Origin of the sequence: Idiomarina sp. ST20R2A10 (assembly GCF_051842345.1) — a bacterium.
Classification (GTDB): Bacteria; Pseudomonadota; Gammaproteobacteria; order Enterobacterales; family Alteromonadaceae; genus Idiomarina; species Idiomarina loihiensis.
In genome coordinates this window covers 1-115,343 of record NZ_JBNIEY010000006.1, presented here as the reverse complement: position 1 = coordinate 115,343, position 115,343 = coordinate 1, and the positions used below count along the sequence as shown (strand labels likewise).

91 protein-coding genes (1 of these 91 running past the window's edge) are annotated in these 115,343 nt (G+C 47.4%); 34 read left to right on the top strand and 57 right to left on the bottom strand.

Annotation, left to right across the window (positions count from 1 at the left end):
* Positions 1-193, bottom strand: partial view of a hypothetical protein gene (locus ACP7H9_RS10285; RefSeq protein WP_439222724.1) — the 5' portion only. It extends 152 nt beyond the left edge of the window; the window shows 193 of its 345 coding nt (coding positions 1-193); its start codon is at positions 191-193; its stop codon lies off the left edge, out of view.
* A 75-nt stretch (positions 194-268) separates the two neighbouring features.
* Between ACP7H9_RS10285 and ACP7H9_RS10280 the strand changes: the two genes are divergently transcribed.
* Positions 269-469, top strand: coding sequence for a hypothetical protein (locus ACP7H9_RS10280; RefSeq protein WP_006956255.1), 201 nt, complete (start codon positions 269-271; stop codon positions 467-469).
* Between the two features lie 424 nt (positions 470-893).
* Here the strand turns inward: ACP7H9_RS10280 and ACP7H9_RS10275 are convergent, their stop codons facing one another.
* The 4 genes from ACP7H9_RS10275 to ACP7H9_RS10260 form a co-directional block, all read right to left on the bottom strand.
* Entirely contained in the window at positions 894-2,105 is a 1,212-nt protein-coding gene (locus ACP7H9_RS10275) for a M24 family metallopeptidase (protein ID WP_011233885.1), read from the bottom strand.
* Between the two features lie 115 nt (positions 2,106-2,220).
* The gene (locus ACP7H9_RS10270) at positions 2,221-2,598 is read right to left on the bottom strand and encodes a GreA/GreB family elongation factor (RefSeq protein ID WP_324186825.1); all 378 of its coding nucleotides are present in this window, start codon (positions 2,596-2,598) and stop codon (positions 2,221-2,223) included.
* Positions 2,599-2,817: 219 nt separating this feature from the next.
* Positions 2,818-3,222: a GreA/GreB family elongation factor gene (locus tag ACP7H9_RS10265; RefSeq protein ID WP_439222723.1), complete on the bottom strand. Its 405-nt coding sequence runs from the start codon at positions 3,220-3,222 to the stop codon at positions 2,818-2,820.
* Positions 3,223-3,443: 221 nt separating this feature from the next.
* The gene (locus ACP7H9_RS10260) at positions 3,444-4,316 is read right to left on the bottom strand and encodes a LysR family transcriptional regulator (protein WP_011233882.1); all 873 of its coding nucleotides are present in this window, start codon (positions 4,314-4,316) and stop codon (positions 3,444-3,446) included.
* Positions 4,317-4,413: 97 nt separating this feature from the next.
* Between ACP7H9_RS10260 and ACP7H9_RS10255 the strand changes: the two genes are divergently transcribed.
* A complete protein-coding gene (locus tag ACP7H9_RS10255) occupies positions 4,414-5,409 on the top strand; it encodes a YeiH family protein (RefSeq protein ID WP_011233881.1) in 996 nt (331 codons plus the stop codon).
* 68 nt (positions 5,410-5,477) lie between these two features.
* Here the strand turns inward: ACP7H9_RS10255 and ACP7H9_RS10250 are convergent, their stop codons facing one another.
* Positions 5,478-7,058, bottom strand: coding sequence for an amidohydrolase family protein (locus tag ACP7H9_RS10250; RefSeq protein ID WP_439222722.1), 1,581 nt, complete (start codon positions 7,056-7,058; stop codon positions 5,478-5,480).
* 230 nt (positions 7,059-7,288) lie between these two features.
* Between ACP7H9_RS10250 and ACP7H9_RS10245 the strand changes: the two genes are divergently transcribed.
* From ACP7H9_RS10245 to ACP7H9_RS10235, 3 genes are read left to right on the top strand one after another with little or no spacing between them, the layout of a single operon-like run.
* On the top strand, positions 7,289-7,939 hold the full coding sequence (locus tag ACP7H9_RS10245; RefSeq protein WP_417439272.1) for a DUF1707 SHOCT-like domain-containing protein: 651 nt from the start codon (positions 7,289-7,291) through the stop codon (positions 7,937-7,939).
* Positions 7,940-7,988: 49 nt separating this feature from the next.
* Positions 7,989-8,606 (top strand): glutathione S-transferase family protein, encoded by a 618-nt coding sequence (locus ACP7H9_RS10240; protein WP_439222721.1) that lies wholly within the window; start codon positions 7,989-7,991, stop codon positions 8,604-8,606.
* Between the two features lie 9 nt (positions 8,607-8,615).
* Positions 8,616-9,281 (top strand): glutathione S-transferase family protein, encoded by a 666-nt coding sequence (locus ACP7H9_RS10235; RefSeq protein ID WP_114981946.1) that lies wholly within the window; start codon positions 8,616-8,618, stop codon positions 9,279-9,281.
* Here ACP7H9_RS10235 and ACP7H9_RS10230 read toward each other — a convergent pair.
* Positions 9,278-10,870 (bottom strand): ABC-F family ATPase, encoded by a 1,593-nt coding sequence (locus ACP7H9_RS10230; protein ID WP_439222736.1) that lies wholly within the window; start codon positions 10,868-10,870, stop codon positions 9,278-9,280. The genes ACP7H9_RS10235 and ACP7H9_RS10230 overlap by 4 nt on opposite strands.
* Before the next feature lie 101 nt (positions 10,871-10,971).
* Between ACP7H9_RS10230 and ACP7H9_RS10225 the strand changes: the two genes are divergently transcribed.
* A complete protein-coding gene (locus ACP7H9_RS10225; RefSeq protein ID WP_034818312.1) occupies positions 10,972-11,859 on the top strand; it encodes a mechanosensitive ion channel family protein in 888 nt (295 codons plus the stop codon).
* A gap of 242 nt (positions 11,860-12,101) precedes the next feature.
* Here ACP7H9_RS10225 and ACP7H9_RS10220 read toward each other — a convergent pair whose 3' ends face one another.
* Both ACP7H9_RS10220 and ACP7H9_RS10215 read right to left on the bottom strand, forming a co-directional pair.
* Positions 12,102-14,807, bottom strand: a complete 2,706-nt coding sequence (locus ACP7H9_RS10220; RefSeq protein WP_439222720.1) for a TonB-dependent receptor domain-containing protein — start codon at positions 14,805-14,807, stop codon at positions 12,102-12,104.
* 73 nt (positions 14,808-14,880) lie between these two features.
* Entirely contained in the window at positions 14,881-16,452 is a 1,572-nt protein-coding gene (locus tag ACP7H9_RS10215) for a hypothetical protein (protein WP_439222719.1), read from the bottom strand.
* Positions 16,453-16,649: 197 nt separating this feature from the next.
* Here ACP7H9_RS10215 and ACP7H9_RS10210 point away from each other — a divergent pair, with 197 nt between their 5' ends.
* Positions 16,650-17,501, top strand: coding sequence for an MBL fold metallo-hydrolase (locus ACP7H9_RS10210; protein WP_439222718.1), 852 nt, complete (start codon positions 16,650-16,652; stop codon positions 17,499-17,501).
* Here the strand turns inward: ACP7H9_RS10210 and argH are convergent.
* The 5 genes from argH to argC are packed head-to-tail and all read right to left on the bottom strand — an operon-like array spanning position 17,485 to position 23,265.
* Positions 17,485-19,347, bottom strand: coding sequence for an argininosuccinate lyase (argH, locus tag ACP7H9_RS10205; protein WP_439222717.1), 1,863 nt, complete (start codon positions 19,345-19,347; stop codon positions 17,485-17,487). The two genes, ACP7H9_RS10210 and argH, sit on opposite strands and share 17 nt — an antisense overlap.
* Positions 19,348-19,350: 3 nt before the next feature.
* Positions 19,351-20,562, bottom strand: coding sequence for an argininosuccinate synthase (locus ACP7H9_RS10200; RefSeq protein WP_439222716.1), 1,212 nt, complete (start codon positions 20,560-20,562; stop codon positions 19,351-19,353).
* Positions 20,559-21,509: an ornithine carbamoyltransferase gene (locus ACP7H9_RS10195; RefSeq protein WP_439222715.1), complete on the bottom strand. Its 951-nt coding sequence runs from the start codon at positions 21,507-21,509 to the stop codon at positions 20,559-20,561. Before ACP7H9_RS10195 ends, ACP7H9_RS10200 begins: the two co-directional genes overlap by 4 nt.
* Before the next feature lie 2 nt (positions 21,510-21,511).
* Positions 21,512-22,243 carry an acetylglutamate kinase gene (argB, locus tag ACP7H9_RS10190; RefSeq protein WP_439222714.1) on the bottom strand — a complete coding sequence of 244 codons (732 nt, stop codon included), beginning with the start codon at positions 22,241-22,243 and terminating at the stop codon, positions 21,512-21,514.
* On the bottom strand, positions 22,240-23,265 hold the full coding sequence (gene argC / locus ACP7H9_RS10185; RefSeq protein WP_439222713.1) for an N-acetyl-gamma-glutamyl-phosphate reductase: 1,026 nt from the start codon (positions 23,263-23,265) through the stop codon (positions 22,240-22,242). The genes argB and argC overlap by 4 nt, the downstream gene beginning before the upstream one ends.
* 100 nt (positions 23,266-23,365) lie before the next feature.
* Here argC and argE point away from each other — a divergent pair, with 100 nt between their 5' ends.
* The 4 genes from argE to aceA all read left to right on the top strand — a co-directional run bounded on the left by argE (position 23,366) and on the right by aceA (position 29,432).
* Positions 23,366-24,526: an acetylornithine deacetylase gene (argE, locus tag ACP7H9_RS10180; protein ID WP_439222712.1), complete on the top strand. Its 1,161-nt coding sequence runs from the start codon at positions 23,366-23,368 to the stop codon at positions 24,524-24,526.
* A gap of 82 nt (positions 24,527-24,608) precedes the next feature.
* Complete coding sequence (locus ACP7H9_RS10175; protein WP_439222711.1) at positions 24,609-26,234, top strand: methyl-accepting chemotaxis protein; 1,626 nt, start codon at positions 24,609-24,611, stop codon at positions 26,232-26,234.
* Between the two features lie 245 nt (positions 26,235-26,479).
* On the top strand, positions 26,480-28,063 hold the full coding sequence (aceB, locus tag ACP7H9_RS10170) for a malate synthase A (RefSeq protein WP_439222710.1): 1,584 nt from the start codon (positions 26,480-26,482) through the stop codon (positions 28,061-28,063).
* A 31-nt stretch (positions 28,064-28,094) separates the two neighbouring features.
* A complete protein-coding gene (gene aceA, locus ACP7H9_RS10165) occupies positions 28,095-29,432 on the top strand; it encodes an isocitrate lyase (protein WP_011233864.1) in 1,338 nt (445 codons plus the stop codon).
* On the opposite strand, the gene aceK is transcribed toward aceA, so the two are convergent.
* Positions 29,416-31,110, bottom strand: coding sequence for a bifunctional isocitrate dehydrogenase kinase/phosphatase (aceK, locus tag ACP7H9_RS10160; RefSeq protein WP_439222709.1), 1,695 nt, complete (start codon positions 31,108-31,110; stop codon positions 29,416-29,418). The two genes, aceA and aceK, sit on opposite strands and share 17 nt — an antisense overlap.
* Positions 31,111-31,256: 146 nt before the next feature.
* Here aceK and ACP7H9_RS10155 point away from each other — a divergent pair, with 146 nt between their 5' ends.
* Positions 31,257-32,192, top strand: coding sequence for a LysR family transcriptional regulator (locus ACP7H9_RS10155; RefSeq protein WP_011233862.1), 936 nt, complete (start codon positions 31,257-31,259; stop codon positions 32,190-32,192).
* 16 nt (positions 32,193-32,208) lie between these two features.
* Here ACP7H9_RS10155 and ACP7H9_RS10150 read toward each other — a convergent pair whose 3' ends face one another.
* Complete coding sequence (locus ACP7H9_RS10150; RefSeq protein ID WP_439222708.1) at positions 32,209-35,385, bottom strand: amidohydrolase family protein; 3,177 nt, start codon at positions 35,383-35,385, stop codon at positions 32,209-32,211.
* A 150-nt stretch (positions 35,386-35,535) separates the two neighbouring features.
* Between ACP7H9_RS10150 and ACP7H9_RS10145 the strand changes: the two genes are divergently transcribed.
* Together ACP7H9_RS10145 and ACP7H9_RS10140 are read left to right on the top strand one after the other, a co-directional pair.
* A complete protein-coding gene (locus tag ACP7H9_RS10145; protein ID WP_114981935.1) occupies positions 35,536-36,903 on the top strand; it encodes a GAF domain-containing sensor histidine kinase in 1,368 nt (455 codons plus the stop codon).
* An 8-nt stretch (positions 36,904-36,911) separates the two neighbouring features.
* The gene (locus ACP7H9_RS10140; RefSeq protein ID WP_439222707.1) at positions 36,912-37,367 is read left to right on the top strand and encodes a TerB family tellurite resistance protein; all 456 of its coding nucleotides are present in this window, start codon (positions 36,912-36,914) and stop codon (positions 37,365-37,367) included.
* A 33-nt stretch (positions 37,368-37,400) separates the two neighbouring features.
* Here the strand turns inward: ACP7H9_RS10140 and ACP7H9_RS10135 are convergent, their stop codons facing one another.
* The 3 genes from ACP7H9_RS10135 to azu all read right to left on the bottom strand — a co-directional run bounded on the left by ACP7H9_RS10135 (position 37,401) and on the right by azu (position 42,089).
* Positions 37,401-40,508, bottom strand: coding sequence for an efflux RND transporter permease subunit (locus ACP7H9_RS10135; RefSeq protein ID WP_114981934.1), 3,108 nt, complete (start codon positions 40,506-40,508; stop codon positions 37,401-37,403).
* Entirely contained in the window at positions 40,508-41,551 is a 1,044-nt protein-coding gene (locus tag ACP7H9_RS10130; protein ID WP_114981933.1) for an efflux RND transporter periplasmic adaptor subunit, read from the bottom strand. The genes ACP7H9_RS10135 and ACP7H9_RS10130 overlap by 1 nt, the downstream gene beginning before the upstream one ends.
* Before the next feature lie 88 nt (positions 41,552-41,639).
* A complete protein-coding gene (gene azu / locus ACP7H9_RS10125) occupies positions 41,640-42,089 on the bottom strand; it encodes an azurin (RefSeq protein WP_114981932.1) in 450 nt (149 codons plus the stop codon).
* 85 nt (positions 42,090-42,174) lie between these two features.
* Here azu and ACP7H9_RS10120 point away from each other — a divergent pair, with 85 nt between their 5' ends.
* On the top strand, positions 42,175-43,326 hold the full coding sequence (locus tag ACP7H9_RS10120; RefSeq protein WP_011233855.1) for a trans-sulfuration enzyme family protein: 1,152 nt from the start codon (positions 42,175-42,177) through the stop codon (positions 43,324-43,326).
* On the opposite strand, the gene ACP7H9_RS10115 is transcribed toward ACP7H9_RS10120, so the two are convergent.
* The 6 genes from ACP7H9_RS10115 to ACP7H9_RS10090 all read right to left on the bottom strand — a co-directional run bounded on the left by ACP7H9_RS10115 (position 43,323) and on the right by ACP7H9_RS10090 (position 50,011).
* The gene (locus ACP7H9_RS10115; protein WP_114981930.1) at positions 43,323-45,011 is read right to left on the bottom strand and encodes an NAD-dependent malic enzyme; all 1,689 of its coding nucleotides are present in this window, start codon (positions 45,009-45,011) and stop codon (positions 43,323-43,325) included. The genes ACP7H9_RS10120 and ACP7H9_RS10115 overlap by 4 nt on opposite strands.
* A 252-nt stretch (positions 45,012-45,263) precedes the next feature.
* On the bottom strand, positions 45,264-45,641 hold the full coding sequence (locus tag ACP7H9_RS10110; protein ID WP_034818354.1) for a helix-turn-helix domain-containing protein: 378 nt from the start codon (positions 45,639-45,641) through the stop codon (positions 45,264-45,266).
* A 10-nt stretch (positions 45,642-45,651) separates the two neighbouring features.
* On the bottom strand, positions 45,652-45,951 hold the full coding sequence (locus ACP7H9_RS10105) for a type II toxin-antitoxin system HigB family toxin (RefSeq protein WP_114981929.1): 300 nt from the start codon (positions 45,949-45,951) through the stop codon (positions 45,652-45,654).
* 418 nt (positions 45,952-46,369) lie between these two features.
* Complete coding sequence (gene murI / locus ACP7H9_RS10100; protein WP_114981928.1) at positions 46,370-47,116, bottom strand: glutamate racemase; 747 nt, start codon at positions 47,114-47,116, stop codon at positions 46,370-46,372.
* A 20-nt stretch (positions 47,117-47,136) separates the two neighbouring features.
* Positions 47,137-49,386, bottom strand: coding sequence for a heavy metal translocating P-type ATPase (locus ACP7H9_RS10095; protein ID WP_439222706.1), 2,250 nt, complete (start codon positions 49,384-49,386; stop codon positions 47,137-47,139).
* Positions 49,379-50,011: a DUF998 domain-containing protein gene (locus ACP7H9_RS10090; protein ID WP_439222705.1), complete on the bottom strand. Its 633-nt coding sequence runs from the start codon at positions 50,009-50,011 to the stop codon at positions 49,379-49,381. Before ACP7H9_RS10090 ends, ACP7H9_RS10095 begins: the two co-directional genes overlap by 8 nt.
* A gap of 67 nt (positions 50,012-50,078) precedes the next feature.
* Between ACP7H9_RS10090 and ACP7H9_RS10085 the strand changes: the two genes are divergently transcribed.
* From ACP7H9_RS10085 to ACP7H9_RS10075, 3 genes are all read left to right on the top strand, one after another.
* Positions 50,079-50,828, top strand: coding sequence for a 3',5'-cyclic-nucleotide phosphodiesterase (locus ACP7H9_RS10085; protein WP_439222704.1), 750 nt, complete (start codon positions 50,079-50,081; stop codon positions 50,826-50,828).
* Positions 50,829-51,032: 204 nt separating this feature from the next.
* Entirely contained in the window at positions 51,033-51,359 is a 327-nt protein-coding gene (locus tag ACP7H9_RS10080; RefSeq protein ID WP_114981924.1) for a type II toxin-antitoxin system RelE/ParE family toxin, read from the top strand.
* The gene (locus tag ACP7H9_RS10075) at positions 51,334-51,615 is read left to right on the top strand and encodes an addiction module antidote protein (RefSeq protein ID WP_011233848.1); all 282 of its coding nucleotides are present in this window, start codon (positions 51,334-51,336) and stop codon (positions 51,613-51,615) included. The genes ACP7H9_RS10080 and ACP7H9_RS10075 overlap by 26 nt, the downstream gene beginning before the upstream one ends.
* A gap of 283 nt (positions 51,616-51,898) precedes the next feature.
* On the opposite strand, the gene purL is transcribed toward ACP7H9_RS10075, so the two are convergent.
* Together purL and ACP7H9_RS10065 are read right to left on the bottom strand one after the other, a co-directional pair.
* Positions 51,899-55,786, bottom strand: a complete 3,888-nt coding sequence (gene purL, locus ACP7H9_RS10070) for a phosphoribosylformylglycinamidine synthase (protein WP_439222703.1) — start codon at positions 55,784-55,786, stop codon at positions 51,899-51,901.
* 98 nt (positions 55,787-55,884) lie between these two features.
* Positions 55,885-56,022, bottom strand: a complete 138-nt coding sequence (locus tag ACP7H9_RS10065; protein ID WP_158511967.1) for a hypothetical protein — start codon at positions 56,020-56,022, stop codon at positions 55,885-55,887.
* A gap of 150 nt (positions 56,023-56,172) precedes the next feature.
* Between ACP7H9_RS10065 and ACP7H9_RS10060 the strand changes: the two genes are divergently transcribed.
* Positions 56,173-56,670, top strand: a complete 498-nt coding sequence (locus ACP7H9_RS10060; RefSeq protein ID WP_114981922.1) for a transcriptional activator RfaH — start codon at positions 56,173-56,175, stop codon at positions 56,668-56,670.
* A gap of 64 nt (positions 56,671-56,734) precedes the next feature.
* Here ACP7H9_RS10060 and mltF read toward each other — a convergent pair whose 3' ends face one another.
* Both mltF and ACP7H9_RS10050 read right to left on the bottom strand, forming a co-directional pair.
* On the bottom strand, positions 56,735-58,102 hold the full coding sequence (mltF, locus tag ACP7H9_RS10055; protein ID WP_439222702.1) for a membrane-bound lytic murein transglycosylase MltF: 1,368 nt from the start codon (positions 58,100-58,102) through the stop codon (positions 56,735-56,737).
* 1 nt (position 58,103) lies between these two features.
* Entirely contained in the window at positions 58,104-59,387 is a 1,284-nt protein-coding gene (locus ACP7H9_RS10050) for an amidohydrolase (protein ID WP_439222701.1), read from the bottom strand.
* 69 nt (positions 59,388-59,456) lie between these two features.
* On the opposite strand from ACP7H9_RS10050, the gene tadA reads away from it, so the two are divergent.
* Positions 59,457-59,924 carry a tRNA adenosine(34) deaminase TadA gene (tadA, locus tag ACP7H9_RS10045; protein WP_439222700.1) on the top strand — a complete coding sequence of 156 codons (468 nt, stop codon included), beginning with the start codon at positions 59,457-59,459 and terminating at the stop codon, positions 59,922-59,924.
* On the opposite strand, the gene ACP7H9_RS10040 is transcribed toward tadA, so the two are convergent.
* The 3 genes from ACP7H9_RS10040 to ACP7H9_RS10030 form a co-directional block, all read right to left on the bottom strand.
* Positions 59,917-61,386, bottom strand: a complete 1,470-nt coding sequence (locus ACP7H9_RS10040) for a Na+/H+ antiporter NhaC family protein (RefSeq protein ID WP_439222699.1) — start codon at positions 61,384-61,386, stop codon at positions 59,917-59,919. The two genes, tadA and ACP7H9_RS10040, sit on opposite strands and share 8 nt — an antisense overlap.
* 14 nt (positions 61,387-61,400) lie before the next feature.
* Positions 61,401-64,553, bottom strand: coding sequence for a TonB-dependent receptor (locus tag ACP7H9_RS10035; protein ID WP_439222698.1), 3,153 nt, complete (start codon positions 64,551-64,553; stop codon positions 61,401-61,403).
* A 151-nt stretch (positions 64,554-64,704) separates the two neighbouring features.
* Complete coding sequence (locus ACP7H9_RS10030; protein WP_273024543.1) at positions 64,705-67,836, bottom strand: TonB-dependent receptor; 3,132 nt, start codon at positions 67,834-67,836, stop codon at positions 64,705-64,707.
* A gap of 436 nt (positions 67,837-68,272) precedes the next feature.
* Between ACP7H9_RS10030 and ACP7H9_RS10025 the strand changes: the two genes are divergently transcribed.
* Entirely contained in the window at positions 68,273-69,436 is a 1,164-nt protein-coding gene (locus ACP7H9_RS10025) for an endonuclease/exonuclease/phosphatase family protein (protein WP_439222697.1), read from the top strand.
* A 108-nt stretch (positions 69,437-69,544) separates the two neighbouring features.
* Positions 69,545-70,069 (top strand): hypothetical protein, encoded by a 525-nt coding sequence (locus tag ACP7H9_RS10020; RefSeq protein ID WP_153849830.1) that lies wholly within the window; start codon positions 69,545-69,547, stop codon positions 70,067-70,069.
* Between the two features lie 162 nt (positions 70,070-70,231).
* Here the strand turns inward: ACP7H9_RS10020 and guaA are convergent, their stop codons facing one another.
* From guaA to ACP7H9_RS09985, 7 genes are all read right to left on the bottom strand, one after another.
* Entirely contained in the window at positions 70,232-71,809 is a 1,578-nt protein-coding gene (gene guaA, locus ACP7H9_RS10015; protein ID WP_253617672.1) for a glutamine-hydrolyzing GMP synthase, read from the bottom strand.
* An 80-nt stretch (positions 71,810-71,889) separates the two neighbouring features.
* Positions 71,890-73,359, bottom strand: coding sequence for an IMP dehydrogenase (gene guaB, locus ACP7H9_RS10010; RefSeq protein ID WP_034818368.1), 1,470 nt, complete (start codon positions 73,357-73,359; stop codon positions 71,890-71,892).
* Between the two features lie 140 nt (positions 73,360-73,499).
* Positions 73,500-74,207 carry a nucleotidyl transferase AbiEii/AbiGii toxin family protein gene (locus ACP7H9_RS10005; RefSeq protein WP_034818370.1) on the bottom strand — a complete coding sequence of 236 codons (708 nt, stop codon included), beginning with the start codon at positions 74,205-74,207 and terminating at the stop codon, positions 73,500-73,502.
* Positions 74,208-74,213: 6 nt separating this feature from the next.
* Positions 74,214-74,420, bottom strand: coding sequence for a hypothetical protein (locus tag ACP7H9_RS10000; protein ID WP_011233833.1), 207 nt, complete (start codon positions 74,418-74,420; stop codon positions 74,214-74,216).
* A gap of 65 nt (positions 74,421-74,485) precedes the next feature.
* Positions 74,486-74,839, bottom strand: coding sequence for a hypothetical protein (locus ACP7H9_RS09995; protein WP_034818510.1), 354 nt, complete (start codon positions 74,837-74,839; stop codon positions 74,486-74,488).
* Between the two features lie 9 nt (positions 74,840-74,848).
* Positions 74,849-75,082, bottom strand: a complete 234-nt coding sequence (gene brnA / locus ACP7H9_RS09990; protein ID WP_034818371.1) for a type II toxin-antitoxin system BrnA family antitoxin — start codon at positions 75,080-75,082, stop codon at positions 74,849-74,851.
* Complete coding sequence (locus ACP7H9_RS09985; protein WP_034818372.1) at positions 75,069-75,335, bottom strand: BrnT family toxin; 267 nt, start codon at positions 75,333-75,335, stop codon at positions 75,069-75,071. The genes brnA and ACP7H9_RS09985 overlap by 14 nt, the downstream gene beginning before the upstream one ends.
* A gap of 362 nt (positions 75,336-75,697) precedes the next feature.
* On the opposite strand from ACP7H9_RS09985, the gene ACP7H9_RS09980 reads away from it, so the two are divergent.
* From ACP7H9_RS09980 to ACP7H9_RS09970, 3 genes are all read left to right on the top strand, one after another.
* Entirely contained in the window at positions 75,698-77,446 is a 1,749-nt protein-coding gene (locus tag ACP7H9_RS09980; RefSeq protein WP_034818373.1) for a DUF5666 domain-containing protein, read from the top strand.
* A gap of 217 nt (positions 77,447-77,663) precedes the next feature.
* Positions 77,664-79,232: a sensor domain-containing diguanylate cyclase gene (locus ACP7H9_RS09975; protein WP_082815421.1), complete on the top strand. Its 1,569-nt coding sequence runs from the start codon at positions 77,664-77,666 to the stop codon at positions 79,230-79,232.
* A gap of 67 nt (positions 79,233-79,299) precedes the next feature.
* Positions 79,300-79,584 (top strand): hypothetical protein, encoded by a 285-nt coding sequence (locus ACP7H9_RS09970; RefSeq protein WP_145914798.1) that lies wholly within the window; start codon positions 79,300-79,302, stop codon positions 79,582-79,584.
* Between the two features lie 64 nt (positions 79,585-79,648).
* Here the strand turns inward: ACP7H9_RS09970 and cysQ are convergent, their stop codons facing one another.
* The 5 genes from cysQ to ACP7H9_RS09945 form a co-directional block, all read right to left on the bottom strand.
* Entirely contained in the window at positions 79,649-80,383 is a 735-nt protein-coding gene (gene cysQ, locus ACP7H9_RS09965) for a 3'(2'),5'-bisphosphate nucleotidase CysQ (RefSeq protein WP_439222696.1), read from the bottom strand.
* Between the two features lie 16 nt (positions 80,384-80,399).
* Complete coding sequence (locus ACP7H9_RS09960) at positions 80,400-81,665, bottom strand: type II toxin-antitoxin system HipA family toxin (protein ID WP_439222695.1); 1,266 nt, start codon at positions 81,663-81,665, stop codon at positions 80,400-80,402.
* Positions 81,652-81,996, bottom strand: a complete 345-nt coding sequence (locus ACP7H9_RS09955; RefSeq protein WP_034818377.1) for a helix-turn-helix transcriptional regulator — start codon at positions 81,994-81,996, stop codon at positions 81,652-81,654. The genes ACP7H9_RS09960 and ACP7H9_RS09955 overlap by 14 nt, the downstream gene beginning before the upstream one ends.
* Positions 81,997-82,173: 177 nt before the next feature.
* The gene (locus tag ACP7H9_RS09950; protein ID WP_439222694.1) at positions 82,174-83,295 is read right to left on the bottom strand and encodes a cytochrome-c peroxidase; all 1,122 of its coding nucleotides are present in this window, start codon (positions 83,293-83,295) and stop codon (positions 82,174-82,176) included.
* 5 nt (positions 83,296-83,300) lie between these two features.
* The gene (locus tag ACP7H9_RS09945) at positions 83,301-85,808 is read right to left on the bottom strand and encodes a TonB-dependent receptor plug domain-containing protein (protein WP_439222693.1); all 2,508 of its coding nucleotides are present in this window, start codon (positions 85,806-85,808) and stop codon (positions 83,301-83,303) included.
* Between the two features lie 115 nt (positions 85,809-85,923).
* Here ACP7H9_RS09945 and ACP7H9_RS09940 point away from each other — a divergent pair, with 115 nt between their 5' ends.
* Genes ACP7H9_RS09940 through ACP7H9_RS09915 form a run of 6 tightly spaced genes read left to right on the top strand, consistent with a single transcriptional unit; the run spans position 85,924 to position 90,780 of the window.
* Positions 85,924-86,688, top strand: coding sequence for a DUF3450 family protein (locus ACP7H9_RS09940; RefSeq protein ID WP_439222692.1), 765 nt, complete (start codon positions 85,924-85,926; stop codon positions 86,686-86,688).
* Positions 86,685-87,989, top strand: a complete 1,305-nt coding sequence (locus tag ACP7H9_RS09935) for a MotA/TolQ/ExbB proton channel family protein (RefSeq protein ID WP_439222691.1) — start codon at positions 86,685-86,687, stop codon at positions 87,987-87,989. The genes ACP7H9_RS09940 and ACP7H9_RS09935 overlap by 4 nt, the downstream gene beginning before the upstream one ends.
* Positions 87,990-87,993: 4 nt before the next feature.
* Positions 87,994-88,398 carry a MotA/TolQ/ExbB proton channel family protein gene (locus tag ACP7H9_RS09930; RefSeq protein ID WP_439222690.1) on the top strand — a complete coding sequence of 135 codons (405 nt, stop codon included), beginning with the start codon at positions 87,994-87,996 and terminating at the stop codon, positions 88,396-88,398.
* On the top strand, positions 88,382-88,786 hold the full coding sequence (locus ACP7H9_RS09925) for an ExbD/TolR family protein (protein ID WP_439222735.1): 405 nt from the start codon (positions 88,382-88,384) through the stop codon (positions 88,784-88,786). Before ACP7H9_RS09930 ends, ACP7H9_RS09925 begins: the two co-directional genes overlap by 17 nt.
* A gap of 1 nt (position 88,787) precedes the next feature.
* A complete protein-coding gene (locus ACP7H9_RS09920; protein ID WP_439222689.1) occupies positions 88,788-89,429 on the top strand; it encodes an energy transducer TonB in 642 nt (213 codons plus the stop codon).
* 1 nt (position 89,430) lies between these two features.
* Entirely contained in the window at positions 89,431-90,780 is a 1,350-nt protein-coding gene (locus ACP7H9_RS09915) for a tetratricopeptide repeat protein (RefSeq protein ID WP_439222688.1), read from the top strand.
* A 117-nt stretch (positions 90,781-90,897) separates the two neighbouring features.
* Here ACP7H9_RS09915 and ACP7H9_RS09910 read toward each other — a convergent pair whose 3' ends face one another.
* The 13 genes from ACP7H9_RS09910 to ACP7H9_RS09850 form a co-directional block, all read right to left on the bottom strand.
* Positions 90,898-91,392, bottom strand: a complete 495-nt coding sequence (locus ACP7H9_RS09910; protein WP_110013748.1) for a hypothetical protein — start codon at positions 91,390-91,392, stop codon at positions 90,898-90,900.
* 24 nt (positions 91,393-91,416) lie between these two features.
* Positions 91,417-93,690, bottom strand: a complete 2,274-nt coding sequence (locus ACP7H9_RS09905) for a S8 family serine peptidase (RefSeq protein WP_439222687.1) — start codon at positions 93,688-93,690, stop codon at positions 91,417-91,419.
* 125 nt (positions 93,691-93,815) lie between these two features.
* Complete coding sequence (pgi, locus tag ACP7H9_RS09900) at positions 93,816-95,285, bottom strand: glucose-6-phosphate isomerase (RefSeq protein WP_439222686.1); 1,470 nt, start codon at positions 95,283-95,285, stop codon at positions 93,816-93,818.
* Positions 95,286-95,304: 19 nt separating this feature from the next.
* Positions 95,305-97,209 carry a nucleoside-diphosphate sugar epimerase/dehydratase gene (locus ACP7H9_RS09895; protein ID WP_110013751.1) on the bottom strand — a complete coding sequence of 635 codons (1,905 nt, stop codon included), beginning with the start codon at positions 97,207-97,209 and terminating at the stop codon, positions 95,305-95,307.
* A 45-nt stretch (positions 97,210-97,254) separates the two neighbouring features.
* The gene (locus ACP7H9_RS09890; RefSeq protein WP_439222685.1) at positions 97,255-100,122 is read right to left on the bottom strand and encodes a YjbH domain-containing protein; all 2,868 of its coding nucleotides are present in this window, start codon (positions 100,120-100,122) and stop codon (positions 97,255-97,257) included.
* A gap of 8 nt (positions 100,123-100,130) precedes the next feature.
* Positions 100,131-100,814 (bottom strand): YjbF family lipoprotein, encoded by a 684-nt coding sequence (locus tag ACP7H9_RS09885; RefSeq protein ID WP_286823297.1) that lies wholly within the window; start codon positions 100,812-100,814, stop codon positions 100,131-100,133.
* 140 nt (positions 100,815-100,954) lie between these two features.
* Complete coding sequence (locus ACP7H9_RS09880) at positions 100,955-101,263, bottom strand: hypothetical protein (RefSeq protein WP_110013753.1); 309 nt, start codon at positions 101,261-101,263, stop codon at positions 100,955-100,957.
* A 127-nt stretch (positions 101,264-101,390) separates the two neighbouring features.
* A complete protein-coding gene (locus ACP7H9_RS09875; RefSeq protein ID WP_439222684.1) occupies positions 101,391-103,964 on the bottom strand; it encodes an SLBB domain-containing protein in 2,574 nt (857 codons plus the stop codon).
* Between the two features lie 283 nt (positions 103,965-104,247).
* Positions 104,248-105,399, bottom strand: a complete 1,152-nt coding sequence (locus ACP7H9_RS09870) for a tyrosine-type recombinase/integrase (protein ID WP_439222683.1) — start codon at positions 105,397-105,399, stop codon at positions 104,248-104,250.
* A gap of 124 nt (positions 105,400-105,523) precedes the next feature.
* Positions 105,524-106,756 carry a hypothetical protein gene (locus tag ACP7H9_RS09865; protein WP_439222682.1) on the bottom strand — a complete coding sequence of 411 codons (1,233 nt, stop codon included), beginning with the start codon at positions 106,754-106,756 and terminating at the stop codon, positions 105,524-105,526.
* Entirely contained in the window at positions 106,753-109,713 is a 2,961-nt protein-coding gene (locus ACP7H9_RS09860) for a tyrosine-type recombinase/integrase (protein ID WP_439222681.1), read from the bottom strand. The genes ACP7H9_RS09865 and ACP7H9_RS09860 overlap by 4 nt, the downstream gene beginning before the upstream one ends.
* Positions 109,710-112,052 (bottom strand): hypothetical protein, encoded by a 2,343-nt coding sequence (locus ACP7H9_RS09855; RefSeq protein ID WP_439222680.1) that lies wholly within the window; start codon positions 112,050-112,052, stop codon positions 109,710-109,712. Before ACP7H9_RS09855 ends, ACP7H9_RS09860 begins: the two co-directional genes overlap by 4 nt.
* Positions 112,042-112,599 carry a hypothetical protein gene (locus ACP7H9_RS09850; RefSeq protein WP_439222679.1) on the bottom strand — a complete coding sequence of 186 codons (558 nt, stop codon included), beginning with the start codon at positions 112,597-112,599 and terminating at the stop codon, positions 112,042-112,044. Before ACP7H9_RS09850 ends, ACP7H9_RS09855 begins: the two co-directional genes overlap by 11 nt.
* 994 nt (positions 112,600-113,593) lie before the next feature.
* Here ACP7H9_RS09850 and ACP7H9_RS09845 point away from each other — a divergent pair.
* From ACP7H9_RS09845 to ACP7H9_RS09835, 3 genes are all read left to right on the top strand, one after another.
* Positions 113,594-113,770, top strand: coding sequence for a hypothetical protein (locus ACP7H9_RS09845; RefSeq protein WP_439222678.1), 177 nt, complete (start codon positions 113,594-113,596; stop codon positions 113,768-113,770).
* Between the two features lie 489 nt (positions 113,771-114,259).
* A complete protein-coding gene (locus ACP7H9_RS09840; RefSeq protein WP_034818393.1) occupies positions 114,260-114,532 on the top strand; it encodes a CopG family ribbon-helix-helix protein in 273 nt (90 codons plus the stop codon).
* Positions 114,529-114,813: a type II toxin-antitoxin system RelE/ParE family toxin gene (locus ACP7H9_RS09835; RefSeq protein ID WP_235598890.1), complete on the top strand. Its 285-nt coding sequence runs from the start codon at positions 114,529-114,531 to the stop codon at positions 114,811-114,813. Before ACP7H9_RS09840 ends, ACP7H9_RS09835 begins: the two co-directional genes overlap by 4 nt.
* The last annotated feature ends 530 nt before the right edge of the window (positions 114,814-115,343 follow it).

Sequence of the window (115,343 nt, the reverse complement as noted above, 5' to 3'; positions counted from 1 at the left end):
AATGCCGAATTGTCATGTCAGCACAGCACGAGTTGTGCTTTTGCTTCTCATGTTCGCAGTCGCTTACGTCTGCTTTTTGCATCATGCTGTGCTGCATTTGTCCTTTACCATGACATGCGTGAGCCTCTGCCGTTTGCGAAAACGACATCGACACCAATAGCACTGTCATTAATAACAGAAATCGAATTAGCACGAGCACCCTGCTTTTTGCAATTTAATAAACTTCAGTCTAACGTCATTTTAACGCATGTCAAATAAGGAGCAGATAATGATGAATCACGAAATGTTCGCAGGTATGGGCTTTCTATGGATGCTGATTGTGGGAGCTATTTTTATTGTTCCCGCATGGCGTATCTGCCAACGAGTTGGCTACCCTGGTCCATTGGGTCTTCTGATTGTTATCCCTATCGCAAATATCATTCTTCTTTACTTTATAGCGTTCGGCCCATGGAAAAATGTTGATAAATAGCTAATTCACTTTAACCAAAGCAACAAGTATAGCTTTTCATCTCTGATCAGAAGCACGAATTTATTTGCCACTACACGTTCACAAGTTGCAGACCACTATAGCTATGTTCAACGTGTTAAGCGAGTATTGGGCATAGCCAAAAAGTTAAAAGATTCATTTGTGAAAAAGCTTTCAATCAAAAAACTAAAGCTGAAGTTTTAGTAACAAGGTAAGTAACACGCTTGAATCTTAATATTTTTTATCCACTATAAAACAATAAGTTATTAGATCTTATCGATTCCGCCTCCGCACCAAGCATTCTCAAGCCCTGCACGCAAGTGCGGGGCTTTTTGCATTTTAGCCATTGTGCCAGTTTTGTACCAGTAGCCTGATGTTCACATCAGGTGCGATATCTCACCTGACATAAATGTCAGGCTACATGCGCTCACAGAAGGTTAAACGGGTCATCCACAGAGCGGGATGGTTCGGTAAACCAAAAAGCCCCCTCTTCGCTCATATAAAAGTGGTCTTCCAGGCGCACGCCAAACTTTTCCGGGTTAATTACCATAGGTTCATTACTGAAGCACATTCCCGGTGCCAATTCGGTCTTGTCCCCACCGACTAAATACGGCCATTCATGCAAGTCCATACCGATACCATGGCCTGTTCTGTGCGGTACACCGGGTAATTGATAATCGGCTTTTAAACCCAGTTCGCTCAATTTAACCCGAACTGCGTCATCAACCGATTCGCAGGTTTTACCTATATGAGCCGCATCAAAAACAGCCTGCTGTAAGTCTCGTTCATACTGCCAGAACGTCTGTTGCTCTTCAGTCGCGTTGCCAAAGGGGTAAGTACGGGTGATATCAGAGTGATACCCGTGCAGCTTGCAACCGGTATCAATAAGCACCCAGTCGTTTTTCTCCAGCTTCTGCTCGTAATTAACACCGTGCGGGTAGCTGGTTCCTTTACCAAACAGCACAATACAGAAAAACGACCCAGACGCGCCCACCTTTCGGTGTGCTTCATTAATAAAACCTCTAACTTCAGAAGCGGTTACGCCCTCGTGCAGCATGGCACCGGTGGCTCTGTGCACGGCCATGGTCATATCCATAGCCGTCTGAATTAACGCCAGCTCTGCGGGCGACTTATGCATACGACAGGCAGCGGTAATGACTTTTGCGTCACACATTGTTTCAGCTGGCTTGCGCTCTTCCAGCTTCGCTACAACGCTGTATGGTGTGGACTCATCCAACGCCAATTTATAGCCATCAGAAAAATGCTCCGCTAAAAAGTTCAGCAACCGTTCATAAGGTGATTCATGTTCGTCCCACAAAACCGTATCCATGGGCAGTATCATAGCCTGGGTTAATGAACCGACTTCAAACGCGGGCGCTATTAAGGTGACATTTCCCTTAACCGGGATAACGGCGCCGACCAAACGTTCACTGGGGTACCACTTCAAGCCGGTAAAATATTCCAGGTTAGTACCTGCGTTTAAATACATAGCGCTGATGCCTTTTTCCTGCATCAATTGCTGTGCCTTAGCAACGCGCTGCTGGTACTCTTCCAGTGTAATAGGCTTAACACCTTCAGTCATATCTTCCAACGCCCCGAGCGCCTCGTCTAACTTCGCAATTCCTACGCCATGCGCCATAAAACTCTCCTTATTAAGTCTGCCAACAGACAATAGTGGATATCGAACGGTCAATTATGTTCAAACTCACTTGATTAAAGCCGCTAGGTCGAACATTACTCTATAAGCGAGTAATCTAACTCGCGACATGAACAATCTCAACTGACTGTAAACCACGATTTGTTTTCCATTGAATAGATTGCCCTACGGAAAGACCAATAAGCGCCGCCCCTAAAGGAGCAAAAACCGATAAGCTGTCATCATATTTATCTACCTGATCAGGTGCAGTCAGAGTTTTAGTAAACACTTTCCCTGTTTCTAAAACCTTAAAGGTCACCTGCCGATTCAGACAAGCAACATTGGCCGGCATAACATTCGGCTCAACAATTTTGGCGCGAGCCAGCTCAACTTCTAACTCATCCAAAAACTCCCGAGGCAAACGCGTCTCATCTAAATGATGCTCAATAACTGCCATATCGACACATGAAATAACGATGTTAGGTCTAGTATTCATATTCTCTCCCATAAAAAAGGGCTCCGGAGAGCCCTTTAAGTCTACTCATCAAGTTTCTTTTTCTTCTTTTCTTTTCGTTTTTCTTTCAATGTTAATTGTGGTTTTTTCTTTTGTTTTTCTTTACTCATTGGATTCACCTTATCTGTTCAAATGTTTAAATTAATCCGCACTTTGCACAACTAAGTTACTCCAAGGCACTACCCTCCGTTAAATTCATTTCTAAGCATTATCAGATGCGGGACGATTTTGATTTACCGTCAGGACTTCCCACTTTATTGATATATCTTTAACGATAACTGTTGCAATATCGCCTACGCGAAGCCCAAGCAACGTCGAGCCTAAGGGAGAAATAAAAGACACTAGATAGTTGTCGGTATCCGCCAGCTCTGGTGGAACCAACCTAACCTTTACCTGCTCCATTGTTTTCACATTACGCAGAACAACGGATGCTCCAACTCGAATTCGTTTTTCAATTAACGCTTCTTTTGACTCACTGAATTCAAGCCTATTCAGTAAAATACTAAGCTCCACGGGATCAATCAGCATTTGCTGCCCCGCTTCCTGAAAAATTGGGTTTGACGGACAAACCGAGGTTTTACAAAACCTGAATGCACGCTTAAGCACGGCTTTATCTCCAACCGAACTGAACATAAATTATTTAAAGGGAATAACAGACAGACTTGCCGGACGCTTAAGGCGCGTCCGGCTTAATTTGGAAAGGTGAGAGCGGTGCTCTGTATTGAATAGTTAGACTTAAACATGATGTCCTCTTAACAACTGAATCCATCATAGCCCGTTAAAAATTTAAAGCAAGCTCCCGGAATATTCGTCCAGGAATAAATGACTTATAAGGCTTTCTCAGCTATGACCCGCTCTATCCACGCCATTGAAAAGGACAAGTCTCGATGAGTCACATAATATAAGGTGCGATGATGCGTGCCTTCTGTCGGCAAAGCTCTAACTAACCCAGCTTCCAACATAAGTGGTGTTGTGATACTAGGAACGTAGGCAACTCCAATACCTGATGCCACCGAATGAATAATGCTTTCATTGGTATTCAATTCAATAACGTTCGCTGGCTTAATGCCAAGCTTAGCCCAAAGTTTTTCAGTAAGCCGGCGAGTGGCAGAGCCTTTTTCCCGAATAAGCCAAGGCTGTACTTCCAACGCTTTACCATTGTCATCGGGCGGCGCAACTAGCGTCATGCTGTCTTCCTTAAACGGCTTAGTGAGTAAGTCGTCGCGTGAACTTGGACCTTCAACCAGCCCTATCTCGTCCTGAAACGACTCAACTCGGCTGAGTATTTCATCGGTATTACCAATATAAACATTAATTTTGAGCTCGGAACGTTGTTGTTTTAGCACATTGATATAAGCCGGCAACCAATAATTACCGACAGTCTGACTGGCACCTATGTTTAACGTTTCCCGTCGATTACTGTGTAACTGTTCAAAGTATCGTTCGGTGCTGTCACTAAGCGATAGCATTTTTTGGGCTCGCTCGTACAGCCACATACCAGCAACAGTGAGTTCAACCTTGTGTGAACGATGCTTTCGTCCTCTTTCCCGCATCACCAACCGAGTGCCCAGCTGCTGTTCAATATCCTTTAGGTTAATAGATACCGCAGATGTGGTCATATTTAGCTGCACACTGGCCGCAGTGAAACCGCTGGTTTCCGCAATGGTTTTAAACACTTGAAGTTGGCGCAAATTAATCATAAATATATTTTAACTTTATAAAGTTTTATTAAATTTTAATTAATATTGATTGCACTATACTCCAGCCTAAATACAAGAATCAATACAAGGCATAACCATGAACCATCCTATCGTAGGGCTCATTGCAGCGGTTGTATTAGCAATAGGTGTTGTGGAGCTCCATCTATGGCTTCCAGCTATTCAGTCTGTTTCTCCGCTATTAATCAGCATTGGCGTTGGGATTCTGGTCAGCCATATATTACCGGCACGTTGCAAAGAACCGCTCGCTCCTGGATTAAATATCGCTAAAGGATCAATATTACGAGTTGCCATTGTCTTATACGGTTTCAATATTACTTTACAAGCCTTATCTCAGGTTGGTATTTACGGTCTATTCAGCGCGGTTACCATGGTATCAGTTATTCTGTTTGTCGGTATTTGGGCCGGAACCAAGCTGTTTAAGCTTGATAAAGAGCAAGCGATTTTAGTTGCCGTGGGCAGCGCTATTTGCGGTGCAGCAGCCGTTGCTGCGATGGAACCAATCATTAAAGCCAAACCTCACAAAGTAATAACCGCTATCAGCACCGTAGTTGTATTTGGCACGCTTTCTATGCTGCTTATGCCATTAGTGTTTCAATTTTTCGATATCAACGAGGCCCAGTATGGCTTATGGGTGGGCGTTTCCGTCCATGAAGTTGCACAAGTAGTTGTCGCCGGCGACTCAGTTAGCTCAAACGCGGCACACATGGCGGTATTGGAAAAAATGCTTAGAGTGGTTTTATTAGTACCTGTGTTATTAACATTTGCAGTATGGATGAGACAAAAGTCAAAAGGTTCAGACAAAGAAAGTGGTGATAATAAAGTCTCCGTTCCTTGGTTCGCTTTTCTATTCATTGGCGCTATTATCATCAACTCACTGAACTGGATACCGGACGACGTGACGACAGCATTCACAGCAGCTGCCACTTATTTACTGTGTATTGCAATGACCGCTTTAGGCATGCTCACACACATCAGCGTCATCAAACAAGGCGGCGCAAAAGCATTTGCACTCGCCGCCCTGCTTTTTGTGAGTCTGTTCATTACCGGTTACCTGTTAGCTCAGTTCGCCTAGTAATCACGTCTTTTCTCATAGACTTTCTATAGCTAATTAACTATCTCACCTGACGCATTAGCGTCAGGCTACATCAAGTGCGTTCTAATCTCTTTAAGCCGTGCAATGTAATCCTGACTAAAGACATTCTCCGCACGTGCAATGTAAGCCTCTAAATCAACGTACTTAAGCGCATTTTTGAAATAAAACCTATCGGCAAAAAGCTGCATTTTTTGCATTTCAAAAATCGCTTTTATCTGCCCGAAGTACCTTTCAATATCATTAACCATAGACACCATATGCCAGTCGCTACCGTACATCATTTTATCGGCCAGTTTAAAAGGTTTGTCGGTAGTCGGTTCACGCGTTAGCTCTATCTCAAGTCGTTTAGCCAGGCTTGCCTGCGCCTTTTCGCTACCGACAATTTCGTGCAAGTAGGACAAATCACAATAGACATGCTGGTAGCGCCGACACAGCTCAACAACTTTACGAGCGTAGTTATTCAGGTCATTCCATTCATCTTCCGTATCCGACAGCCACCCCTTAACCCAGCGACCGTTCATTTTCCGCTTTCCGCCACCGGCATGGCCAAAGCATAATCTCATGGTTTCTCTCTGCTTATTCTTTGTCAGCGCCTGTTCCCAATAATCCGGGTCTGAATTCAAGCCCGAGCCTTTATAGGCTTGAAAGCCTTCCGGAGTGCAGTGAGTGAAAACCGGAATGGAGTACTCCACACAAAAATCCAGAAAGTAATCGACAACTCGTTCTACGTTAGGTTCGTTGCCTGCAGGCTTGTAACCCATAGGAGGATAAAACTTGAACCCTGCCTTGCCATGTTCTAGTGATCTTTCTATAGCATCATGAAGCACGCGGTCAGAGGGAGATTGAGAGACAAAACGTAAGGGGTCAAAAGCGGAGAAGCCAAGGACTATTCCATCCGAAAAATTCTCTAACGCTGTCATGCGTTCTAACTGCTGATCATAAAAATCGTACTTGGGGTTATCGTCGAACGGATAAGCCATATCCATCATGTAATGAAAAAGCACATAACGTTCCGAGAAGTTGTCGTAATAGCCTTTTAACCGCTTAAGTATCCCGACTTCACTGCGAAGCATATTCAGGACAAAATCTATTTTGTCCGCAGCGTCTTCCAGAAACTCCAGTGACTTACGCAGCATTCGTTCAATCATTTTGTGAATGCCAGAGAACCAGCCCGATATTTTATCCTGAACCTGAGTCTCTGCTTTGAAAGTCCATTTCGTTTTTATGTAATCTAACTCAAGTTCCTGAGCTGATTCACTGTCACCGTAATACTGGTGTATTTCTTTCAGAACCGAGTACAGCTCGCTGTTAATGAATTGCTCCTGATAGGCTTCGGCTAACTCCGGGTCGCTATTGCCTTCTTCCAGTAAATAGTGCTCTATCTCAATACAAACCAGATGGGCAAACTCATTGCAGATTTTTTCAGTCGCGCCTTTCTTCGACGCCACTGAAAACGATTCCAGCCGCTCTTTTAGCGTGGAACTGGCGGTTAAGGAATAGGCCAGTTTGCTAATTAACTTTGCCGGTATTTTCCAAATTCCCCAACTTTCGAGAATCCCCTGCAAAGGCACATAACGAGCGTTAAAAAGGTGGGTATGGGCATCAACAACGAAAGGTAGTTTACTCATGGCCGTATCCGTTTGAAGTAACCTGATTATTCTGAAGTTTTAGTTAAGTTAATAACTCGCAGAAGATCAACTGATCTGGTATGAATTGGTCGTTTTTCCCAATATTTAGTTACAGGAACAAAAATAGATTTTACAGAAACTGTAAGGTATTGATTAATATATAAATTATTTCTGGCCTAAGAATTGCCTTGTTGTCCATAATAAGAAGATAAGAACAACAAGGAAACATCATGAGTGTAAAATTTGAAGACCGTCCAATGGAAAAAGTCCGCGAAGAGACGATTGACCAGTTGGTAATGAACTACGGCCACGGTGAATTATCTGAAGAAGCTTTTGAACGCCGGCTTGATCAAGCCATGGATGCAACTGAACATAGCCAGCTTTCCGATTTGGTAGAAGACCTGGAGCTGAAGCCCGACACCTCATACGACAGCATGAAAGAGCAGAAATTCTCACCACATTATGGCGAAGGACGCATTCAACCAACCGAAAAGGTGATATCCATACTGTCTTCTAATGAGCGCTGTGGCGTGTGGACAGTGCCGCGTGAAATCACCATCTACTCTCTGCTAGGCTCTGTAGAACTGGACTTTACCGATGCCGTTTTTCAACACCCGGACGTCACTATCAAAATTATTGGCGGGCTTTCAAGTCTTGAAGTTTTTGTCCCTGAAGAAATTACCATTAGCACCAACGTCTTTAGTGTTCTTGGCTCCACCGAAAATAAAGCGCCCTCAATGGGCAACCTGAAACAAGCTCCGCATATACGAATTGAAGGCTTCCAGTTGCTTGGCTCAGTTGAAGTGAAAGTCAAACGCACCATAAAAGAGAAGTTTGTAGCCTTTGCTAATAGCTTAAAGGGCACCTTTCAATCTCGGTGAAGTCAGAGTAAATTGAAGCTAACACTTAATGTAACAGGGAGTTAGCTCCATGAAACTCTATGAAATGGCAAAAGCACCCAACCCTCGGCGGGTGCGGATGTTCCTTGCGGAAAAAGGATTACTGAATAAGGTCGAATGCATTGAAATTGACCTGGCAAAAGGTGAAAACTTAACACCAGAATTTGAACGCAAAAACCCGATGAAGAAAGTGCCGGTGCTGGAACTGGATAACGGTACCTGTATTGGCGAAACCATGGCTATTTGTCGATACTTTGAAGCCGCCTACCCGAACTCTGAAGCCTTATTAGGCACTACCGCCGAAGAGCAAGCCATTGTCGAACAGTGGACGCGCTGGATAGACTTCTATTTATTTACTCCAATTGGTATGTGTTTTCAGCACACTACCGACTACTTCAAACACCGGATGACACCGATTAAAGAGTGGGGTGAGGCGAATCACGCAGCAACCCTGACCTTTTTCGACTTTCTGGAAAAACACTTAGCCGACCACCAGTTTGTTGCACTTGAACGTTTCACGGCCGCCGATATTAATGCTTTCTGTACGGTCGATTTTGCCAAGGTGATTCAGCTGCGTGTCGATGACCGCTGGCCTAATCTAAAAGCCTGGTACGAGCGTATGAAACAGCGCGACTCATCAGAGGTTTAAGGAATAAACATGATTGAACTCTACACCTCAGCAACCCCCAATGGTTATAAAGCCACGGTCACACTAGAAGAAATGGGGCTGGACTATAAACTGCACCATGTGCAGTTGCAGGAAAATGAGCAAAAACGCCCAGAGTTTCTGAAAATGAACCCTAACGGCCGTATTCCGGTGATTGTCGATAAAAATAACGATGATTTCGCGGTGTTTGAGTCCGGTGCCATTATGCTGTATCTGGCTGAAACCTACGACAAGCTTAATCCTAAAGACCCGAAAGAACGTTCACGTATGATCCAGTGGCTGATGTTTCAGATGGGTGGCATTGGTCCTATGATGGGACAAGCTAATGTCTTCTATCGGTATTTCCCGGAGAAGCTGCCCTCAGCCATTGAGCGCTATCAGAATGAAAGCCGTCGGCTGTTTGAAGTGCTGAACACACGGTTAGGCGAGTCTGAATACTTAGCGGGTGATAACTTCTCGTTAGCGGATATTGCCAACTGGTGTTGGGTGCGTACCCACGACTGGTCTGGTGTTAGCCTTGATGGCTTAGAAAACCTGAAGCGCTGGATGAACACCATCAGTGAGCGCCCAGCCTGCCAACGCGGCGTAACAAAGCCGGAGCGAATGGGCGATCCTGACGAACTGGTCAAGAGCGCCCAGAAAATGGTGCAGCGTTAAGCCGCAGCCAACTGCGCCAGATATTCATCGTAACTGCCGGCAAAGTCACGTAAGCCTTTGTCGGTAATTTCGATAATACGAGTAGCCAGAGTCGAGACGAACTCGCGGTCATGGCTGACAAACAACAAAGTGCCTTCAAACTGCTCCAGTGCCAGGTTCAGCGACTCTATTGACTCCATATCCAGGTGGTTAGTCGGTTCGTCCATCACCAGAATGTTCGGGCGCTGCAAAATCAGTTTACCGAAAATCATCCGGCCTTTTTCACCACCAGACAAAATCGATACCGGCTTTTGAATGTCATCAGAAGAGAACAGCATACGGCCCAACACACCCCGAATAGCCTGCTCGTCGTCACCCGGTTTTTTCCACTGATACATCCACTCGTAAACGGTCATATCCTGTTTAAACCAGTGGGCGTGATCCTGCGCGTAGTAACCTATCGCCGCATTTTCAGACCATTTGATGCTGCCTGAGTCCGGAGTGTACTCGCCCATCAAACATTTCAGCAAGGTCGTTTTACCAATACCGTTGGCACCAATAATAGCGACTTTTTCACCCACTTCTATCGAGGTACTCAGGCCTTTTAAGACCGCTTCGTCTTCGAAGCTCTTACGCACGTTCTCGGTTTCAAGCGCTAACCGGTAGAGTTTCTTTTCCTGGGTAAAACGAATGTACGGATTAACCCGACTGGACGCTTTAACCTCGTCCAGCTGAATCTTTTCCATTTGCTTTTGACGCGAAGTTGCCTGCTTGGCTTTGGACGCATTCGCCGAGAAACGGCTGACAAAGCTCTGCAGCTCGGCAATTTTCTCTTTTTTCTTGGCGTTATCGCTCATTAACTGTTCACGCGCCTGAGTGGCGGCAAACATGTATTCGTCGTAGTTGCCCGGATACACACGCAGCTCACCGTAGTCAATGTCTGCCATGTGCGTACAAACCGTGTTCAAAAAGTGACGGTCGTGCGAAATAATAATCATGGTGCTTTGCTTTTCGGCTAATACGCCTTCCAGCCAGCGAATGGTGTTAATGTCCAGGTTGTTGGTCGGTTCGTCCAGCAACATAATATCCGGCTCAGAAAACAGTACCTGCGCCAGTAACACCCGAATTTTTACACCCGGCGCCAGCGCAGACATTAAGCCAAAGTGTTGCTCTACTGGTATACCCAGACCCAACAGCAATTCACCGGCACGGGATTCAGCGGTATAACCGTCCATTTCAGCAAATTCGGTTTCCAGATCGGCCACGCGCATGCCGTCTTCTTCGCTCATTTCGCCACTGCTGTAAATGCGGTCCCGCTCTTCTTTTACCGCCCACAGCTCCTCGTGACCCATAATAACGGCATCAACGACACTGTAGTCTTCGTAAGCAAATTGATCCTGACGCAACTTACCGATGCGAATATTAGGTTCGAGCGACACATTGCCAGACGAAGGCTCCTGCTCACCACTTAATATACGCATAAAGGTCGACTTACCGCAGCCATTAGCGCCTATCAGGCCATAGCGGTTACCGTTGCCGAATTTAACAGAAATATTTTCAAAAAGAGGCTTTGCACCAAATTGCATGGTGATATTTGCAGCAGAAATCACGTAGTCAACATCCAGGATCATAGGGTAAAAATTGAGCGCGCAATGTACGTGTTTTTCGCGTAAATTACAAAGAAAGATTCATTATAATAGGTAAATAGATTATGCAAATGTCCTGGACAGACATCTCTTCAGGTTTAAATAGAATCTGGAATGTCGAGTTGTGGAAAACCGGAGATGCGCAGATATATCTCAGTCAGGTAATTATCGCTATTACGCTGATTATTGTCGGCGTCATTGTCATACGCTGGATAGGTTCCAGCCTGGTCAAACGCGCCTTAAAATCCGGCCATGCCTCTCAGAACACCATTTACGCCTTTCGTAAGCTATTCTCGTTTCTGGCCTATGTACTTATTGTGCTTATTGCCCTACCGGTCGCTGGCATCCCTATTACCATATTCGCGGTCCTGGGTGGTGCATTAGCTATTGGTGTCGGTTTTGGTGCCCAGAACCTGCTCAACAACCTAATTTCCGGCATGATATTAATTGCCGAACGCCCCATTCGCATCGGTGACATTGTAGAGCTGGAGAACGAACGCGGTCGTATTGAAGAAATTGGTAACCGCTGCGTTCGCATCAAACGTTTCGACGGTGTGCATGTGCTGGTACCAAACAGCTACTTTCTGGAACAGCGCGTAGTGAACTGGACGCTGATATCCACTGAAATACGCAGCACAGTCACCGTGGGCGTTGCTTATGGCTCGCCGATAGACAGAGTCCGCGAATTGATGATGGAAGCCGCCAGCCAACACGAGAAAATTGTTCAACGCTTACCTTTTGAGGTTTTCTTCGACGACTTTGGTGATAACAGTTTAACCTTCAACTTACTGTTCTGGACCGAGGTAGAAGCCCCTATGGATATTCGCCGGGTACAGTCTGATATTCGTTTTAAGCTGGATAAGCTTTTCGCCGAGAACGATATTGTTATCGCCTTCCCTCAACGCGACGTGCATTTAGATACGTTAAAGCCGCTAGAGATAAAGATGACGTAGCCTGAGGTTCACCTCAGGTGAGGTGAATGTAGCGGGCGCTGGGGCCGCAGGGACTATTGAGGAGGACGCCCGTAAATACATCCCTGTAGGGCTTGTGCAGCGCCATCCATGGCGCTGCACACCTCCTCAATAGTCCACTGCAACCGTCAGGCGCGCCCTCTACCACTATTCCTCTCCGTAGCCGAATGCTCAACATCAGATAATGACTTCAAGCATTTCACCTGATGTAAACATCGGACTACTTAGAACTCGTAGCTGTAACTCAAGCTAACGACGGTTCCAACTTCTTTACTACGAACCAGAATATCCGACTGAGTCACTTCCTGATCTTCGCCCAGCAGGTTCTTAACTTTTAAGCCGATTTTAGAATTAAAGCTCGGATAATAGTTATAAACCAAGTCCAGTGAATGGAAGGGTTGCTCATAAGCGTCCTCACGTCCACCAATACCAGCCGCTAAGATACGCTCACCAAATACGTTATAGACCAACGAAGTAGCATGTTCACCGTTAGCTGAGTCGTAGTTCAACTGGAAGTTGGCAACGTACTCAGAGTGTCCAGTCATACGCTTAGTCCGGTTGGTTAAGTTACCCGCTAATGCCGGATCAATCGAGGCTTCAGAGTCACTCCAGGTTAAGTTACCAGAGGTAAAGAAACCGTTCGCCAGATAACCTAAGTCGTGTAGCCATTCAAACTCAACACCATAGACTTCAGCTGACTCACCATTAACGTAACTTAAGGTGTAATCTTCATCGCCCACCTGAAGTACTGACTCAATGGGGTTTTCTATGTCCTTATAGAAAGCTGCAATAGTGTAGTTGTCACCGTTATCCGCATAATATTCAAAACGCGCATCGTAGTTACGCAAGTCGCTGCTTTCCAAGCCTGCCGTTCCGAAAGTACGAATATCAGTTACCGGATCGTAGTAAGCCACCGGCACAGTTTCACGCAAATCTGGACGAACAACAGTTTCGCCGTAACCAAAACGCAACTGATAATTGTCGCTGGCCATATAAGTCAACGATAAAGCTGTGTAAACGTCATCTTCAGAAATGGTACCTTCAAGCACCCGTTCAGGGTTAAAGTAGTTATTTAAATCCTTCTCACTAAAAATTAAGCTCGATGTTGCCAGAGAGACCTGTTTAAAGTCTTCATAACGAACACCACCGCTTACACGCCATGTGTTGTCAAATATCGCGTCGAACTCACCATAATATGCATCAATTTTCTGAGCGGCCAGATAGTCATCCGCATTTGGCGCACCGGGTTCACGGAAAGAAATACGGAAATCGTTGTCATCAATAACATCATCCGTCAAATAACCCGTGACACCTAACACGTCATCTAAGTCGTCCAGCACTGACAAACGCGAACCCGATGCATTGTCCAGACTAAAGCGACTGGTACTGTAATAACGCGCTTTATCAACAAAGTCATAGCCTGCTTTTAGCTCAAGCTCTATTCCAGAAAATGCAAGTGGTAATGACAGGTTACCGCCGTAAGACTTAACGTTATCTTCCATATCAACAAACTGGAAAATAGCACGGTTGTCATCGCCCGTTACGCGAGTTTCAGAGAAGTTACCCTCGGTGTCATAAATATCGTCAAAACGATACGAAACTTCGGTAGGGATATCCGTTTCCGCTTTTGATTCCGTATACTGCCAGTCGAAACCAATGCCCCAATAGTCCATAAGAGTATGTTGGCCGCGGAACTGATCAACGTTTAAGACACGCTCTTCGTATTTGAATTCGTGCTCGCGGTTAGCGATACCGGTTCCAACTATAGTTTTCAGGTTACTACCGTTCGGGCTTTGCTTGATACCAAACTCCGATTCATCTTCCGAGTCTTCAAGATAAATTTTGGTATAACTGACACTGTGTGTATCTAATTCATAACCCGCAGTGAAAAAGCCGTTCAGACGTTCCGTTTCTGTCGTTACTGTGGTTTCTTCAAAGGTGTTGTAACAAGACTTAGAGATGTCTTCGACCGTCGCCAGAGAAGTTGAGCAATCAGCTGTTGCGTTGTTACTGATAACCGCATTTTTGCGCTCAGAAACATCCCAGTCATTATCGTAGGAAGCCGCGGCTAACACGCCTATAGTTCCACCGAAAAATGACTCGTCAAAGCTATTACCTAAGGTGGCTTTAAAGTCCATGTTAGGGTCTAAAGATTCTTTCTTCAGCACCATGTCTCGTGGTAACTGTTTAGCCAGCGACGCATTTATTGCCCGAGCCTGATTACCCGCACTATTTCCAGAACCGGTCAGACCGTCGGTATTAACAATATTACGTAGACTAAAGTCACCCTGGTAGCGGCCAATTGCGTCTTTTATGCCTGCCGGAATACCGCTGTCGTCCCGGTTATAGGTATAACCTTCGTCTGCGTTGCTATTCATGCCAACACCCGCTTCAAGACTAAAAACAAAGTCGTCAGGCAAAGAACGCGTACGAATATCAATATTACCGCCACCAAAAGCCGCCGGCATTGAAGGTGAAAACACCTTTTGCACTGCCATGCTTTCAATAATAGTTGATGGGATAATATCCAAAGGAATGACGTTACGGGTTAAATCCGGGCTGGGAATGCTGGCACCATTAATACGGGCACTTGAATAACGCTCGCCTAAACCGCGCACATAAATAAATTTACCATCGACCAGGGTTAAACCGGTCACCCGGCGTAAAGCCGAGGCCGCGTCGCTGTCGCCAGAGCGGGACAACTGCTCGGCACCCAGAATATCAGCCACAAAAGCCTGATTTTTACGTTCCTGAACAACAGCCGCGGCACTACCCTGCAAACGACTGCCGGTGGTAACCACTTCTTCAATCGTCGATTCGCGTTCAACGTCTGCTTCATCGGCTTGCTGAGCCAAAGCTGCCGGCGCAGAGGCAAACAACCCCAGTCCAACCGCTAAAGCAACAGGTTTGAGTTTGTATTGATTTTTCATAACCAACTCCTGCAATAAAATCGGAAAATAGGCGCAACACCGTTGCGCCTATTCATTCGCATTCCAACTCAAATTAGTCCGTTTCAGCAGCAGCTACAGCAGTTTCAACCCACTGGTACCACTCAGAACTTGTATCGTCGTCAGACAGTGCGCCGATGAAGTCAACCGGAGTAAAGAAGTCATCGTTCAATGCTGTTAAGTCATTCGCCGCGATAGTGATAGAAGAAGTCATATCCGTAGAGATACCGTCATCATTCAGAACAGTAGCCGAACCATCAAGAATTTCGTTTACACCGCCGTTCGGGTACCAGGCTGAGTAGGTTTCACCATCGGCGAAAGTGTTATCACCGGTATTTACGAAGTTGTTAGTACAGGCTAAAACTGAGCTGTAGAAGTCCAGCTCGCCGTTATCTACGCCCGCTTCACCGTCTGAAGTAAAGAAGATACAACCGTCGTCAGCAGTACCATTCTCTTTAACTTTCAGGACGTTATACATTTGACCCTGGAAGTTATCATCAAACTTAGTGGCAATAGATGGATCGTTATCACGTACAGATTTACCATCAGTGGTGATAATAGTTACGTTAGCAATGGTCGGCGCTGATGTTGGTGCCTGGCTGTAGTCTGGACCGTTATTTTTCTCACCGTCGGCTTCAAATCCGCCGTTACCCATGTAGTTAGTATTGCCATCTACCGTCACTGTACCGTGTTTAATAAACAGGAACTGTGCACGGCCTTGCCAACCAGCATCGATGTCCATTGAGTCATCCTGAGTATCGGTGAAAACCACGTTTTTAACATCCGCTTTCCCTCCGAAGAACTCAATACCGTCATCGAAACCCTGATGAATGTGAATAAACTCATAAGATGAACCAGAACCGACAGCATTCAGAGTTAAAGAGTTTAAATCATCTCCGGGGCCACCATCACGAGGGCCTGAACCGGCGTACCAAATTTTTGCATATTTAATTGAACCACTGTCGTCAGTGTTATCATTACCGCCGTAATAACTCACAATACCTTCAGACTCTACGTTACAAGTACCACCATCGCGCTGTGCATCAGTACACTGGTTGGTAATGCCGTTACCGTTGATGATGATACCGCCCCAGTCTGCATAACGTGGCGCGTCGCCAGATACGTTCAGACGGTCAAATGCGTTAGCTGAGGTAAATGTAATTGGCTTGTCGAAAGTACCAACAGCATTTAGCTGCGCGCCGCGAGCAACCTGAATAATGGCTTCACCAGAGGTAAAGGCCAATGTAGCACCTGGCTCAACGGTCATAACCGGGCCATTCTGGTTAATTTCACAACTTGTCGTCGTGTCGCAATCGACACCAATTTGCAGCGCGCCTTCAAATACGTGCACACCGCCGTCAGGCAATTCTTCAAAAGTAATATCTTCATCAATTTCGATGGTCGCACTGGCGAAGTTTTCATCATAGGTACAGTCTTGACCGTCGTAGGTACCTTCCACATCACCGTAGCTTGCGCAGGCAACAGCGTTACCACCGTCACCACCAGTGCCACCGTCAGCACCGCCGCCATTATTGACCGTTGGTGTAACATTAATGTCGCCGCCGCAACCGGCCAAAAATAAAGCTGTCGTTACTGCAGAGATTTTGAATAAGGTATTAAATTTCATTGGGTTCTCCCGACTTGGATTTTATCCAGTTATGATTTAAGTCGGAAGAAGACTAAGACGCTTGCATGACAAGATTGTGACAACATAAAAGTGTCACAAAATATTCACCATTTCGTAACCTAGCTATTTAGTTTTGATCTTTGCGCTTGTTGAATAAGTAACCTATATCAATAATGAAAAACCAAAAAGGAAACCCCATGCGTAAATTATTACTCAGTTGTGTACTGACGACTTTGTCTGTACTTGCTTTACCAGCAGCGGCCTATCAATCCGAAGAGGTTATCGTCGAGCACAACGAAGTCGCCGATAATATTTATATGCTCACAGGCGCTGGCGGCAACATGCTGATGTCATCCGGCGATGACGGCGTATTCCTGGTTGATGATCAATACACTCAGGTAGCAGAAAAAATTGCCGCCAAAATTAAGGAGCTGAGTGGTGAAGAGGTTCGTTATATTCTGAACACTCACTTCCACGGCGACCATGTAGGTTCTAATAGTTGGTTTGCCAATAATCAGAACTCAACTATTTATGCTCATGACCATGTGCGAGAACGCTTGAGTCAGGATAGCGATTTCAACGCAGCCGGCCTTCCAGCCATTACCTTTGATTCAACCCTTACCTTCCACTTAAACAATGACACCGTTCGTGTGTTTTATTTGCCTGCAGGCCACACCGACGGTGACAGCGCAGTATGGTTTGAAGACGCTAATGTTCTGCACCCCGGTGACTTATTTTTTAATGAACGCTTCCCTTTTATTGACCTGAAGAGCGGTGGTGACGTTGACGGCTACATTGCCAACGTTGAAGAGTTATTAAGTCGCATTAATGACGACACGGTGATCATTCCGGGCCACGGTCCGTTAGCTAACAAACAAGATTACCAGGGCTTTCTAACCATGCTTAAAGAGACCAAAGCCGAAGTTGATACCATGAAACAACAGGGAATGACCCTTGATGAAGCAAAAACCAAGGGTCTTAGCGATAAATGGGACGGCTGGAGCTGGTCCTTTATTAACGAAGAACGCTGGATCACAACGCTGTACTAAAGATTAGCCGTTCGTCCGGTGGTTGAAGGTGAAAGTCCATGGCCAGCTCATCGCAGTTGGCCAGCCTTGGGCATAATTCGCAGTCCTTCATGACTTTTTCCGGCAAGCTGTCTTTAGAACAATGACTAAAACCTTGCTGCTCAAAAAAGTCCGGTACCCGGGTCAGCACAATGACCCGGTTCAATTGCAGTAACCGCGCCTTTTTCAATAAATAAGACACCAGCATGCGACCCTGCCCGCGAACTTCCGTATGCGGATGGACACCCAGCGAGCGGATTTCGGCAAGGCCAGTGGTATAGATGTAAAGCGACGCACAACCCATCACTTTGCCGTCCACTTCGGTCACCGCAAACTCATTAATTGAATGTACGATGTCGTCCTTGGCCCGCGGTAAGTTTTCCCCTGCTCCGGCCCAGTGCTGAACTAAATCCAGAATTGCTCCAATGTCACCGAGGTTAGCATCCCTAATGCGAATTTTCTGCTGCTGTTGAGCGCTCTTTAATGCTTCGTTTACGCGCTGCGGTGAGGTACCGCCCAGTGCACAGCGCTTTTCCAGTAAGGCATCCAGCGTCAGCCACTCATAAACATCCTGCTCAATAACCGGAACAACCGCCTGAAACGCCTCCAGCGGCATATCTTCCAGCGGTTTTTGAGCCTGAATAGCCTGCTGCACTAACTCGCCCACATTATGGTGTGCCTGACGGAAAGGAACGCCTTTGGACACCAGATAGTCCGCAAGCTCGGTAGCATTCGCATAACCGCCCTGCGCTGCTTTACGGCAAACATCATGGTTCACGGTTAACCCATGCAGACTGGAAGTCACCATAGCCAGCGAGGCCTGCCAGGTGGTAAAGGCGTCAAATAAACCTTCTTTGTCTTCCTGCATGTCTTTGTTGTAAGCCAGCGGCAGAGACTTTAAGGTCATCATCAACCCAGTTAGCGAGCCCACCACGCGGCCGCTTTTGCCACGTACCAGTTCCAGCGCATCGGGGTTTTTCTTTTGCGGCATTAACGAAGAACCCGAGGTCACATTGTCTGCCAGCTCAATAAAGCCAGCCTCGCCGGAATTATAGAAGATGAGATCTTCCGCCAGACGCGACAAATGCAGCATAGATAACGATGCCGTGCTCAAAAGTTCCACCACAAAGTCACGGTCGGAAACGGAATCTAGACTGTTGCGCGTCGCCTGGCTAAAGCCCAGCTCGCTGGCAATGGCTTCACGGTCCACCGGATACGCCGTTCCCGCCAAAGCCCCGCAACCCAGCGGACTTTTATTCAGGCGCGTTACGGCATCCTCTAAACGTTCGCTGTCGCGCTGCAGCATTTCTACATAAGCTAAACACCAATGCGCCAGCAATACCGGCTGGGCTCGTTGCAAGTGGGTATAGCCGGGTATAACCGTGCCCTGTTCGCGCTCAGCTAAACCCAGCAATGCCTGCTGGGTTTGCTGCAACGCCTGTTGCAAAACTTCTGACTGCTGACGACACCATAATCGCAAGTCGGTCGCGACCTGATCGTTACGGCTACGCCCGGTATGGAGTTTTTTGGCTAAGTCACCGACCTTGGCTATCAGTGCCGCCTCAACAAACGAGTGAATGTCTTCATCACCGCCGACAGCAACAGCCGCAGGGTCAGAACGCACTTCACCTAAAAGTTCGTCAAGTGCCTGTTGTAACTGTTCGCACTCTTCAGCACTGAGCACCCCAACTTTTTGCAGGGCGTTGGCCCAGGCTTTAGAGCCGGTAATATCCTGCTCCGCCAGCACATAGTCAAAGGGTAACGAGTCATTAAACTGCTGAAACGCGGCATCGGGCCCTGCCGCAAAACGTCCGCCCCATAACGCCATAACCTATCCCTTTTGTTGTTTTTGCAGCGCCGCAATCCGGCTCGGAAGAGAGAACAGCCGGATAAAGCCTTCGGCGTGTGCCTGGTTGTAAACCTCATCGGCACCAAAGGTAGCAAAATCCTCACTGTACAAGCTGTGCGGCGAACGTTTCTGTACCGCGGTTACCGAGCCTTTATAAAGCTTCAGAACCACCTCTCCACTGGCTGTTGCGCATAACGACTGTGCCGCAGACATAACCGATTGCTGCAAAGGGGTAAACCAGCGACCATCGTACAATAATTGCGCAAACTGCTCGCTCAACTGAGTTTTCCAGCTACGACTGACTTTGTCCAGCACCAGTTCATCAATAGCCTGCAACGCTGCCATCATCACGGTACCGCCCGGGGTTTCATAACAACCGCGGCTTTTCATTCCCACCAGACGGTTCTCCACAATATCCACGCGGCCAACACCGTGCTTAGCAGCAACGTCATTTAAAACACTCAAGCTTTCAAAAGGCGACAGCGCCTGGTTATTCACCGCCACGATTTCACCGTTTTCCACCGTAACAGAAAGGTATTCGGGTTTGTCCGGTGCCTGCTCCGGCGATGCCGTCATAGTCCAGACCTTCTCGGTAGGCTCGCACCAGGGGTCTTCAAGTTCGCCACCTTCGTGCGAAATATGCCAGGCGTTAGCGTCGCGGCTGTAGATTTTGGTCGCTGAAGCTGAACAGGGAATATTACGTTCCGCCAGATAATCCAGCAAAGACTCCCGGCTGCTTAACTCCCATTCCCGCCAGGGCGCAATCACTTGTAAGTCTGGTGCTAAGGCCGCATAACAAGACTCAAACCGCACCTGATCGTTACCTTTACCAGTACAACCGTGAGACAGTGCGTCAGCACCGACTTTACGCGCCACTTCAACCTGAGCTTTGGCAATTATCGGCCGCGCCATAGCGGTGCCCAATAAGTAAGTGCCTTCATAAATTGCGCCGGTTTTCAGGGTCGGATACACATAGTTTTTAACGAATTCGTCTTTTAAGTCCACCACATGACATTCGGAAGCACCTGAAGCTTTGGCCTTTTCCTCAACGCCTTCCAGCTCTTCTGCTCCCTGCCCAACGTCAGCCACAAAGGCCACCACTTCACAGCCATAGTTTTCTTTTAACCACGGCACAATCGCCGAGGTATCCAGGCCACCAGAATAGGCCAGTACCACTTTTTTTACATTGCTCATGAGGCTTTCTCCATAAATTCTGGCAGTGCGGCTGCCGTGGGGTTCAATAATAAAGTTAATAAGGCATTTTGCGCATACAGACGGTTCTCAGCCTGCTGAAAACAGCGCGACAGCGGGCCGTCCATTACATCGGAGGTAATTTCGTAGCCCCGATGCGCTGGCTGACAGTGCAACACCGAAGTGGCACCGCTGTGCTCGACCAGCTGCGAATTGATTTGGTAGGGCTGGAAGGTGTCGCGTACTTCACTCAGCGGTTTATCATCGCCCATCGACACCCAGGTGTCGGTATAGAGCGCATCAGCACCTGCCACAGCGGCAATATCGTGGGTAACCACAATGTCAGCACCACTTTCTTCAGCTTGTTTTTTAGCTTTGCTGACAAGATCGGTGTCGGGTTCATGCCCGGGCGGGCAAATAATAGTACAGCTTGCACCCAGTGCGGCGGCAGTCAGCATCAGCGAGTGCGAGACATTGTTGCCATCGCCCAGATATACCAACTTCAGACCTTTCACCTTGCCGTAGTGCTCCTGCAGCGTTAAAAAATCGGCCAACGCCTGACACGGGTGGAACCGGTCACACAAGCTGTTAACTACCGGTACTGAGGCGTGCTGAGCCAGCTCCTGTAAGGTGTTGTGCGACATAACCCGTGCAACAATAGCATCGGCCCAGCAGGATAAATTGCGGGCATAATCAGCAACGCTTTCACGCACGCCCATGCCCTTTCCTTGCTCATTCAAATAAACCGCATGACCACCCAATTTTTGCAGACCAATATCAAAAGACAGGCGCGTACGCAGACTCGGCTTTTCAAACAGAGTGACAACGCTGCGGCCTGCAAGCGTTTGGCGGTATTTTTCGGGGTGTGCTTTTTGCTCTTGCGCTAAAGCCAATAACTGCAAAGTGTTAGCCGGAGTTAACTCCAGCCCGGATAAACAATGTTTCATCATACTTACTCACTAATCTGTGTACCTGAATCGGGTTTATTAACTGCATTCCAACTGCCTATTCGCACAGATCGTCGCAAGTGTCTGGCCGCTTCCAGCGCGCCGCGGACTTTTACCAACATACCGTTCTGAATCACACCGGCTTTTGTCAGCTCATCAATGCTGCGGGTGTTCAGCTGCTCTATCAGTCTGCCCTCGCTGTCGAGCACGCCTTCAACGTCGGTCAAAAGCAATAAATCGGCATCGTAGTTTGCAGCGACGGCTACGGCGGCGTCATCGGCGTTAACGTTAAACCAGTCACCTTTTTTGCCGAAGCCAATAGAGCTGATTAATGGCAGGTAACCGCATTTGAGCAGATTAGTAATTAACCCTGACTCAAATAACTCACAAGTGCCCACCTGCCCCAGCTCGGCGGATTGCCGCCGACAAGAAATACCAGCCTCATGCAGAGTTAAGCCAATGGGCCTTATACCTGTAGCTATTGCCTGAGACATCAGCTGCTTATTCGCACAACCCGCCAAAGCACCCACTATGTATGGCATGTGTTGTTCAGGACTGACTCTGAGCCCTTCATGCTTTTCGCTTTTTAAGCCTGCGGCAGACAGCCATTGCTGAGCCAAAGCCCCGCCGCCGTGCACAATGACCGTTTTATTTTGTGTATCGACCAGAGACTCAAACAGCGCTTTCATTTCTTCGGGTTGCTCAAGTATGCTGCCGCCCAGCTTAATCACTCTCATATCAACCCCTCTTCAAGTGCTAAGCCAAGCTGCAGGTTCACACACTGAATGGCCTGGCTGGCAGCACCTTTTAGCAAGTTATCAATGGCCGAAAAAGCAATAAGCTGGTTGCCCTGCCGGTGCCAGCCAATATCCACAAAGGCTTGCTGCACCACATTTTTAATGGCTGGCCGCGCTTGTTTTTCAAAACGAACCAAAGGCTGCTCCGCATAGCATTGATAAGCTCTATCTAGATCAGCGTCGCTAACGTCATCATTAAGTTCAGCGTATAAAGTTGCCAGAATACCGCGCGGAAACTGCGCTAAATGCGGAGTGAATAAAACTTCGTGCTGTAACTGTTGAGCAATTTCCGGAGTATGGCGATGCTCAAATAACCCATACGCTTGCAAAGAGAGTTCCGCACCATGACTCGTCAGCGCGGCTTTGCGACCAGCACCGGTAACGCCGGATACCGCATTAATAATAATTTTATTGTCACTGAGTAAACCGGCTTGCTTTACCGGAAGCAACGCCATTAGGGCTGCAGTTGGGTAACATCCGGGCACAGCAACTAACTGCGCGGCGGCTATTTCTTGCGGATACCATTCCGCCAGCCCATAAACCGCCTGTTGTAGCCAAGAGTCCTGCTGATGCTCAAATCCGTAAAATGAAGGGTAATCTTCAGTTGCGTTTAAACGAAAGCCACCGGACAGGTCGATGACTTTCAAACCGGCAGCCAGAAACTCAGGCGCCAGCTCCACACTCACGCCATGATCAGTACACAAGAACACAGTGTCAGCTGAACTTTTAATGAGCTCTTTTTCATAGCTGGATAAGCCCTGCAAAGGAAGTTTCACTGAATGTGCATGTTGGGGGTGTAAATCACTCAACAACGAGCCTGCATCACTGCTATGCTCAGAGACATAACAACCAAAAAGACTAAGCGCCGGATGTTGTTGCACCAAGCGGGTTAGTTCGACGCCGACGTAACCGCTGGCTCCGATTATTGCGACTGACTGAGACTGCGCTGCTGTATACTGCATGCGACAAAAACCTGTTGCTGTTTCTGAGTAAAAATGCAGAATAACCGAATAAATATACTTATGCAATAATAGTGAATAATTATATTAAGGATTAACTATCATGAGCACCCCTGCCTTACCATCATTCTTCTCAATGTATCAGCAACTCATTGCACAGCCTTCCATCAGCTCTATTGACCCTAAGTGGGATCACAGCAACCAGAAGGTTGTGAACTTACTGGCTGAATGGCTGGAAGTATTAGGCTTTGAGTGCGAAATCAATGAACTGCAAAGTCAGCCGGGAAAGTTCAATTTACTGGCTCGCCGGGGTGACGGAAGTGGCGGTTTACTGCTGTCAGGACATACTGACACCGTTCCTTACGACGCCAGCCGCTGGAACTTCGACCCTTTTAAACTCACTGAACAGGACAACCGCTGGTACGGCCTTGGCAGCATTGATATGAAAGGCTTTTTTGCTTTTGTTATTCAGGCTCTGAGCGAGCTGGACGCAGCTCAGCAAAACAAGCCTGTGATGATACTGGCCACCGCCGACGAAGAAACCACTATGGATGGTGCCCGTGAGGTCAGTCGTTTTGCGAACCTCAAACCCGACTACTGCGTAATAGGCGAACCCACAGATATGCGCCCGGTATACGCGCACAAAGGGCACATGAGCGAAGTAATACGCATTACCGGACGCTCCGGCCACAGCTCAGATCCGGCATTGGGTATTAACGCCATAGAACTGATGCACGAAGTCATTTCAGCACTCATGAAATTAAAAGAAGAGTTCAAGCATAAATATTCATATTCAAGTTTTTCTGTGCCACACCCCACCATGAACTTTGGTCACATTCACGGCGGCGACAACGCCAACCGCATTTGTGGTTGTTGCGAGCTGCATCTGGACATTCGGCCGCTGCCGGGCTTGTCTGTCGATGAGCTTTACGTTCACCTGCACCAGGCAACAGAAAATATTCAGGCTCGCTATCCGGGGTCAATTGAGCTCATTTCACTGCACCACCCCATACCGGCTTTTCAGCAAAGTACCGACTCCGCATTGGTGCAATTAGCCGAGAAAATTTCGAAAACTCAGGCGCAGGCGGTTAACTACTGCACTGAAGCGCCCTTTCTTCAGGAACTGGGCTGCGAAACACTGGTTATGGGGCCTGGATCGATACGCCAGGCACATCAACCCGACGAATATCTATTAGCTGAAACCATAAAACCCACTCAGGAAAGGCTAAAAAGTTTACTAAAAAATTATTGTTTTTCGGGTTAGCTGCCGATAACTAAAGCTAATCACTTATTTTAACACCTGCTAAAGTAAAACGAATAGGGTTAAGCAAATCAAGGACTAGAATATGATTAGACAACTTTCAATAGGCGCCCGTGCCAGTGTTGCATTTGGACTCATCGGCGTACTCATACTTATCCTGGGAGTTTTCGCGCTCAACCGCATGGCGGCAATAGAAGGTCAACTGAGTATTATCGATAATGAACGAATTCCGGCGGTTGATAACGTAAATGACTTAGATCGTGAATTTCTCCGAGTTCGTATTCATTCGGCCAATGTTAGTGCATACGTAGATGACCCGACTCGTTTAGACAGATACAAGACAACCCTCGAGGAAGCCATCGAGGCGCTAAAACGAAATCAAAAGGAATATGAGAAGACCATCCGGGATCCTCAAACAAAAAAAATATTCCAAGAGTACATGAATCTCAATAAAGAATACTGGGATTTGAATGATCAGTTTTATAAATTAGTTGATGCAGGTCTCAGTGACGCTATTGACTCTATACGCGAAAACAACATTTTACCGTTAACCAATAAAATTTCAGATAAGCTTGATGAATTGCTAACCCGGGAGATGGCGTCAATAGATGAAGCGTCTATCGAGGCACACAATGTGGCGAGTGCTGCGAATGTTTCTGTCATTATTGCACTGATTACGGCGATTGCGTTACTGATACTATTCTCGATCATGCTGACCCGCAGCATTGTCAAACCTATCGGAGCAGCCGTTGATTTTGCCGAAAGCATTGCTAAGCGCGACTTAACGCAACGTATTGAAATTGTCGGCAACGACGAGCCTGCACAGCTACTTCGTCAATTAGAACGAACGCAAAAAGAACTGCGCAATTCTATTACCACCATATCGGAATCGTCGGAGCAATTAGCGTCAACCTCTGAAGAACTAAGCTCAGTGACTGAAGAGTCTACCCGGACTATTCAGCAGCAGTCGGAAGAATTAGAACAGGCAGCAACGGCCGTAAACGAGCTGACCACCGCCGTTGAAACCGTTGCTCAGGATGCTCAAAACGCTTCGGAAGCTTCTGACGAAGCAAATCAACAAGCGCAACAAGGTAATGACCGCGTACGTAAAACGGTTCGTGCTATTGAAGAGTTGTCTCAGGAAATTGGAGATTCTTCAGGTAACGTGACCGAGCTTGCGGAAAAAGTTAAGAGCATTACTAAAGTGCTTGAAGTTATCAGCGGTATTGCCGAACAAACGAACCTGCTGGCACTAAACGCAGCAATAGAAGCGGCTCGTGCTGGTGAATCAGGTCGCGGGTTTGCCGTTGTTGCGGATGAAGTTCGCTCGTTAGCTCACAAGACACAGCAGTCTACCGTTGAAATTGAAGACATGGTTAAAGCTATTAATGAGTCCAGCGACCGATCTGTCGCCACCATGGATAAGAGCTTAGAGCGTGCTACTAAGACTCTGGACGTAGCACGTGAAGCCGGTGAAGCATTGCAGCTGATTACCGCTGCTGTCAGTGAAATAAACAATCACAACACATCCATAGCCAGTGCCGCAGAAGAACAGGCAAACGTGTCGCGCGATGTGGACAAAAACCTGGTCAGCATTCGTGACCTGTCTAATTCAACAGCCTCCGGTGCAGAGCAAACCAATGCCTCGAGCCGCGAACTCTCGCGCCTGGCCGTTGATCTTAATGAATTGGTTAAGCGTTTTAGAATTTAAATGCCTGACACTTATGTAGCCTGATATTTATGCCAGGTGGGGCATCTCACCTGATGTGAACATCAGGCTACAGGGTGCACATAGCCTGACATTTATGTCAGGTCCAATGCCGTTTCTGACGTAAACGTCAGGCCATCATAATAACCCTCCTGAATACTGCCAATTAACAGCATAAATTAGACTAATGGTGCGACCAGCATCTACTCTTAATCCGTGTTAACAAACTAGTAACAACGGATTCAAAAATGAACAATCTATTTAACTTCAGTCAACCCCTTGATGACGATGCAAAAGCGCTGTTCAACGACGAGAATCAGTCTTTTCTCGCTGAGTTAGTCGATACCTTTCAACCACGGTTAGAGTCGCTGTTAAAGAAGCGCCAGCAACGTCAGGCTCAATTTGACCAGGGTCAGTTACCTGATTTTGACTCTGCAACTCAAGACATCCGTGAAGGAAACTGGCGCATTGCAGAACTGCCGGCAGATTTGAAAAAACGCCGCTTAGAAATTACCGGACCGGTAGACCGCAAAATGGTCATCAACGCTCTGAATGCCAATGTCGATTGTTACATGGCCGACTTTGAAGATTCACAATCGCCTACCTGGGAGGGCATGGTTAACGGTCAAATTAACCTGCGTGACGCCAACATTGGCGGCATGACCTATACCGACCCAGACAGTGGCAAGCACTACGAAGTTGGCCCTGATCCTGCACTCCTAATTGCACGAGTTCGCGGCCTGCACTTACCGGAAAAGCACGTGCAGCGTAATGGCCAAGCTATTCCCGGCGCGCTAATGGACTTTGCTTTGTACTTTTTACTGAATTACCAGCAGCGACTACAACAAGGTTCGGGTGTGTATTACTACCTGCCCAAGCTGGAACACAGCGACGAAGCCAAATGGTGGGCCGATGTTTTTCACTTTACCGAGAAAAAATTCAGCTTAAAAACCAGCACCATTCGCGCCACCATACTCATAGAAACCCTGCCGGCAGTGTTTCAGATGCATGAAATACTACACGCCATGAAAGACCACATTGCTGCACTTAACTGCGGCCGCTGGGATTACATTTTCAGTTACATAAAAACCCTGAAAGAACATCCTGAACGGGTTCTGCCCGACCGCCAGGTGGTTAGCATGGACAAGCCCTTTCTTAACGCCTATTCGCGCTTGTTAGTGAAAACCTGTCACCAGCGCGGGGCTTTAGCTATGGGCGGCATGGCAGCCTTTATTCCCAGCAAAGATCCAGCCGAGAATGAGAAGATCCTCGCTAAAGTTCACGCCGACAAAACCATGGAGCGCGACAATGGCCACGACGGCACCTGGATTGCCCACCCGGGCTTAGCTGACACCGTACGCGCAATTTTTGTCGACGGTATTGAAGGCGACAACCAGCTTAACGTACTGCGTGAAAACGACACGCCGATTGATCAGGCCTTACTGCTGCAACCCTGTGAAGGCGAGCGCACCGAAGCTGGCATGCGAACCAACATTCGGGTATCGCTGCAATACATTGCGTCCTGGCTGAACGGCAAAGGCTGCGTTCCTATCTACGGCCTGATGGAAGACGCTGCCACCGCCGAGATTTCACGCACCTCCATCTGGCAGTGGATACGCCACGGCAAAACCCTGTCCGACAACACCCCGGTCACCAAAGAGCTGTTCCGACAATACCTGCAGGAAGAAGCTGACGTGGTGAAAAGCGAAGTGGGTGAACAGCGCTGGAACAACGAGCCATTTTCCCAGGCCCTGAGCCTGCTGGAAGAAATTACTACCGCCGACGAGCTGGTCGACTTTCTGACCCTGCCCGGCTACCAACAACTCAACTAATAACGATTAAAGAACAACAAGGACATTATTTATGACAACCCAGAATCTTTCTTTCGCACAACAAGTTAAAGAATTACAAAAGCAATGGGACACCGACCCGCGCTGGAAAGGCGTTGAGCGCCCTTACAGCGCCGAAGACGTGGTGCGCCTGCGCGGTAGCGTGCAGCCAGAATACACCTATGCCCGCAATGGTGCCGATAAACTCTGGCAGCTCATTCACGGCAAAGCACAGGAAAAGTTTGGCAAAGACTATGTCAACGCGCTGGGGGCGTTAACCGGCGGTCAGGCGGTACAGCAAGTCAAAGCGGGTTTGCAGGCCATTTATCTTTCCGGCTGGCAGGTCGCCGCTGATAACAATTCCGCCTGCAGCATGTACCCGGATCAGTCGTTATATCCGGTCGACTCAGTACCTACGGTTGTCGAGCGCATTAACAACTCATTCGCCCGTGCTGATCAGATACAGTGGTCAAAAGGCGTTACGCCGGAAGACGACAATTACGTAGACTACTTCGCACCTATTGTTGCCGACGCGGAAGCCGGTTTTGGTGGCGTTCTCAATGCCTACGAGCTGATGAAGCGCATGATCCAGTCCGGTGCTGCCGGCGTGCATTTTGAGGATCAACTGGCTTCAGTGAAAAAATGCGGACACATGGGCGGTAAAGTACTGGTACCCACACAAGAAGCGGTGCAGAAACTTTCAGCCGCACGTTTAGCTGCCGATGTTGCCGGTACACCGACACTGATTGTCGCCCGTACTGACGCTAACGCCGCCGATCTACTAACTTCTGACTTTGACCCGAACGACAAGCCGTTCATTACTGGTGAACGCACTGCCGAAGGTTTCTATCGCGTGAAGCCGGGCATTGAACAAGCCATTTCACGCGGCTTAGCATATGCTCCGTTTGCGGATCTTATCTGGTGTGAAACCGCCAAACCAGACTTAGACGAAGCGCGTCAGTTTGCTGAAGCCGTTCATGCCAAATACCCCGGCAAACTGCTGGCCTATAATTGTTCACCGTCGTTTAACTGGAAACGCAACCTGGACGACGACACCATTGCTAAGTTCCAGCGCGAGCTTGCCGCAATGGGTTACAAGTTCCAGTTTATTACCTTGGCCGGTGTGCACAACATGTGGTACCACATGTTTGAACTGGCACATGACTATGCCCGCAACGACATGTCTGCCTACGTTAAACTGCAGCAACAAGAATTTGAAGCGGCAGACAAAGGCTACACCTTTGTTGCGCACCAGCAGGAAGTCGGCACTGGTTACTTCGACGAGCTGACCAACGTCATTCAGGGCGGGCTATCTTCAGTCACTGCACTGAAAGGCTCGACCGAGGAAGACCAGTTTAAAACCTCCGCGTAAAGCGCAAGTCGGCATCATAAGGAAAGACATCCGTAAGCTCACCCTTGCGGATGTTTTTTTGTACGCGGCACCAGTAAGCCGAATCAATCAACTCGGGGTGACGCTTCAATAGCTTGTTGCGATATTTTGCTTGTGGCACCGCAAATTGCGCCAGCTGCTGCGGAAATACATCGTCCGGTGCGTAGGAAACCTCCCAGTCGTTTTCCGGCAAACGTCTGAAACTCATATCCGTTAAGTAGCGCACTTCGTCGTAATCGTAGAACACCACCCTTTTATGCCGGGTGACACCAAAGTTTTTCAGCAGCATGTCGCCGGGGAAAATATTCGCCGCCATCATTTCTTTTAACGCCCGGCCGTAGTCGTCCATCGCCGCGTCTATTTCTTCGTCATTGGCGTATTCTAAGTACAAATTCAGTGGCGTCATCCGGCGCTCAACAAACAACTGGTGAATAACCAAAGTATCACCCTCTATCGAAATAGAGTTGGCAATGGTTTGCTTAAATTCGTCCAGTAAGTCCGGGGATATACGTTTAAGCGGCAGTGCCACATCGACAAACTCTAACGTATCGGCCATACGCCCTACTCTGTCATGCCGCTTCACCATGCGGTAACGGTCAATAACCGTCTGCCGGCCAAACTCCTTGGTACCGCCCAGCCGGTCTTTAATGACTTTAAACACATAAGGAAAGGACGGCAGCGTAAACACCGTCATAACCATGCCTTTAACACCGGGGGCAGCAGACAGCTGGTCGTCTGTACGACGCAAATGATGCAAAAACTCCCGATAGAACTCGGTTTTTCCCTGCTTATGAAACCCCACTGAAGAGTAAAGCTCTGCCAGAGTTTTGTGCGGCATTAAATCCTTTAAAAACCGCACCAAGGCAGAAGGCGCCTCTGTTTCGACCATAAAATACGAACGGGCAAAGCCAAAAATGGTCGCCATGCGGTCCGACCGGGTAATAAAAGCATCCACATAAAGCTTGCCCTGCGAATTAATCAGCACCGGTACAATAAAAGGATAATGGTTATTCTCAGTTACCACTCGCCCGACAATATACGCGGCTTTGTTTCGGTAAAACGGCGACTTCAAAACATCTATGCGCAGGTTGTGGGCTTCAATATCGGTTTCTGTTGCGCGTTCAAAGAACTTATCGCGCAGCTGTTCAATATCATTTTCAAAGTTCTCAAACTCACCACCTAAGCCAATATCCTCAAACACCCGGGTCAGTGTTCCTTCCAGCCCATCAACCACCGGAAAATAAGAGTGGCATTCGTTCTCCACCGGCACTGGAATGTGGTTCGCCAGCACGGTTTCCACAAAAATATAGTCGTTATTAAAGTAGGCACGGTCGAATACCCGGCAGAACACCGAATTGTAAAAGGTTTCGGCAAGCTCCGCCTGAGGGTGAAACTTCAGCAGTTGTTGGTAACGCTGCCGGGTAGCTAGCCAGAGGCCTTCATCCAGTTTTGTGCCGACGCGGCGCTCGACTTTCTTAGCCGTTGTACCCACCTGATGGTCGTAATAATGAATACGCTCTGAAGCTGCCGACACAACAGCGGTCCAGTCGCGCTGTAAGAAACGTTCACGCGCGCCCTGAGTCAGCGATTGAAAACGCCGGTAGTGGCTGTGAAAGCCATCCAGAATACTTTTTGCCAGGGTCTCGGGGCTAATTGTCATGGTCTTTCATCCGCTAAACCGGTCACAACGACTCTCTACTTGAATCAAGTTAATCATCAATAATGACAGAAACAAGACTGGCGTTATACATTCACCCTATTTATAATCCCGATAGATTTTTTATATTCCACTTATTCTGGATAGTTATGAACACCATCAAAGACATTGATCTGAACCTGCTGGTTTACTTAGATGTGCTGCTGCGGGAGAAGAACGTAACCCGTGCCGCAGCTCAGCTTAATATTACCCAGCCAGCCATGAGTAACGGTTTAAAGCGTCTACGCAACCTGCTGAATGACCCTATTTTAGTGCGCACCAGCGAAGGTATGGTACCAACTCAACGCGCGTTAGACATGCAGGAAGCCCTGCGCGGCGTATTATATTCGGTTGAGGAGATGATTCAGCCGGTGCGTGAGTTTGATGCGCCCACCAGCGATCAGGTCTTTCGTATTATGGCCTCCGACTATGCCGCCTCTACGCTCATGCCAAAGCTGCTGGAAAAACTCGATGAGCAGGCACCTCACGTATCACTGGATATTATGACTCCCAGCGATATCAGTTTTCACGACGTTGAGAACGGTAAAGTGGATCTGGCCATTAACCGCTTTGAACAGTTACCACAGTCGTTTCATCAAAAGAATTTATGGAGCGACGAGTTTTCCTGCCTAATCCGCAAAGATCATCCGTTGTTGCAGGACTACACCTTAGACAACTACTTAAAAGCTCAGCATGTGTGGGTGAGTAAAACCGGTTTTGGTGTGGGCGTAGGGATGGACCCGCACGACGTACAAAAACTCGGCTGGGTAGATGACGCTTTAGATAAACTGGGCAAACGCCGGAAAATTAAAGTGTTTACCCGTAATTATCATGTGGCTATGTATCTGGCACGTCAGGGGCTGGTTGCTACCTTGCCAACACGAGCAGCGGAACTGTATTCACAAGACAGTCAGTTAGTTATGAAAGCTCCGCCGTTTGAAATACCGGGTTTAACTCTGACCATGATCTGGTCACCGCTACTGCAGCACGATGCAGGCCACCGCTGGTTCCGACAAGTCGTCGCCGAAACAGCGGCAGCTTCCTAGCTTCCTTAATAAGGGCTTATTCTTCCCAGAAAAAGTCTTTCCGCTTAAGTGGCTCCGGCAACAAGCGATCCATGGTGGTGGCGTCATAGAGTACGCCATTAACCATGGTGTGAGTCACTTTATCGGTATCACGGATGTTCTCCAGCGGGTTGCCATCAATAACGATAATATCCGCCAGTTTACCTTCTTCCAGTGAACCCAAAGCATGGTCCATACCAAAAACCCGGGCAGGGTCGATGGTCGCCGTGCGTAAGGCTTCCAGTGGTTCCATGCCGCCCTGCGCCATCATCCATATTTCCCAGTGCTGCGCTAAACCTTCACGCTGACCATGGGCTCCGGCAAGTACCTCAACCCCCAGGTCCTGCAATTCAGTTGCCACTTCGGCATTATTAAAGTGATTGTAGTGGTTATGCGGCGCCTTTTCACGGCGCATCGCCTTGCCCACTAAAAATTCCATGGGCACATATTGAGTCAGCTTGGGATGCTTCCATACATCGGTTTCCGCATACCAGTAGTTCTCACCCCAAATACCGCCATAAGCCACACCCAGGGTTGGTGTATAAGCTACGTCACTTTGCTGCCATAACTGACGAATATCATCATAGATATTGGCTACCGGTAATGAGTGCTCAACCGTGGTGTGCCCATCCATGATCATGGTTAAGTTGTGCTGCAACAAAGAGCCTCCTTCCGGCACCACCATCATTTCCAGTTCGCGTCCGGCTTCAACCACTTGTTGACGCTGGTTACGGCGTGGCTGGTTGTAACTCTTGACAGAAAACGCGCCCACTTTCTTCAGACGCTCTAAATGAAACTTCGCGTCTTCCAGGCTATCCACATGCGAGGTGTAACCCGGGCCATTAGCACCGTATAAAATGGTACCGGTTGAAAACAGTCTTGGCGCGGCAATTCTTCCCGCTTTCTGCAGCTCTGAAGCGGCAAAAAACTCGGTTGTGTCGTTAGACGGATCGTGAATTGAGGTCACACCGAACGCCAGGTTCGCGTACTGTCCCCAGTTCTGCTGCGGGATAATTTCCGCCTGCCCCTGACTACCGTGCGCATGTGCATCAAATAAACCCGGCATAACAGTCTTGCCGCTGGTATCAATAACTTCAGCACCGGAAGGCAAATCAACCTCAGCTTCGGGACCAACCGCTACAATTTTATTATTGCGAACCACCACAGTACCCTGCTTATAAACCGTGTCGCCGTTCATGGTAATAACCTGACCACCTACAAAAGCAACCGTCGTATCCGGTACCATAGCGTCATGTTCAAAACCAATGTTCTGGCCATTTTCTACTTTCAGGGTTTCACTTTCGGTTCCGGCATTAAAAGCTTCAGCCACCGATGTATGGTAAAGCTCCGGCCCTAATGTCCAGTAAAGCTGGTCACTGTTTGCCGTCCAGGATAAGTTTTCACCAGCGCGAACGGACAACTGATGCACCGGCATTTGTTTATCACCCGGACCAACATTAATAACACTGCCACGCTCGACTAAAGGCGTCACAAATACTTTAAAACGTTCAGCAAAAGCCAATTGCTTGCCGTCCGGAGACACACGGAACTCAGTTGCTAGTTCCGACTGATACAAGTCGCGCTGCTCCAGCGTGCGTAAATCAATAGCACTTAAGGTTGGTTTATCGCCCGGAGTCATCAAATAAACCCGGTCGTTACGCGCGCCGTATTGCGGTAAATGCCCACTTTCAGCAATTTGCTCCGGTTCTGCATTGGCAGACACCGCTACGCGATAAATACCGTTTTCCAGACCAAACTTATCGGAAATTAAATAGCCTCCACGCACCTTGCGGTAAACCACATGCTTGCCGTCCGGAGAGAATGTGGGTTCAACAAAGTTGCCCTGTCCGGTATTCAGCACTTGCTCATCACCAGAACTGATATCGCGAACAATAACCTTTGCCTGCGCTTCGTCATTCCAGCGAACGAATACGACTTTTTCGCCGTCACGTGAATACTGCGGATAGAGTTCAAAATCTTCGCTATTGGTTAAACGCTGCGGCTCACCATCTGGCAACGAACGTTGATACAAGCTGCCCAAAGCTTCGTAAATCACCGCATCACCCTGAGGAGATACTTGCGCCATACGCAACATTTTCACGTCAAACTGGTCAGCTTCAACGTTTTGTTTAAAGCGCAACGCATGCTGTACTTTCTTCTCGGTTTCAACTTTAAACGGAATAATACGGGCGCTGCCGTCATCAATGTTCAGCTTCTGAATATGACCACCGGCCCAGAACACTAATTGCTTCGAATCTGGTGTCCAGTCCATAGTGGGGTAAACCCCATGAATGGCCCAGGTTTCCTGCATGTCGCGTTCCATTTTCCCGTAAACCCGCTTGTGTTCACCGGTTTTCAGATCCAGCACGTACAGCACGCTGTCAAAATCTTCACGCTTAATGTAAGCCAGGTAACGTCCGTCGGGTGACGGTGTTGGGCGAATAGCCCCACCGGCACCGCTTATCAGCGTTTCAATCTCACCAGTTTCACGCTCAAAACGTTTTATGTCGTAAATACCTTCCAGCGAATCTTTACTGTAGTGAAAGGTTTTGCCCGGCGTGTCATCCTGGGAAAAATAGATGTATTTGCCGTCCGGCGAAAACGCCGGCTCGCCTAAATCCTTCTGGTCATTGGGGCGTTCGGTCAGTTGCACACCCGAGCCGCCGCTGCGGTGGTACATCCACACTTCCCCCGCGCCTAATGAACGGCTGGCAGTGAAGTGTTTACGAGCAACCAAAAACTCGCTGTCCGGACTCCAGGCCGGGCTGTTCAGTAACCGGAAAGTTTCTTCGGTGACGGCGCGCACGTTGTTGCCATCGGCATCCATCACCCAGATGTTATCGCCACCGCCCTGGTCGGAGGTAAAGGCAATGTAGCGGCCATTTGGTGAATAAACCGGCTGCATATGCCACGCAATACCGCCTATCAGTTTTTCAGCTTCACCGCCGCCAAACGGCATACGGTAAATGTCCCCCAATAAATCAAACACAATGTATTCACCGTCCGGGCTGACATCCACATTCATCCAGGTGCCGGAGTTGACCGATATATCAATGGTTTTAAACTCCCCTTGGGGGTCGCTCACATCCCAGCCCTGGGTTTGCTCCTGTGCCATGCTCACCGGCGCAAAGCTTAAAAGCGATGCAACCGCTAAGGTTAATGTTGTTCTTTTCATGGTATAGCCTCATTAAAAATGTCTTACCTTTGTAAGGAGTTAAGATCCAAATGTCCAGTAGCTAACGTTAAATGGTGAGGAAAGGTCGATTAATGGACTTTAGAGGTCAGTAAGTTATAGTGAGAAAATATTCAGGTAACCGGATTGAATATGAACGATGCCTTAGAGAACATCCTCCTCGACGTATCTAAATCGCCAGATATTGACGGTGGCGACTTAGAGAAAGCGTCCGAGCTTATATTAGCCTCTGCTCTGAAAGGGTTGGATATTACCAGGGTTAGTATCTGGTTACTGCAATCGGACAAACAAGCCATGAGAGCGGCTAAACTCATTGACGAGAAATCGCCAAACGCTGAAGTCCCGGTACTTTACAAAAACCAGTTACCTTCTTACTTTCAGGCGTTAGAATCCGAACGCACCATTATTGCCAACGATGCCCGCTGTCATCCTGCAACTATAGAGCTAACTAACGGCTACCTGGAGGAAACCGGCGTTTACGGCTTACTTGACGTTCCCTTACGCCATAAAGGCGAGATGATAGGCGTTATGTGCTGCGAAAGTCGAAGGGAAAACCGCATCTGGACATCCGCCGAAGTCGCTTTTGTTGGTATGCTGGCCGATATTTACGGTCGCGCGGTTAGTGCCGCTGAACGAGAACGGTTTGAGGCCCTGCTCATTCAACAAAATGAACAGCTGGAAAGCATGGTAGAAGAACGTACTCAATCTCTGACCAAAGCACTGGATAACTTTAAGCAGGCTCAGGAAAGGTTAATTGAAACAGAAAAAATGGCAGCGCTGGGCAAATTAGTTGCCGGTGTTGCTCACGAGGTGAATACCCCGCTGGGCGTTTCAGTAACCGCCGTAACTCATTGCGAACATCGCCTGAAAAAACTGAATCAGAGTTTTACTGATGGTTCCATTTCACGAAAACATCTGCAGACCTTTATCGACAATACGTTTGAAGCTTACCAGCTACTAAGCAGCAACCTTGAACGCGCCGCAACACTGATTCAGAACTTTAAGAAAACGGCGGTCGATCAGTCCAGTTTTGAGCTGGTGAAATGCCAGCTCAACGACTATTTACACGCATTAGTCTTAAGCCTCAACCCTATGGTGAAAAAGAAAAAAGTCACCATTACTATTCACTGCAATGAAGATATTGTCTTGAAAACCTACCAGGGCGCACTAGCACAAATTGTGACTAATCTGGTCAGTAACACCAACGACCACGCCTTTGCCGAACCCGACGAAAATCATCAAATTGAAATTATAGCCACAGAAGAAGATAGCGGTGTACGTTTTTCTTTTCGTGACAACGGCAAAGGTATGGACAGCGAAACCATAAAAGATATTTTTGAACCCTTTTTCACCACATCTCGCCAGACTGGCGGCTCCGGACTGGGCTTATCCATTGTTTATAATTTAGTAACACGGAAACTCAAAGGTCAGATATCTGTCCAATCAACGCCTGGCGAAGGCACTGAATTTTCTTTTTTCTTACCTAATTTACCTAAATAGGATGTTGTATGCTTAAAGCTCTGCAAAACTTTTTTCAAAACAATACTGCCGCTGAACAGGCCAGCCTGAATAAGGCAGAAGGTATGACAGACGATGCATTCCTTTCACTGGTATTAATGACTGAAATAAGTCTTGCCGACGGTACGTTGTCGGACGAGGAACGCCAGCACCTCTTACATGAGCTTGAGCACGAATATGACATTACGGATGAGCAAGCAGAAAACGCTATTAGAAAAGCCGTAAAAACAGTAAAAGAAGCCGCTTCGCTGTACGAGTTTACCGCTCAGCTAAAAGCTCTCGCTTACGAAAAGCGCGTTGAGCTATTGGAAAGTTTATGGGTAGTTGCCTACGCTGATGGCGAGCTTGCCCCTTATGAGGAAAGCATGTTGCGCAAGCTGGCAGACTTACTCTACATTAGTCACGCTGACTATATTCGAACCAAATTAAAAGTCATGGATTCCTAAGGTCGACGATTAAAAGCTCGGTCAGCGGCCATTTTAATGGCCGCTTTCTCTCGCCGCTTCCATTTCACTTTCCAGACGAGCGGCTTCATCGGCACGCGGCTTAGTGAAACGCGCTAACCACAAATAGAGTACTGGGGTCAGGTAAAGCGTAAACAGAGTTGCCAGCCCTAAACCACCAAATACAACCCAACCAATTGAGTTACGTGCTTCAGCGCCCGCACCAGAAGACAGAATAAGCGGTAAGCCACCCAAAACCGTGGATACCAGTGTCATCATAATAGGCCGTAAACGTATCAATGACGCCTCTTCTATCGCCTCCCTAACCGCTAATCCACGGTCCCGCAACTGGTCAGCAAACTCTACCAACAATACAGAGTTTTTCGCCAGCAGACCTATCAGCATCACTAATCCAATTTGAGAATAAATGTTCAGTGAAGTGCCGGTCAGGAATAAGGCGTAAATAGCTGCGGCAATGCCGAAAGGCACGGTCAGCATAACGACCACTGCACTGTTTAATGACTCAAACTGAGCGGCGAGTACCAGCAAGACAATCAGGAACGCCAGAATATAAGTCATAGCAATTTCCTGCGAGGTGTCTTCAAATGTTGCGGCTTCCCCTAAAAAGACCAGCCCCATACTATCAGGCAAAACTTCTCCGGCTATAGTCCGCAACTGGTCAACAACGTCTGACATAGGCATGTCATCAGGCAATTGCACATCTACTTCTATCGCCCGCCGCTGTGCTTGACGCTCAAGCTCTGCTGACACGCCTTCTTCAATAATTTCGGAAACACTGGAAATAGGAACCAAATCACCGCTGCTGGACGATACATAGAGGTTCTGCATGTCCTGTGGCGACTGAATTAAATTATTACGGGTGCGCAGCATAACCGGAATTTGCTGGTCTCCCACGTTTAAGTCGGCTACGTCATCGCCGTTAATGGCAGCACGTAAAGTTGCGGATATATCATTTAATGATACCCCCAGCTCCGCGGCTCGACGACGGTCAATTTTAACCCTCAACTGCGGCTGCGTCGGTTGATAGGAGACATTAATGTTACCCAAATCAGGCATACGTTCTTTAATAATGGCGGTAAATTCACGAGCAACCTTAAAGATCTCGTCATAATTTTCGCCGGTAATAGCCATTTCCAGGCCGCCCCCCTGACCTCGCAAGTTCAGGCTATTGTCACCAAAGGCCTGTCCCGGTGCACCCGGAACCTGACTTAACGGCTCCCGGATATTATTAATAATTTCCTGTTGGCTAATATCTCGTTCTTCCCAGGGTTTGAGGTTTGCTGTAATAAAAACTAGGTTCGGGTCCCACTGACCAACAACAGTGTAAATCGACTCTATGTCACCACTTTCTTTATACTCCAGCAAAATTTCTTCCAGTTTTCGTGCCTGGCGATCCATAAACTTCAGACCCACACCGTCAGGTCCGCGCGAAAATACCCGAACCGCTCCGCGGTCTTCATTGGGCATAAGTTCGCTGTCAATTTCATTGTAAAGCAGCGCGCCGCCACCAGCAGATAACAAAGACAAAACCACCACAACCCAGCTAAAATCGAGGGCTTTGTGCAACGTTCGTTTATAGAACCGCTTAAAGGCGTTGCCGATTCCCGCAAATCGGTTATTCTGCCCGGCCGATTTAGGCAAACGAGCGGTAAAGGCCGGAACCAGAGACAAGGCAACAAAAGAAGAAATGACCACTGCCGCCGCAAGCACACCGCCAAACTCGCGGAATAAACGCCCGGCTGTTGAAGGTAAAAACGCAATAGGAACGAAAACCGCAACCAACACCGCCGTCGTTGCCACTACCGCAAAAAACACCTCGCGTGTCGCTAATACCGCTGCTGCACGGCTGCCAAGCCCCATGCTGCGGCGGCGTTGAATATTCTCAGTAACAACAATGGCATCATCCACTATCAGACCGGTTGCCAATACCAATGCCAGCAAGGTCAGAATGTTAATGGAAAAGCCCATCAGCCAAATAGCAGCAATAGCGCCGAACAGCGCAACCGGAATAGAGAACGCAGGAATAATAGTCGCGCGGAATGAACCAATGAAGACCCATAGAGTAGCCACAACCAGAACAATAGTAATGGCAAGAGTGGTCACCACTTCAGCTACCGAGGTACGAATAAACTGCGCATCATCGTTGGTGATGCGCATTTCCATATCAGGAAAGCGCTCACGCAGGCGTTCGAGTACCGCTAACGCCTGATCAGAAATTTCGATGGTATTAGAGCCCGCCTGACGTATTACCCCCAAACCGACAACGGGTTTACCGTCAAGGCGAACAAAACTACCGGCATCAGCCGGTGCAAAATAAGCCTGAGCGACATCACCAATACGCGTGTCGTCACGGACAATTATGTTCTCAACTTGATCTTCGGTAATAGCTGTCGCATCAGCTCGTATAATTAATCGCTGGTCGGTCGAACGTAAACTTCCAGCCGGCACGTCAAAAGGCGCCAGCCGCAACGCATCGGCTACATCTGTTACCGATAAACCAAAGCTCACAAGCTTAAGGGGGTCAAGATCCACCCGCAGTACGCGTTCCCGGTCGCCGTTCAGGCGCACATCGGCAACACCATTTATAGCCAAAAATGCCGGCGATAAGTCGGTTTCCAGGCGACGCGTGAGCTCCTCCTGCGTCAGAGTATAGCTGCTAACTGCAATATCCAGAACGGAGCGCGCATCGCTGTCTGCTTTCTGTACATTAATTTGTTCGACATCGTCGGGGAGCTCGCGACGCACTTGGTTAACCGCTTCACGGACTTCTGCCGCAACCACGTCTAAATCAACTCCGGGACGGAATTCAATTGAAATACGCGCGCTATTTTCTTCACTCGAAGACTGGATAGATTCCACGCCAGAAACACGAGCCGCCGCGCCTTCCAGAATACTGGTAACCTCGGCGTCCACCGTTTCTGGTGCGCCACCCGGAAGTGTCGCACTCACACCAACAACAGGCCTGTCGACATCCGGCAGTTCACGTACTTCAACACCCATGAGCGCGGCCAGACCGGCTATGGCAATAAGAACATTGAGAACAACAATCAGTACCGGACGACGAATGGAGACCGAAGGTAAGTCGTTCGCATCCTGCTGGTTATTCAGTTGCTGATCTGACATTATTCAACCGCCTCTTGCGTATCGAGGGTGGCTCTGTCAAAGGTTACTGGTTGGCCTTCTCGCAAGCTTTGAACACCTTCAACTATCAATATATCATCACGTTGAATATCGCCTGAAACTAACACACGGCCTGCCAGACGTTGCTCTATTTGCACATCAATCCGATGCGCTTTGTCATCTTCAATAACCCAGACGAAAGGATTATTAACCCCCCAGGACAACGCCGCTTCGGGTATTGAAGCAAACTCTTCACCGGCAAGTTCTATAGCCGTTCTGAAACTGGTTCCCGGAAGGAAATCGTCGCTGTCATTATTAATTTCAGCACGGGCTCTGTACATACGGGTGGTGGCGTTAATACGAGAATCCAGTTCAATAATTTCGGCGGTTACCGGAGTGCCCGAATAGCGCCAGGGCTCTACTTTAAGTTCTGCTCCGTCCTGCAACAGGGAAACCGCTGCTTCAGGAATACGAAAATCAATTAATAAGGTTGAACGGTCATCTAAGGTTGCGATAGCCGTTTGTTGATCAATGCGGTCACCAACTTCAACGTCAGTAATACCAATAATCCCGGTAAAAGGCGCACGGATAAAACGGTCTTCCAGTTCAATTTTAGCGTTATCCAGTTCTACCCGGGCTAAATCTCTTAATAAAATAGCGTTGTCTAACTCGGACTGGGGCACAGCTCCCTGTTCACGGCTGGTTCGTAAACGTTCTACCGTACGCTCTGCATCGCGTAAGTTAATTTGTGCTTGTTCTACAGCCACTTGCTGACGACGGGCATCCAGCTCGACCAATAACTCGTCTTTCTCAACTTTGTCGCCAGGCTTAAAATTTACCGCCACGACTCTGTCGCCAACAGCAGGATAAATGGTAATGGAGCGCACAGCTTCAGCCGTACCAACTGCTTCTACCCGGTTACGCTCACGCTCAAAAGTAACTTGTTGCGCTAAAACCAGCGCTTCGCGCGATCCAAATTGTTGTGCCTGGCTCGTTTCACTTTGTAGCGAGAACAAAAACACTAAGGTAATGAGTAAAAACTTCATAACGGTCAAATGGAGCTCCAAAAAAAACTGCAGCCACGTAGGCTGCAGTTATTACTAGTCAATTTGCGGTTAAGCAATGTTGCGAAAGTTACTCTTTAATCGCAAAGCTGCCTTGCATAATTGCTGAGTGGCCAGGGAAGGTGCAGAAGAATTTATAATCAGTGTCTGCACTCATACCTTCTGTTGAAAACGTCACTGACGTTTGCTCACCACCACCAACAACATCCGTTGCAGCAATTACGGCATCAGAATCTGGCACATAGTTGTTATCCATACCTGCTGACATACCTTGTTGTACAACAGACTGCATGTCGCCAGCTTCACTCAGTACCCAGTTATGACCCATCACTTTTTTATCCAGTTTACCTGTGTGATGCAGGGTTACTGTTACTTCGTCACAGCTAGCTGGTACGGACATCTCTTTTGTATCAAATCTCATGTTGTCATTGCTATCTATGGAGAGCTCACATTCGTTCGCCTGCGCGGCGTTTGCGACAAACAGCATAGAACCCAGTAGTGCGGAAATTATGTAACGCATTGCAATACCTCTTCGGTTAGTATGAAATGATTCCTTTCTTATATACGTGATATCTCGCATTGAGATTACTTTAACGAGAATTTATATGACGAAACGTCCTTTTTCGCCGCAATCACTCCTTGCTCAGGGTGGTAGTCACTCTGACAACGAAAATGGAGTAATTATCCCTCCAGTATACACATCAACGACTTATCTGCGTGATGACGACAATCAATATCGCAGCGGACGGGTGTATTCAAGGGCTGACAATCCCACTTATCGTCCTGCCGAAAAGCTATTAGCAGAGTTAGAAAATGCGGCAGATGCACGCCTGTTCGCCTCGGGCATGGCTGCCGCTACCGCCGTTTTTCAGGCATTAAAACCCGGCGATAAGGTCATTGCGCCAAAAGTGATGTACTGGGCTTTGCGCAAATGGCTGCAAACTTTTGGCGTCGATAGCGGGCTGGATGTTCGGTTTGTGGATACCACCAATTTAAATGAATTACGCGACGCGATTGCTGAAAGACAACCTACGCTTATTTGGCTGGAAACGCCGGGTAACCCTCTGTGGACAGTAACTGATATTGCCGCCGTAGCTGATATGGCTCGCAATTGCGGATCTCTGCTTGCAATAGATTCCACAGTGGCAACCCCCCTGCTGACCAAGCCACTGGATCTTGGCGCCGATATTGTTATGCACTCCGCCACCAAATACCTTAACGGCCACTCAGATGTTATTTCCGGCGCACTGGCGGCTCGTGAAGATAACGCGTTCTGGCAACGCTTAGTGGCTATTCGAGCCCAGTCCGGAGCCGTACCGGGGCCACAAGACGCAGCACAACTCTTGCGTGGCATGCGCACGTTATTTTTAAGGGTACGGGAAAGTTGCCAAAGTGCCTTATATATTGCCGAGCAACTGGAGCAGCACCCACAGGTTATTGAAGTATTGTATCCCGGCCTGAAAAGTTTTGTCGGCCACGAGATAGCCGTTAAGCAAATGCAAGGCGGTTTCGGCGGTATGCTGTCTATTCGCTTAGCCGGTGGCGAAAAAGCTGCAATTGCCGTTGCCGCAAAAACTCAGCTCTGGCACCGCGCTACATCATTAGGCGGCGTAGAAAGTCTGATTGAGCATCGCGCCAGCATTGAAGGACCAGACACACCGGTACCGCTGGATTTATTGCGTTTATCGGTAGGCATTGAAAACGCCGATGACCTGCTGAACGATTTACAGCAGGCCATCGATTTAGCGCATTCTTAAATACTTACGCGCTTGTAGAAGCGATATTCCGGTTTCCAGAAATTGTTGTCGATGCGCTCACGCAGCGTGTCGTCATCAATTTCCAGCGCTAAACCTTCCTGCTGCGCCACTTTACCCACCGCAAAAGCAATGTCTTTGCTTAACTGAGTTAAGTCGTTAAAAGCTGGCAACAAGGCTTCGCCTTTACCATTAGCGCTGGGTGACGCATTAGCCAGTGTCTTACTTGCTACACGCAGCATTTCATCGCTAACCCGTTCGGATTTAACCGCTAACACCCCAAGACCAATGCCCGGGAAGATATAGCTGTTGTTACACTGCGCTATTGGGTATATACGGCCGTCATACTCAACTTCACCAAAAGGGCTTCCGGTTGCGACAATGGCTTTACCCTCACTCCACTTCAGTACATCCGCCGGGTGCGCTTCCACATGTTTGGAGGGGTTGCTCAGTGGGAAAATAATGGGGCGATCAACATTTTTGGCCATAGTCGAAATAACTTGCTCGGTAAATAGCCCCGCCTGACCAGACACACCAATTAAAATATCAGGCTCAGCACAATGCATCACATCCAGCAGCGACGGATACTCACCGCTGTATTCCCAGGCGTTTAAATCATTGGTTTTCTGCGCCAGCGCCTGCTGGAAGTCACGCAAACCATCCATGGTGTCCATGACCAGACCAAAGCGATCTACCATGAAAATTTGTTGCTTCGCTTGTTCTTCAGTTAAGCCCTCGGCGGTCATCTGAATCATAATCTGTTCTGCAATACCGCAGCCCGCAGAGCCAGCTCCAACAAACACCACCTTCTGTTCGCTAAGCTTTTTACCTTTTTGACGGCAAGCTGCCAGCAAGGTGCCCACAGTCACAGACGCGGTGCCTTGAATGTCATCATTAAAGCAGCAGACTTCATCACGATAACGACGCAATAAGGGCATGGCATTAGGTTGAGCAAAGTCCTCAAACTGAAGCATCACGCCCGGCCAGCGTCTGGTCACCGCTTTTATAAATTTGTCCAGGAACTCATCATACTCGTCCTGTTCAATACGCTTATGGCGGGCTCCCATATACATTGGGTCTTCCAGAAGTTTTTCGTTATTGGTACCAACATCCAGCATCACCGGCAGCGTATACGCCGGGCTAATGCCGCCGCAAGCGGTGTACAGAGAAAGCTTTCCTATAGGAATACCCATGCCACCAATACCCTGATCACCTAAGCCCAGAATTCGTTCACCATCGGTAACAACAATGACCTTAACCTTCTGCTTCGTCGCATTGCGCAGAATATCGTCTATCTGGTCACGTTCAGAATAGGAAATAAACAAACCACGTGAGCTGCGGTAAATGTCAGAAAATTTCTCACAGGCATCACCCACAGTCGGGGTGTAGATAATCGGCATCATCTCTTCCAGATGATCCGTCAGCAAGCGATAGAACAGAGTTTCGTTGTTGTCCTGAATAGCGCGCAGATAAATATGCTTGTTAATGGGCGTTTCAAAGCTCCGGTACTGCATGTAAGCCCGTTCGGCCTGCTCTTCAATACTCTCATAGCGTGGCGGTAACAAACCCGTCAGGTTAAACGCGGCGCGCTCTTCCTTACTGAAGGCACTGCCCTTATTCAATAAAGGGGTTTCCAACAAATTAGGGCCAGAATACGGAATATAAAGCGGACGCTGCGTCTGCGGCATAAGTACAAACTCCTGAAAGCCAAAGTAATACGAATATCATAGCAAAACGCGGCTGCGATTCACATGTTTCGCTGGGCTTGGGAGGAAGCGGCTGTTAAGGCGCATGTTTCGCTGGAGCGTTGAAGGGCTTTATGCCAGAGACGCTGCAAGTTCATCCATGAACGCTTGACGAAGGCCATCCATGGCCTTCGACACTCTGACATAAAGCCCTTCAACACCCGTAACGCTTACATGCGCCTTAACAACCGCTCATCAAGCTTCAGTTCGATCTAGTTCGTAATCCATAACCAGGCATTCCAGAGGTATATGTAAGCCGCTATGGAGTCGTCGAATCATAGGCAGCGTTAAACGCCGTTTCCGATTTAAAACCTCACTAACCCGACTCCTCTGACCTAAAAATGGCACCAAGTCAGAATCTTTCAGACCCTCCTGATCCATTCTGAATTTAATCGCTTCCACAGGATCGGGCGCATCGATTTTATACTTCGCTTCTTCATACGCTTCGACCAAAGTCACCAGAATATCAAGTTCATCAGCCGCTTCTGTGTTGGGTTCAGCATCCCAAAGCTCATTAATACGAGCCAGTGCACGCTGATGATCCTCAGCTGTTTTTATGGGCTTTATATTCATACCCTCACCTCTAAATTGTTTCTGCATCAATTGCGTCGTATTGCTTATGCGTACCAACGAAACGAATGTAAATCATCGAGAACTCATACTTCATCGCGACAACAAGCCGGTACTTGTTACCGTGGATATTAAACACAACCCGATTATTAGCTATAAAACTCGCATGCCGGTATTGCTCTTTTATATCCTGGGGCTTTTCCCATGACGCATATCGAGCTTCATCGAACCACGCTTTTAAAGGTTGCTCTGCATCCCTGTAGCTAGGCTTTTCCCAAAACTCGCGAAGAGTTGCCCTTGATACAATTCTCATGAACCTAGTTATCCCTAACCTGATTTCCCATTATGGGAAAAAAAGAAGTTTTGTCAATTAAATTCCCGATACGGGAAATAAACCTTTTTATCTATTGAGAGTAGCTACATTTCACAAGAAGAAAATAAGAGAAGGATTAAAGAGGCATAAGAAGTAATGGGCTACGAGGTGTAGCTTGATGTTATTACATTATAGGAAACACGAAATACGAGTGCTTAAGGGGTTACAGCGTCTTACTCAGATGATTCCCAGGGGCAGGCTTTGGCGGCAAAAGGCGATAAAGGAAAGAACTCGTGGCTTGAGGAGTGTCGAAGGCCATGGATGGCCTTCGTCAAGCGTTCATGGATGAACTTGTAGCGTCTCCTCAAGCCACGAGTTCTTTTCTCAGCCGAATTGCCGGCAAAGCCTGTCCCCGGGGCTAGAGCTTCAGGCCCCAGCGGGTGGCGGTGCGTTTGACGGCGTCGACATTTTCGGTGGCTATGATGTGCAGTGGCGTAGTGTCAAACTGGGCGCTTAAGTCCAGATGTTGTTTTAGCCAGGCCAGCATGGCTTCGCCGGAATGAATCGTTTTGGCACCGTTGAAATACGCAGAAATGCTCTCGGCTATTAGCGGAAAATGCGTACAACCCAGCAGCACCACGTCGGGCTTTTCAAGCTTGCCAAAATAATGCTTAAAGGTTTCCTGCAGTATCGGGCCGTCGTACAACTCTTCTTCGACAATAGGCACAAACAACGGCGTGGCCATAGCGTTTACCTGGTTGTAACCTAAAGCCTGTATCTGCTGCTGATAAGCACCGGAGTTTATCGTCGAGCGAGTGGCTATAACTAACACCCGGGCGCTGGTATCAATACCCTGCAGTTGTTCCAGCGCCATGACACCGGGTTCCAGCACGCCGTACACCGGTTTATTGGAAAATTTCTGCATTTGTTCCAGAGCGGTCACACTCACCGTGTTACAGGCCACTACCAGACAATCCACATCGGCGCCGTTAAAAAACTCTACCGCCTCCAGCGCATAGCGCGTAACGGTGTTGCTGTCCTTGCTACCGTAAGGCACCCGGGCTGTGTCTCCGTAATACAGCAGCTCGCTGAAACAACCACTTTGTTGTAGTGACCGCGCCACAGTTAAACCACCGACACCGCTATCAAAAACTCCGACTTTCATGCCCGTCTATTCCTTGCAGTTTACTTTTCCAAATTTACAGTTTTAAGGCGCAGCGCGTTAGTTATCACGAACACACTGGACAATGCCATGGCCCCCGCGGCCAGCATTGGCGACAGCAGAATACCGAAAAACGGATACAGTACGCCTGCGGCAACAGGAATTAGCGCGGTATTATAAGCAAAAGCCCAGAATAAATTCTGGCGAATGTTGCGCATGGTGGCTTCAGACAACGCAAAAGCCTGTTGCACAACAGTCAGGTTGTCCGACATCAGCACCACATCGGCAGATTCAATCGCCACATCCGTACCAGTGCCAATAGCAAAACCTACGTCTGCAGAGGCCAGTGCCGGTGCGTCGTTTATACCGTCACCCACAAATATGACCTGCCCCCATTGTTTTTTCAGACGCTTAACGGCATCCACTTTGCCATCGGGTTTTACATTGGCAACCACTTCGTCAATACCCAGTTCTTTGGCAATACGTTTTGCAGTAGACTCAGCGTCACCGGTTACCATGGCGGTTTTGAGGCCGTCGGCGTGCAGGCGCTTAATCAATTCTTTGGCACTGGCTTTTATGGGGTCATCCTGAGTAAATACAGCCGCCAGCTTACCGTCGATTGCGACATAAATCGGGGTGCGTCCACTCTCTGACCATGTTTTAGCATCCGCAGGCTCAGCATCCAGCGCAATATTGTTGTCCCGCATTAGCTCGCTAGTACCAATGTAAAGCGTTTTACTGTCTACTTTACCCGTGGCACCCAAACCTGAAATAGCCTCAAATCTCTCAGGCTCGCTAATTTTAATGTCCTGCTCTTTGGCGTAATTCACCAGAGCTTCTGCTGTAGGATGCTCGGATTTAGCTTCAACCGAAGCCGCTAATGTCAGCACCTCTTTTCCGTCAAACTCGCTTAGGGTAATCCACTCTGTAATAGTCGGTTTGCCTTCGGTCAGCGTACCCGTTTTATCAAAGATAACGCCTTTAGACTGCTGTAACGCCTGCAAAGCACTGCCCTGACGGAATAACACGCCCATTTCCGCACCGCGGCCGGTACCCACCATAATTGAGGTTGGCGTCGCCAGTCCCATGGCACAAGGGCAGGCAATAATCAAAACCGCGACGGCATTAACCAACGCAAAAGTAAGCGCTGACTCACTCGCCGCAAAGTACCACACCACAAAGGTCAGTAAGGCCGCCAGCATCACCGCTGGAACAAACCACAAGGTAATGCGGTTCACCGTGTCCTGAATCGGCAATTTACTGCCCTGCGCCTGCTCAACCATACGGATGATCTGCGCCAGCACGGTTCCCTCGCCGGTTGCCGTCACTTTAAAACGCAGAGTGCCTTTTTCGTTCAGCGTTCCGCCAACGACTTTGTCTTCTTTCTGCTTATGCACCGGTTCAGCTTCACCAGTTATCATAGCCTCATTGACATAACTGTCGCCGGAAGACACTTCGCCATCCAGGGCAATACGTTCACCCGGACGTACTTCAATTTTATCGCCTTTACCCAGTTCAGCAATATCGACTTCGGTCACCTCACCGTCCCGCACCACACGTGCGGTTTTGCTTTGCAGACTCATCAGTCGCTGAATCGCGTCCGAGGTGTGGCTTTTAGCCCGTGCTTCCATGAAACGTCCAGCCAGAATCAGCGTGACAATAACGGCTGAAGCTTCAAAGTAAACGTTCACTGACTCACTTGGTAACCAGGTTGGGAAAACCGTTGCCACCACCGAATAGCCCCAGGCCGCCGTAGCGCCCAGTGCAACCAAAGAGTTCATATCCGGTGCGCCCCGGAATAGCGCAGGAACTCCCAATTTATAAAAGCGAGCGCCGGGAACCGCCAATACCAGGGTAGTAAGCACTAACTGTATCCACCAGCTGGTTTGTAAACCCAGTGAGTTATGTACCCACTCGGAAAACACCGGCAGCATATGGTTGCCCATGGCCAATATAAACACCGGCAACGTCAGCAAAGTCGAAAGCCATAACTGGCCTTTTAACGTACGCATTTCCTTTGCCTGTTGCTCACGCTGTTCGCGCATTTGCTTGTCGCGATCAATCACTTCATGGGCATCGTAGCCCGCATTTTTCACAGCCTGAACTAAATCGTTCACTGACAGCTTTTCAGAATAAGTCACTTCCGCACTATCCGACGCCAAATTTACCGACGCATCTTCAACGCCGTCTAAGCCATTTAATGCCTTGTCTACACGACTGGCGCACGAGCCACAGCTCATGCCTTCCACACTTAAACGAACCGAATTACTCATTACTGCCTCCGTCGGCTTCTGCCGGTTTAAGCCACAACAGCAGCCAGAAAACCACCAGTTGTGCCACGCCAATATAACGCTGTATCGCGCCGCGTACTTTTGCCAATTCGGGGTTAATCATTAGCACAAAACCTAAGGCGATAATTACCGACAAAAGAACAAAAGCACAGCGCACCGGCCAGGTGGTTTTCGGCGTAAAGGTCAGTAAAAGAGCACCCAGAGCAAAACCGAAGTAACTGACCATGCTAATAACATTATGTAATGCCTGTGAACTGGAACCATCCGTCGGACAGCCTAAATCGCAAGGTGCCAGTGCCGCACCGAGGTAAGCCACAGGGTAGAAAAATAGAAGACTCCAGCCAATATGGCTAATGCCTTTAACGCGTAAATGCGGACGCGCAGTTAGTAGTACACCGAAAGAAACCATCGCCAGTGGAATAAAACCGACCCAGCCAAACGCGCCAGCGGCAGTACTGCCAGTGGCATTAATTTCGCTTATATACTGGCTTACATGAGAAAAGTCGTCTTTTACCCAGGTGGCAACCAATTGCAGACCAACCCAAAATAAGGTCAGAATAATGAGTTGTGGCATAACGGGAGAGCTTTTCGTCGGTGTGTTTTCCATGTAGCCTCCTCGGCTGTATTAATGTGATAATCTTTCACTACAGTGTAAACCAAGATGGGAACAGATTGTGAATATTCAAGTGCTTGGCTGCAGCGGCGGACTCAGTGGCGACAATAAAGGCGGCTCCACCTGCATCCAGCTCAATCATAACATTCTGATTGACGCCGGCACCGGTCTGAATCAACTGAGCCTGGCTCAGATGCAGCAGGTTCGACATGTGTTTCTGACCCATTCTCATATGGATCACATTGCCGCTTTGCCTACGTTTTTAGGCAACCAATACGGAAGTGAGCACTTACCTGTTACGGTTTACGCACAGGCTCACACTCTGGAAAAGCTGCAAAACAATATTTTTAACGGCGATATCTGGCCTGAATTAAGCACTATGACAGAAGGTGCTGAAGCGATATTGCGGTTTAAAGAAATTCATCCGGGTGAGTGCATAGAGCTTGAAGGCATGGAAATTAAAGCTTTTGCTGTAGAGCATAGCGTGCCGACAGTGGGTTACAGCGTAAAAGATCAGGGCAAACACTTTGTTTTTGCCGCCGATACCATTGCCGGCAAGCAGCTGACCGAACAGCTTAACCGCTTAGGACATATCGACACCCTAATGCTGGAATGCGCTTTTCCCGACGAGTTACTGCATGTTGCAGAAAAAACCAAGCACATGACCCCGGCCCTGCTGCAAAGCGCCCTGAATAGCCTGGAACAACAACCCGCTGAGCTTTGGGTAACCCACTTAAAACCCAGTAACGAAAAAGTCCTGCGCGCAACCTTAGCAGCCAACCCACCGCATAAAAATACGGTGGTGTTGTAATCGGATACTTGCGGTTTCGTCACCTGACCTATGCGATTTCGTAGCCTGACATTTATGTCAGGTGAGATATCGTTCCTGACGTAAACGTCAGGCTACAGAAACATTAAACACCTACGTTACTTCAAATCCTCAGCTTACATACCAGCTTCCGCCGCTCTGCTAATTTACCCATCTTATTTGCTAAAGTGTATTTTAAAAACTACAATGAGCTTATCAATATATGAATCAAATAAATTTCACCAATGGTTGTCAGGTATAAAAGATCAAACAATCAAAGGCCGAATTATTTCGCATATTAATCGATTAATAGAAGGAAGCTCCTGTGACGTGAAGCCTATTGGTCATGGGCTAAGCGAATTAAGAATGCACTTTGGTTCCGGCTACCGAGTTTATTTTTATGAAGATCAGGGTGTGCTCATTTTGTTACTCGCCGGAGGCGATAAAAAAAGCCAAAGCAGGGACATTAAAAAAGCACACATACTTTACGAATATTGGAGCAACAACAATGGCAACGACTTTCAGAAGGTTTGATGCGGCCTCTTATTTGAACGACGCCGAGTCTGTAGCGGCATTCGTTGCCGATGCTTTGGAAACAGAAGACGCAGGCTACATTGCCAATGCTATTGGCATAGCGGCAAGAACAAAAGGTATGACAGAATTAGCCCAAAAAACTGGGCTATCCAGAGAGCAGCTATACCGTTCATTCAGTGAAAAAGGCAACCCAACCCTTAAAAGTGTACTGGCTGTTACTAAAGCTCTAGGCATAAAAATAACAGCCAGCACCTGACGTAAACGCCTGGCTACACGTCGCGAACCAGATGTTCACATCAGGTGAGATACCATGGATAGCAGGATAGCGAGCGCCCAACGGTTGCAGGGACTATTGAGGAGGTGTGCAGCGCGAGCTGCAAGAGGCATCAAACCCGTGGGCTTTCTGCTGCAGGAGTGTCGAAGGCCATGGATGGCCTTCGTCAAGCCTTCAGGGATGAACTCGTAGCGTCTCCGCTGTAGCCTGATGTTCACATCAGGTGAGATCTGGACCTGACGTAAACGTCAGGCTACACGCCCAGCTAACCGAGGTGCTTACGGGCGTTGCGGAACATGCGCATCCATGGGCTGTCTTCGCCCCATTCGTCCGGATGCCAGCTGTTGGCTACGGTACGGAACACACGCTCAGGGTGTGGCATCATTGCAGTCACACGACCATCGTCACTGGTCACTGCGGTAATGCCTTTGGGTGAACCATTCGGGTTGGCCGGGTACTGCTCAGCTATTTCACCCCAGTTATCAATGTAACGCAGTGCAACCTGACCACTTTGCTCCAGCTGTGACTGCTGCTGAGGGTTAGCAAATTCAGCACGGCCTTCGCCATGCGACACTGCAATTGGCATACGCGAACCCGCCATGTCACCTAAGAAAATAGACTTAGACTCCTGTACTTCCACTAGGCTAAAGCGCGCTTCAAAACGCTCACTGCGGTTGGTCACAAAACGCGGCCAATGCTCGGTTCCCGGAATTAACTGCTTCAGAGTCGACAACATCTGACAGCCGTTACACACACCCAGTGCCAGTGTATCGTTACGCTTAAAGAAAGCTTCAAACTGCTCACGCGCACGGTCGTTAAATAAAATAGATTTAGCCCAGCCCTCACCGGCACCTAATACGTCGCCATACGAGAAGCCACCACAAGCAGCCAGTGCCCGCATATCTTCCAGCGAGACACGACCAGCCAGAATGTCGCTCATGTGAACATCAACCGCTTCAAAACCGGCACGGTCAAACGCCGCGGCCATTTCGTAATGCGAGTTCACGCCCTGCTCACGCAGAATCGCCACTTTCGGCGCAACGCCCTTAGCAATATAAGGCGCAGCAATATCCTCAGAAGGATCAAAAGTTAAGTCGGCCAGTAAACCCGGGTTATCGGCACGTTGTTTCAGACGGAATTCTTCGTCAGCACACACTGGGTTGTCACGCAGGCGCTGCATGTGGTGCGTTGTTTCTGCCCACACAGTACGCCAGTGCGTACGGCTCTGGGCTAATACATTCTGTTCCTCACGGGTAAAGACAATGGCGTCTTCATGCGTTGGTTCACCAATGCGTTTCACGCAGTCACCCAAGCCAGCCTCACTGTAGGCATCCATAACTTGCTGATACTGTTCATCACTCACCTGAATCACAGCACCCAGCTCTTCGTTGAACAGAGTCGCTAAGTTATCCTCGCCTAATTCGTCCAGTGCCACTTTCGCGCCACAGTTACCGGCAAAGGCCATTTCCGCAACAGTAGTGAATAAACCACCGTCCGAACGGTCGTGGTAGGCCAGTAAACGACCTTCGGTTACCAACTGCTGCGTGGTGTTAAAGAAAGCTTTAAAAGCTTCAGTGTCGTCCAGGTCTGGCGTGTGTTGCCCCAGTTGCTGGTACACCTGCGCCAGTGCAGAGCCGCCTAAACGGTTCTGGCCTTTACCTAAATCAATCAGCACCAGATGCGACTGACCTTTGTCGGTGCGCAACTGCGGTGTCAACGTCGAGCGAATGTCATTCACCCGGCCAAACGCCGTAATAACCAGACTCATTGGCGCTGTCACGGCTTTGTCTTCGCCGTCTTCCTGCCACTGAGTTTTCATCGACATCGAATCTTTACCTACCGGAATAGTAATACCCAGTTCAGGACACAGCTCTTCACCGACGGCTTTAACGGCCTCATACAAACCTGCGTCTTCACCCGGATGACCAGCTGCGCACATCCAGTTGGCGGATAATTTAATGCGTTTTAAGTCGCCAATGTCCGCAGCGGCAATATTAGTCAAAGACTCTGCTACTGCCATGCGGGCCGAAGCACCAAAGTTCAGTAACGCCAGCGGTGTGCGCTCACCCATAGCCATCGCTTCACCATGGTAGCTATCATAACTGGACGCGGTTACCGCAACGTCCGCCACCGGTATCTGCCACGGGCCCACCATTTGGTCACGGGCAACCAAACCAGTAACACTCCGGTCACCGATGGTAATTAAGAATGTTTTTTCAGCAATAGCCGGTAAGCGCAATAAACGGTCAGCGGCGTCATTCAAATCAGCGGCTTCAAGGTGTAGTGGCGTACCCTCAGTCTGTAAGCGAGCCACGTCGCGGTGCATCTTCGGCGGCTTGCCTAACAGCACGTCCAACGACAAATCAATTGGCTGATTCGAGAACTTGGCGTCGTTCAGTAAAATAGTAAGCTCTTCAGTCGCTTCACCAATAACCGCGTACTCTGCACGCTCGCGCTCACACAAGGCTTCAAAACGCGCCAGGTTTTCCGGTGCAATGGCAATAACGTAACGTTCCTGCGACTCGTTGCACCAAATTTCCAGCGGTGTCATACCCGGTTCATCGTTTGGTATTTCGCGCAGTTCAAAGCGACCACCACGACCACCATCACTAACCAGTTCCGGCATCGCATTCGACAGGCCACCAGCGCCTACGTCGTGAATAAAGGCAATAGGGTTATCGGCACCTAGCTGCCAGCAGCGGTCAATCACTTCCTGACAACGGCGTTCCATTTCCGGGTTTTCGCGTTGCACTGAAGCAAAATCTAAATCTTCGGTCGACTCGCCCGACGCCATAGACGATGCTGCGCCGCCACCTAACCCAATGTTCATAGCCGGGCCACCTAGTACAACTAGCTTAGCGCCAACCGGAATATCACCTTTTTGTACATGAGCTTCACGAATGTTACCTAAACCGCCGGCAATCATAATTGGCTTATGGTAACCGCGGGTTTCGCGCCCATTGTGGCTGTCGACCGCTTGCTCGTAGGTACGGAAATAACCGGTCAGAGCCGGGCGGCCAAATTCGTTATTAAAGGCTGCGCCGCCTAAGGGGCCTTCCAGCATAATATCCAGTGCCGAAACAATACGCGCTGGTTTGCCGTAGTTTTCTTCCCACGGCTGCTTAAAGCCCGGAATATTCAGGTTAGAAACGCTGAAGCCCACCAGGCCAGCTTTGGGTTTAGAACCAACACCGGTAGCGCCTTCATCGCGAATTTCGCCGCCGGAGCCGGTTGCAGCCCCCGGGTAAGGAGAAATCGCGGTTGGGTGGTTATGCGTTTCCACCTTCATCAAAATATGCACCGGTTCGTGGCTGTAGCCATAGCTCATGCTGTCCGGTTGAGGATAGAAACGCCCGGCTTCATGGCCTTCCATAACAGCAGCGTTGTCTTTGTAGGCCGACAACACGTAGTCCGGTGTGGTTTCAAAGGTGTTTTTAATCATTTTGAACAGCGACTTAGGCTGTTCCGCGCCGTCTATGGTCCAGTCGGCGTTAAAAATCTTGTGGCGACAGTGCTCAGAGTTTGCCTGGGCAAACATATAAAGCTCAATGTCGTTCGGGTTGCGATCCAGTTTGCGGAAATTTTCTACCAGATAATCAATTTCGTCATCGGCCAGTGCCAGACCCAGACTGATATTGGCCTGTGCCAGAGCTTCACGGCCGCCTGCCAGAATATCCACCGAAGACAATGGCTGCGGTTCCTGCGAGCGGAATAGCTGCTGCGCGTCGTTCATATCGTACAAGACACTTTCGGTCATACGATCATGCAACAGTAACGCCGCTTGCTTCAGCTCTTCTGCCGACAAGTCACCCTGCAAATAGAAAGCCACACCACGCTCAACACGATGAATACTTTTCAAGCCACAGTTGTGGGCAATGTCAGTGGCCTTTGAAGCCCAAGGAGAAATAGTACCAATGCGGGGAGTAACCAGTACCAGAGCACCTTGAGGCTCGTGTGCCGGCATTTCAGGGCCGTACTTCAGTAACTGAACCAATACGGAACGGTGTTCGTCGCTCAGTTCATGGTGCAAATCAACAAAGTGCTGATACTCGGCATAAAGCTCTTTGACAGGAATTCCTGCCTGTTTCAGTTGTTCAAGTTGCTTCGTTGTTTTGAAGGCTGATAAGGCAGGTGCACCGCGGTAGATTTCCACAAGCAAGGTCTCCAAAGCTGGGCGATTTTTGCTGGCAGATTATACAGTAGCCTGACATTCATGTCAGGTACAATATCGAACCTGACATGCACGTTTGGCTACTCAATTTTCGGGGTGCCTTCGCGGTTCACTATGCGAAACCACTTTTCGCGGCGCTCAATAATACGTTGTTTACGCTTACGAATAACGGCACGACGGCGAGAGTTGTTTTCACGTCTGAGGCGGTTGGCTTGCATAGACTTAGGCCTTTATTGCGTTGAAATGCTTAATCAGCTTACCGTGTCATAGCGGTTTTTTGCAACGACTTTATGTTCGTTTACCAGCCTAATTTGCGTAACTTAGGCTAATGTGGAAAGATCGGCGGCCGACGCACAAAAGGACCTGTTATGAATGAACTCGAATCTGACGTTTGGTACATAGTACGAACCAAGCCTAAGCAGGAGGAACGCGCCATACTGAATCTGGAAAATCAGGGGTTCGGCGTTTTCGCGCCCGAGTTAACCGTAAAAAAGGTTCGTCGGGGTGTGCGTACCTCAGTCGTTGAGCGTATGTTCCCGGGCTATGTGTTCGTTAAACCCGATGACATTATTGAGCAGTTTTACAAGTTGCGCAGCACCTATGGTGTCGCTGGTGTTCTGCGTTTTGGCGACAACATTCCGAAGGTTCCGCAAAGCTGGATTGATCAAATGCGAGGTGTCGACCAACTGACCGATGAACAGGCACCTCAAATAGGCGACACGGTCGAAATTCGGCAAGGCCCTTTCCGTGGATTCCTTGCTAAAATTGTGAAGCTGGACGGTGAATCGCGCTGCTTCGTTATGCTGGAATGGATGCAAAAAGAAGTCAAAGCCAACTTCAGCTACAAAGAACTGCAGTTTCAGTAGCCTGACGTTTACGTCAGGAACGATACCCCACCTGACATAAATGTCAGGCTACGTCGCGGGACGGCTACAGCCGCCCTTGTTCATCTAAATATTTCAATGTGTCGTAAAAGCGGCGGATGTTACCAACATAGGTCACGGGCTCATCGCCTCGAGCAAAACCATAGCGGGTATGTCGGTAAAACTGCTTTTGTCTCAGCAGCGGCAAGCGTTTCTTCACATCCACCCAACGGTCCGGGTTACCACCCTGACGCTCCGTTATTATACGCGCGTCCTCTAAATGACCGAATCCTATATTATACGCAGCTAACGCAAACCAGGTTCTGTCAGGTTGCGGAATTCTTGCTGGCACCCTATTCAACATACGCTCCAGATAACGCGCACCGCCGCGAATACTTTGTTCGGCATTCAAGCGGCTTTTAACGCCCATAGCTTTCGCTGTAGGCAAAGTCAGCATCATCATGCCGCGCACACCTGTAGGAGACACTGCTCGCGGATTCCACAACGACTCCTGATAGGAAATAGCAGCCAGTAACCGCCAGTCAAGCGAGCCCGAATGTTCTTTAAAGGTTTCAATATAACCGGGTAAAACTTGCTCTACCGCTTCAATAAATAAGCTGGTAGTGACATAGTTAAATTGTTTTACATGACCAAAGTGCTGCTCTTTAATATGGGCTAAACGCCCACTGGAACGAATCTCACCAAAATATTCAATAACGGCGGCAAACAAAGAGTCATCTTTACCCTGCGGTAAAGCCCAGGCAATGTCCTGATCATGCTTTACCGTAAAAGCCACACTTAAATCAGGATGAAACCGCCGTTGAATATCTAATGCAGTACTGTCAGTAATGGTGTAATCGACCTCGCCGCTAATCACCATCTGTAGCAATTCAACCGCATCATGGTCCCGGGTCGCGCGCCACTTTAAAGTAGGAATACTGTCACCCAGACTTTTTAAAAACTCATGGTGCGAACTGCCTTCTACTACAACAATTTCACCATCAGTAATTTGCTGTAAGTCACGCGGGCGCTGCCGTGAACCTTGCTTGAAAACCACTTTCTGGCTAATAATGTCGTAAGGCGGGCTAAAACGGAACAGCTGAGCACGCGTCGATGTCCGGTCAAGTCCGGCCGCGACAATGTCAACTTCACCGCGGCGCAGCATGGTAAACAAGTCATTTACGTCAAAGCGCGGCACCATTTCCAGCTCAACCCCAAGACGGTCGGCAAAGCGTTTCGCCAAATCGTACTCGAAGCCCTGCTCCCGGTCATGGTCAAAATAATAACTGGTTGGGTTTATCAATGTTCCCACCCGCAATACCTGGCGTTCCTGAACTACGGACATGGCATTGGGGCGGGTTTGAGGACTGCAGGCCGTTATTACACTAGCGGCCAGCAGTAAAATAGCAAACAGCGATACTGCAGACTTCGGCATATTAGAGAGATTCCAGAGCCCAATTCACATAAAGTTCCGTACCGGTTTTCAGTGCGTCTTCGTCGGCATAGAAGTGTGGCGAATGGTTGCTTGGTTCATTAGCCATATCACGCTCTGGTGGGGTAACCCCCAAAAATACAAACATACCCGGCACTTCCAGTGCGTAATACGAGAAGTCTTCAGCACCAGTCACTAATGGTACTTCCTGCACTTTATCAGCTCCCGCCACCGCTTTAGTTATTGGCAGCATCTGTTCAACCAAGTCCGCGTCATTACTGGTTACCGGATAGCCTAAATCGACATGAACGTGAGCTTCGGCTCCGTTTGCTTCAGCCGTTTTTTCTGCCGTTAACTTTAATTTCTCGTGAATATCCGAGCGAATGTCCATGTCAAAGTTGCGGATAGTACCAATTAAGGTCACTTCGTCCGGAATAATGTTATTACGCACACCACCTTCCACAATACCGAAGGATAAAACCGCTGGCGCTTTGGTAATATTGGTCTGACGGCTGATAATGGTCTGTGCGTTATTAATAATTTGTGCCGAAGTCACAATAGGGTCAACGCCTGTCCACGGAGCTGAACCATGAGCCTGCTTGCCCTTCACTTTAATCTCGAATCTATCTGCAGAAGCCATCAGAGGACCTTTCCGATAACCAACATGACCTGTTGGAAAACCTGCCCAGACATGAATACCAAAGACTTTTTCTGGTTTGTTATCAGCAAAAAGCCCTTCTTCCAGCATCAATGCCGCGCCGCCCTCTTCACCTTCAGGCGCGCCTTCTTCAGCTGGCTGGAAAATAAACATCACGTTACCGGCCAGCTCGTCTTTCATTTCGGCTAATTTCTCTGCCGCACCCATTAACATAGCAACATGAGTATCATGCCCGCAGGCATGCATCACACCCACTTCATTGCCGCGATACTCTGATTTCACGGTTGACTTAAAAGGAACATCTGTCTGCTCTGTAACAGGTAAAGCGTCCATATCCGCACGCAAAGCTATAGTTGGCCCTGGCTTACCGCCTTTTAGCACGCCAACGACACCTGTGTGCGCAACACCAGTTTCAACTTCCATGCCCAGAGAACGCAAATGCTCAGCCACCATTTTGGCGGTTTCAAACTCACGGTTACTCAGTTCCGGGTTGGCGTGAATATGGCGACGCCATTCAATGACCTGAGCTTCTAAGTCGCTGCTGACTTTTACCGGCGACTGCTGTGCAGCAACCTGAGCGCTATAGCCAAAGCTACTGGCCAGCATTAAGCTAATAATGAGCTTCTTCATTGTTCTCTCCTGCATAAGTGCGGATTGTTATTCTGGTACTGGGTAATATCCTGCGCTAAAATCGCCCTCATGACAACCGATGAAATCTACATGCAGCGAGCCTTAGAACTTGCTGAACAGGCGCAAAAAGCAGACGAAGTGCCCGTTGGCGCGGTATTGGTCATGGACGATAAAATTGTTGGCGAAGGTTACAATCAGGTTATTTCTTTGTCCGACCCTTCCGCCCATGCCGAAGCACAAGCCATTCGTTCTGCCGGTCAGGCTATCGATAATTATCGGTTGGTCAACGCCACTCTGTACGTAACCCTTGAGCCCTGCGCCATGTGTGCGGGCTTAATCACTCATGCACGAGTCAAACGCCTGGTGTTCGGTGCAACTGACCCACGCACCGGAGCCACCGGTACTGCTATTGAAGTTATTAACCACGCCTCTATGAACCACAAAGTGGAAGTGCACAGCGGCGTACTGGCAGAAGAATGCGGCGATATTCTGCGGCGTTTTTTTCGAGCCCGCCGCAAATCAGCCAGCGTTAAATAAGCATCCCCGTTATGGCGTAAGCCACAGTCGCTGCAAGCCCGGCTAATAACGCATAAGGCAGCTGTGTCCGCACATGGTCTATGTGCTCAACACCCGACGCCATAGAAGCAATAATAGTGGTATCTGAAATAGGCGACGCATGGTCACCAAATATGCCACCGGAAATAGCTGCAGCAATAAATGGAGCTGGTGGTAGTCCTAAGGTCATTGCCAACGGTATCGCCAGCGGCAGCATAATAGCAAAGGTCCCCCAACTGGAGCCAATAGAAAACCCAGTAATAGCCGACAGCACAAATATCAACGGTAGCAGCATCCACAGTGCCACCGAACCATCCAGAGCCGCCGCCAGGAATTCGCCCGTACCTAGGTCGCGGGTTAACCCTCCAAGCGCAATAGACAACCACAAAATAACCGCTAGTGGCAGAATGTTCCAGGCGCCCTTGAGCAAGTACTTGCCAACATCGACTAGACCAACCGGCTGTGTCATCAGAGTACCGGCTACAGCAATGCCCAATGCCACATAAATGGCAATAAACACACTTAAAGTGCCGTTACCGTCAACCAGAACACCATTACCGGTTACCAGCAACATAACCGGCACCATAACCACCAGTGAAATCAAGCTGGTCATGACCACCGCCGTACCCTTGCCAAAACTGGCCTCATCATCCGGACCATCGCCCCAGGTGTTTTGCGACACCTGATTCGGTACCGCGTTCTTCTCAAAGGCTTTCATTGGCCCAATGTTCCAGTCGAACAGCGCCACAAACAGCGCCAGCAATACCGCAAAAATGGCATAGAAGTTAAATGCAATAGACTGAATAAACACCAGCAGCGGTTGCTCAACGCCCTGGTTCGTAATGAGCGTTAAATTAAACGCCCCCCAGGCATTCAGCGGAATTAAAATACAAATGGCAGCACAAGTGGAGTCAACAATATAAGCGAGTTTCTCGCGGGCAATGCCCAGACGATCATAAATAGGCCGCGACGTGGTGCCGGAAATCATAATGGTCACGTTCGATTCAATAAAGACCACAACGCCCAGTATCCAGGTCATCAAGCGCGCGCGGCGCTTACTCTCTATCCACTGCTTGCGCTCTAGTTTCAGCACAAACTGTTTAAACGTACCGCCGTTTTCCAACACACCGAATAACGCACCAATACCCAGAGTAAAAAACCAGACCAGCATATTACTGGGGTCAATAAGAGTATCCCAGGTGCTCTCTAAAGTGCCGTAGGCAATGTTTTCAGGAGCAGGCCAGAACAGCAGGATATTGGCCAGGATAATACCGCCAATAAGCGCCAGCAGAACTTTTCGGGTGACTATGGCAAATACAATTGCCAATAAGGAAGGTAAAAGACTGGTCCAGCTCAGTTCCATTAGGGTGCGTTTGTGAATGTCTGATACTGGGAGGTTAAAACAATAAACCGCCGCGGGCAATACCAGCGGCGGTTTATTCATTCGGCGTCAAACAATTAGAACTTGTACTCTACGCCTATGCGCACAGACCATAGTGAAGGTTCACCCTGGCGTGACTGAACGTTTGATACGTCGCGGAAATTATTGAACTGGTACTGACCCGCGTCATTGATTTCAACGTCAGCAATATTGATGGCACGTGGGAATCGAGCTTCATAAAGCACACCCCAGTCGTCATTCAGCATATTGCCTAAGTTTTCAATAACGAAGAATGCAGAAGCTTTGTGTCCATCCATAAAGCCTGGTAATTCCTGCTCAACACGCAAGTCCACTTTAGTCCACCATTTGCTGTTGAACTCGTTACGTGGTGCTATGCCGCCCGCGTATTTGCTCAAGCCAGACTCTTCAAGAAAGTCAAAGAAAGCGCCTGTTTCAAATGGATTACCGTCACGGTCTGTACCGACGGCAAAGTTTGGATCATCCAGACCAGTTGGTACGTATAACAAACTACGTCCCTGATAAGCTATGTCGCCAAAAGGACCATCGCTCATTGTATAAGAGAACGGACGTCCTTTGTTACGAGTCGCAAACAAGGTCACAGTAGTGTCGTAACCATCAAAGAACTCTTTGGTGTAGTTCGCTTTAAAGGTAAAGCGATGTGGTATCTCATAGTTAGAGGTTGCAACACCAGGGTTCTGAGCGTTAGCCGTTGCCAGGTTAGTGTAGTTAGAGAACGACACTGAACTGGTCATTGGGTTAACGTCTTCCGCTTCGTTATAAGCGTAGCCTAAAGTCCAGTCCAGACCAAAGTCATGAGTCTTACTAAGCGCCAGTGAAACAGTCGTCTGCGAACCTGAGTCGCCATCGACGTTGGTCAACATGAAGTCGTCACCCTGGTCACGTCCGTCAGTAGATAACTCGTCGAAAATTGGACGTCCGTCTGGTGCTGTACCAACCTGCTCCAGACCCAAGTTGTAGATAACAGCAGCGTCTTTCTTATCAGTGTATAAGAAGTCAGCCATCAGAATGTAGTTATCCGGCAAGGTGTAAGTTGCACCTAAAGCATATTTCCACTCTTTTGGTAATTCGAAGTTAGGGTCCATAGTATTGATCGGGCCCTGGCCACTTGCGTTAGCCACCTCGTCATACAGCTCTTGAGGGATATCATAAATTGGACGACCTTCGCCAGTATGCGGCACGTTAAATAACGGCTCGTTTGCATAACTACGAGAAGCCTCGTACTGAGTTACACCGTTATTTGAGTAGTTATTAGAAATCCATACGTTAGGGTTACCGCCAGAATACAAGCCAACACCACCGCGAACTTCTAAGTCCTGATTAACAAACCAGTTGAAACCGAAGCGCGGCTGTATCAGGTCCTGTCCATCCATATTTTGCTGGTTAGAGAAGCCGTACAGCTCTTGGTTTAACGGGTTATTCACCGGCATGTCATCGCTGGTGTACCAGTCATAACGCAAACCGTAAGTGAACGTAATGTCCATTGGCGCGTAATAGTATTCGTCCTGAACATAAGCAGTATTTACCGCGTAAGCAAACTCAGCGGCAGCGTCTTGCGGATTGTTAGTGCCGGCAGCGCTTTCATAAATTACAGTACCCGGTGTACCAGCTTCAAAGTCATCAATAGAGCCAAAACGGTACTCACCTTCTGCTTCTTGAACAAATAAGTTAAACACGTCATATTCTTCGCGCTCAATACCTGCAGAAATAACGTGGTCACCGGCTAAATAGGTACCTTTTAATTTAAAGAAGGTCGTATCGTACTTCAGCTTGTTCGCATGACGAGAGTCATCCGCACCTAAGTACACCGTTGCGTCATTAACACCAATTTGCACTTCACCGAAATCGGTGCCGCCCAACGGGTTAACACGAGCGTCTAATTCAGAGTAACCAATACGCGCTTCAGTCGAGAAATTATCACTCCAGTCAGAGTATAACTCGCCAACATAAGAGGTAAACTTAGCGCCGCGCTCGTAGAAGTGGTTAGAAAATTCCAACTCGTCCGCGTCGCCATCAGACTCCGCAATAGAGTAGCCATCGTTATAGTTGTAAGTTAATGACGCGCGATGTGCATCATTAATATACCAATCTAACTTAGCAAGGAATTTTTCATCCTCAACGGGCAGGCTTGGTGGGAAGCCACCTGGGTTATAGCCGTAAATATCCTGTGCAATTTGAGCGATACGGTCAACGTCCGCCTGGCTTACGCCAACAACTTCTGTTGCCGAACCAGAGCCTTCAGGGCCACGGTCAAAAGTGTCAGAACCTTCCAGTTTTTCGTACGCAGTGAAGAAGAACAATTTATCTTCAATAAACGCGCCACCAAGGTTAAAGCCATAACGTTTTTCACTGAAATCCCCAACATTAATGCTGTCGCCTTCCAGTTCATCGCCTTGCAAAGAGTCATTAGTGTAGTCATAGAACACACCACCGAACATTTCGTTGTCACCGGTTTTGGTAACAGCGTTAATATTACAGGCAGTGAAACCACCGTACTGAACGTCAAACGGAGCAAACTCTACCGCGACCTGCTCAATCGCGTCATAAGAAAATGGCATGCGCTCAGTTGGGTAACCGCTGCTGTTCAAGCCGAAGTTGTCATTCATACGAACGCCGTCAACGGTCAGGCTGTTAAAGCGTGGGTTTGCACCACCACACTGAATAGCACCAGAGTTCGTTTCATTAATATAGATACGCGGGTCAATCGACACAACGTCACGCAAGTCGCGGTCACTCGCCGGAGCGTTTTCTAAATCCTGAAGGTTAAAGTTTGCTGCAGGACTGTTGCTGCCATATAACGCATTGCTGGTCATAGAACCAGTAACACTTAAGCGTTCCATATCTTGTTGAGATACAAGCGCTATATTCACGTTTTGTGAATCACCTAAGGTCAAATAAACATCTTCAACAACCTGCGTCCGGCCATTAGGGCCCTCTGCTACTATAGTGTATGGCCCGCCAACAGGTAAACCACGTGAAGAGAACGTGCCTTGTTGGTTAGTCGTTAGAGTTTTAGTGCTTCCGGTTCGCTCATCGCGTAACTGAATAGTTGCATTTGAAACAACCTGTCCGGATTCAGTGGTAACAACACCACGAAGGCTGGATGAGGTTTCCTGAGCCATAGCGGCGCCGCTAAGGCCCATAGCAATAGCAGCGGCAAGGGCTGTACGCTTGAAAGTGGCATTAAACATAGTGTGTTCTTCCCAGTTTTGTTTTGGTTTTAACTGCAAATAAGGTATAGCTTAATTGTGACATTTTTGTGAATTTTGGTTAAAAAAAGCCGCACTCAAGGCGCGGCTTTTAGCATTGCTTATATCATTGTCGTTTGCGCTATGCACTAAACTAGAAAGTGTACTTAACACCTAATTTTAAGCGCCAAGCCGACTCTTCAGCTTCGAAGATACTCCAGTCGTTATAACCGTAGAATGCTTCTTCGTACATGTAGCGACCTTGGTCATCAAGGCCTGCAAAGTCTACGACCGTCTGGTTAGTATACTCTTGACTCAGTACTTTACCTTTCGAGCTGTCGATAAGGTTTAACAGGTTATTAATTGTAAAGTAGAAGATACCTTTGTGGCCTTCTGAGAAACCAGGCACTTCTTGCTGGAACTGGAAGTCCATGTTGGTAACCCAAGGTGAACGACCTGTACCCTTCGGCGCAAAACCACCTGCATACTGTTCTAAACCAGCGTCACGGAAGAAAGCCATCGCTTCTTCGTACGACAGCGGACTATCAGGGCTGAACGCAGGGTCATCCGCGCCAGTTGGAATGTATGGCAAGTAAGAGCCACCACCCTGGAAGTATGGCTGGTCACCGAAGTCGCCATCGTTGTATAGACCCATGGTATAACTGAACGCAGTACCTGAGCGGCGGTTAAAGAATAAGTTAAACTTAGACGCATAACCACTAACAAACTCAGTGCTGTAACCCAATGCAATTTTCAGGCTGTGCTCAACCTGGTAGTCAGCAGTACCCAGTAATGCCTGATTACGGTCACGAACAATGTTGTACTGGTAGTTTGAAGTCGCGGTAGACGACGTGCCCGGGTTACCTTCTTCGATGTCCTGGAAGGTGTAAGCCGCGTATGCGTTAAAGCCGCTATCCCAAGCCTTCGACAATGAAGTTGTTAACAACCACGCCTTACCTGTTTTATCTTCATTCGTCAGCTGTAAGTCGTAGTGACCGCTTGGTGCTGTTGGGTCGCACGGCTCATAAATGTTGATGCCTGCTGCAGTTTCATCAGCAACACAGCGTGAGATATCAATCCACTGGCTGTTATCTGTCATCCACTTACGAGTAACTTCAGCAGTTGCCTGGAAGCTGTCGCCAACACCAGGAATGTCGAAACGGTAGTCAACACCTACACGAGCAATCCAGTCAGACGGAATATCGTAGTTAGGATCGATGCTGTTAGTGTCACCGTCACCGGCTTCCATGCTATCCAATACCGCTTGCGGAATTTGTGCAGGGTTTTGGTTTTCCAGGTACTGTTCTTCTGACACCTGGTCGCGGTCAAACTGTACCAGAGTATAGCCGTCGTTAGAGAACGAGTTTGAAATCCAAACGTTTGGACGACCACCAGAGAAGCGCCCGAATCCGGCACGAACGACCATGTCGTCAGTAGCGAACCATTTGAAGTCAACGCGCGGCAAGAAAATGCCTTTACCGTCTAAGTTTTCTTGGTTGCTGTAGCCATAACGATCAACAAAGTTTTCGTTCAATGTTGGCTTGTCGTCAACCATGTAGGTTTCGTAGCGAACACCTAAACCTAATTCCATTGTATCATTCAGGTACCAGTTGTCCTGTACGTACAAGTTCAGCATACCTAACTCAAAGTTAGCCGCTGCATCAGCAGCGTTATTGGTGTATGCATTCTCGTAGAAGAACTCATCGGCAGTACCGGCTTCAAAGTCATCAATTGACTCGTATGACCAAGAACCCAAAGAGTTACGAACAAATACGTTGTAAACGTCAACGCTGTCATACTCACCACCGAACTCAATTTCGTGGTCGCCAACCAGGTAATCGAATTTCGCGCCAATTTTGAAGTTATCGTTTTCTAGCTGGTTAGCGTGACGGTTTGAATCAGGACCAAAGTTAAGCGTACCGCTTTCGGTACGTACGCTGACGTCGCCAAAGTCTCTGGTTACCAAACCGGAAATAGATTCAACTGATTTGTGACTAACATAAATTTCACTAGAAAGGTCAGCACTCCAGTCACCAAACCATGACAGGCGGAACAGATCCATGTTCTGCTGGTAATCATACCAGTTAGTGTCTAAATTTAATGAGTTTTGACTGCTGCTAACACCGCGCAGATTGTTACCTTCAGTGCGGTTGTAAGTTAATGCAACACGGTGAGCGTTGCTAACGTTCCAGTCCAGCTTAACCAGCAAGTTATCGTTTTCGGTATCGCGGACAGTGTCCCAGTTACCAATATCGAAGCCGTACTGAGTTTGTGCAATTTCGCGAATACGGTTGTATTCTTCCTGAGTCACGTTGCTGTCGTTTGGTGCGCCAGCGCCTGCAGGACCGTACTCAATTTGTGCCGGCTCTTGTGCGTTTTCGTAGTTAACGAAGAAGAAAAGCTTGTCTTTGATGATTGGACCGCCAAGCGCAATACTGTAAGTATCACGTTCATAGTCTAACGGAACTTCTTCACCACTTTCAGGATTAACTGGATCGCCAGCCCAGGCATCACTCATGCGCTCATAAGTTAATGAACCATGGAACTCGTTAGAACCTGATTTAGTTACCGCATTAATACGACCACCAGAGAAGCCACCTTGAGAAGCGTCAAATGGTGCCATATCTACAGCCACCTGCTCTACCGCGTCAATCGAGATAGGAGAGCGCTGCGTTGGATAACCGTTGCCGTTAAGACCAAAATCGTCGTTTACGCCGACACCGTCAATAGAAATAGAGTTGAAACGCGGATTTGAGCCACCAATACTCATTGGTGCTTCACTACCTGACAACAAATTAACGTATGGATTTAAACGTGCAACTTCTTTTAAGTCTCGGTTAAAAGTTGGGGTGTTAGCAATGTCACCTTCACCGAAGAAACTGCTGCTTCCTCGATTCTCACCACCTAAAACCGCAGCACCTGAAACCTGAATACGCTCCATATCGGTCGATTCAAGCTCAGCATTTATACGGTAAGACTCGCCCAGAGTTAAATAGACGTCTTCATAGACTTTACGTCCACTCTCGCCTTCAATGATAATGATGTAAGGGCCACCAACGCGCAAACCTGAATTCGAAAAAGCACCAGATTCATTGGTTGTAGCAATTGAGCGAGTTCCAGTGGGAACGTGAATAATTTCAACGCGTGCGTTTGCAGCAACTTCGCCAGACTCAGTAACAACGTTACCGCGAACGACTGATGAAGTATCTTGTGCAATGGCCGCACCACTAAGGCCAAAAGCAATAGCAGCTGCAACAGCTGTACGCTTGAAAGTAGAGTTAAACATAGTTTTGTTCTTCCCGATTTTGGTTTTGGGTATTTATGCGAAAGTGAGGGTAAATCTTATTTATGACAATTTCGTGAAACTTAAAAAAAATATGAGAAGCAATGGAACTTTTTTGCGAACGCAGAAGAGGAAGTTGGATCGTTCGCTTACTATTCGATGAAGAACCGCGGCATAACAGCTGATTCATTACCGGGAAACTAATAGCCTGAAAAGTATTCAGTGCGCGGCAAGAGGTCGGAGCTGTATGGGATCGGGCTGATTTCATTACGCTTCTAAGACATTTTTGTGTCAGATATGTGACATATTTTAATCAAATTATTAGCTCTTGCCTAGTCATCCGGGAACCTTTATTCTCACTCACTGTCTTAGGCTGCTCTCAAACGGTTATCCCATGGGCTTTATACGGTTTTTATTAATTTTAACATTCGTTGTTCTTATGATTCCTACTTCTTTTAATGCATTCGCCGGTTCCGGCAAAGGCGAACCAGAAACCATTCGGGTTGCGACTTTTAATGTCAGTATGGACGCATCTAATTACCTGAGCGACAGCGAGCTCCCGCAATTGGACAAATCGCCTGTACCCGAGGTGTTACAGCAGGATCATGAACAAATTCGTGGTATTGCCGAAATACTGCAACGTGTGCGACCCGATATCGTTTTACTGAACGAGTTTGACTACGTTGATAAACAAGTTGGCGTAAATGTCTTTCAGGAAAAGTACTTGTCGATTTCCCAGAACGGAAAAAAGGCAATTGAATACCCCTATGCTTATATTGCTCCGGTAAATACAGGGGTGCCCTCGCCTTTTGATTTAAACCGCGACGGCAAAACACAAGGCACTGGCATCGACGCCTGGGGTTTTGGCTGGTATCCGGGTCAGTACGGTATGGTTATCTTATCGAAATATCCGTTACTAACGGATAAAGCCCGAACCTTTCAACACTTTTTGTGGAAAGACATGCCCGGCCGCCATATTCCTTACGTGATGAATGAACAGGAACAGCCTACTGACGAGCAATGGTACTCCGACGAAATCATGGCGCAGTACCCGTTAAGCTCGAAATCGCATTGGGACGTCCCCGTGCAAGTGGGCGACAAAGTCATTCATTTATTAGCTGCGCACCCAGTACCTCCAGCGTTCGACGGCCCGGAAAACAGCAACGGCATGCGTAACTACGATGAAATCCGCTTATTAGCTGACTACCTTACACCCGGCAGTGATAACTACCTTTACGATGATAATGGTGTGCGTGGCGGCCTGGGAGCTGACGAGAGCTTTATCGTTATGGGTGACATGAATGCAGAGGCCGGTTCCGGCGGTATTGATGGTGCTATTGAGCAATTACTGCAACACCCGCGGGTAAATGACGTGAAACCCCAAAGCCGTGGCGGTGAACAGCATTCTCCTGACAAACGAGGCTCGCAATATCATACCGCGGCCTGGCGCAAGCGCGTAGACTACGTGTTGCCGTCTAACGACTTAGTCGTAAAAGACGCCGGCGTGTTCTGGCCTGTCGGTGATGAAGCCGGCAGCAGGCTAATGCAAAAGCGCAGCGCCTCTTCCGACCATCGCATGGTCTGGCTGGATATCGTGAAGTAACCTAAAAACCTCTGCAGCCCTTTATTTTACTGAACCTTTACAGTTGAAGGGCTGCTATTTCGCCTCTTAGATGCCATAATACAAATGTCATATCCAAGGAGGCAAACTATGAAAAAACTTATACTAACAACAGCTCTACTCGCAAGCGGCTCGCTTATGTTTTCAGCAGCCAGCAAAGCTGATGATTTAAACTATGTTAGCGGCGGTTTCTCCGATTTCTACGATTCCGATTTCTACGTAGAAGGATCCAAAACTATCGCCCCAAACTGGGTTGGTGAAATACAGCTGCAAGATATGGGTGACTACTCACTTCGTGCTGGTGCTAAATATTTCATGGACATGGGCGCAGGTAAGCAGTTCAATACATTCCTGAAAGCCGGTGTTAGCCACTATGACTTTGGCAACTATGACGACACCAGTGCTTATGCCGGTATCGGCGCTATGACTAAGTTAAGCCAGCAAACCACTGCTATTGTAGACGCCGGTTATGACTGGGGCTTAGACGGCTTTGCATCAGTTGGTGCGCGCTTACGTTACGCTTTCACTGAGCAATTCTCTGCTGACGCTGGTTTCCGTGGAAACTTCAACAGCATCGACAACGAAGTGCATTTAGGCGTGACTTACCACTTCTAAGTGGATTAAGTAAATAACAAGTCAACATTGGCGTTACGCCGTTGCAGGAAAATCTGGAGAAAGTGTGCAGCGCCATGGACGGCGCTGCACAAGCCTTACAGGGATGTACTTGCTGGCGTCTTTCGGAAGATTACCTGCAACGGCCAGCCAATGTTTACCTGCTTATTCCCACTCGATGGTGGCAGGTGGCTTACCTGAAATATCGTAGGTGACACGGGAAATACCGTTCACTTCGTTGATAATCCGGTTTGATACCTTCTCTAGCAACTCATACGGCAGGTGTGCCCAGCGCGCGGTCATGAAGTCGATAGTCTCTACGGCGCGTATGGCAATAACCCAGTCGTATTTACGCTGATCACCCATAACACCCACCGAACGTACCGGCAGGAATACCGCAAAGGCCTGGCTGACTTTGTTGTACCAGTCCGCGTTGTGCAGCTCTTCAATGAAAATCGCATCGGCACGGCGCAATAAGTCGCAGTATTCTTTCTTAATTTCACCCAGCACACGAACACCCAAACCAGGTCCCGGGAACGGATGACGGTAAAGCATGTTGTAAGGCAGGCCTAACTCAAGCCCAATTTTACGCACTTCGTCTTTAAACAATTCACGCAGTGGCTCAACCAAACCTAACTTCATGTCTTCCGGCAAACCGCCCACGTTGTGGTGCGATTTAATCACATGCGCTTTACCGGTTTTAGAACCCGCAGACTCAATAACGTCGGGGTAAATGGTGCCCTGCGCCAGCCAGTCAACCTCGGTCAGCTTACCGGCTTCTTCATCAAAAATTTCAATGAAGGTATTACCAATAATTTTACGCTTTTTCTCCGGGTCATTCTCACCCGCCAACGCATCTAAGAAGCGGTCTTCTGCACGTATTGGCAAAATGTTCAGACCATAGTGGTCGCCGAACATTTCCATTACCTGCTCTGCTTCGTTCAGACGCAGCAAACCGTTGTCGACAAATACGCAGGTTAGTTGCTCGCCAATAGCGCGGTGCAGCAGCATAGCCGTTACCGACGAATCAACACCGCCAGACAAACCAAGAATAACCTTGTCACTACCTACCTGTTCACGGATACGCTCAATAGCGTCATCGATGATTTTTGCCGGTGTCCATTGCTTCTCACAGCCACAGATATCGCTGACAAAATGCTCCAGCATACGCATGCCCTGACGCGTATGAGTCACTTCCGGGTGGAACTGCACACCATAAAACTGGCGTTCTTCATCAGCCATGGCAGCATACGGGCAATAAGAGGTTTTCGCTACGGTGTGGAAGCCTTCCGGAATCATTTCCACTTTGTCACCGTGGCTCATCCAAACATCCAGTAATGGTGCACCAGACTCAGACACAGCGTCTTCAATAGCTTTAAACAGAGGGCTTTGCTCTACCAGTTCAATTTGCGCGTAACCGAATTCACGCTCCAGCGAGCATTGCACCGAGCCACCCAGCTGGTGTGCCATAGTCTGCATGCCATAGCAAATACCAAACACCGGAACACCTGCGTTAAAAACATATTCAGGCGCACGCGGTGAACCTTCTTCAGCTACGCTTTCCGGGCCACCGGATAAAATAATGCCTTTAGGCGCAAATTCACGGATGTCGGCTTCATCAACATCCCAGGCCCAAAGCTCACAATAAACGCCAATTTCGCGAATACGGCGGGCAATCAGTTGAGTGTACTGAGAACCAAAATCTAAAATCAATATTCGGTGGTCGTGGATATCTCTAGTCATTAGTCATCCTGTTAGTAGCCTGACATTGATGTCAGGCGCTATCTCGTTCCTGACGTAAACGTCAGGCTACGTCAATCAAATTATGAACTGCGGTAATTCGGTGCTTCTTTGGTAATGTGCACATCGTGTACGTGTGATTCGCCCATGCCGGCTGCAGTTACTTTTACAAACTGCGGCTTAGTGCGCATGTCATCAATTGTCGGACAACCGGTTAAGCCCATAGCTGAACGCAGACCGCCCATTTGCTGATGAATAATCGCAGAAATTGGTCCTTTGTAAGCGATACGCCCTTCAATACCCTCAGGTACCAACTTATCGGCTTCATCACTTTTCTGGAAGTAACGGTCAGACGAACCATTGCGCTGGTTCATAGCACCCAGGCTGCCCATACCACGGTACGATTTGTAATAACGCCCCTGGTAAAGCTCAACTTCACCCGGCGACTCTTCCGTACCGGCCAGCATGCTGCCCACCATCACACAATGCGCGCCAGCAGCCAGAGCTTTAGCAATATCGCCTGAGAAGCGAATACCGCCGTCAGCAATAATCGGAACGCCCGAGCCTTTAATAGCATCTACGGCATCGCTAATGGCGCTAATTTGCGGTACACCACAACCCGTAACAATACGCGTCGTACAAATTGAGCCCGGACCAATGCCTACTTTCACGGCATCGACGCCCGCTTCAACCAGCGCCTTAGCGCCAGCGGCCGTTGCTACGTTACCGGCAATAATTTGCAATTCAGGGTAGTCTTTACGAGTTTGCTTAACGCGGTCTAAAACGCCCTGTGAGTGGCCATGCGAAGTATCAATAAGCAGTACATCAACGCCCGCCTCAACCAGTAATTGAATACGTTCTTCTGTGCCCGCGCCAACACCGACAGCAGCACCAACACGCAATGAGCCCAGTTCATCTTTACAAGCGTTCGGTTTGTTTTCCGCTTTTTCAAAGTCTTTCAGGGTGATCATACCCTTCAACTTGTGCGCGTCATCCACAACCAGAATTTTTTCAATACGGTGTTTGTGCATAAGCTGAAGAATTTCTTCGCTTTTTGCCGTTTCGTGCACAGTGACCAGGCGATCATTGCCGGTCATTACGTGGCGAATTTCTTTGCTGTCGTCGTCTTCAAAACGCGTATCCCGACCGGTAACAATACCAACCAAGTCGCCATTACCTTCAACCACAGGAAAACCCTGAAAGCCATGCTCGGCAGTCAGCTTTTTAATTTCACCAATGGTGGTAGTAGGTCTTACGGTAACCGGGTCAGAGACCATGCCACTTTCGTATTTTTTAACTTTACGAACGTGCGCGGCTTGTTGCTCTGCGGTCATATTTTTGTGGATAAATCCGAGCCCGCCTTCCTGCGCCAGCGCAATTGCCAGTGCCGATTCAGTAACGGTATCCATCGCAGCTGAAACCAAAGGAATATTTAAAGAAATTCCACGCGTTAATTGCGTGCGTAAATCAGCGGTATGGGGGAGAACTTCGGAATGACCGGGAACGAGCAAAACGTCGTCAAAGGTCAAGGCTTCTTGGGCAATTCGCAGCATGTGCAACACTCCGTGACTGGATTCATGTTGCGGGTGGATTTTACCCGTTTAGTGCGTGGAATGCAAGTAGCCTGACTACGTTGATTTCGTAGCCTGACGTTTACGTCAGGAAAGATATCTCACCTGACATGAATGTCAGGCTACATACCACTGACTGATGAAAGTAATCGCTCAGAACCAGGAACCACCACACTATCAAAGTATTCTTTTTTCACCCCCATAGCTTCTGCTTCTTTTCTATAGGTATCATGATTATTCAGAAGGTTCTGAAGTGCCCGCCTTAAGCTGTTATTTACGGCATCAATTCCATAATGGGTGTGAGCTTCCGCGTACGCCTCGGGTGGTATCTCCCCCCAGTTTTCAAACATAACAATCAAATCAAATATGTCTTTATAAGGTTTCTGCATCCACCTATCAGCATTTGCCAGAAGCTTGGTGATAAAACATGAAGTACGGTCAATAAAAGGCACATTAAATAAATCTGCTTCATTCCCTTTTTCTAACGCATAGTTATCAAAAGCTACGAACTCAAGCTTAATTCTCACACCATCAACATCCAGAAAGGTGCGCACACCATATCTATCAAACGAAATATCGCGAGAATAAATAAAATCCTCTTTTACCAGCTCACCTAGCGTTCTATTAGTTACCTGTTCTCTTACCGCTCGAAATGATTTTTTGTCTCTACAAAGAAAATCGATATCAACAGACTCACGATACTCGCCAAGCTCAAGAGCAATGCGAGTGCCACCGCCAAAAAGAATTGAGTGTTCCGTTAAGTAATGGCTATTAAAATTAACCAGGCAACGCTGAATTAACTGGTGGTGTTTACGCTGGTAAGTGCTCATAAATTTTTACGCTGCACTTGGGAGAAAACCGCCTGCATCTTTTGCCAATTTATCAATTAGCTGACGCTCGCGCTTAAGCAATTGCCTTTCTTCGACAAAACGCCAGCGAGTTTCATAAATATCCAATGCTTCTTTAGGCGTTAAGTATTTCGTATTGGTATCCCACAGAAGCTTGTCGAGCTCTGGATAATAAGCACGATCAATCTTGTCCATCAAGCCTCCGCTTACTCTTAAATATTGATACTAGTTAGTCTAATTAAGTGATTAGTATTTGTCCACTAGGGTATCCAGCACACACCGCCTTTTAACTGGGGTTCAGGCTCGGGAATAAACTGACAAGTAGAATAGCCTGTTTGAGCATCTTTTTCGGCCTTCTTATTGTAGCGATGCACAGCATCCAGCAGTTCTCTCTCATCGGTAATGGTTTCACTACTGTACACCACATAACTCGCTGGCCCACCACATGCCTTTTTACCTATTGGCAGTACCTTACAGCTATCTATACTTTGCGCTTCCGGTTTACCAATAAGTTCTGTAATATCGGCCATAGTAACCGGAGTATCTGTTGCTGACTGAGCGGTGCTGCAACCCGCCAATAGCGCAGCTGTTGCAAAAGCTAAAAGTAGTTTCATGTGTTTCACCTATAGGTTCCTTTCAATCTGCTCAAGCCGCTCAGCTAACCAGACTTTAATAATAGATTGTCTTGTTACTCCAATGCGGGCAGCCTCTTCATCTAAAGAGTCTAGCATCCATTCAGGAAAATCCACATTCACTCGCTTTTGTTTGCGCATGGGTCTTTTCGCCTTTTCCAGCTCAAGCTCATCCATAACGTCTTCATCTGAATCAAACTTTTTGTCAAATTCACTCGCTTTCATAAAGCTTCACCTCACTATGCCTAGAGCGTCTGACAGAAATAATTCTGATTGCTCTTGTTCGATAAGTAATCACAGCTGACCAATGCTTTCCTTTGTACTTAGCTATAACTAAATAACGCTTTTCATCTTCAGTTTTAGCCGGAATTTCAATTAACTCCGGGTCATTCCAAAGAGATTGAGCAGAGTAAAAATCAATTCCATGCTTTTGCATGTTTGATAAACTCTTTGCTCCATCAAACTCGAAAACCAACATTAAATATATACCATTTATGAATAAAAATTAAACTTAAATGGTATTAAAACGTCATTACTAAATCACCCGACGAAAGCGTATTTAGTCATGAGATATTACATCAACGACAGAAACATAAAATCACCGATACCGATTAATTTATATTGAAAAACACTAAAAACGACATACAGTCACTTTATTCGGTGAATAAAAGGAGATGGTATGCCTTGTATCTACACAAGCGAAATCTTATAACAAAAACCTAACGTAACAAGCATTCAAAAAACACAATCTATCTGCTGGCAGCCCCCAAAATCATGCGCTAAAGTGAAGCTACATACACTTTTGTAAAAAGTGTTTTAGCAACAATAAGAGGTAGTACCATGCGTTTTAAACAGTCCCTTTTAGTCTTAGCAATATCCGGCGCGCTCACGGCGTGTGGCGGAAGCTCAAGCGACTCTACCAACGACAATACAAGCGGCGAAAACAACAACGGCGACACATCAACCACAACAACGACCGTTGTCAGCGAAGGTGTGATCACTGGCTTTGGCAGTGTGTATGTCAATGGCCAGCGATACGGCTCTGACAATGCCACTATCGCGGTCGGTAACTCGCCAGCAGCCGATGAAGCGCAACTAAGAGTGGGCATGGTAGTCACTGTCGCCGCTTCTGCATCCGATGACGGCAACGACCCGGAGGCAGAGCAAATCACTTATGAAGAAAGCCTGCAAGGCCCGGTTGCCTTCATTGACAGAGAAGCAGAGCAAATTGAGGTACTGGGTCAAACGGTTATTTATGATGAGTTAACTGAGTTTGAAGAAGCCGATATTAACACTTTAACCATTGGCGATTTTGTCGAAATAAGCGGCTACGTCAATGAAGACGGTGCGTTTTACGCTACCCTGGTTGAGCTGGAAAACGATGAAACGGAAATTAAGCTCAAAGGCAACGTTGCCAATTTAAACACAGACACTGAAACGTTTACGCTGGGTGAGTTAACCATTAACTATTCTGCAGCAGAATTTGACGATATGAACGCCGACGACCTTGCTGACGGACTGTTCGTGAAAGTCGAAGGCGAAGCTTACGATAATGAGTCCATGACCCTCACGGCAGATGAGGTCGAGAACAAAGAGCAGAATGGCCTCGACGAAGACACCGATGAAATCACCATTGCCGGTATCGTTAAAAACTATGACGCCGATGCCGGAACGTTCTCAGTAAATCAATACGACTTCGTCTTGGGTGAAAGCACTGAGTTTGAAGACGGCACTGCCGATACCTTAGCCAACGGTATTATCGTAAAAGTCGAAGCCGAGTTTGACGGTGAGCAGTTGGTTGCCGATGAGATAGAGTTCAAGGCCCGGAACGCGCGCAGTAAAGTCGAAGGTCAAGTAACAGACATTGACAGTGAAGCCATGACGTTTGTGCTTAATGGGACAACCTTTAGTATCACACCAGAGACCCAGTATGAGGATGAATCGGACTTAGACGAGCGCCGCTTCACATTTGAAAACATTGCTGCTAACGACTGGCTGAAGGTCGTCTCGCGTCAGAACCAAGAAGGCGATACGGTTGCACTGAAAGTAAAACGCATTGACGAAGATGACCGCGACGGCGAAGTGAAAGGCCGCGTGACGGATGTTACGACCGACGGTATGCGTGTCGCAAATGTCGCCGTACGTTTTGCCGACAACGTAGAATTTGAAGACGATGACGGCACAATTTCTATTGATGACTTTATTGCATTAGTCGAAAGCCGTAATGCGGTTATTGTGGAAGCCGAACGTGAATACGTTAACGGCTCGCTACTGGCCACTGAAGTTGAGATTGAAAACGTTAGCGGAGAGGATGACGATAGTGACGATGAACGTCCTGGCAATACAGGCAAAGCAGAATTTGAGGGCGCCGTAGAATCTATTGAAGGTGAGTTTGTTTTTGTGAACGGCAAAAAGCTTCGCTTTGCTGAAGACGCAGAGCTTGAATTCAACGATGGAAAAGTCGACGTCGCAACATTTATCGCAGCCCTTGAAGTCGGCACGGTTATTGAAATAGAAGGCCGCTGGGTTGAACAAAGCTACATCCTAGTAGAAGAAGCCGAAATCGAAAACGACAACGGCGAAGAATAATACCCTTCCAGTTACGCTTGGTTCAGTGGCTAAACCGCCACTGAACCAAGTTGCGCTTTAAACATTAAAAGCACTTTGCATGGTCAACTGCTCTGCTCGCCTTATTCCCCTTAAAATTATCCAAGATCCAAAAAAACCTCTGTGTTAACATTTAAATAATATATGCTTCATAAGTAATCTAGGTATTTAGTTAATTTCAGCGCATTCTGTAGGTTTCATGTCTAAATTGAGAAGAAACAGTTGTTATTTGATCGTCAATAACGACGGTCGCGTCATAGGTCAGTGCAACGGTAACCATGTTGATGGAACGCCGCCTGAACGCGTAACTGCTTACAGTAAACATACCCATGAAGCTGTTTCCTGGGATACTCTCATTCAAGACAAAAACGCTCCCGTTGAAGTTTATATAAACGCATTAGATAAACAGTTTGATGTAACCGCGACACCAATGACTATTGAAGGTATTCCATGCTGCCTGGTCGAATTTCTCAGTAATGACCCACACGGTTCTTGTTACTTATCATTGCCAAGCTCTCATCGACTCAATAGCATTATCGAAAGCACTGATGCTGGCACTTGGGAATGGAACGTACAAACTGATGAACTCATTATTAATGAGCGATGGGCGTCTATGGTCGGCTACACCATCGAGGAACTTAAACCAATCAGTACTAAAACCTGGCTCAGTATCCTCCATAAAGCTGACCATGAAAAGTTTCAGCGAGTTTTCCAGTCGCATGTTCTTGGCAAAACATCTTTTTACAGCGCAGATTTAAGACTAAAGCATAAACAAGGGCATGAGGTATGGATCAGGGATCACGGCAAAATTGTTACGCGCACTGAAGAAGGTGAGCCAGAGTGGTTCTCCGGAACGCATATTGATATTACAGAACTAAAACAGTTAGAGCGTGAACTTAAAAGCAGCCAAAAAACACTTCAAACTGCACAAGAAATAGCTCAGCTGGGCTATTGGTCTTTCACACTATCGGATAACTCATTGACCTGGTCACCCATTATTTTCAATATGCTTGGCCTCAGCCCTAAAACAACAGCAGCATCCCTGTCCTTGTTCAAAGAGCTGTTACACCCTGATGATGAGAATCTTTTTGAGGACAGCCGAGAGCGTTTATTTAATTCAAAAGTCTTCGATAAGACTCACCGTATCCGACACTCAGACGGACACTACTTATGGGTTCATATATATGCTCAATGGCAGCAAGATGGAGAGGTATTAGTTGGGACCATACATGACATTACCCAACAAAAAGAGCTGGAGCTAGAACTACTTAATCAATCACGTATTGACTCGTTAACGGGCCTAGCCAACCGGCGCTATTTTATTGAGCAAATTGAGCGCGCAATTACACGCTCAAAAAGAACATCAAGCCAGCTTTCTCTGCTGGTCATCGACGTTGACCTTTTCAAAAAGATAAATGACAGATTCGGTCACAGTACAGGCGACCGCGTCTTAGAGAAGTTGGCAAAAATTATGAGCGAAAGAGTTAGGAGCTCTGATCTTGTCGCCCGTATTGGTGGTGAAGAGTTTGCTGTCATGTTGCCAGATACCACTATTAATGACGCATTCAAACTCGCTGAAGAATTGAAAGAAGCCGTTAACTCTCAACCTATACAACTTAAAGACAATCAACTTTCTCTTTCTGTCACTATTGGAGTCAGCAGCCTATCTGACGAAAACTCAAACTGGTCCTCGCTCTATGGCGAAGCCGATAATGCCATGTATCAAGGCAAAAAAGACGGCCGAAACCGTGTTTTTATCACTAAGTAGTAGCGTTTTCCCAATAAAAGAGTGTTACTTTTAAATCGCGCAAACCCCGAGATCTGTCAGACGCTGGGTGCCATTGGGCTTTAGTGAAAAAGAGATATTCTCAGTTTTAGAATGGGATATATCGACGTACTATGATGAGTACGGAGAGGCCACCAATGGCGGGTATTACATTCTGCCTCGTTTCAACCACTACCAGCTGGCAGAGCGCCCTGAGTCTGAACCTTATGAGCCTCAGTCTGCAACAAAGTCTCAGTTAGAAAAGGTGGATGTCTCTAACACAGATAAATCAAGCAACTTGGGTTACACCATTGTGGATCCTCAGGCGGCAGCAACATCGACAAGCAAGCATTAATACTGCGTTGTGAATGACATAAATGTCAGGTCAGATCCGGCCCTGACGTTCACGTCAGGCTACCTCACCGGGCAATAAAATGCGGGTTCAAATAGTCTTCTTTTTGGTTATACAGCAGCGGGGCACCGGCAACGGTTGTAACTTCTCCGCCCGCTGCACCTAGTACCGCATGGGCGGCGGCGGTGTCCCACTCACTGGTGGGGCCTAAGCGGGGATAAATGTCGACTTTACCTTCGGCTACCAGGCAAAACTTCAGTGAACTGCCTACTGCCAGCATCTCGTAGGGTTTGCCCAGAGCATCTAACCAGTCGGTCGTTTCCTGCGAAGGGTGTGAACGGGAACCAACCACGCGCAAGGTTTCAGGTTCCTGCGTGGCAACCGAAATCGCTTTGTCGTTTAAAAACGAACCGCGGTCACGCTCGCCGGTATACATGGCGTCTAACGCCGGAGCATACACCACACCTAAAATGGGCACGCCCTTTTCTATCAGGGCAATGTTCACGGTGAATTCGTCATTTCGCTTAATAAATTCCTTGGTGCCGTCCAACGGGTCAACCAGCCAATAGCGGCACCAGTGCTTGCGCTGCGCCCAACTAAAGTCTGACGACTCTTCCGAAATAACCGGGTACTGAATATCCAGCGCACGCAAACCCTCACAAATGATGTTATGCGCCGCTAAATCCGCTTTGGTCAGCGGACTGTCATCGGCCTTTTTCTGCACATCAAAGTCATTGCTTTGGTAAATGTCGATAATGGCAGCGCCTGCATCCCGGGCTATGTCTTTTACTTCTTTAAGCATGAATTATTCCGTTAAGTCACGTCTGTAATGAAAATGGGTTGAGAAATTGGCGACCCCAGAATAGCTTCCGGTCAACTTCGCTCAATTCTGCCTCATCACACACATTCTGCCAATTTTGTTCTATAACTGACTTTTGATTCTCAAAAATAGCCAGAGCTTCGTCCTGTTTCAACAAAAAGTTGGGGGCAGCTTTCATACAACTACTTATTTGACTGGCATTATTGCTACCCACTATAAGCATTGCCTGCCCCTGCTCATTTCCCGTACGCCCCTGTGGGCAAATATCATAAGCAGGGGTCAGACTTAAGCTATTACCGTCCCAAAAAGCCGCATGGTTTCTTGCGTGATCATCCGTGTTACCACATAAAATATTGAATACTAAGCGGGAAAACAGTTCTTTAAGCGTATGCTTTGGCTCGGTGAAACGACGCCGAATAATTTCAGCGAGTGTTTCGTAACTCGCGTAACGCGCCATCATGTCGTCAAGCCCAAAAAGAGTTAAAGCCGATACCATTGGCTTACGCATCCAGCCGCTTTTATTCTGCGTACGGTCAAAACGTTCAATTAGAATAACATCTTTACCTGCCGCCGCAGCCAGTTGTACCGGTGCGACACATAGCCCAGCCAGCGAAGCTAAACGCATAGCAATAAACTCTGCTTTTACAACGCTATAAAGATCATTAGAAGCTGAAAATTTCGCAATGTACTTTATACCACCTTGTTCAATAAGAGCTTTCGGGCGAGCCCCTCCAATTGAACTACCATGATAAAGAGCCTGATCTAACTCCGGCGTTAGCGGAATACCTTTTTCAACACGCTCAACCGACTCTATTAACTCTTCCATCGTGGCGTTTCTTGCTGAGCGAGGCACATATTCAGTTGGTGATAACTGAAAGTCGAGAGCCCCAATTCTGTCTGAGCCAGACTCCAACAAGTAAGTCAGTTCATCAAGCACCGCCGTATCGACATTGTCTCCCCTATCACCCTGCAGCTTATTAATAACAACTCGACGTCCCCATGCATCCGGTGCCGCATCGCGAATACACCCAGGCATGCTTAAGCCTTGTAAATTGGGTACTACTCCCTGCTTTAATGGTAGCTCAGGCTCGTAGATTGGAATCGCGGCAGGCTCTTCATTAACACGCGATAAATAATTCTTACCGTAGTTAAAAAACAGGTTCTCGCCATCGGCTTCGAGTTTTCCAGCCACTACCGGAGTTGTCTCTCCCGGTAGCCAGATCCAGACATAGGCTTCTTTATAAATAGACTCAGAAGTCATCATCAACGGCCTTTTGCGGTTTACGCGCTCTTTGCGGCAGCAAAGCAAGTTTCTCCTCGGTACGCTTAATGTTATTCGCTAATTTTGGAGAAGACAGTTCTGCGTTGAATAGCGGCACACCGACAATACTGGCCACCTCGAATACGGCACCTATTTCACACTTAGGATCAGCCTTTTCAATACGCTGAAGCATACTTCTTGAAATACCTGCGCGCTCTGCGACTTCCTGAGTACTAAGCTTGCGCTCAATGCGCGCAGCACGAATAAGCCCAGACAGTAGAGTCAGGGCTTCTTTGGTGTATTGTGAGTAGGTACGTACTATAGATTTTGGCATAAAATTGATTTATATATAAACCCTTAAGCCACTTAATGAGTTACTTATAAATCAATTTAGTTTGCAGCCGCAAGTTTGTCAAATGTTTTGCGGGCTTATCTCTTCGTAGCCTGACATTCATGCTAGATGGAATATAGAACCTGACGTAAACGCTAGATTACATGGGCAAAAACACAGCTATTCAAGTTCTTCTGGCATTTCATACCAGGGCATGTCTCCATCGAGAGTGCCCAAAAAAGCCTTAAGGTGACTTAACTCCTCCTTGTTTAACTTCAGCTCCTGAATGTGGCTCGATAACTGAGCAGTAGGGATATCGTTGCCTTTTTCCGCCAACTCAGCATTTTGCCACCAGCCCATATTGTATAGGTTCAGTAATATATCCAAATTTTTAGCAAAACCATTATGCTGATAAGGAGCCGTTTCCCCAATACCACGCAACCCAGGCGTTCTGAATGCACCCACATCTTCTGCGTTTCCGGTTACGCGATAACGCCCCTGAAACTCTCCAACGTTATGAAAAGACGACCCCAAATGATGGTATTCACCATCACTCAACAAGGCACCGTTATGGCAGTTGGCGCAACGAGCTTTGGTACGGAACAAATGCAGTCCTTTAATCTCGTTCTCAGTTAAAACGTCACGCTCACCTCGCATAAACTTGTCAAAGCGTGTGTTTGTCAGCGTTATCTTCCGCATGAAGGTTGCAATCGCCTGGCTGATCCGCATCGCGGACACCTCGCTGGAACCAAAGGCTTGTTCAAAAAGCGGTGAATAGCCTTCAATACTCCGAATACGAGCCACAGCGTCTGGCAAGTTCGCCGCCATTTCTATTGGGTTTTGCCAACTTCCAAGTACCTGCTCTTCAAGCGAATCAGCTCGTCCGTCCCAGAACACCTCCTTAACCCAGGCACTGTTTACAATAGAGGGAGAATTTAAGTCATGTTGTATACGATTATGTCCAATAGCCTTGCGCCGTCCATCCGCCCAGCCTAAATCAGGGTCATGACAACTGGCGCAGGCTATTTGCTCCGACTTAGACAATCGACGTTCAAAAAACAGCTGCTTACCCAGCTCCCACTTTTCTTTCGAATAGGGGTTACTCTCAGGAAAAGGCGGTTTATTCTCAAGTGGTGCTAGCGGCTTAAAATCTACTCCGTCATCAATAGTCGCTGCGGGCCATTGCTGCTGAGGACCTCGATAAACATCAACTAAAGAGTCCTGCGGCTCTGCCTCACAGACTGAGCCGAACATAAGCAGACAGCTACCAACAGCAACTAGTAAAAAACGTCCTAATTGCATAGCGCTTAAAACCGATAACCTACTTCAACCCAGAACTGACGCCCCAGGCTAAATAATTGAGTGCCTTGCTCATATCGCAATACGTTTGACTTGTCCGTCAGGTTAATAACATCCAGGCTGACATACGGCGAGTTATTGCCTGCAAAAAGCCGATACTCAACCCCAAGGTTCCAGTTAAATGTCGTTCCCTGATCAACCGTCTCATAATTTTTGAGCCCGGTCGCTTCGTCAGTACCAGCAGAGCTTAAGTATTGGTAACCGTTGGTGTATCCAAACGAGTTAGTCATCGACAAGCGGTTATCAAAGGCCTGCATAATCACATCAATATTGGCCGAAATCGGGCTGGCGTAATCGTCCGCAGGAAGATCTACTCTACGCACCCTTTCGCCATTAAAAATAACCTCTTCATTCGGTTTAGTCTGATTACCATAACCTCCGTCAAGATATTGTGCATCGGTTTCAGTATCCATCCATGAAACACCAGCATTGACTCGCCAGTCAGAGGATAACCAGTTGTAAGTCGGCGATCGCCAGGACACGTCTATTTGCCTGGTATCGCTTTCGCCGCTATTAACATACTGGTACGTATCATCTTCGCTATTGTAGTCTGTACGAATTTGATCACGCCCCTTACGAACAACAAACTCAATTTTTGCTATTCCGGAAAATTGCGAACTACTAAGCCCAATACTGTACTCATCATCGTAAGGCGTATTCAGGTCACTCGGCAGCCACTTGTCCTCTCCTGAAAACTCATTAAAAGGTGAATCTGGATTATAAGTTTCTTCGCGCTCGCGAACGGTCACAAATTTCTTTTCTTCATCTCTTAAGCGGTACGATAAAAACGATTTGCCATAATATCGGTTAGCCCCAACTTCTACAGACAGGCTTTCGTCGTCAGCAAGGTACATTCCCCCGCTCAATCGCGGCGCCAAATTCGTGTTTCCAAGCCAGGCATCACGACTGGATCGTAGCCCGCCCGAATAAAACAACGATTCGCTTTCACCTTTTATTTCACCGTATGCACTAAAATTAGTTTCATTAAAGCCAATATCACCAGCTCCGTACACAGCTTCACGATAAACATGATGCTCAGCGTAAGGTACGCCAGATATTAATGTCCGATCTGTCGGGGCGTATTCTGTGTAAACGTAATCTTCAGATCGACTCTGCCGCAAACGCACATGGTCAATTTCTAACCCATACAGAAGGTTATGATTGCCATTAAGTTCAGTGTCAAAATCGAGCGATGCCGACAAGCGCTCCTGCTCATTTTCCAGGTCGCCGAAATTGCCAATATACGCGTTCTCGGTATAAATGCTCCGGCCAATGTATTTATCGAAAGTGTTTATTTGAGCATCACGGCTGTTGTCACTTAAATTCAGCGCCACCGTCGAGTCAACACGCGTTGCACCAAAATCGTCGCCATAATTTACGCTAAAGTTGTAGCCTCTCACTTCACTGGCAAAATCAGAATTGAAAAAATTAACTAAAAAACTGTCCTCAGAAAAGTCACTGTAAGAAAACGTAGCGTACAAATCGTAAGGCACATTCAGCGCATCAGCACGCACTGTAAAATAACGAGATTCGCTGTCGAGTTTGTCCTCATCTCCACGCTTAAAAACATTGCCTGTCTCTAAGAAGTATTCAAAGTCAGACATAGTAGCCAATTCAGAGGTCCGTTTTTGGGTAATCTCCGAGCGCTTTTCGCTATATCCCACAAAGAAGCCGATATCACCAGCCCTAAAGGTACCTGACAGCGAGGTTTCCGACTTATCAAAATTGGGCTGGAACTTGCCAGGTGTCCCCGTCGGAAGTTGCGCCGCACCTTCTTCAAAATTAGCCAACTGCGCCTTATCAATATGAAACTCGGTCCAACTGTCTTTGGTCATGCGATAACTCACCGAAAACGTGTTCTCTCCTTGATACCCACGTGTCTTTGCCTTTATCACGCCACCGGTAAAACCACCCTCTTTTGCCGAAGCATTGCTGTCAATCACTTCAATTGATGACAAAAACTCAGGGTCAATGAAAATTGTTTGAGAGTGTCCCGACACTTGAGAGTAGCCAGGCGATTCTCCCGGGCGTAATACTTTAGCCGGGTCAAGCAGACTATCGATGCTACTGTTATCCAGTTGAATGTTATTCTGATACGGTGCCGCGCCCCGAATCGAAAATTCCGCTGGCTTAATATCGCCCTGCCGGGTACTGGAGCTTGCCGTATTATCAATGCGTAAAGATGGGATTATAGATAACGCCTCGCTTAAATCCGAACGCGTAGAAGTCCGCAAATCGAGCGGTCCAAGAGTTTTTACTTCCACCTCTGAATTTTCACTTTCTACCTTGGTGGTCGCTAACTCTTGTACCGGATCTTCCTGCGCATAAGTAGAAAAGGACAAGGTGGTGAAAATGGATAGGCTTACCGCAGCAGCAACCGGGTTACGCAAAAAAGACATAGGTAATTGCATCTTGAAACTCTCTGGCTTGAAAAACGTTTTTGGAATAATTCTCATTTAAGGTTGCCACGAAAACCCCAAACAGTCAATAAACGCTAATTATTCGCATTTACATCAAACCTTATTCCCCTTAAACTACCCGCCAGTAAACTCAGTAGATAAAGGTGTTCATGTGCTGCTAAGACTTATCAGTGTCATACTGCTCTTCATCGCCGCCATTTTTAGCGCAAATAACCAGGCGCAAACGGTTGAAACAACCGATAAGCTGACAGCACAGTGGTTAGCCGTAGAAGACCAGGCTCGTGCCCTGCAGGCAGGGTGGCAAGCAGATAGGCCAGTGCTGGAGCAACGCATCCGCTTGTTGAATGCCGAAATAAATCAATTATCTGAGTTTCTTAAACAAACAAAAACGCGCACAAATTCCGTTGACGAAAAACGCTCACAACTCCTGCAACAGCAAAACCAACTAGAGCAACAACAGAAGCAGACAGAAACCACTATCAACCGTTTAGCTGCACAATTGAACCATCATCAAACGAGAATCGCGCCAGCAATAGCGGCTAACGAACAAGGCACGAATACCTCTGGTAACGACATAACCTCTAACACTGCAAAACTCCAATACGTGCTATCACGCATTGAACAACTGCAGCAATTTAACCAACGAGTCGGCCAACACCAGGGAGTTATTGAACTAAACCAACAATCCCTAATGGTCGATCAATTGTACCTGGGGCTCAGTTACGCCTGGTTTGTCAGCAAGGATAACCAAACTGCTGGCTACGGCCGTGTCGTTAACGGTCAGTGGCAATGGCAGGCGGACCCTAACCTGAACGGGGGAAGCGTGCGGCAAGCTCTGAAAATTCTGAATAACCAGGCGCTGCCTCAGTATATTTCTCTGCCAGTTGAGTTATCCGCTCAAGGAGGCTCACAATGACGCCTGTGGTAAAACATTCTTATTCAGCGTGTCTTTTCAACGCCATCAGCAGCTTATTTATAGTGGCGTTGGTATTACTAAGCAGTGCCCAAGCGTCGGCCAGCCAAAGCGGAGAATTGAACGAAGAGTATTTACTGAAAAAAATCGAACAGGCAAAACAGCGGCTTGAACAGACACAAGAACGTATCACAGAAAAACGCTCAAAACTGGCAACTCAGATTACCGAGCTTGAACAACAAGTCTCTCACTTACGCTCAAAAACAGCGACCGCCAGGCGCTCTAAAGATGAACAAACATTGTCTTTGCAAACATTAGAGCAGCGTCTTGAGCAGTGGCAGCAACAGCAGGATCACCAACAAAATGCCATTACTCGATTGCTGCAACAAAGTGGATTAAGTTATCAGGAAATTAGTGACCTTTCGCAGAGCGACAAGCTTAATTTACTGCAACAGCAAGTCAATAAACTGTTTGAAGCGGCAGAACCCAATTGGCATGAAAGCAAGGCGATAATGCCCGACGGCCGCCAGCTTGAGCGCCCGGTTCTGGCGTTAGGCCCTGTTCGTTTAATTGCCGCAGATAAAACAGACAAAGCTGTTACCGGTCTGGGCTCTGCGTCTGAAAACGGTGTTGAACTGGAGTACGCTTACAGCGAGAGTGAATCAAAAGAGTTGCAGAAACTCCGTCACTCAGGCTCCGCTCAAATTACCTTTGACCCGACCTTAGGCAAAGCACAGCAAAATCAGTCGGCGGATAAAACTCCGTGGCAATATTTAAACGACGGGGGTCTATGGATCATTCCCATTGTCATAGCAGCACTTGTTTCGCTCATTATGGCTGTTACTAAAGCCGTTCAGCTGTATCGCGTACCTGCCATAGATAATCGTGTTAGGCATCCTATGCAACAGAAACTTAAGCGCATCATAGAAAGTCATTTGGAGCTCGATGCAAAAGAAGACAAACTGGTTGCACAAATACAGTGGATGCGCTTTAAGCTGCATAAAGGGTTAACGGTCGTTACGGTCATCGCCACTATTGCTCCGTTACTTGGGCTATTAGGCACGGTGTCCGGAATGATCACGACTTTTAATATGATGGCCACTTACGGCACCAGCGAACCGCAAGTGGTTTCAGGAGGTATAGGTCAGGCGCTTATCACAACCGAGCTTGGTTTAGTGGTCGCTATTCCATCGCTTATATTAAGTGCGGTACTCACCCGCAAAGCGAAAAACGACAGTGAAAAGCTTCAGCAATACGCGGTAGAGGCGCTGGAGCAACACAAAAAACAACAGGCAGGTGCCTAAGCTCATGCCAGGTTCATTTTACTCACACCTACTGGCTCACCCGTTATCCTGGTTACTGCTGGGACTGGCCTTCAGCAGTTACGCGCGGCTAATTTATATCCGTCTCTCAGCGCCATCTAAACAACTTACGCAACGGCCAAAAATCACGACTGTGCCCGCTATTGTTATCACAGCACTGCCACTTATCGGTTTACTGGGCACTATAATGGGTATGCAAACCAGTTTCTCAGCCTTAGTGCACTCTTCATCCACGGCTTACACAGTAACCAATGGTATCAGCCAGGCACTCATGACCACGCTATTAGGCATTGCTCTGGCTATTCCCGGCTGGCTATTGCTTTGGTCAACAAAAGCAAAAATAGAGCGTAAAACTATGGAGTCCTTAGGTGAGTTTGTTAACCAAGCTTAGAACACAAAACGAAGAGCCCATTAGCGGTATCGACCTGTCTCCACTGCTCGATGTGGTCTTTATTCTATTGATCTTCTTTATTGTCTCTACCGTGTTTGTGCGCGAGTCAGGCGTCAATGTCGACAAGCCTGAATCGGTCACCGCAAAAGAACTGGAGCGTACCTCTATTCTTATTGCCATTACTCGCAGTGGTCAAATCGTCTACGACGGCAACAACATTGGGGTCAGCGGCGTACGCGCAACCATTGAGCAACGGCTACGTGACCAGTCCCGCCCGGTGGTTCTGCAAACAGACAAAACCGTGCCCGCTGAGTTGCTGGTTAATGTTATCGATCAGGTCAAATTAGCAGGCGCTGACAGTGTCAGTATTGCTACCGCAGTCAATTAATATGCGACAATTTTTTTTAACACATCAACACAAACTCATAGCGCTGCTGCTTGCTGTCTTACTGACTTCTGCTGTGGTCATATTATTGGGCGTGGCGGTCACATTTAATAGCGATTCCCCACCACGCTATGAAGTACGTACCATTGACAGCGCCACCATAGAGCCACCGCCACCACCGGCTCAGCAGCAACAGGCTGAACAGCAGTCAAAACTGAAACTGGATGTTTCAGGTAGCGGCCCGGCGTTGGAATATACTCCGCAGGTGAACACGCCATTAGCCAATTTCACTCCACCGGATAACCTCAACCCAGATATTAGCAGGCAACCCATTAAGTTACCGGAAATCAACTGGCAAGGTTTTAGCCTTAGCGAACTGGATGGCATTCCACAACTGCTAAGCACAGTTTCATTAGACGTACCAGCTGACCTCAAAAGACGGCTGGGCAACACTATATTGCTGCGCCTGGAAGTCTCCATTGACAGTCAGGGTAAGGTGACCTTACTACGCATAGTTGAAAGCCCAGATCCAAAGCTGCGCTTTTCAATAGAACAAATGGTGAAAAAAGCGAAATTCACGCCCCCTAAAAAGAATGGCAAAACAGTAAAAGCGCGTTTTATTTGGCCGCTGGAGGTAGAAATTTAATATGAAATATCATTACTTTGCATCGTTCCTGGTTGTGGCTCTACTAAGTGTAAACAAGGGCGTAAAGGCCGAACAGTTAGCGCCTATAATTGACGCGCCACAGTGGGCACTGACTCTGCAGCAGAGGTTAGATAGCGAAAGCAAAACCTTAACCTCAAAAGAACGTGAACTACTCACTGAATTACAGTCGGTTATTGAGCAACAACATTACCAGCAGGCATTGCAGCAACTTAACCGCGAAGCTATTGGCGAGAGTGCTTTACTGTTAGGTCTACGAGGGCAAGTTAACCTGGCGCTCAAGAAATTTTCGGAAGCGGAAAATGACTTAAAAGCTGCGCTAACCTTAAATCCGGACAATTTAGCCGCGCTACAAAACTTAGCCACAGTTTATTTAAGCTGGCAAGAGCTTGAAAAAGCCCGGCCTTACCTTGTGAAAACCCTACAAACGGGTGCTATGTCGGCTCAGTTATACGGGCAGCTGGGTTATATCAATTTGCAAACGGCACTTCCAATGTCAGCCATTAGCGCTTATGAAAAAGCCCTGATGCTGGAGCCCGACAATAAACAGTGGTCGCGGGGCCTACTGTACGCACTGGTGCAATCCGGAGCGACATCACGCGCCAATGCGTTAGTCGAAGAACTATTGCAGCAACAGTCTAATGATGCAGTACTATGGTTACAGCGAGCACAACTGGCAATGGAACAAAAGCACTATAAAAAAGCAATCAGCAGTCTGGAGTCTGCTGTACACCTGCAAAGCAATAATCTAAAGGGACAACTGCAACTCGCCTCGTTACATGCCCAATCGGGTAGCCTTCACCGCGCAGCAGAGATCTTGCAGACAATGAACACAGAAGGTTTTAAAAACGACGATGTTAACAGTCGCTATCTTGCTACCTTACAGCAAGTGGCGAAGAAGCTACTCGCGAACGAGCAATGGCAATTATTTGAAAAGCTTTACGCCAACATTAACACGTCTAATTTGTCGTCAACCCAGCATGCCGAGGTCTTATTCCTTAATGCAGAATACCACCAACGTCGTGGCAATATTGAACAAGCAGAAAAAACCTTTAAACAATTACTACAGGTTGACCCGGCCAACGGCACCGGATTAATTCAATTGGCGAATATCAACTATGAACGCGGGCATTCAACTCAGGCGCAACTCCTGTACCAACGCGCAAGCTCTATAAAAGAAGTAGAAGAGCAAGCCAATATGGGGCTGGCTCAAATTGCTATCGACCAAAAAGACTACCGTAAAGCACTAGAGCTGTTGCAGGGTATATACAACAACAATCCGGGGCTTACCGAGTTGAGGGAAAACATTCGCACGCTTGAGGGGCTTTTGTAGCCTGACATTTATGTCAGGTAAGATAGTGTTCCTGACGTAAATGTCAGGCAGCATCGAAAACAAAAAAACCGCATTCAGGCAAAACCCGAATGCGGTTTTTATTCACTACAACAAGAACTAACGTTTAATAACGTGCAACTCGTTGCGAGGTTCAACCACCTCAATACGAGCAGCGCGAACTAAGTCGCTTGCCCGTAGTTGCTCTACTAAAGCAGTTAAGTCGGCTCCTTCAGGTGCTTTCAGCAAGCCCATACCAACACGAGAATCTTCACTAACAATTGCTAGTCCAAATTCTTGTGCTACAGCAGCCAAACCTTGTTCACCAGCCAAAACCGTCAAGTTACCACTAATTGTAGCAACGTTACGTGTCACTTCGTTATACACCTGAACACCACCAGTAAGCTTAGCGTCCTTCGCCCCGCCCAAGTCTGACTTCATCATACGGTAAGTACCAAACGCACGTGTTTCAGACACCTCTTTTGGTGACTCTGCTTTTACTACACTCTTCTGGCTATCATTATTCAGACGATCATCGACAGCCTGATCCTGAGCGACAACAGAGCCTGTCATCAATAAACCTGATGCAGCTAAAGCCATCATTGTTAATTTCATAACTTCTTCTCCTTTGCCTTGTTATTAATGACCAAACAAACGGACATTAACCTGATCAACAAGGCTGTTTTCCGTATTATTCAGGTACGTGCCACGATCTTGACCATTCGTATCAATAACACGAACTGTCCAGGTTCCGGCAGATGATTCACCTAAAAATGCGTTTGTCAGCAATGGGCTACTAGGATGATAAATGTGATCCAAATTACCACCAAGTGAACCTATACCAAAGTACGCTCCTAAAGAAGTACGAGATGTTGCAATCACCGACTTAGTGCCTGCAGGAGACGTCACTTCAATAGCGATATCTGAACCAGCAGTTGTACCTGAAATTACACCATCATAAGCATCAGCCATTGCCTGATTACGCACAGACAAACCAAATTGAACGCCTTCAATAGCTACGTCTTCTTCAACGGTAATTTCAATTGAAACACCTTCGGCATTGTTATCCGGCACTGCAACAGGTGTAGTCAAGACGGTTTCTAACCATTCTGTTTCAATCAACTCTGGTAATTCGACCGAATCTGACATAGCAAGTTCAACAGCTGTACCTGCGTCAGGGCGTCCAAAACCATATAAGTTGTTAAAACTGTAGCCTGCGGCGTTCTCTACCCACCCCTGATGCGCAACGAAAGTGCCATCGCCAACAGTCAGCTCAATTGGAGCATTATCAGGATCAACCTGAGTAGCCGTTTCGGCCAGAATATGACGAATTTCACGCCAGCTTAATTCTGGATTCGCTTCGGCAATTAGGTTAACAACACCTGAAGTATTCGGTGCTGCAGAAGATGTTCCGTTGAAAGTATTGGTATAGTTACAGCTTAAGTTACTCTCACTGTATTCACCCATTGGGTTATTAAACGGATAGACGCGCTCGTGGAAAGCATCAATGCCCAGATTAGCTAAGAAAGCACCATTGGTTGCCATAAAGCTGTCATAAGCAGCCCAGCTAGCATAACCACGAGTACAAGTTGTCTGGTCAGAAGTTACCATTGCTGGTTCAGTATCACCATACTCACCAGCTGGAGCTGCAACAAATAGGTTAGAACCTGCTGTCGAGTAGCTGGAGCGCTTACCATCAGTGTTTACTGCGCCAATTGAGATGGTATAGAAGCTGGCGTTTCCGACATCCCAGTTACCATCTAAACAACTCAGCACACGAGCCATACCTTCAACCACTCCGGCCTGCTGTGCCGCACAAAGCTGAGAAGCTTGCGGATAGCTATTAGCGCCGCTAAATGAGTTACCGGCCGATTTAATGTTCAGTGCCCCCAAACCGTTACGTAATTGTTTAGCCGGGTAGCTAATCACTTCTTCGTCAATTTCGTCAGTAGCGAATAGAACTGGTGCCGACGTGCCGTAACTACGGTTAAACGTAACAATGTTCTCGCTAGGGCTAATACCTGAACCCGCCATGCCGTGAACCATCATATAGTTGCGATCAGTCTGTGTACCACTTCCGCCTAGATAGTTCATGCCAATTAAGCTGGCATTAGGAGAAACACCTCGTCCACCTAAGCCGTTCCAGCCTTTTGCTGCAATCAGGCCGGACACCGATGTTCCGTGGTCACCGCCATCGCCCAATACAGTTGGGTCAGTGCGATCACGAGCACCAGGAATCAAGTTAATAGAGCGACCAGGTAGAACATTCTCTTGTAGATCTTCATGGTCAATTGCTAACCCTTGATCGACCACAACAGAAATGGAACCTTCACCGGTAATACCTTTTTGGTAAGCACCAATAACGTTCAAGTCTTCGCCTGGAACCAGAATACTTTCATCAAAAAAGAATGCAGCTTCAGCTTCTTCTTCAGTCCAGCCCTGAGCAACACGCAGTTCACGCCAAGCTTCAAATACTGAGTCGGCCATAGCAAAGCCAGTTTGGCCGGTATTACGTAAATGCCACTGCTGGTCAGCAAGCGGATCACCCTTAACATTTTCAACAGTCACTTGCTGCGACGTTTCTAGCTCTCCGTCACTTACAGTAATATCGATTACCGCAGGCTCCGCACGCATTGGCGTATAGACGAAACTACCATCATCGCTAATTTCTACTGTGCCTGGAGGTGAATCTTCACCTTCAGGTGTTACGACGCTAGCAGAATAGGTGAGTGAATCTCCATTAGGATCAGTTGCATTAACCTGACCCTGAACCCCCATCCATTGCATACCCTCGCCAGCAACTTCCGCCGAAACTGTTGGTGCATAATTATCATCACCACTGCCACCGCAGGCTGCTAAACCCATGACAACAGCAGCTGATAATGCCGTTAGTTTAAATTGTTTAATTGGCATTTTTACCTCGTTATTATTGTTCCCCTTGAAGGAACAACACTATAACGAGACTGTTGATATTTTGTAAACAAAAAAAATTAACCAATTTTTAACGGAGGTTTAATTAAAAAACAACAATCACCCCATCACCGCATGCGCTGAATAATGGCGTCGGTGCTTTGGTCAAAGGACTCGTCGCTTTCGCCGTCCAGTACGCGCAGTACGTCCATGGCAATTTTCTTGCCCTTTTCCACGCCGGGCTGGTCAAAGCTGTTCAGGCCCCAAATAACGCCCTGGGTAAACACTTTGTGCTCATAGGCGGCTATTAAGGCGCCAAAGCTCTCGGGGGTCAGTTCGTCCATTATCAGCAGGTTAGACGGGTGCCTGCCCGGATAATGGTCACTGGGTGAACCGGCATTCTCGCTGCCGTCCCACATTAAACGCCGGTGCGCCAGACAGTTGGCTACAGCCAAACGCTGCTGCTCGGCCAAACCACTGCGGGTAGCTTCCGAAAAGCCCGGGGCTTCGCGTTTAAGCACGGTGACAAAGTCCGCAGTAAACTGATCATAACCCTGATGCAAATGCTGGAAAAACGCGTGCTGTCCGTTAGGTCCAAAACCGCCCCAAATAATAGGGCCAGTGGGGTAATCTATGGCTTTATTCTCGGCAGTGTACTGCTTACCGTTGCTTTCCATATCCAGCTGTTGCAAGTAGTTTGGCAACATACGCAAGCGACCGTCGTAAGGCAAAATGGCTAAGTTATTAATGCCCAGTTGCTCACGGTTATACACGCCATAAAGCGCCAACAAAACCGGTAAATTATCTTCCAGCGGAGCATCTAAAAAATGCTCATCCATTTCTTTAGCGCCTTCCAGCATGCGCTCAAAAGGTCGAATGCCAGTGGTTAACGCTATGCTCAAACCTAACGCCGACCACAACGAAAAACGCCCACCTACGCCTTCGCCAAAGGTAAACTGCTGAGCCGGTGGTATACCGTAATCCGTCATTCCCTGTACATTGGCCGACACGCCTATCACGTGGTTTGCCAGCCATTGCTCCTGAGTTAACTGAGGCTCTACCCATTTTCGTACTGTGTCCACATTAGCAAAAGTGTCTACCGTGCCAAACGACTTAGACGAAACAATAAATACGGTAGTTTCAGGATCAACAATAGGCAACACGGCATACAGCTGGCCGCCATCCATAGAGGACACAAAATGCACCTGCAAATCGTGCACTGCGGCGTCATCCGCAAATTCACTCAAGGCAAAAGCGCCCATCTGCGGCCCCAGGTCAGAGCCACCCACGCCAATGTTCACTACGTCGGTAATGGGTTTTCCGGTGCTGCCTAACCAACGGCCGGAACGCAGCTTTTGCACGGTATCCACAAAGCGGGTTTTGCGGTTACTTTGTTTTGCCACCGCGTGCACGGAACGGCTGAGTACATGAGTGACCGGGCGGTCTTCGCTTATATTGCGGTATTCGCCGCGGCACAGTTGCTGGCGGTGTTCATCGAAGTGTTCAGGTAGGCGTTTGCCGGCCGTTTCAAGCAGTTCGTCCACTGAAAGTTTTTGGTAGCTGGTATCTAAAGCTAAGTAAGGTCCGTTTTTAATCATTATTTCGTCCTTTTATACGTCAGGCAACATCGGTTTCGTCTTCACTACAGGTGCGGTGTTTATTCCAAATAACATCACAAATCTGGTTGTCAGCTGGTGCGTAGCCGGTTGGGGCGTCCAGCAATAATTGACGCAGCTCGTCTATCGCAAACCGCTGACAGGCGTCATCCAACAGTCCCAGCAGTTTCTCCATTTCGTCCCAACTTAGCGACTGCTCATTGGCACGCAATATACGCGAGTGGTCACTGGCTTCCACATTGTCGCCAATTAGCAGTTCTTCGTATAGCTTTTCACCCGGGCGCAAACCACTAAACTCTATGGCAATGTCACCATGCGGGTTCTTCTCGGTACGCTCTTCGAGGCCAGACAAGCGGATCATTTTACGAGCTAAATCGACAATTTTAACCGAGTCACCCATATCCAGCACAAACACCGAGCCGGAATGTCCCATGGTGCCAGCCTGTATCACGAGCTGCGCAGCCTCGGGTATGGTCATAAAAAAGCGGGTAATATCGGGGTGCGTTACGGTGACCGGCCCGCCGTGTTCAATTTGCTCTTTAAACAACGGCACCACGGAGCCCGACGAGCCCAATACATTACCAAAACGCACCATAGAAAAGCGCGTTTCGCGTTGGCGTTGTGCCAGCCCCTGCAATACTAATTCTGACAAGCGCTTGGTGGTACCCATGACATTAGTGGGCCGCACGGCTTTATCGGTGGAAATTAACACAAACTGCTTAACACCAGCCGAGATAGCTGCTTCCGCCGTATGCCAGGTACCAAATACATTGTTGCGCACGCCTTCAACCATGTTGTACTCAACTAAAGGCACATGCTTATAAGCCGCCGCATGGTATACAGTGTCCACGGTAAAAGCCTTCAGCACGGTTTCAATGCGGTTGCGCCGCTGTACTGTGCCTATCACTGGAATGATCTCAGCACCAATGCCCTGTTGCTGGCAAATTTGCGTTAACTCGCGCTCAATAGCGTATAAAGCAAATTCAGACAACTCATACAATACCAACGCCTTAGGTCGCTGCTTAAGTATTTGCCTGCAAAGCTCAGAGCCAATAGAGCCACCCGCCCCGGTAACCAGTATGGTTTGTCCGGTAATGTGTTTTTCCATTAACTGCGGCTCAGGGCTTACCGGGTCCCGACCGAGCAAATCTTCTACCCTAACGTCCTGTAACTGGTCAATCGACAAGTCGCCGTTCACCATATCGGCCATGCCCGGCACGGTTTGCACTTTTACCGGTAGGGCTTCCAGAGCATCCAGAATTTGACGGCGACGCGAGCGCAGCGTGCTGGGCAAAGCGAGTAAAATGCGTTGAACGCCAAGTTCGTGAATCGCCTTGTCAATATTCTCCGGCGGTATCACTTTTAACCCCAACACCGAGGTGTTCTGTAAACCGCTGTCGTCATCAACAAACAGCACCGGGTGAAACTCATCGCCATTAGATATCGCTTGCGCCAACTGCCGTCCGGCAGAGCCTGCGCCATAAATTATGACTCGGTCCTTCTGCCGACTCATTACCCGCTGATACCCCTCGCGGACCACCAGCCGGCTGCCACCGGTCAGTAAAAAGGCAATAAGCACATAATTCACAACAGCAGACACGGGCAAAGAAATACCCATTAACAAGGCACCAACCGCCAGCAGTGCGCCACTGAGTATAACGGTAAAAAACACCAGGCTTAATACTTTAAAGCCAACATAACGCACTACCGCCCGGTACAAACCAAAACGAATAAAAGCAATTAGCGTAATCCCTAAAATTACACCGCCAAGAATAATCCATTGCGACCAGCGCAATGGCATTATGGCATCAAAGCTTAGTAAGTACGCTAAAACCATAGCCACAGTTATTGAGCCTATATCCATAATTAGGCCAATGCCTCGCTTAACGTTGCGAGGCAGCTGCATTAGTAGCTTAAAAAGTTTCAATGTCTACATCCTTTTCAGACTGTTTTAACGGTTATAAAACGGCGCTCTGTCGTCTGTATAATCGTACAAACGCGCTCTGCGTTGCAACTGTTGACCGCCGTTACGAGACAGCGGCACCCAGGTAAAGCCAATACGCTCACGAGTATGTCTTACGCTCATCAGGTCAAACGGAATACTAATGAAAAAGCCTTTGGTAAAGCTTCCTTCGCCATACTCTTCGGCCGACACATCCGTAAAGGCGGCAAATGCACCGGCAATGACACCGCTATCAAAGCGCTTCTGCATCGTCACATTAACGCCTTGGTCACCGGCCAGGAACTGACCAACGTCGAGTTGTAATAAGGTATCTGACAACCACGGCATTTGATAATAGGCACTAACAAACCCCGTAGTTACCTCGTAATCTAAGAAGCCACTACCGCCAGTATAGTTCCGTTGTCGCACTCGGTTAATATGCGCACCAAAAGCCCATGGGCTGTCTATCGGCCGATATAGAACCTCAGCCCCAACGCCACCAAACATGCGCTCTAAATACCCAGCATAAGCCATCGCAAACCAGTCCTCACCAAGCCGTTTATGGTAAGTAGCCTGCGCAGAGTCTAACCAAATATCATTTTTAATGTAACGTCTTACTTGAGTGCGCACTTCGGGTAATTCAGACGGCCCACCACCCAGGAAGTTAAACTCGTCGTAGTTATTTGCCACGTTAAAGCCAACTTCACCAAACACTTCTAAGTTTTCCGCTAACCAACGGCGCCCAAAAGCAAAGACACCCAACTGATACGTCTGAAAGTTTTCGGGGCTGCCGAAGTCTTGTTTGAAGAAGGGTTTTAGCCCGTAACTGTTACTGAAACGATAGTCAGGGTTAAGTTTCCACTCGTCACTGTCTTTAACCGGTGGCTCTTCCGGATCCAAGCGCGTGAAAAGCTCCTTGGTTTCATCAACGCCCTTACCCGGCTCTTCGTTTCGAATTCGCCGTTTAAATTCTTCCGCATTAACCTGCGTATTCACACTCGGATTAAACAGCGCTTGATCAACCATATTGTAAGTTTTTACTGACTCAGGAAGCTCTGCTGCCATAATACGCGCAGCACGGTCGAAGGCCTCGTCACTGTTCCGGAAACGACGATGATACGCGTACATAGTCACTTCATCATCGGTTGCGGCAAAACGAGCGCCACTAAACGCACCCTGTTTAATCATTTCGCTCCGCATAGCTATCCAGTCAACATCCTTCAGCTTATTAGCGTTTGGCTTCTGCGGCTGGGTTTTAGGCGGAGTGGTTTTCACCTGATTTAGCTCATTAAAGTTGGTGCGCAAACTAAAGTTAAACATGAGCGTATCGCCACGCTCGTAACTGAGCTGTACGTCGAAGTAATCCGTGACCTGGTAGTTCGCTCCAAAGTTCCAGCGGCTGTCTGCAACAATAGGCACACCGGCATTGTCACGGCTATAGTCATTGCCTTCATACTCAGCTTTTAATGTTAAAGGCTCCCAGGGAGTTTGGTATTCAACACCACCAAACAACGCCATGGGCCCGGTAAACCACTGGTCGTATTCCAGCTCCCCCCCTTTTCCGCTAAATCCTGTTTTTCTATCGCAGTACTCGTCAGATATCTCGCAAAAAGGGTTAGACACATCATCGTACGTCCCTAAACGTCCAAAACCGACGCCTAAGCTAATATCGACTGGACCAAAACGTTTACTGCCCACAATATACTCGGCATCAAAAAGCCCCGTGCCCGCTAAGTCTCGTAAGCCCACACTCACTTCAGGTAACCAGTAACTTTCTTGCCATAAGCGGGCTTTTACATCAAAGCCTTTGTCGGTCAATATTGAGTCACCGCTAAACCCTGGAACCTGGCTGTATAGACGGTTAGGGAATCGTGTATAGAATGCGGTGGCTTCAAGCCAGGGTAAGAGTTGCAAGTTGACTGTGTAACGTCGGTACTCGTCCATATCAGAATAAGTGATCGCTAACTCACCCTCTTTCGCCATACGCGCAGTTGGATTTTGCATTAAACCTACAGAGCCATAATTATTATAGCTAGGCGATAAATCCATACGCGACCAATGGTTTTTAGGTGTCGGTGCATCACTCAGTGTATATAAAGGCGTATTCGTTTTACTTCTGACAGACTCATCCGCAACAAAATGCTTTAAAAGCTCCCTAATATTACTGTTCAAATTCTTAAACTTGGGCGGCAGCTGATTTTGCTCAAAACCTAACCATAAAATATTGCCCGGTAAAAGCTCTGTATCATCCTGTTTAAAGTAACCCCAGTTACTCTCAGTTTCACCCGAGACGGATACTTTTACAGCTTTAGTTTTATTATAAGCTCTCAGTAATTGAGCTTCTGCTTCAATACTGTTTATCCAATGAGCCACGGTTTTACCTGAGTGAAACTCATATCGTCCCGGCTCAGAAAACAAACCATAGGCATAGACAAAATTTGGCCTATTGCTCACTACCAACTCGTAACGGCCTTTCGGCAACAACGGGTTATCAGTTAGCTGCTGACGCGCGCCCTCAATACTTATTTCGCCTACCAGTTGCTTGCCTAAGTGCCAAGCTTTTATCTGACGAGCCACTATAGCAGCGGAGTCGGCTTTATTCGTTTCTCTGCGGTTACGCCAGTAGTTTTCCAACTCGGCTAACTCTGCCAGCACTTTTCGCTTTTTTTCATCTACCGTTTTTTGTTCATCAACCTTGACCAAACGAGCTGTTGGCCAATAAATGTTTTCTAACTCCCCCCGCTCTTCCATTGCTGATAACGCCTGCTGCAGACGCACCGGTCCGTCAAACGCAATTTTCTGAGTTTCGCCGATTGCCGGAAAAGCAGAAATTGAAAACGCGGCTAACAGGAGGAGAAGTAACAATGTTTTTTTCATGAACGGACTCATTTCGCTGCTTTATTAGAATAATCACGACCTATCCAGGTCACTTGAGTTAAGGTAAGAGAAGTTTCACCGGGAAATAGCTGTTGCTCACTTTTTACCACATGCCCGTCGCTTTCAATCCAAAAACGATTTGTAAAGGTTTCACCGCTAAGCTCAAAGCGGCCTTTCTCTTGCACTAAAGTGGCGTTCACTTTACCAAAAGGCATTTCCAGAGTTTGCTCTTCCACAACCGAAAACTGAGATACAACAGTACGGCTAAATGTTCGTTCCTGCATTTGGTAGTCGTAGTTACGCTGCCAGCGGCTCTTGCAATCATTAGGTTGATTTACAATGCATTGCAACGGGTCTTGCTCTAGATTTGAAGCGGCTAGTAAGTCACCGTTTAAATTCTGAGTTCGAATAATACGTCCGTTACGTATAACTAACGTCTCTTTCTCGGCTGTAATAAAGTGCCTGTCGTTCGGTTTATCTATAAAACCCAGCACTATTAAAGTGCGTGGCTTTTCTTCCCACTGTGCGTAAAGCGAGGTATAAGGAAATTTTTCTATTTCTTCAGAAGAAAGCTCAGCGTCCTGCTGTGTTTTAAAAGCGTATTCAACCGTTTCGCGAACCTCGTCGGTAACGGCGGTGCATCCGTAGGTAACAACCCCAAACAAAGCGAGCAGGCAATAGCGAATTAACATGAACGAGTCTCTTATTCAGCTTAAGTCAAAAGTAAAGTTCACCGGACAAAAAAATACCGCCCTACGGCGGTATTTTATCACAGTTTCTTTTCAGTAAGTTCAGCGAAGCGCTTCACCAACTTACACTAAACCGCAAACAATTACTGAACAGGAACAGTAATTGTGTAAGTATTTGTACCAGTACCAGTAACGGTTACTGTTGTACCTGGCTCTTCTGGGTTTTCAGGATCTTCGTCATCAATAATTGAATTAGAAGAGCTGTCAGAAACCGCTGCCACAGTTGCTGCCCCTGCAACACCTGCAAAAACTAATGCCTGAGTAGACAAACCACCAATACCGGCAGTTGAAGCAGATGCGCCGGCTGCACCGGTCGAACCTTCTTGCTGTGCCATTGCTGGTGCGGTCGCTAAACCTAACGCAGCAATAACTGATAATGCTAAAGTTTTCATAATATTCACCTCACTCCAGAGATATAGATACATGTATCGCTGAGACTGAAAACATTCCAGTTAACAGCAAGCTTCATATTATGCCGCTACACCTTAAAATGCAAATAGCATTTATATAGCTTTACAGTCAAAGCCCGTTTATTGCCGCAATGGCTATAGCCGAATTATAAACAATGCCAGTAACCTGTGACCACAACTCTAAGTTCTCAGTGTAGGTTGTATCCATGGGCACAATAATGGTGTCACCCGGCCCTAATTGGCTATTACTACTAAAGCTAAACCAGCTGCTACCGCTCTCATAAGGTTCAATGGCACCGTTCGCTTTAACAATATAAATACGTTCTTCGTCGGCTTTTTCTTTCGTACCGCCGCTGCGTTCAATGTATTCACCAACGCTCACTTCAGGGTCGAAACGATATGAAGTTGCCATTTGCACTTCACCCATAATGCTAACCGAATCAGTGTTAGAGGGTACATGCAGCGTATCCCCGTCTTTTAACTGCACATCATTAGCACCATTGCTACTGAGTAACTTGGGCAAGTCCATAATCAGCCGGCCAACCGGCTTTGCCGATAACAAGTCAGACAAAAGCGTTCGCATTTCACTGTAAGACACACGGCTGTCACCGGTTCCTGTCATCATATTACCGGCTACTTCCTTTTGTAGTTCTTGAGCCAATATACGCTTGCGTTCTTCTTCCCGCTTTCGAAGTTCTTGACGAGTAAAAATGGCGCCGTCTATAAAGGCATGCTCGGTAAAGCCACCGGCACGCTCAATTAGCTGCGTTAACGTTTCACCACGCTTAATGGCGTAAGTACCGGGGAACCGGACTTCACCACGCAACGTCACCTCATAAGTATTTTGCCATTCAGGGATACTCAATATGTTCAGCCTGTCACGGCCCTGAATTGGTACATCAGTTTCACCATTCAGTACATCTTTCAACGCTACCGTTAAATACTCGGTTTGACCCGAGCCATCACCAAAGCTGAATCGAGTCACCTCGGCACGAGCCAGATACGCGGAATCTTTCACACCACCTCCGGCTTCTAAAAGCCGACTAACACTGGCATTCTCAACTAACGGATAGACGCCCGGATAATTCACTTCTCCGGCGACATAAACCAAAGGAGCACTTGCAGAAGTCGAACTTTGCTGCCGAAGACGAAGCATAATTGGCTCTAAAAGCTTCTCTCGGGAGTACGCCGCTAAATTCGCTTCTGATATCTTAGTGTCATCCCTATCGGGCTTACCAAAAAGAGCCGTGGCTTCTTTTACTTCACCGGTATCCGGTGTTTTTACATTAGCACTTTTCAGCTTTTGCTCTTCAATGGCCCTCTCCCGTTTGCTCATTGCAAAACGAGAAAGTTGCTGTGCTTCTTCTTGTTTCGTCTGATAGCGGCTAAAAATAACAATCTGATCGCGTTCATGCAGAACAAGATTTTCTTCTGCATCCCCACTTATCGCTTCAGCTACGTTAAATTGATAAAGGCTAATGTCCCTTTTCGGTCCGGTTTCTCGTACCACTAAACCGTAGTCTAAATCAGCCTGGTCGAGCAGTGCGTAGCGACTATCACGCAAAACATCGTTTATGCGTAAGCCTTCTTCCCACTCATAATAACCTGGTCGCGACACCGCCCCAACAAGCAATAAACTGTTATCAAGTGAATCCGATACTTGTCTTAAAGTCAGCACATCACCGCCTTTAAGGGGCTGACTCAATTGCTTATCAGAGGTTAAGTCAATCGATTTGATTAGACGTTTACCATTAGTAATTCGTTGTAACTGCGCAACAGACAAATACGCATCTTCCCCAGCTCCGCCAGAAAAACGCAAAGCATCATGTATTGTTTCGTCACCTTTTAACTCATATAAAGCTGGCCGCTTTACTTCTCCTTTCACCGTCACCATCTCGCCCCGGGGTGGAATGAAGACCACATCACCGCTTTGTAACAAAGTATCGCCCGACGCATCGCCCTCTAGAAGTAGATTGTATAAATCAAATTCAGTAATCACTTCACCCGCTCGCATTAATCGAATAGATCGTAATGAAGCAATATCAGACACACCACCAGCAACATAAAGTGCTTGACTGATTGTCGATAATGAACTGACCGTATAGGAACCAGGCTTATACGCTTCGCCCGCTATGAACACCTGAATCGATCGCAAACTACCCATCGAGACGGCAACATTAATTCCAATCATGCGCTCTTTTACCTGACTCTGAATCAACTCCTTCATTAAACTGTAATTCAGTCCGTTTAATGTCAGTTCTCCAACACCAGGCAAAAATACTTTCCCTTCACGATCAATTGTTAGCTCATAGCTCCGACTTTCCTTACCAAAAAGCTGTACTTTTACGGTATCTCCCACTCCCATAATATAATTTGAAGGAACGGGTGCATACGAGGTAGGCGCAAAGGTTTGAGGCTCCCCGGCGAACAAATCATAACCAAAAGGCTTAGGTTCCTCTTTTCTTTTAGTCCTCTCCCGTGCCTGCTCCTCGTTACTTTCTGAACCGTTACTGTTTTGGCGCGGAGTGACTACCGGCTCTTGTTCACTTTGCTGTGACGAACTCGATGAACTATTAGTCGAACCATTCAACAGGCCAGGGTCAACACCATACTGACGTGCCAAAGCTTCTTGCTGGGCCCGGGGGAGCTTTTTAAATTGCTCTATTTGGCTCTGACTTGGCATAGACTGCGCGCTAGCCGAATTCATTACTCCAAAAGTTGAAGCAACCAATAGCAGCACCGCACAGTATAATGCCGAACCAGACAAGAAAGATTTCAACGAGACCAAAGTATTTCCCCTTTATGCGTTTTTTTAAACACTTCAATAATCGCAGCATTTTATAAGTTAACTAACAAAAAAGCTACGGTAGTCTTTTACAATAAGACGTTAAAGCTTGTCCTCCAGAGACGATAGAGTTACCGGTCGCAACTCTGTTACATATTGTGTTCCACAACTCTCTTAATATTCATTGCATTAACCGCTCAAAGGCACTCCCATCATTCCGTACAGCATCCACCACGTAAGGCGCATAGACATCATAAAGCATGCGAGTTGAACTGTGTCCTAACAGTCTGGAAACAAACAGCGGGTTTTCATGAGCCGCCAGATGCAATACTGCGGCTGTATGCCTAGTGACATAGGGCGTCCTTGGAGCAATGCCTATTTTTTCAAGTGTCGGGTACCATACTTTATTGGACACTTCATACGTTGTTACTGGCTTACCTCCTTGGGAATTGAAAACAAAATTCCCTTTTGAGGCTCTACTATTCATTGTTCGTTTAAGAGCCGCGGCAACGGTTGGCGTCATTACAATGTCTCGGCGGGACTTTGGTGTTTTTACGTCAGTTAGCCGGCCTCGCACATAATTAAACCGAATGTGGATCAACTGATGCTCAAAATCGATATTTTCCAGCTGTAATCCATGGATTTCACAGCTTCGCATTCCTGTATGAAAACGAACTAAAAAGTAGTCGTGCCAATTTCTCGGCACTGCGCTCAGAAACGACTTCACTTGTTGTTGAGTCATCGGTCGCGGATCGCTTGGCTCTTCTCTCAGCGGCTTAAGCTTTTTTAGCGGATACTCAAAGTCCCACTCTTCGGATGCCAGATAAAGTAAACTGATCAGTGGGACAAGAATGATATTTATTCGTTTATTAGACAAACATCGGCCACCTTCATTATTAATACGCTCACACAACTTACTTCTAAACCGCTGTACCTGAGCTAACGTAATGTCACTGACAATGGTGTTACCGAATTCCGGTAAAAGATAGCGGGATAACGTCGACTCCAAGCTTTCACAGTAACTGACTTTCCACTCGTGACGCTTTCGCTCGAACCACTGCTGCGCGTAATCAGAAAATAATGGCGCCACCTGACCGGGTTGTTTTGCGCGTCTCAGCCGGGCATATTTTTCTAACTTCTTTGACTCAGGAAAATGCTCTGCATAATCAAAAACCCCCAAGGCCAACTCCGCATTCATCTGTTTTACGTGCTTTTCCAGCTTTTTCTGATTCGCAGGCGTTGCGATCAGTCGTGATGACTCTCGAAATCGCGTGCCAAAGCAGCAAATATCATATTCGAGAATATTGTCATGGCGTGTGCGCAAGTGAATCATGGCCAGGCTTCCTTCATATATCAGTCAACACTGTACAAATATACAGCATTTTGAGGAAAGGTCAAATTTCGAACAAAGCCTTATTGAACCATTGAGCACATAGATTGTTTATTAGTTAAGCTTATTAAGAAGGGCTGATCAGTCGAGCATCTAACAACACAGTGCTTTTTGATTGCTTCGATGAGAACTCTACCATGAGCGCTTCTTTTTTTTCCTCAAAGGTCATTAACAGATCCTCGTCGGCAAATAATTCGGTTGATCGAAACATCAACGCGCGACTGACCTCTATCGTTTTATGAGTAAATGCGGCGGCATCATCAACTTTCAATGCGACCCGGTGAGCCGCATAACGAGACTTGTTTGCTAACGATACTTCCAGTGCCCTCTCTCCGGTTAACTTCAAATTCAGTGGGTACTTTTGAGAAGCAACATCAATTTCTTTTAAGGCATGAATTAACTTGTTCGCCATTACCACGATCTTCCCTTCTTGCTTTGAAAGCCTCAGCGGCGTTAATTTCCTATCTGCCTCCCCCAAACCAATCCTAAACTCCATTGAATGTGAATGGACAACAATCTGCGAGCGAGAGAAGCTGATACCACTATTTCTCTGACGAGCAACAATCGACAGCGCATGATTCAGAAGGCCAAGTTTATCCCGCTTCACCGTAAGCCGGAGCGGCTCTTTATTGACATTGTCGTGCGACTCATCAACAAATGCGCGTGCGAGCACTTGAAACCCTTTTCCTTTGACGAGCAACGCTACCCCTCGCGGAAACATAGATATATTACCGACGGCAGAATTTCCGCCGGTAGAATGGCGCGTTAATTTTAACGTTCGCTCGAACAACATAATGTCTTTGTGCTCAATCTGATAAGAGAACTGATATTCATCTCTCACCCCGACTGCTTCCATCCGTTCGTTACGCTCAATCACCTGAGCGCTCATTCGATAAACGGCCTGCTCACTATGCATGGTTTCATCTTCAAAAAGCCCACGTTGCATGAGCTTTTCTGACAAATTAGTTGCACCGGAAAACACCAGCTGCTCATTTTCTAAGTCAACGTCGAGCTCTAGATACGGTAGCTTCTTTAGCTGTGCGCTAAAGCGCCGTATGGCTGCCAAATCGATTTTAAGTAATGCGCTCTTTGCTTCTTCTTTGTAAAGAATGGTGCGCTTAACTTCAGAGAAACCTTTTTTCAATCCGGGAGGCGTAGCGATAGCAAGACAATTCTGCAAAAGGTCGACTTCCATTACGGACGAATGGTCGACGTCAACATTGTTTCTCGTTTTTTCAGAGAGCTTCATCATAAGCTCTATTGATTGCACTAAGTTATCGTTGTGTATCGTTAACTTCATTTCTTCGTCTCATCATCACCGTTTCGAAATACAGTATAAAGCTCCAATGAGCACACGATACTCTGTAATTTGTCCCAAAGCGGCCAGCGTAAGCGAAACGGTCTTATCCGCATTTCAAGTTGCAACGCGTTCTTCTGTTGTTGCTCTGTTTGTTTGATCCTGACTTGATGACCAGAATTTTCAACAATTGCTCTCCAGGCGTTATCATCACAATTTAGCTCCATAATGCAATCACCTAAGCCCAAGATTTTAAATGCACGAAGTGTCTGCTCGGCATCGCGCTTATTACTGACCGTCTCGTTTTCTAAACACCTTTTCAACGTGCTGATTGCATTTTGCTCAACCGACAGCCAACGCTGCGCTGTCATTCGCTCCTGAAAACGGATCCAGGTCGGGAAAGCTCTCGGCGATAATTGCTGTAAAAACTGTACATCGGGAAGCTCAGTTAACCCATCGAAATAGCGTTGTAAGTGCTTACTTATCGATAAATCACTTAAGGGACGATACTGATAATCATAAAGCGCATCAATGAAGTCACTGAACGTGATAACCGTATCAACAGTCTGAACTGACCGTTGTACCTGCGTCGTGAGTTTTCTCGCATCCGCTAACCCAAAAATCGCTGTTTTGAATAGCGCTTTTTCTTTGTTGTTACTCGTAAACACGCGCTTGATCGTCTCGAAGCGCGCGTTCGTCTGCGGCAACAGATTATGCAATACGCTTTTATTAAGCGGTGAGGTGCGCATAGAGCTTAATTCAAATGTCACCAGGTCAAAAAAGTGGAGATAGCTTGCCGCTGAGGTTCCTGGCGTCGCGTGACCTAAGATCATCGCTAAAAAGTCAAGGATCGGAAAGTAACTATTAAGTGCTCGCCCTTCCGCTAACAAAGCCTGGTGAATACGCTCTAACTGCTTAGATGAGAAAAGTTCGTGCGGCTCTTTGGTTAGACCTTCACCTGAATTCTGTTGTGTCAAAAAATATCGACCAATGGCAGCCTGGATGGACGGAAACGCACCTTGCGCTAAAACAAGCAATAAATTATTAGCCGCGCAGTGGCGTAGCGAATGAACAACCAGATCGGGGATTTGAGTTTGTTCACGCAAAAGCGCCATAAACTCGCGCTCATGCACTTGCACGGTTTGCGCATCAAACAGCCGCTCATGGGTTTTAGAGCGCATCTCAACGTAATTCAAAAGCGACAGATAAAACGACTGCGGTAATAACGCCAGAGAAATTTTACGTGGCGCATTGGCCGTTTTTCGACCAGCAAACTTTGTCACATAAAGCACATCGCTCTCGACATTGATATCATCAACGGCAAGCAGTAACGCTTCGTTGCGTCTTAATCCAGCGTAATAGCAAAGCTGCATCATTAAAGCCGTTTGTTCACGCGCGCTTGAGCGCATCGCAAGAAACGCATGACACGTCGCATCGAACAGTTGCGCTGGAATGAAGTGCGCTCTGACACTCTCTACCGTTACACCAGCAAGCTCAAGCTCATCAAAGTCATACAATCGAAGCTCTGATATTTCATGAACGTACTGCAAAAATCGCAGCACCGTGCTCTGCTTATCAGTAGCTTCAAGATCAGAAATGGCATCAGCTAAACGATGCGTGAGCTCATAGAGCGCATCAACATTAGACTGGGCATCAACAACTAATTCCTCATCGCTCAACGTCTTAGCCAAAAAAACCTTGAGGGTCGACCGATAGCTTCGTATCGAGCTTGCTTCTAAATTCTTTTTGCTCGGACTACCGTGTACAAAAAGATCTGCACAAAAAAGCGTTAATAGTTTTGTTAATAACGATGGTGCCTGCTCGCTACCCTCAGCCAGTGCGTTATAAAGCAAGTGCTCAATCGCAGAGCGCGCATTCTTGAAGGCTTTTCCGCTTCTGCCCGATATGGCGGTTTGCTTTTCATACGTCAACAAAATGCGACCCATTGCATCAATCAACTGCCTATCCGCATTCCCGGCGCTGTGCTCAGGCGAAAACGCAAGTCTCAGCCCGGAATCAACACCAAATGTTTTTTTATCGTATGTGTCACCCGTCAATGCCGCAATCGCTGTCTTGCGTTGCCGCTTACGACTGACATGATTCGTTTGAGTCCCGCATTCGTTCGGGTCAACTTGGCCTGATAACGCCAATATCAATGACTCGTCCGACAATACTGTTGTAACTGTCGATAGCGAGGTTGCAGCAAGCGGTGTTGTCTGAAAGTTAAGTGCCAATAGCGCATCATCAACCGACAGCGCGGTAGACGCCATCGCCGGCTCTGTCGCTCTTATCTTCTGCCACCACTGCTCAAATGCCTTGTTTAAAAATTGCTTTTTTGAAGCATTAATCGACTGTGCTCGGCGAAGATGTAGCAAAGCTTCTGCATCTAACCATACGCGCTGGCGACGCTGCGTTTCTATCAATACCGATGCTCTATGTAAATCGCTGAAACACAATAAATCGCTCTGCTTAGCCTCAAGCACCAACGCTAACGTCTTGCTATCGCTGATGTGCGAGCGTTTGGCAATGTATAAGGCGTGTAACAAATAGCGCTGGGGGTCGCTAAATTGATGAAACACTGATGAGACGATTGCGTCGTCAAGCTTTCGCTCAAGCAATGATTGGAGCAAAAAGACAGGGTTATGCTCATTAATGAGCGTTTCTCGTTGCTTTAAGGGTCGAAACTCAACAGGCTGAATTAACACCTGATGTTCGCTTTTAAAGTGATAAAGCGCACGCATACTCAGCCACAGCGCTTCAAGCAACTCGTTGGTATTGGCATATTGATAAACCCTCAGTGCGCGGCGTTGTAGATAGTTTTCTGCAACCTGTTTATCTGCATTAAGCGCGTCCCGACAATGCTTATTTAATACCGCAAAAACAACGTCGACTTCATTGCGCACAAGCTTATGAGAGCCGCTTAGCGCACGGGCGATATTTGTTTGAGTAAAATCGCTCATAACGCACTTCCCAACCGATTTATTAGATCGAGAACGCATGCATCGTTTGCTGTTATTTGTTCACCGTCCCGTTGCATACGCTCCCTTTGCTGGGCAGCAATGAGGCGGATATCAAACAGACTGTAATTCGACAACAAACCGGTGCCAGAGCGCGAGTGATTCATAAAGCCATTCATCGACGTTTGAGAGAAGTCATTAATCGATGCATTAAGAAACGCGTTCGCCGCAACATGGCGAAACGCCTGCGACGATACCTCATCATCAATAAGCGTTTTTATTTGTGCATCAACGCGCGTTCTGGACAAATGCTCCCAGCGACATGTGTCAGTCTCGTCAACCGACAAAAACATTACTAAAGCCGGTGGCCGCTGTATCGCAAAGCGAGCAGACAGCGCGTCGCACAATGTGCTGGTCGAACAAAGTAACTGACACAACGCATTGGTTAATACAATAAGGCGTCGCTCATCTTTATGATGAGCTCGCTTATCCCGAACGCTTAATAACCCACTATTTTTGTCAAAATGGCGATGCGCCGGAAAAGGTTTTGATACGGGTCTTAGCGCAACACGGGTTGCAATACGCATATAACAATAAAGCGCAACATTATTGAATGCCTCGATAATCGCTCTATCATCGATTTGCTGTGACAGTGTGTTAATTAACTGCTCGTATAAAAGCGTTAATGCGTCATCTTTTATCGAGCGAACGGAGCCTTGTCGTTCATTATCGGCAAAGTCAGACAAACGCGAGCTTGATTTATTTTCGTGTGTATCCTTGCTATCAATACGTATACCTACGTTGTCGACAAAATTATCCCAAGCGCTTAACAGCGTTGTCTCGAGCTCCTTGTTCGTCACGTTGATATAGTGACTCTGCACCGTACTCTGACTTTTTAGAAAGTTAAGAAATGTTTCAGGGGCTTGCTCCCGTGCAAACTGAAAAAATGCTGTTTCAAGTGCGCGTCGTGTGATGCCTCTTTTTTTCAGTCCGGTCTCGTTAAGTACATGATTAATGAAACGGCGATAACCTTTTTCATCGACAAACAGTACGTTACTAAGCTCAGCGTCATTACGCTCGGGTGAGTTGCTTTTATTTCGCAACACGATATTTAATAAGCTACCAAGAGGGTTTGGCAGCTTTACCTTTAAATTTTTACAGCTCTCTTCGTATAGATAATCATCCGCGGGGGGGCTCGTATCAATGAGTTTGGCAGGCAATATCAGCTGCGCGAATACATGTTTTCGCGCTCCGTCGAGATCGTAACGCAGCACCTTCATTTCACGCGTATCAGCATGTTTTTTACTCGAGCTTCCCGCACTGACGTTTTGCAAATAAAACGTATCGACATCGGATAACGTCAACATTTTGAGCATGAGGCGCAAAAGAATACTTGCTTCTCGCAAGTTCACGTCTTCTAGTTCGCCACAAATAAAGCTTTGACTGATGTATTCTAGCGCTGTGCGCAGCTCGCCCACGGTTGCACTCGAAAACGAGAAAGGAAGTGCTAATTCATGCTTTCTCAGCGCATTGCTAATAGCCGACTGTTGAGTCTGATAAGACCGCTTTCGTTGTGATTGCGTGCGCTCAAGATGCGGCGTCACTTGAGTAAAGCGCCCGACTTCCTCACCCGCTTGGTTTGTCGTTTGCATTAACGCAATATCAGCCTCATCCATGCGGACCTCTGCGAAGGTATGCTTGTTCGTCGTATCGATGATGCTATTCTTACGAAGCGCGGCTAAATCGATCCGCCGCTGCTGTGGCGGCTGAAAATAGCGCGCGACCTTGTCTAACGTTTTATTGTCATTTTTCAACGCAACTTGACGTAGGTCGCGGCGCAGTTCGGACAATGTACTATCGAGTGCAAATTGTGCCGTGATACCTCGCGCTTTTAACTCATCAACACGACAGCATTCAGACGAGTCTACTTTTAAAAACGCATTATAAAACTGCAAACATGCCGCGTAGTCGTTAAAGCCGCGCGCACTGCATAAATGCGCGAGTAAGATATAAAGAAGCTCTGAGCGTTGTGACTCAGCGTATTGCTCCGACGCATCAGGCAATAACGACATCGTCGAGAAAAACGGATGCTCCTGCAGCTGCGAGTGCAAGTCTTTGCGTCGGATGTTTTGCATAACAGCGCTCGTTCGTTTCTCTGCATCGAGTCGGCCAATAAATACGCGATAACGATTCATCTGGTATGCGCTTAAACTTAAATTGACGTCGATAAAATAGCGACAGAAGAGGCTTAGTTTTGCGGCGTGCTCGCCGATACTGTCGGCAGGGTAGTGAAAGTGCGCAATCATCTCCTCAAGCAGGCTATCGTCGACATTACTCATCATCAAACAACTCACTGCCAAAGATTTCGTTTGCCTCAAGTGCGTTTTTTAAACTTGCTCGCTTCGAGGGCGCCTGACTTTTCGATATCGACAGTTTTTCACCTTCGAATCGCATCTTTTTGATTGCTGTCGTTATCTTGTCAGTGCTTCCTCCAAATACATAGGACCAACGATTAAGGCGAAGTAAGGCGCGTACTTTGAATTGTTCAACTCCAAATTTCTGATGAGCATAAAGTTCGAATGAACTTGTAACGCTGAGGTGTTGCGTTACCGTACTGTCAATCAGCACTTTATTAAATTCGTGCTCGTCATCAAAGTTGATGACTGCAAATTTCAGTTTTAAGTCATGAAAACGCAGGCTGAGCTCGCGAAGTAACAAGACGTCATCGAGCGCAATATATTTTGTACCTAGCCTCGCGACTCGAACGCAATGCAGTGACTTACAAATGCGCTCTAATAAGTCACGCTCAACTATTTCGTCAATAAAGCGCTCAACGCGCGCGACCGCTTCTAAATTAAATTTTCGTACGTCAAATGTTATCTCACTCAATTTCAAGCGTTTTTGTCTCATAGCAACCGTTTTTTTAACTGCATTTGAAACGAGCTTATCGCTTTTTTGAGCTTTTTGAAGTCCGTAGGTCTGGCTAAATTAGCCGACCTAGTACCGGCTTTCAAAAACGGTATCGTGCAGCGTATATAACAAAATATTTTTTATAAAAACCGATGGTAAGCGCTCACTTTTAACACCTCCCCCTAATTTTATAAGGGTTATTTAAAATTATTGCTTTTTTAAATGATTACTTAGACTGACTCTCCGAAAGTAACATTTTGTTACAAACTTCTTCGAAAAAAGTTTTTCTACGCTCAAATACCGTCAGGATTTGTCCATAGAACGCCATTGATCTGTAAGAAAGTAACTCCAACCACACAACCGGCCAAAATAATTGCCTCTGAGAGGGTTAAGGGCTTCGGGCATCACTGTCTACGAAGCCCTCCGAAGACTGAGAGCCCCTATCTGGCCTGATGGGCTTTTCTTTCGTACCTTTGGTCAGAAGCTTACCCGTAAGTGCGTTAACGTATGAATCACGTCTGGGAGTTATTCTCTGACGCATCAAGTCGATTGATACCCCAGATACCGATACCAAAAAAGATTATTAATCCAACAATTAGCATCAACAGTAGCCATAATTGTCCAGTTGTCATAGCACGTAACCCTTTTAAAAATAGTCTCTCGATGAGAAGATTTTCTGAAGATTGAACTCTAATCATAACGCCTTAATCAGGATTTTTGCTAAAAATTTAAAGACGCATCATACTAGTCAATATCAGCATCGCTGATGACTATTCGCTATTAATGAGGTAATTAAAAAAAATAACGCTCGATAATCCGTTGCCTAGAAAAGGGGCGCAGGGAATGAATGAGACAACGGCAGAAAAATTAAAGCCTTCACACAAAGAGTCGGAGCTTTTGCTTGGGCTCAATGAATATACCAGTCAGGCGCAAGAGCTAGCCGAACTAATTCTTTAAACAGAAGGAGTGTCGAATGAACCGTCAGACCCCAAATAGTGAACAAAAAACGAAAGACGAGAAGCCGGGACATATCAACAAGTACAGCCTTGACGAGTTATTATCAAAAAGCCCGGCTGGCAGTTTCAAACTCAACTCTAAAGATAAGCAGTGGTTAAGTGGCCCGATTATTGATGACAATAACGTAAGCTGAGATAAATAGTTCTGCTGATAATGAGTAGAAGTGGTATCGAGTGTGTTTGCTGTTTAGTCGCAGCACTGAGTAAAACGACTTAACCGACTGCATCAAGAACGCGTGTCTTAATCCTCGCTTTTCCGACTTCCCGGAAAAACGAAAAGTGTTAGTGCAACCGCGACTACCAAGACAAATGGTGCGGCACCGACAAAAATCGCTTCGAGCGTATTCATTTTTGCTTCCTCAAGCACAACAACCGATTTAAGTAGTTTAGCGCAAGATTTCCGAATGTGTAAAAGCTTTTTGCCTTGGTCATGAACACTCCTTATCGGCATATAACGCCTCGTTTTAGATGTGCCCGTAAAATCTGGGTAGAACCCGAGCAGACCGATTAGTTAATTATGCGGTAAGACACTGATTTGGTATTCAGTAAACATCATTGGATAACACGACATTTATGCGATAGTATTAGAAGGTATTACCTTTTAATACTTAGGTAGGTTAAAAATGGCAACATCCGTAAAACTGAATGATGATATGAAAAAACGCGTGCAGCATTTGGCAGATGTTCGTCATCGTTCAGCACATTGGATCATGCGTCAGGCGATCCAGGATTATGTTGAACGAGAAGAAAAACGAGAAGCTTTTAAGCAAGACGCACTTCGTGCCTGGGAAGATTATCAGCGTAATGGCTTGCATTTGACGCAAACGGAAACCGATGAATGGTTGTCCATACTTGAATCGGGTGACGATGCCGAGCTGCCAACGTGTCACACGTGATCTGGTCTCCGGCCGCCTTAGCAGACGTTCAACGTTTACATGATTTTTTGCGAGATAACGATCCGATAGTGGCTCGCGAGGCCGTCAAAAGCATTCGTAAGAACGCCCATATTTTGGCTTACCAACCCGAGATTGGCCGTCCGCTGGATGATATGCCTATTGAATTTAGAGAGTGGCTCATTGATTTTGGCCAGAGCGGTTATGTCGCGCTGTACCGTTACGATGGTATTAAAACGATTATTCTTGCAGTTCGGCATCAGAAAGAAGTTGGTTATTCGTAAGTCTCCAGAGGTTTTTGATTCCGGCTCATTTGTCGGTTCACACCAAGCGAAAGCCTGAAAGTTTGGGTTGTTGACACCATTGCTCAGAGAACTTAAATGAGGCCGCTAACAATACAGACATTGTTGGTGCATTAAATATTTTAGAGCGGGGACACCGCTTGTTAGCCTGTGGAGAGTCGGCGTTAGCCGCTCGATGAAGCAGGAACTTGCACCTAAAGCAATTTAGTGTGCGCCCTTGTAATGGGAATCCCCCACCGATTTAGGTGGGGGGAGGATGTCAATTTACCTGCCTGATATTAATCAGTACCCAGCCGAGCGAGCGTCGCACGTCACCTGAAAATTTAACCGAGCCAACACCAAAATCCCCCATAGCTGGGCCACTTTGCCAAGGAAACCGGCCTAAGTGGCCCAGTTTTGGGATAAATTACACCGACCAAATCCGATCCAAGACCCAACCTCCCATAGCTGGGCCACTTTGCCAAGGAAACCGGCTTAAGTGGCCCAGTTTTGGGATAAATTAGACCTATCAA

Coding starts and splice junctions, on each gene's coding strand:
- ACP7H9_RS09920 (WP_439222689.1), top strand. CDS start 88,788: ATGCGACAATTTTTTTTAACACATCAACACAAACTCATAGCGCTGCTG.
- brnA (WP_034818371.1), bottom strand. CDS start 75,082: ATGAAAGCGAGTGAATTTGACAAAAAGTTTGATTCAGATGAAGACGTT.
- argH (WP_439222717.1), bottom strand. CDS start 19,347: ATGGCGTTATGGGGCGGACGTTTTGCGGCAGGGCCCGATGCCGCGTTT.
- mltF (WP_439222702.1), bottom strand. CDS start 58,102: ATGCCGAAGTCTGCAGTATCGCTGTTTGCTATTTTACTGCTGGCCGCT.
- ACP7H9_RS10105 (WP_114981929.1), bottom strand. CDS start 45,951: ATGAGAATTGTATCAAGGGCAACTCTTCGCGAGTTTTGGGAAAAGCCT.
- ACP7H9_RS09975 (WP_082815421.1), top strand. CDS start 77,664: ATGTCTAAATTGAGAAGAAACAGTTGTTATTTGATCGTCAATAACGAC.
- ACP7H9_RS10030 (WP_273024543.1), bottom strand. CDS start 67,836: ATGTTTAACTCTACTTTCAAGCGTACAGCTGTTGCAGCTGCTATTGCT.
- ACP7H9_RS09875 (WP_439222684.1), bottom strand. CDS start 103,964: ATGCCAAGTCAGAGCCAAATAGAGCAATTTAAAAAGCTCCCCCGGGCC.
- ACP7H9_RS09930 (WP_439222690.1), top strand. CDS start 87,994: ATGCCAGGTTCATTTTACTCACACCTACTGGCTCACCCGTTATCCTGG.
- tadA (WP_439222700.1), top strand. CDS start 59,457: ATGACAACCGATGAAATCTACATGCAGCGAGCCTTAGAACTTGCTGAA.
- argE (WP_439222712.1), top strand. CDS start 23,366: ATGAGCACCCCTGCCTTACCATCATTCTTCTCAATGTATCAGCAACTC.
- murI (WP_114981928.1), bottom strand. CDS start 47,116: ATGAAAGTCGGAGTTTTTGATAGCGGTGTCGGTGGTTTAACTGTGGCG.
- ACP7H9_RS09840 (WP_034818393.1), top strand. CDS start 114,260: ATGGCAACATCCGTAAAACTGAATGATGATATGAAAAAACGCGTGCAG.
- ACP7H9_RS09985 (WP_034818372.1), bottom strand. CDS start 75,335: ATGTTGGTTTTCGAGTTTGATGGAGCAAAGAGTTTATCAAACATGCAA.
- ACP7H9_RS10020 (WP_153849830.1), top strand. CDS start 69,545: ATGAAAAAACTTATACTAACAACAGCTCTACTCGCAAGCGGCTCGCTT.
- ACP7H9_RS10040 (WP_439222699.1), bottom strand. CDS start 61,386: ATGAATAAACCGCCGCTGGTATTGCCCGCGGCGGTTTATTGTTTTAAC.
- ACP7H9_RS09895 (WP_110013751.1), bottom strand. CDS start 97,209: ATGCAGCTGCCTCGCAACGTTAAGCGAGGCATTGGCCTAATTATGGAT.
- ACP7H9_RS09955 (WP_034818377.1), bottom strand. CDS start 81,996: ATGCCAAAATCTATAGTACGTACCTACTCACAATACACCAAAGAAGCC.
- cysQ (WP_439222696.1), bottom strand. CDS start 80,383: ATGCTTAAAGAAGTAAAAGACATAGCCCGGGATGCAGGCGCTGCCATT.
- ACP7H9_RS09845 (WP_439222678.1), top strand. CDS start 113,594: ATGAACCGTCAGACCCCAAATAGTGAACAAAAAACGAAAGACGAGAAG.
- ACP7H9_RS10090 (WP_439222705.1), bottom strand. CDS start 50,011: ATGGAAAACACACCGACGAAAAGCTCTCCCGTTATGCCACAACTCATT.
- ACP7H9_RS10280 (WP_006956255.1), top strand. CDS start 269: ATGATGAATCACGAAATGTTCGCAGGTATGGGCTTTCTATGGATGCTG.
- ACP7H9_RS09880 (WP_110013753.1), bottom strand. CDS start 101,263: ATGAAAACTTTAGCATTATCAGTTATTGCTGCGTTAGGTTTAGCGACC.
- argC (WP_439222713.1), bottom strand. CDS start 23,265: ATGCAGTATACAGCAGCGCAGTCTCAGTCAGTCGCAATAATCGGAGCC.
- ACP7H9_RS10175 (WP_439222711.1), top strand. CDS start 24,609: ATGATTAGACAACTTTCAATAGGCGCCCGTGCCAGTGTTGCATTTGGA.
- ACP7H9_RS09950 (WP_439222694.1), bottom strand. CDS start 83,295: ATGCAATTAGGACGTTTTTTACTAGTTGCTGTTGGTAGCTGTCTGCTT.
- ACP7H9_RS09890 (WP_439222685.1), bottom strand. CDS start 100,122: ATGAAAAAAACATTGTTACTTCTCCTCCTGTTAGCCGCGTTTTCAATT.
- ACP7H9_RS09995 (WP_034818510.1), bottom strand. CDS start 74,839: ATGAAACTACTTTTAGCTTTTGCAACAGCTGCGCTATTGGCGGGTTGC.
- ACP7H9_RS09935 (WP_439222691.1), top strand. CDS start 86,685: ATGACGCCTGTGGTAAAACATTCTTATTCAGCGTGTCTTTTCAACGCC.
- ACP7H9_RS09910 (WP_110013748.1), bottom strand. CDS start 91,392: ATGAAATTAACAATGATGGCTTTAGCTGCATCAGGTTTATTGATGACA.
- ACP7H9_RS10130 (WP_114981933.1), bottom strand. CDS start 41,551: ATGAAGTTTTTACTCATTACCTTAGTGTTTTTGTTCTCGCTACAAAGT.
- ACP7H9_RS10140 (WP_439222707.1), top strand. CDS start 36,912: ATGCTTAAAGCTCTGCAAAACTTTTTTCAAAACAATACTGCCGCTGAA.
- aceB (WP_439222710.1), top strand. CDS start 26,480: ATGAACAATCTATTTAACTTCAGTCAACCCCTTGATGACGATGCAAAA.
- ACP7H9_RS10060 (WP_114981922.1), top strand. CDS start 56,173: ATGAATGAACTCGAATCTGACGTTTGGTACATAGTACGAACCAAGCCT.
- ACP7H9_RS10240 (WP_439222721.1), top strand. CDS start 7,989: ATGAAACTCTATGAAATGGCAAAAGCACCCAACCCTCGGCGGGTGCGG.
- ACP7H9_RS10120 (WP_011233855.1), top strand. CDS start 42,175: ATGACGAAACGTCCTTTTTCGCCGCAATCACTCCTTGCTCAGGGTGGT.
- ACP7H9_RS10195 (WP_439222715.1), bottom strand. CDS start 21,509: ATGATGAAACATTGTTTATCCGGGCTGGAGTTAACTCCGGCTAACACT.
- ACP7H9_RS10115 (WP_114981930.1), bottom strand. CDS start 45,011: ATGCCGCAGACGCAGCGTCCGCTTTATATTCCGTATTCTGGCCCTAAT.
- ACP7H9_RS10080 (WP_114981924.1), top strand. CDS start 51,033: ATGAGCTTATCAATATATGAATCAAATAAATTTCACCAATGGTTGTCA.
- argB (WP_439222714.1), bottom strand. CDS start 22,243: ATGAGAGTGATTAAGCTGGGCGGCAGCATACTTGAGCAACCCGAAGAA.
- aceK (WP_439222709.1), bottom strand. CDS start 31,110: ATGACAATTAGCCCCGAGACCCTGGCAAAAAGTATTCTGGATGGCTTT.
- ACP7H9_RS10255 (WP_011233881.1), top strand. CDS start 4,414: ATGAACCATCCTATCGTAGGGCTCATTGCAGCGGTTGTATTAGCAATA.
- ACP7H9_RS09865 (WP_439222682.1), bottom strand. CDS start 106,756: ATGAAGTTAACGATACACAACGATAACTTAGTGCAATCAATAGAGCTT.
- ACP7H9_RS10145 (WP_114981935.1), top strand. CDS start 35,536: ATGAACGATGCCTTAGAGAACATCCTCCTCGACGTATCTAAATCGCCA.
- ACP7H9_RS10235 (WP_114981946.1), top strand. CDS start 8,616: ATGATTGAACTCTACACCTCAGCAACCCCCAATGGTTATAAAGCCACG.
- ACP7H9_RS09915 (WP_439222688.1), top strand. CDS start 89,431: ATGAAATATCATTACTTTGCATCGTTCCTGGTTGTGGCTCTACTAAGT.
- ACP7H9_RS10075 (WP_011233848.1), top strand. CDS start 51,334: ATGGCAACGACTTTCAGAAGGTTTGATGCGGCCTCTTATTTGAACGAC.
- ACP7H9_RS10050 (WP_439222701.1), bottom strand. CDS start 59,387: ATGAAGAAGCTCATTATTAGCTTAATGCTGGCCAGTAGCTTTGGCTAT.
- ACP7H9_RS09885 (WP_286823297.1), bottom strand. CDS start 100,814: ATGTTAATTCGCTATTGCCTGCTCGCTTTGTTTGGGGTTGTTACCTAC.
- ACP7H9_RS10065 (WP_158511967.1), bottom strand. CDS start 56,022: ATGCAAGCCAACCGCCTCAGACGTGAAAACAACTCTCGCCGTCGTGCC.
- ACP7H9_RS10210 (WP_439222718.1), top strand. CDS start 16,650: ATGCGTAAATTATTACTCAGTTGTGTACTGACGACTTTGTCTGTACTT.
- ACP7H9_RS10155 (WP_011233862.1), top strand. CDS start 31,257: ATGAACACCATCAAAGACATTGATCTGAACCTGCTGGTTTACTTAGAT.
- ACP7H9_RS10225 (WP_034818312.1), top strand. CDS start 10,972: ATGCAAATGTCCTGGACAGACATCTCTTCAGGTTTAAATAGAATCTGG.
- ACP7H9_RS10245 (WP_417439272.1), top strand. CDS start 7,289: ATGAGTGTAAAATTTGAAGACCGTCCAATGGAAAAAGTCCGCGAAGAG.
- ACP7H9_RS09945 (WP_439222693.1), bottom strand. CDS start 85,808: ATGAGAATTATTCCAAAAACGTTTTTCAAGCCAGAGAGTTTCAAGATG.
- guaB (WP_034818368.1), bottom strand. CDS start 73,359: ATGCTGCGAATTGCCCAAGAAGCCTTGACCTTTGACGACGTTTTGCTC.
- ACP7H9_RS09855 (WP_439222680.1), bottom strand. CDS start 112,052: ATGATGAGTAATGTCGACGATAGCCTGCTTGAGGAGATGATTGCGCAC.
- ACP7H9_RS10135 (WP_114981934.1), bottom strand. CDS start 40,508: ATGTCAGATCAGCAACTGAATAACCAGCAGGATGCGAACGACTTACCT.
- ACP7H9_RS10200 (WP_439222716.1), bottom strand. CDS start 20,562: ATGAGCAATGTAAAAAAAGTGGTACTGGCCTATTCTGGTGGCCTGGAT.
- ACP7H9_RS09905 (WP_439222687.1), bottom strand. CDS start 93,690: ATGCCAATTAAACAATTTAAACTAACGGCATTATCAGCTGCTGTTGTC.
- ACP7H9_RS10275 (WP_011233885.1), bottom strand. CDS start 2,105: ATGGCGCATGGCGTAGGAATTGCGAAGTTAGACGAGGCGCTCGGGGCG.
- ACP7H9_RS10250 (WP_439222722.1), bottom strand. CDS start 7,058: ATGAGTAAACTACCTTTCGTTGTTGATGCCCATACCCACCTTTTTAAC.
- ACP7H9_RS10035 (WP_439222698.1), bottom strand. CDS start 64,553: ATGTTTAATGCCACTTTCAAGCGTACAGCCCTTGCCGCTGCTATTGCT.
- ACP7H9_RS09870 (WP_439222683.1), bottom strand. CDS start 105,399: ATGATTCACTTGCGCACACGCCATGACAATATTCTCGAATATGATATT.
- azu (WP_114981932.1), bottom strand. CDS start 42,089: ATGCGTTACATAATTTCCGCACTACTGGGTTCTATGCTGTTTGTCGCA.
- ACP7H9_RS09980 (WP_034818373.1), top strand. CDS start 75,698: ATGCGTTTTAAACAGTCCCTTTTAGTCTTAGCAATATCCGGCGCGCTC.
- ACP7H9_RS10025 (WP_439222697.1), top strand. CDS start 68,273: ATGATTCCTACTTCTTTTAATGCATTCGCCGGTTCCGGCAAAGGCGAA.
- ACP7H9_RS10005 (WP_034818370.1), bottom strand. CDS start 74,207: ATGAGCACTTACCAGCGTAAACACCACCAGTTAATTCAGCGTTGCCTG.
- aceA (WP_011233864.1), top strand. CDS start 28,095: ATGACAACCCAGAATCTTTCTTTCGCACAACAAGTTAAAGAATTACAA.
- guaA (WP_253617672.1), bottom strand. CDS start 71,809: ATGACTAGAGATATCCACGACCACCGAATATTGATTTTAGATTTTGGT.
- ACP7H9_RS10095 (WP_439222706.1), bottom strand. CDS start 49,386: ATGAGTAATTCGGTTCGTTTAAGTGTGGAAGGCATGAGCTGTGGCTCG.
- ACP7H9_RS10215 (WP_439222719.1), bottom strand. CDS start 16,452: ATGAAATTTAATACCTTATTCAAAATCTCTGCAGTAACGACAGCTTTA.
- ACP7H9_RS09960 (WP_439222695.1), bottom strand. CDS start 81,665: ATGATGACTTCTGAGTCTATTTATAAAGAAGCCTATGTCTGGATCTGG.
- ACP7H9_RS09860 (WP_439222681.1), bottom strand. CDS start 109,713: ATGAGCGATTTTACTCAAACAAATATCGCCCGTGCGCTAAGCGGCTCT.
- ACP7H9_RS10260 (WP_011233882.1), bottom strand. CDS start 4,316: ATGATTAATTTGCGCCAACTTCAAGTGTTTAAAACCATTGCGGAAACC.
- ACP7H9_RS10270 (WP_324186825.1), bottom strand. CDS start 2,598: ATGAATACTAGACCTAACATCGTTATTTCATGTGTCGATATGGCAGTT.
- pgi (WP_439222686.1), bottom strand. CDS start 95,285: ATGATTAAAAACGGACCTTACTTAGCTTTAGATACCAGCTACCAAAAA.
- ACP7H9_RS10000 (WP_011233833.1), bottom strand. CDS start 74,420: ATGGACAAGATTGATCGTGCTTATTATCCAGAGCTCGACAAGCTTCTG.
- ACP7H9_RS10150 (WP_439222708.1), bottom strand. CDS start 35,385: ATGAAAAGAACAACATTAACCTTAGCGGTTGCATCGCTTTTAAGCTTT.
- ACP7H9_RS10220 (WP_439222720.1), bottom strand. CDS start 14,807: ATGAAAAATCAATACAAACTCAAACCTGTTGCTTTAGCGGTTGGACTG.
- ACP7H9_RS10110 (WP_034818354.1), bottom strand. CDS start 45,641: ATGAATATAAAGCCCATAAAAACAGCTGAGGATCATCAGCGTGCACTG.